113 protein-coding genes and 1 riboswitch (1 of these 114 only partly in view) are annotated in these 115,343 nt (G+C 45.2%); of the genes, 10 read left to right on the forward strand and 103 right to left on the reverse strand.

Translation table 11 applies throughout. The features are described 5' to 3' along the window. From QP775_RS07530 to sucC, 49 genes are all read right to left on the reverse strand, one after another. Nucleotides 1–227: the 5' end (the start) of an undecaprenyl pyrophosphate synthase gene (locus tag QP775_RS07530; RefSeq protein ID WP_239328240.1), read on the reverse strand. 544 nt of this gene lie to the left of the window's left edge; the window shows 227 of its 771 coding nt (coding positions 1–227); the start codon lies at nt 225–227; its stop codon lies off the left edge, out of view. A gap of 175 nt (nt 228–402) precedes the next feature. Beyond that, nucleotides 403–957 carry a ribosome recycling factor gene (frr, locus tag QP775_RS07535; protein ID WP_239328241.1) on the reverse strand — a complete coding sequence of 185 codons (555 nt, stop codon included), beginning with the start codon at nt 955–957 and terminating at the stop codon, nt 403–405. Further along, complete coding sequence (gene pyrH, locus QP775_RS07540) at nt 957–1,685, reverse strand: UMP kinase (RefSeq protein WP_028545186.1); 729 nt, start codon at nt 1,683–1,685, stop codon at nt 957–959. Before pyrH ends, frr begins: the two co-directional genes overlap by 1 nt. A 120-nt stretch (nt 1,686–1,805) precedes the next feature. After that, on the reverse strand, nt 1,806–2,456 hold the full coding sequence (gene tsf / locus QP775_RS07545) for a translation elongation factor Ts (RefSeq protein ID WP_239328242.1): 651 nt from the start codon (nt 2,454–2,456) through the stop codon (nt 1,806–1,808). 138 nt (nt 2,457–2,594) lie between these two features. Further along, entirely contained in the window at nt 2,595–3,293 is a 699-nt protein-coding gene (rpsB, locus tag QP775_RS07550) for a 30S ribosomal protein S2 (protein WP_239328243.1), read from the reverse strand. Between the two features lie 176 nt (nt 3,294–3,469). Continuing rightward, nucleotides 3,470–4,105: a hypothetical protein gene (locus QP775_RS07555; RefSeq protein ID WP_285104910.1), complete on the reverse strand. Its 636-nt coding sequence runs from the start codon at nt 4,103–4,105 to the stop codon at nt 3,470–3,472. Next, a complete protein-coding gene (locus QP775_RS07560; RefSeq protein WP_239328245.1) occupies nt 4,098–4,673 on the reverse strand; it encodes a hypothetical protein in 576 nt (191 codons plus the stop codon). The genes QP775_RS07555 and QP775_RS07560 overlap by 8 nt, the downstream gene beginning before the upstream one ends. A gap of 146 nt (nt 4,674–4,819) precedes the next feature. Continuing rightward, nucleotides 4,820–5,140, reverse strand: coding sequence for a hypothetical protein (locus QP775_RS07565; RefSeq protein WP_239328246.1), 321 nt, complete (start codon nt 5,138–5,140; stop codon nt 4,820–4,822). A gap of 41 nt (nt 5,141–5,181) precedes the next feature. Continuing rightward, nucleotides 5,182–6,582: a flagellar assembly protein A gene (locus QP775_RS07570; protein WP_285104913.1), complete on the reverse strand. Its 1,401-nt coding sequence runs from the start codon at nt 6,580–6,582 to the stop codon at nt 5,182–5,184. Nucleotides 6,583–6,630: 48 nt separating this feature from the next. Then, nucleotides 6,631–7,416, reverse strand: coding sequence for a FliA/WhiG family RNA polymerase sigma factor (locus tag QP775_RS07575; RefSeq protein WP_239328248.1), 786 nt, complete (start codon nt 7,414–7,416; stop codon nt 6,631–6,633). Nucleotides 7,417–7,431: 15 nt separating this feature from the next. Then, on the reverse strand, nt 7,432–7,875 hold the full coding sequence (locus tag QP775_RS07580; protein WP_285104916.1) for a hypothetical protein: 444 nt from the start codon (nt 7,873–7,875) through the stop codon (nt 7,432–7,434). After that, complete coding sequence (locus tag QP775_RS07585) at nt 7,875–8,369, reverse strand: chemotaxis protein CheD (protein ID WP_285104918.1); 495 nt, start codon at nt 8,367–8,369, stop codon at nt 7,875–7,877. Before QP775_RS07585 ends, QP775_RS07580 begins: the two co-directional genes overlap by 1 nt. Next, on the reverse strand, nt 8,366–8,986 hold the full coding sequence (locus QP775_RS07590) for a chemotaxis protein CheC (RefSeq protein WP_239328251.1): 621 nt from the start codon (nt 8,984–8,986) through the stop codon (nt 8,366–8,368). The genes QP775_RS07585 and QP775_RS07590 overlap by 4 nt, the downstream gene beginning before the upstream one ends. A 4-nt stretch (nt 8,987–8,990) precedes the next feature. Beyond that, nucleotides 8,991–9,452: a chemotaxis protein CheW gene (locus tag QP775_RS07595; RefSeq protein ID WP_239328252.1), complete on the reverse strand. Its 462-nt coding sequence runs from the start codon at nt 9,450–9,452 to the stop codon at nt 8,991–8,993. Nucleotides 9,453–9,471: 19 nt separating this feature from the next. Continuing rightward, nucleotides 9,472–11,571: a chemotaxis protein CheA gene (locus QP775_RS07600; protein ID WP_285104921.1), complete on the reverse strand. Its 2,100-nt coding sequence runs from the start codon at nt 11,569–11,571 to the stop codon at nt 9,472–9,474. Nucleotides 11,572–11,614: 43 nt separating this feature from the next. Further along, on the reverse strand, nt 11,615–13,072 hold the full coding sequence (locus QP775_RS07605) for a protein-glutamate methylesterase/protein-glutamine glutaminase (protein WP_285104923.1): 1,458 nt from the start codon (nt 13,070–13,072) through the stop codon (nt 11,615–11,617). A gap of 107 nt (nt 13,073–13,179) precedes the next feature. Further along, nucleotides 13,180–14,073, reverse strand: coding sequence for a MinD/ParA family protein (locus QP775_RS07610; RefSeq protein WP_285104925.1), 894 nt, complete (start codon nt 14,071–14,073; stop codon nt 13,180–13,182). A gap of 4 nt (nt 14,074–14,077) precedes the next feature. Next, nucleotides 14,078–15,394, reverse strand: coding sequence for a flagellar biosynthesis GTPase FlhF (flhF, locus tag QP775_RS07615; protein WP_285104927.1), 1,317 nt, complete (start codon nt 15,392–15,394; stop codon nt 14,078–14,080). Continuing rightward, on the reverse strand, nt 15,391–17,430 hold the full coding sequence (gene flhA / locus QP775_RS07620) for a flagellar biosynthesis protein FlhA (protein WP_239328257.1): 2,040 nt from the start codon (nt 17,428–17,430) through the stop codon (nt 15,391–15,393). Before flhA ends, flhF begins: the two co-directional genes overlap by 4 nt. A gap of 25 nt (nt 17,431–17,455) precedes the next feature. Continuing rightward, a complete protein-coding gene (flhB, locus tag QP775_RS07625) occupies nt 17,456–18,559 on the reverse strand; it encodes a flagellar biosynthesis protein FlhB (RefSeq protein WP_239328258.1) in 1,104 nt (367 codons plus the stop codon). A gap of 4 nt (nt 18,560–18,563) precedes the next feature. Next, nucleotides 18,564–19,355, reverse strand: a complete 792-nt coding sequence (gene fliR / locus QP775_RS07630; RefSeq protein ID WP_028545169.1) for a flagellar biosynthetic protein FliR — start codon at nt 19,353–19,355, stop codon at nt 18,564–18,566. Nucleotides 19,356–19,366: 11 nt separating this feature from the next. Then, nucleotides 19,367–19,636 carry a flagellar biosynthesis protein FliQ gene (fliQ, locus tag QP775_RS07635; protein ID WP_028545168.1) on the reverse strand — a complete coding sequence of 90 codons (270 nt, stop codon included), beginning with the start codon at nt 19,634–19,636 and terminating at the stop codon, nt 19,367–19,369. A 72-nt stretch (nt 19,637–19,708) separates the two neighbouring features. Beyond that, entirely contained in the window at nt 19,709–20,464 is a 756-nt protein-coding gene (fliP, locus tag QP775_RS07640) for a flagellar type III secretion system pore protein FliP (RefSeq protein WP_028545167.1), read from the reverse strand. An 8-nt stretch (nt 20,465–20,472) separates the two neighbouring features. Next, entirely contained in the window at nt 20,473–21,015 is a 543-nt protein-coding gene (locus tag QP775_RS07645; protein ID WP_239328259.1) for a flagellar biosynthetic protein FliO, read from the reverse strand. 3 nt (nt 21,016–21,018) lie between these two features. Further along, nucleotides 21,019–21,381, reverse strand: coding sequence for a response regulator (locus QP775_RS07650; RefSeq protein ID WP_239328260.1), 363 nt, complete (start codon nt 21,379–21,381; stop codon nt 21,019–21,021). A 24-nt stretch (nt 21,382–21,405) separates the two neighbouring features. Next, nucleotides 21,406–22,683, reverse strand: a complete 1,278-nt coding sequence (gene fliY, locus QP775_RS07655) for a flagellar motor switch phosphatase FliY (RefSeq protein WP_239328261.1) — start codon at nt 22,681–22,683, stop codon at nt 21,406–21,408. After that, complete coding sequence (fliM, locus tag QP775_RS07660) at nt 22,673–23,671, reverse strand: flagellar motor switch protein FliM (protein WP_028545163.1); 999 nt, start codon at nt 23,669–23,671, stop codon at nt 22,673–22,675. The genes fliY and fliM overlap by 11 nt, the downstream gene beginning before the upstream one ends. A gap of 47 nt (nt 23,672–23,718) precedes the next feature. Then, the gene (locus QP775_RS07665) at nt 23,719–24,183 is read right to left on the reverse strand and encodes a flagellar basal body-associated FliL family protein (protein WP_239328262.1); all 465 of its coding nucleotides are present in this window, start codon (nt 24,181–24,183) and stop codon (nt 23,719–23,721) included. Next, nucleotides 24,180–24,404, reverse strand: a complete 225-nt coding sequence (locus QP775_RS07670) for a flagellar FlbD family protein (protein WP_028545161.1) — start codon at nt 24,402–24,404, stop codon at nt 24,180–24,182. The genes QP775_RS07665 and QP775_RS07670 overlap by 4 nt, the downstream gene beginning before the upstream one ends. Before the next feature lie 87 nt (nt 24,405–24,491). Then, on the reverse strand, nt 24,492–25,313 hold the full coding sequence (flgG, locus tag QP775_RS07675) for a flagellar basal body rod protein FlgG (protein ID WP_239328263.1): 822 nt from the start codon (nt 25,311–25,313) through the stop codon (nt 24,492–24,494). A gap of 98 nt (nt 25,314–25,411) precedes the next feature. Continuing rightward, entirely contained in the window at nt 25,412–25,819 is a 408-nt protein-coding gene (locus QP775_RS07680) for a TIGR02530 family flagellar biosynthesis protein (RefSeq protein ID WP_285104938.1), read from the reverse strand. Beyond that, a complete protein-coding gene (locus tag QP775_RS07685) occupies nt 25,816–26,340 on the reverse strand; it encodes a flagellar hook capping FlgD N-terminal domain-containing protein (protein ID WP_239328265.1) in 525 nt (174 codons plus the stop codon). The genes QP775_RS07680 and QP775_RS07685 overlap by 4 nt, the downstream gene beginning before the upstream one ends. A gap of 40 nt (nt 26,341–26,380) precedes the next feature. Continuing rightward, complete coding sequence (locus tag QP775_RS07690) at nt 26,381–27,679, reverse strand: flagellar hook-length control protein FliK (RefSeq protein ID WP_285104941.1); 1,299 nt, start codon at nt 27,677–27,679, stop codon at nt 26,381–26,383. A 37-nt stretch (nt 27,680–27,716) separates the two neighbouring features. Continuing rightward, entirely contained in the window at nt 27,717–28,634 is a 918-nt protein-coding gene (locus tag QP775_RS07695; RefSeq protein WP_285104943.1) for a MotE family protein, read from the reverse strand. 47 nt (nt 28,635–28,681) lie between these two features. Continuing rightward, nucleotides 28,682–29,128 carry a flagellar export protein FliJ gene (gene fliJ / locus QP775_RS07700; RefSeq protein WP_239328268.1) on the reverse strand — a complete coding sequence of 149 codons (447 nt, stop codon included), beginning with the start codon at nt 29,126–29,128 and terminating at the stop codon, nt 28,682–28,684. Nucleotides 29,129–29,135: 7 nt separating this feature from the next. Beyond that, nucleotides 29,136–30,470: a flagellar protein export ATPase FliI gene (fliI, locus tag QP775_RS07705; RefSeq protein ID WP_285104946.1), complete on the reverse strand. Its 1,335-nt coding sequence runs from the start codon at nt 30,468–30,470 to the stop codon at nt 29,136–29,138. Continuing rightward, complete coding sequence (locus QP775_RS07710; RefSeq protein ID WP_343224456.1) at nt 30,460–31,299, reverse strand: FliH/SctL family protein; 840 nt, start codon at nt 31,297–31,299, stop codon at nt 30,460–30,462. The genes fliI and QP775_RS07710 overlap by 11 nt, the downstream gene beginning before the upstream one ends. A gap of 1 nt (nt 31,300) precedes the next feature. After that, nucleotides 31,301–32,314 (reverse strand): flagellar motor switch protein FliG, encoded by a 1,014-nt coding sequence (gene fliG, locus QP775_RS07715; RefSeq protein WP_239328270.1) that lies wholly within the window; start codon nt 32,312–32,314, stop codon nt 31,301–31,303. 6 nt (nt 32,315–32,320) lie between these two features. Further along, a complete protein-coding gene (gene fliF, locus QP775_RS07720) occupies nt 32,321–33,904 on the reverse strand; it encodes a flagellar basal-body MS-ring/collar protein FliF (protein ID WP_239328271.1) in 1,584 nt (527 codons plus the stop codon). Between the two features lie 40 nt (nt 33,905–33,944). Next, nucleotides 33,945–34,262, reverse strand: a complete 318-nt coding sequence (gene fliE / locus QP775_RS07725; protein WP_239328272.1) for a flagellar hook-basal body complex protein FliE — start codon at nt 34,260–34,262, stop codon at nt 33,945–33,947. 40 nt (nt 34,263–34,302) lie between these two features. Further along, nucleotides 34,303–34,755, reverse strand: coding sequence for a flagellar basal body rod protein FlgC (gene flgC, locus QP775_RS07730; protein WP_239328273.1), 453 nt, complete (start codon nt 34,753–34,755; stop codon nt 34,303–34,305). Nucleotides 34,756–34,763: 8 nt separating this feature from the next. Beyond that, nucleotides 34,764–35,168 carry a flagellar basal body rod protein FlgB gene (gene flgB / locus QP775_RS07735; RefSeq protein ID WP_239328274.1) on the reverse strand — a complete coding sequence of 135 codons (405 nt, stop codon included), beginning with the start codon at nt 35,166–35,168 and terminating at the stop codon, nt 34,764–34,766. Between the two features lie 355 nt (nt 35,169–35,523). Then, nucleotides 35,524–36,924: an ATP-dependent protease ATPase subunit HslU gene (gene hslU / locus QP775_RS07740; protein WP_285104951.1), complete on the reverse strand. Its 1,401-nt coding sequence runs from the start codon at nt 36,922–36,924 to the stop codon at nt 35,524–35,526. Between the two features lie 28 nt (nt 36,925–36,952). Further along, a complete protein-coding gene (gene hslV / locus QP775_RS07745; RefSeq protein ID WP_239328276.1) occupies nt 36,953–37,495 on the reverse strand; it encodes an ATP-dependent protease subunit HslV in 543 nt (180 codons plus the stop codon). 70 nt (nt 37,496–37,565) lie between these two features. Further along, nucleotides 37,566–38,891, reverse strand: a complete 1,326-nt coding sequence (gene trmFO, locus QP775_RS07750) for an FADH(2)-oxidizing methylenetetrahydrofolate--tRNA-(uracil(54)-C(5))-methyltransferase TrmFO (protein WP_285104953.1) — start codon at nt 38,889–38,891, stop codon at nt 37,566–37,568. 71 nt (nt 38,892–38,962) lie between these two features. Next, nucleotides 38,963–41,056 carry a type I DNA topoisomerase gene (topA, locus tag QP775_RS07755; RefSeq protein ID WP_285104955.1) on the reverse strand — a complete coding sequence of 698 codons (2,094 nt, stop codon included), beginning with the start codon at nt 41,054–41,056 and terminating at the stop codon, nt 38,963–38,965. Between the two features lie 27 nt (nt 41,057–41,083). Next, nucleotides 41,084–42,208 carry a DNA-processing protein DprA gene (gene dprA / locus QP775_RS07760; protein ID WP_285104957.1) on the reverse strand — a complete coding sequence of 375 codons (1,125 nt, stop codon included), beginning with the start codon at nt 42,206–42,208 and terminating at the stop codon, nt 41,084–41,086. A 187-nt stretch (nt 42,209–42,395) separates the two neighbouring features. Then, the gene (gene sucD, locus QP775_RS07765; RefSeq protein ID WP_239328280.1) at nt 42,396–43,334 is read right to left on the reverse strand and encodes a succinate--CoA ligase subunit alpha; all 939 of its coding nucleotides are present in this window, start codon (nt 43,332–43,334) and stop codon (nt 42,396–42,398) included. A 29-nt stretch (nt 43,335–43,363) separates the two neighbouring features. Continuing rightward, complete coding sequence (sucC, locus tag QP775_RS07770) at nt 43,364–44,521, reverse strand: ADP-forming succinate--CoA ligase subunit beta (RefSeq protein ID WP_239328281.1); 1,158 nt, start codon at nt 44,519–44,521, stop codon at nt 43,364–43,366. 478 nt (nt 44,522–44,999) lie between these two features. On the opposite strand from sucC, the gene QP775_RS07775 reads away from it, so the two are divergent. Then, nucleotides 45,000–46,550: a YifB family Mg chelatase-like AAA ATPase gene (locus QP775_RS07775; protein ID WP_285104960.1), complete on the forward strand. Its 1,551-nt coding sequence runs from the start codon at nt 45,000–45,002 to the stop codon at nt 46,548–46,550. A 286-nt stretch (nt 46,551–46,836) separates the two neighbouring features. Here QP775_RS07775 and QP775_RS07780 read toward each other — a convergent pair whose 3' ends face one another. The 20 genes from QP775_RS07780 to QP775_RS07875 all read right to left on the reverse strand — a co-directional run bounded on the left by QP775_RS07780 (nt 46,837) and on the right by QP775_RS07875 (nt 67,268). Next, nucleotides 46,837–47,376, reverse strand: coding sequence for a hypothetical protein (locus tag QP775_RS07780; protein WP_285104962.1), 540 nt, complete (start codon nt 47,374–47,376; stop codon nt 46,837–46,839). Between the two features lie 655 nt (nt 47,377–48,031). Continuing rightward, a complete protein-coding gene (locus QP775_RS07785; protein WP_285104964.1) occupies nt 48,032–48,457 on the reverse strand; it encodes a YraN family protein in 426 nt (141 codons plus the stop codon). Further along, nucleotides 48,447–48,782 carry an EscU/YscU/HrcU family type III secretion system export apparatus switch protein gene (locus QP775_RS07790; RefSeq protein WP_239328286.1) on the reverse strand — a complete coding sequence of 112 codons (336 nt, stop codon included), beginning with the start codon at nt 48,780–48,782 and terminating at the stop codon, nt 48,447–48,449. The genes QP775_RS07785 and QP775_RS07790 overlap by 11 nt, the downstream gene beginning before the upstream one ends. Then, nucleotides 48,779–50,815, reverse strand: a complete 2,037-nt coding sequence (locus QP775_RS07795) for a DNA ligase (RefSeq protein ID WP_285104966.1) — start codon at nt 50,813–50,815, stop codon at nt 48,779–48,781. Before QP775_RS07795 ends, QP775_RS07790 begins: the two co-directional genes overlap by 4 nt. A 134-nt stretch (nt 50,816–50,949) precedes the next feature. Further along, on the reverse strand, nt 50,950–51,342 hold the full coding sequence (locus QP775_RS07800; protein WP_285104968.1) for a hypothetical protein: 393 nt from the start codon (nt 51,340–51,342) through the stop codon (nt 50,950–50,952). Nucleotides 51,343–51,557: 215 nt separating this feature from the next. Then, nucleotides 51,558–52,733 (reverse strand): dicarboxylate/amino acid:cation symporter, encoded by a 1,176-nt coding sequence (locus tag QP775_RS07805; protein WP_285104971.1) that lies wholly within the window; start codon nt 52,731–52,733, stop codon nt 51,558–51,560. A 196-nt stretch (nt 52,734–52,929) separates the two neighbouring features. Continuing rightward, nucleotides 52,930–53,577, reverse strand: a complete 648-nt coding sequence (locus QP775_RS07810; RefSeq protein ID WP_285104973.1) for a ribonuclease HII — start codon at nt 53,575–53,577, stop codon at nt 52,930–52,932. 205 nt (nt 53,578–53,782) lie between these two features. Then, nucleotides 53,783–54,664, reverse strand: coding sequence for a ribosome biogenesis GTPase YlqF (gene ylqF, locus QP775_RS07815; protein ID WP_239328290.1), 882 nt, complete (start codon nt 54,662–54,664; stop codon nt 53,783–53,785). Nucleotides 54,665–54,703: 39 nt separating this feature from the next. Then, nucleotides 54,704–55,324, reverse strand: coding sequence for a signal peptidase I (lepB, locus tag QP775_RS07820; RefSeq protein ID WP_481857252.1), 621 nt, complete (start codon nt 55,322–55,324; stop codon nt 54,704–54,706). 123 nt (nt 55,325–55,447) lie between these two features. Then, on the reverse strand, nt 55,448–55,789 hold the full coding sequence (rplS, locus tag QP775_RS07825; protein ID WP_028545133.1) for a 50S ribosomal protein L19: 342 nt from the start codon (nt 55,787–55,789) through the stop codon (nt 55,448–55,450). Between the two features lie 523 nt (nt 55,790–56,312). Beyond that, nucleotides 56,313–58,682: a fibronectin type III domain-containing protein gene (locus tag QP775_RS07830; RefSeq protein ID WP_285104977.1), complete on the reverse strand. Its 2,370-nt coding sequence runs from the start codon at nt 58,680–58,682 to the stop codon at nt 56,313–56,315. Between the two features lie 388 nt (nt 58,683–59,070). After that, nucleotides 59,071–59,283, reverse strand: coding sequence for a hypothetical protein (locus tag QP775_RS07835; RefSeq protein WP_285104979.1), 213 nt, complete (start codon nt 59,281–59,283; stop codon nt 59,071–59,073). A gap of 464 nt (nt 59,284–59,747) precedes the next feature. Continuing rightward, complete coding sequence (gene trmD, locus QP775_RS07840; protein WP_285104981.1) at nt 59,748–60,662, reverse strand: tRNA (guanosine(37)-N1)-methyltransferase TrmD; 915 nt, start codon at nt 60,660–60,662, stop codon at nt 59,748–59,750. After that, nucleotides 60,662–61,180, reverse strand: coding sequence for a ribosome maturation factor RimM (gene rimM / locus QP775_RS07845; RefSeq protein WP_285104984.1), 519 nt, complete (start codon nt 61,178–61,180; stop codon nt 60,662–60,664). The genes trmD and rimM overlap by 1 nt, the downstream gene beginning before the upstream one ends. 187 nt (nt 61,181–61,367) lie before the next feature. After that, on the reverse strand, nt 61,368–61,598 hold the full coding sequence (locus QP775_RS07850; protein WP_028545129.1) for a KH domain-containing protein: 231 nt from the start codon (nt 61,596–61,598) through the stop codon (nt 61,368–61,370). 23 nt (nt 61,599–61,621) lie between these two features. Next, nucleotides 61,622–61,894, reverse strand: a complete 273-nt coding sequence (gene rpsP / locus QP775_RS07855; RefSeq protein WP_028545128.1) for a 30S ribosomal protein S16 — start codon at nt 61,892–61,894, stop codon at nt 61,622–61,624. A 39-nt stretch (nt 61,895–61,933) separates the two neighbouring features. Further along, entirely contained in the window at nt 61,934–63,307 is a 1,374-nt protein-coding gene (ffh, locus tag QP775_RS07860) for a signal recognition particle protein (protein WP_028545127.1), read from the reverse strand. 18 nt (nt 63,308–63,325) lie between these two features. Next, nucleotides 63,326–63,685, reverse strand: coding sequence for a putative DNA-binding protein (locus QP775_RS07865; protein WP_239328295.1), 360 nt, complete (start codon nt 63,683–63,685; stop codon nt 63,326–63,328). A 178-nt stretch (nt 63,686–63,863) separates the two neighbouring features. Next, nucleotides 63,864–65,537: a glycoside hydrolase family 19 protein gene (locus QP775_RS07870; RefSeq protein WP_285104988.1), complete on the reverse strand. Its 1,674-nt coding sequence runs from the start codon at nt 65,535–65,537 to the stop codon at nt 63,864–63,866. A gap of 99 nt (nt 65,538–65,636) precedes the next feature. Next, the gene (locus QP775_RS07875; protein ID WP_239328296.1) at nt 65,637–67,268 is read right to left on the reverse strand and encodes a glycoside hydrolase family 19 protein; all 1,632 of its coding nucleotides are present in this window, start codon (nt 67,266–67,268) and stop codon (nt 65,637–65,639) included. Between the two features lie 207 nt (nt 67,269–67,475). Between QP775_RS07875 and QP775_RS07880 the strand changes: the two genes are divergently transcribed. Continuing rightward, entirely contained in the window at nt 67,476–67,940 is a 465-nt protein-coding gene (locus tag QP775_RS07880) for a MerR family transcriptional regulator (protein WP_239328297.1), read from the forward strand. A 61-nt stretch (nt 67,941–68,001) separates the two neighbouring features. On the opposite strand, the gene trhA is transcribed toward QP775_RS07880, so the two are convergent. Then, nucleotides 68,002–68,637, reverse strand: a complete 636-nt coding sequence (gene trhA, locus QP775_RS07885; protein ID WP_285104992.1) for a PAQR family membrane homeostasis protein TrhA — start codon at nt 68,635–68,637, stop codon at nt 68,002–68,004. A 185-nt stretch (nt 68,638–68,822) separates the two neighbouring features. Here trhA and QP775_RS07890 point away from each other — a divergent pair, with 185 nt between their 5' ends. After that, on the forward strand, nt 68,823–70,028 hold the full coding sequence (locus QP775_RS07890) for an MFS transporter (RefSeq protein WP_285104994.1): 1,206 nt from the start codon (nt 68,823–68,825) through the stop codon (nt 70,026–70,028). Between the two features lie 239 nt (nt 70,029–70,267). Here QP775_RS07890 and ftsY read toward each other — a convergent pair whose 3' ends face one another. The 12 genes from ftsY to QP775_RS07950 form a co-directional block, all read right to left on the reverse strand. Then, nucleotides 70,268–71,272, reverse strand: coding sequence for a signal recognition particle-docking protein FtsY (gene ftsY, locus QP775_RS07895; protein WP_285104996.1), 1,005 nt, complete (start codon nt 71,270–71,272; stop codon nt 70,268–70,270). Nucleotides 71,273–71,286: 14 nt separating this feature from the next. Further along, a complete protein-coding gene (gene smc, locus QP775_RS07900; RefSeq protein ID WP_285104998.1) occupies nt 71,287–74,859 on the reverse strand; it encodes a chromosome segregation protein SMC in 3,573 nt (1,190 codons plus the stop codon). A 208-nt stretch (nt 74,860–75,067) separates the two neighbouring features. After that, nucleotides 75,068–75,766 (reverse strand): ribonuclease III, encoded by a 699-nt coding sequence (gene rnc / locus QP775_RS07905; protein ID WP_028545119.1) that lies wholly within the window; start codon nt 75,764–75,766, stop codon nt 75,068–75,070. A 12-nt stretch (nt 75,767–75,778) separates the two neighbouring features. Beyond that, nucleotides 75,779–77,020 carry a beta-ketoacyl-ACP synthase II gene (fabF, locus tag QP775_RS07910; protein WP_285105002.1) on the reverse strand — a complete coding sequence of 414 codons (1,242 nt, stop codon included), beginning with the start codon at nt 77,018–77,020 and terminating at the stop codon, nt 75,779–75,781. A 147-nt stretch (nt 77,021–77,167) separates the two neighbouring features. Next, nucleotides 77,168–77,404, reverse strand: coding sequence for an acyl carrier protein (gene acpP / locus QP775_RS07915; protein WP_028545117.1), 237 nt, complete (start codon nt 77,402–77,404; stop codon nt 77,168–77,170). 105 nt (nt 77,405–77,509) lie between these two features. Next, nucleotides 77,510–78,256 carry a 3-oxoacyl-[acyl-carrier-protein] reductase gene (gene fabG / locus QP775_RS07920; RefSeq protein ID WP_239328303.1) on the reverse strand — a complete coding sequence of 249 codons (747 nt, stop codon included), beginning with the start codon at nt 78,254–78,256 and terminating at the stop codon, nt 77,510–77,512. Between the two features lie 141 nt (nt 78,257–78,397). Next, nucleotides 78,398–79,324: an ACP S-malonyltransferase gene (gene fabD / locus QP775_RS07925; protein ID WP_285105762.1), complete on the reverse strand. Its 927-nt coding sequence runs from the start codon at nt 79,322–79,324 to the stop codon at nt 78,398–78,400. Nucleotides 79,325–79,393: 69 nt separating this feature from the next. Further along, entirely contained in the window at nt 79,394–80,374 is a 981-nt protein-coding gene (locus tag QP775_RS07930) for a beta-ketoacyl-ACP synthase III (protein WP_285105007.1), read from the reverse strand. 16 nt (nt 80,375–80,390) lie between these two features. Continuing rightward, entirely contained in the window at nt 80,391–81,389 is a 999-nt protein-coding gene (gene plsX, locus QP775_RS07935) for a phosphate acyltransferase PlsX (protein ID WP_285105009.1), read from the reverse strand. After that, the gene (fapR, locus tag QP775_RS07940) at nt 81,373–81,993 is read right to left on the reverse strand and encodes a transcription factor FapR (protein WP_239328305.1); all 621 of its coding nucleotides are present in this window, start codon (nt 81,991–81,993) and stop codon (nt 81,373–81,375) included. Before fapR ends, plsX begins: the two co-directional genes overlap by 17 nt. Before the next feature lie 360 nt (nt 81,994–82,353). Then, a complete protein-coding gene (gene rpmF / locus QP775_RS07945; RefSeq protein ID WP_028545111.1) occupies nt 82,354–82,527 on the reverse strand; it encodes a 50S ribosomal protein L32 in 174 nt (57 codons plus the stop codon). A 46-nt stretch (nt 82,528–82,573) separates the two neighbouring features. Continuing rightward, nucleotides 82,574–83,083: a YceD family protein gene (locus QP775_RS07950; protein WP_239328306.1), complete on the reverse strand. Its 510-nt coding sequence runs from the start codon at nt 83,081–83,083 to the stop codon at nt 82,574–82,576. Nucleotides 83,084–83,297: 214 nt separating this feature from the next. Between QP775_RS07950 and QP775_RS07955 the strand changes: the two genes are divergently transcribed. Beyond that, complete coding sequence (locus tag QP775_RS07955) at nt 83,298–84,653, forward strand: nucleotidyltransferase (protein ID WP_285105012.1); 1,356 nt, start codon at nt 83,298–83,300, stop codon at nt 84,651–84,653. Between the two features lie 33 nt (nt 84,654–84,686). On the opposite strand, the gene QP775_RS07960 is transcribed toward QP775_RS07955, so the two are convergent. Beyond that, nucleotides 84,687–85,748 carry a YlbL family protein gene (locus QP775_RS07960; RefSeq protein ID WP_285105014.1) on the reverse strand — a complete coding sequence of 354 codons (1,062 nt, stop codon included), beginning with the start codon at nt 85,746–85,748 and terminating at the stop codon, nt 84,687–84,689. A gap of 120 nt (nt 85,749–85,868) precedes the next feature. Between QP775_RS07960 and QP775_RS07965 the strand changes: the two genes are divergently transcribed. Next, nucleotides 85,869–87,212, forward strand: coding sequence for a nucleoside recognition domain-containing protein (locus QP775_RS07965; protein WP_285105016.1), 1,344 nt, complete (start codon nt 85,869–85,871; stop codon nt 87,210–87,212). A 9-nt stretch (nt 87,213–87,221) separates the two neighbouring features. Here the strand turns inward: QP775_RS07965 and coaD are convergent, their stop codons facing one another. The 7 genes from coaD to QP775_RS08000 all read right to left on the reverse strand — a co-directional run bounded on the left by coaD (nt 87,222) and on the right by QP775_RS08000 (nt 95,010). Continuing rightward, entirely contained in the window at nt 87,222–87,734 is a 513-nt protein-coding gene (gene coaD / locus QP775_RS07970) for a pantetheine-phosphate adenylyltransferase (RefSeq protein ID WP_239328310.1), read from the reverse strand. Nucleotides 87,735–87,749: 15 nt separating this feature from the next. After that, a complete protein-coding gene (gene rsmD, locus QP775_RS07975; protein WP_239328311.1) occupies nt 87,750–88,331 on the reverse strand; it encodes a 16S rRNA (guanine(966)-N(2))-methyltransferase RsmD in 582 nt (193 codons plus the stop codon). A 249-nt stretch (nt 88,332–88,580) separates the two neighbouring features. Further along, nucleotides 88,581–89,165, reverse strand: a complete 585-nt coding sequence (locus tag QP775_RS07980; RefSeq protein WP_239328312.1) for an NAD(P)H-dependent oxidoreductase — start codon at nt 89,163–89,165, stop codon at nt 88,581–88,583. Nucleotides 89,166–89,977: 812 nt separating this feature from the next. Continuing rightward, nucleotides 89,978–90,724, reverse strand: a complete 747-nt coding sequence (locus QP775_RS07985) for a hypothetical protein (RefSeq protein WP_239328313.1) — start codon at nt 90,722–90,724, stop codon at nt 89,978–89,980. Between the two features lie 146 nt (nt 90,725–90,870). Continuing rightward, nucleotides 90,871–91,734: an alpha/beta fold hydrolase gene (locus QP775_RS07990; protein WP_285105021.1), complete on the reverse strand. Its 864-nt coding sequence runs from the start codon at nt 91,732–91,734 to the stop codon at nt 90,871–90,873. Nucleotides 91,735–92,071: 337 nt separating this feature from the next. After that, nucleotides 92,072–92,719, reverse strand: coding sequence for an imm11 family protein (locus tag QP775_RS07995; RefSeq protein ID WP_285105023.1), 648 nt, complete (start codon nt 92,717–92,719; stop codon nt 92,072–92,074). 464 nt (nt 92,720–93,183) lie between these two features. After that, nucleotides 93,184–95,010 (reverse strand): APC family permease, encoded by a 1,827-nt coding sequence (locus tag QP775_RS08000; RefSeq protein WP_239328316.1) that lies wholly within the window; start codon nt 95,008–95,010, stop codon nt 93,184–93,186. Nucleotides 95,011–95,142: 132 nt separating this feature from the next. Further along, nucleotides 95,143–95,335, reverse strand: a riboswitch (cyclic di-AMP (ydaO/yuaA leader). 583 nt (nt 95,336–95,918) lie between these two features. Between QP775_RS08000 and QP775_RS08005 the strand changes: the two genes are divergently transcribed. Beyond that, nucleotides 95,919–98,315 carry a S8 family serine peptidase gene (locus tag QP775_RS08005; protein ID WP_285105026.1) on the forward strand — a complete coding sequence of 799 codons (2,397 nt, stop codon included), beginning with the start codon at nt 95,919–95,921 and terminating at the stop codon, nt 98,313–98,315. A 7-nt stretch (nt 98,316–98,322) separates the two neighbouring features. On the opposite strand, the gene QP775_RS08010 is transcribed toward QP775_RS08005, so the two are convergent. Continuing rightward, a complete protein-coding gene (locus QP775_RS08010) occupies nt 98,323–98,550 on the reverse strand; it encodes a hypothetical protein (RefSeq protein WP_239328318.1) in 228 nt (75 codons plus the stop codon). Between the two features lie 208 nt (nt 98,551–98,758). After that, on the reverse strand, nt 98,759–99,106 hold the full coding sequence (locus tag QP775_RS08015; RefSeq protein WP_239328319.1) for a winged helix-turn-helix transcriptional regulator: 348 nt from the start codon (nt 99,104–99,106) through the stop codon (nt 98,759–98,761). Between the two features lie 232 nt (nt 99,107–99,338). Here QP775_RS08015 and QP775_RS08020 point away from each other — a divergent pair, with 232 nt between their 5' ends. After that, nucleotides 99,339–100,067: an SDR family oxidoreductase gene (locus QP775_RS08020; protein WP_285105030.1), complete on the forward strand. Its 729-nt coding sequence runs from the start codon at nt 99,339–99,341 to the stop codon at nt 100,065–100,067. Nucleotides 100,068–100,364: 297 nt separating this feature from the next. On the opposite strand, the gene QP775_RS08025 is transcribed toward QP775_RS08020, so the two are convergent. Next, nucleotides 100,365–101,309 (reverse strand): alpha/beta hydrolase, encoded by a 945-nt coding sequence (locus QP775_RS08025; RefSeq protein ID WP_285105032.1) that lies wholly within the window; start codon nt 101,307–101,309, stop codon nt 100,365–100,367. Between the two features lie 159 nt (nt 101,310–101,468). Between QP775_RS08025 and QP775_RS08030 the strand changes: the two genes are divergently transcribed. Then, entirely contained in the window at nt 101,469–101,894 is a 426-nt protein-coding gene (locus tag QP775_RS08030; protein WP_285105035.1) for a hypothetical protein, read from the forward strand. A gap of 69 nt (nt 101,895–101,963) precedes the next feature. Here the strand turns inward: QP775_RS08030 and QP775_RS08035 are convergent, their stop codons facing one another. From QP775_RS08035 to QP775_RS08075, 9 genes are all read right to left on the reverse strand, one after another. Next, a complete protein-coding gene (locus tag QP775_RS08035; protein ID WP_285105037.1) occupies nt 101,964–102,356 on the reverse strand; it encodes a DUF3221 domain-containing protein in 393 nt (130 codons plus the stop codon). Between the two features lie 274 nt (nt 102,357–102,630). Further along, a complete protein-coding gene (locus tag QP775_RS08040) occupies nt 102,631–103,839 on the reverse strand; it encodes an MFS transporter (RefSeq protein ID WP_285105040.1) in 1,209 nt (402 codons plus the stop codon). A 137-nt stretch (nt 103,840–103,976) separates the two neighbouring features. Continuing rightward, on the reverse strand, nt 103,977–105,320 hold the full coding sequence (locus QP775_RS08045; RefSeq protein ID WP_285105042.1) for a translocation protein TolB: 1,344 nt from the start codon (nt 105,318–105,320) through the stop codon (nt 103,977–103,979). Nucleotides 105,321–105,587: 267 nt separating this feature from the next. Next, complete coding sequence (locus QP775_RS08050; protein WP_239328326.1) at nt 105,588–106,391, reverse strand: GAF domain-containing protein; 804 nt, start codon at nt 106,389–106,391, stop codon at nt 105,588–105,590. 224 nt (nt 106,392–106,615) lie between these two features. Continuing rightward, complete coding sequence (gene deoC, locus QP775_RS08055) at nt 106,616–107,293, reverse strand: deoxyribose-phosphate aldolase (protein ID WP_239328327.1); 678 nt, start codon at nt 107,291–107,293, stop codon at nt 106,616–106,618. 58 nt (nt 107,294–107,351) lie between these two features. Continuing rightward, entirely contained in the window at nt 107,352–108,659 is a 1,308-nt protein-coding gene (locus tag QP775_RS08060; protein WP_239328700.1) for a pyrimidine-nucleoside phosphorylase, read from the reverse strand. Nucleotides 108,660–108,720: 61 nt separating this feature from the next. Beyond that, a complete protein-coding gene (locus QP775_RS08065; RefSeq protein WP_239328328.1) occupies nt 108,721–109,905 on the reverse strand; it encodes a NupC/NupG family nucleoside CNT transporter in 1,185 nt (394 codons plus the stop codon). A gap of 425 nt (nt 109,906–110,330) precedes the next feature. After that, complete coding sequence (locus tag QP775_RS08070) at nt 110,331–111,284, reverse strand: DNA-binding transcriptional repressor DeoR (protein ID WP_239328701.1); 954 nt, start codon at nt 111,282–111,284, stop codon at nt 110,331–110,333. A gap of 141 nt (nt 111,285–111,425) precedes the next feature. After that, complete coding sequence (locus QP775_RS08075) at nt 111,426–112,085, reverse strand: YitT family protein (RefSeq protein WP_239328329.1); 660 nt, start codon at nt 112,083–112,085, stop codon at nt 111,426–111,428. A 794-nt stretch (nt 112,086–112,879) separates the two neighbouring features. Here QP775_RS08075 and hmpA point away from each other — a divergent pair. Continuing rightward, a complete protein-coding gene (hmpA, locus tag QP775_RS08080; protein WP_285105045.1) occupies nt 112,880–114,097 on the forward strand; it encodes an NO-inducible flavohemoprotein in 1,218 nt (405 codons plus the stop codon). A 33-nt stretch (nt 114,098–114,130) separates the two neighbouring features. Here hmpA and QP775_RS08085 read toward each other — a convergent pair whose 3' ends face one another. Further along, the gene (locus QP775_RS08085) at nt 114,131–114,373 is read right to left on the reverse strand and encodes a hypothetical protein (protein WP_285105047.1); all 243 of its coding nucleotides are present in this window, start codon (nt 114,371–114,373) and stop codon (nt 114,131–114,133) included. 16 nt (nt 114,374–114,389) lie between these two features. On the opposite strand from QP775_RS08085, the gene QP775_RS08090 reads away from it, so the two are divergent. Then, nucleotides 114,390–114,938, forward strand: a complete 549-nt coding sequence (locus QP775_RS08090; RefSeq protein WP_239328332.1) for an acyl-CoA thioesterase — start codon at nt 114,390–114,392, stop codon at nt 114,936–114,938. Nucleotides 114,939–115,343 lie beyond the last annotated feature (405 nt).

Below are 115,343 nucleotides of genomic sequence, written 5' to 3' on the forward strand. Positions count from 1 at the left end.
ATGGTAAGCACTTTGACACCTAAGTCATTGGCCGCGATCGTCACGCGCTTAACCGCCTTCATCCCACTATGATGACCAGCGATTCGGGGCAGACCGCGTTTTTTAGCCCAACGCCCGTTGCCATCCATAATGATGGCGACATGCTTCGGGATATTGTCAGACGAAAGCTCCAGTGGCGCATGGTCTGTTCCCTTTTGCTTAAACCACGCTTGGATTCGCTTAATCATTCGGTCTCCTCCAACCACGGTAATGAGTTAACGTAACTTTAAAGCCATCTACCATCCGAATGGCTGTACACAACAGTTAGTTAACGGATAAGAAGATGTTCTTATGAAGTCTTCAAACAAAAAGACAACAAACCCCACCGTTCGGAGGGGCATAAATTGTGAAAGTTGTCTTTCCTTACACTTCCATAATTTCTTTTTCTTTTGTAACCAACACTTTGTCGACTTCCGTAATAAACTTGTCTGTTGATTTCTGAATATCTTCCTGATGGCGGCGAGATTCATCTTCTGAAATATCTGTCTTCTCCATCTTCTTGATATCATCATTCGCATCGCGACGAATATTACGAATCGCAACTTTAGCTTCTTCTCCATATTTCTTCGTTTGCTTAACCAACTCAGCACGACGTTCTTCCGTCAGAGCAGGTATCGTGATCCGAATCATTGAGCCATCGTTTGCAGGTGTCAAACCGAGATCCGATTTCATAATCGCTTTCTCGATGGCACCAATCGATGTTTTGTCCCACGGTTGAATCATCAACGTGCGTGGATCAGGTGTATTAATATTCGCTAGTTGGTTAACAGGAGTCATTGCACCGTAGTATTCCACTTGCACGCGGTCAAGCAATGCTGGAGCAGCACGACCTGCGCGAAGTGTCGCTAATTCACGTCTAAGAGCTGCAATGGCTTTCTCCATACGATCTTCGGCATGCTTCTTCACGGATTGTGGCATTAGTCTACACTCCCTTTTACAATTGTTCCGATCTTCTCACCGAGTACGACTCGTTTAATGTTACCTTGTTCGCTAATGGAGAATACAAGCAAGTTAATGTTGTTATCCATACAAAGTGATGTTGCTGTCGAATCCATAACGCCAAGGTTGCGGTTTAGCACTTCCAAATACGTTAATTGATCGAACTTCTCAGCTGTGTCATCCTTAAATGGATCAGCAGAATACACACCATCAACTTTGTTTTTTGCCATCAAAATAACATCTGCTTCAATCTCAGCAGCACGCAGCGCTGCAGTCGTATCCGTCGAGAAGAACGGGTTACCTGTGCCCGCTGCAAAAATAACGACGCGGCCTTTTTCTAAATGGCGGATTGCGCGACGTCTAATGTATGGCTCAGCGATTTGCTGCATAGCAATCGAAGTCTGGACACGTGTAGGTACGCCGATTTGTTCCAGCGCATCTTGCAAGGCTAGCGAGTTCATCACCGTAGCAAGCATTCCCATGTAGTCAGCCGTTCCACGGTCAATTCCTTTTTCGCTGCCTGCAATGCCGCGCCAAATGTTGCCGCCGCCACATACAATGGCTACTTCCACGCCAAGTTCAACGACTTCCTTCACTTGTTCTGCAATTGAATTGATCATATCAGATTCAATGCCGTAACCAGCTTGACCTGCTAACGACTCTCCGCTAACTTTTAATACGATGCGTTTATAAACCGGTTGTTCCAATGTATACCCTCCACTTTTTCCGAACGACTGCTAAAAAAGAAGGAACACAATGTGTTCCAACTTTTCCAGAGCGTTTGTTGATCGCCTATTGGCTTACGTGTAAAATGCAGTCCAGCAGGATTACATTTTCGCTTGTGCCATAACCTCTTCAACAAAGTTATCTTGTTTTTTCTCCATACCTTCACCAAGTTCATAACGAACGAAGCGACGGATTGAGATATTTTCACCGATTGCTGCGATTTTCTCATTCAGCAGATTGTCGATTGTTTTGTCTGGGTCTTTAATGAAGGATTGCTCCATCAAGCAGAACTCTTCATAGTACTTACCGATGCGGCCTTCAACCATTTTTTCAACGATTTTTTCAGGCTTGCCTTCGTTAAGCGCTTGAGCTTTCAAAATTTCTTTTTCTTTCTCAAGATCTTCAGTAGGCACTTCGTCACGACGAACATACTTCGGTGCAGATGCCGCGATATGCATTGCGATGTCACGAGCAAATTCTTGGAATTGGTCTGTCTTAGCTACGAAGTCTGTCTCGCAGTTGATCTCAACCAATACGCCGATACGTCCACCAGCATGGATGTAAGATTGAACTACACCTTCTGTTGCAATGCGACCTGCTTTGCTTGCTGCTGCTGCCAAGCCTTTTTCACGAAGAATCTCACCAGCTTTAGTGATATCGCCGTTAGCTTCTTCCAAAGCTTTTTTGCAATCCAACATACCTGCGCCTGTTTTCTCGCGAAGCTCTTTTACTGCACTAGCATTAACTGCCATGTCGTTTACCTCCAACCGTTTATTATGCCGCCATCTCCTTGATGGAAACTAAGCTGGCATTACTTTACGACTCAAAAAAAGGGTGGAGATAGGTGTATCACCTGCCTGCCACCCTTTTGTTCATCTCATTCGTATGAATTAAGCTGTTGTTTCTTCGCCTTGGTTACCTTCCATAATGGCTTCAGCCATTTTGGATGTCAACAACTTAACCGCGCGGATTGCATCGTCGTTACCAGGGATAACATAGTCGATTTCGTCCGGATCACAGTTCGTGTCAACGATACCTACAATTGGGATACCCAATTTGCGAGCTTCTGCAACAGCAATACGCTCTTTACGAGGATCGATTACGAACAATGCACTTGGCAAGTCTTTCATGTTCTTGATACCACCCAAGAATTTCTCAAGACGATCTTTCTCCTTGCGGAGCAAGATAACTTCTTTCTTAGGCAATACTTCGAATGTTCCATCTTCTTCCATAGCTTCGAGACGTTTCAGACGGTCTACACGCTTTTGGATCGTTTGGAAGTTCGTTAATGTACCACCCAACCAACGTTGGTTGATGAAGTACATACCACAACGCTCAGCTTCTTCCTTAACGGAATCTTGAGCTTGTTTCTTAGTACCAACAAACAGCATAGTGCCGCCGTCAGCTGCAAGGGATTTTACGAAATTGTAAGCTTCCTCGACTTTTTTCACTGTCTTTTGCAAGTCAATGATGTAAATACCGTTACGTTCTGTGAAGATATATCTGTCCATCTTTGGGTTCCAGCGACGAGTCTGGTGACCGAAATGTACACCAGCTTCAAGAAGCTGTTTCATGGAGATAACTGCCATCTTCACTACACCTCCTACATATGGTTATTTTTCCGCCGCCAATATCATCTTTCGACAAGACTTGCCCCACGGTTACCCACGACAACAAGCACCCTTGACAAAATTAATCAGCGTGTGTTCTTAACACCGTCAATTAATATACCACAATGAACTATCAGATGCAACCATTTTCACAACTAGGCATTTGGATGTGATGTTAATACAGCCAACGCTTTCTCGTATGAAGATAACACCTCAAAATTAAACGTTCCTGCACGAAGTTTTGTTTGCTTCTTTTGCTTCTTAATATAAGCTTCAAATGAGGCTGCATCATCCACGATATCAGCATCAGCAAGCTGCTTGGACACGGAGCTGGCGCTCGAATTAGGAATAATTCGAATGCTTTTAGACTGCTTTTCCTTGGGCTTGGTACTTGTCTTCTGCGAGCTGTCTTTCTTCACATTTGTTGGGACTGATGATACCTGTGTTTTGTCAACTTGCTTTATCTTTATATTATCGGGCTGCTGCTTGCTGATGCTGCTGACAGCGCCAGCATCCTTACTTGCCTTATCTGCTTTACTAGGCTGATCGAGAGCTGACGTTCGGACTGTATCCTTCGCAGGAGGATTTGCTTCCGTCGTAGATGAACGCTCTGGCAGCGCACTACTTCGTTTTTGAACCAGATCAAATCCTTGACGCTCCGCCTCCCGGATTAATTGCTGCTCCGTTAGTTGTGGCACTGACTTTTGACCAATTAGCATGATCTGTAGTAATAATACGCCAATAATAATGCCCGTCCCTAATCCGATTAGAAAATAACGATTTCTAAACACGTTGATCCTCCTGCAGACTGAGTTGTAATATAAGCTGCACTTCACCTAATGGCATATTTAATCGTGCTGCAATTTGCTCCGCCTTTACCCCTTTCATATGTAAAGCAAACAAATCAACATAACGATCTCGTATTGTTGGGGGTGAATCTTCTACAACTTCTACTCCACTAGCTGCTTCTACCGCTGTCATACCTTCAAAGGTGTTCTGCTCCGCAGTGTCCTTATTTTGCACAGTTTGAACGATCTGCGGTCTGTTCACTAACGAAGAAAGAGTCTCGATCTGTGATACCTGTTGACGCTGTTGTTCGCCCGCATGCTGCACAGACGCTTCCAGCATGTCCATTCTGCGCCGCATCGCTTCATCGCGAAGATCAGCTTCCTTTTTGAGCCGCTCAACTGCCTGCAGCAGCTTCTCATTTTCTTCACTGATTTCTTGTACATAATGCTCTAATGTTTCTTCAATGTTCTGCTTCAAGTTGGCATGACTATCCTGTGAAGTTGGGCGGACCAGACCAACAACAGCAACTACGCCGCCAAGCAGCGCCAAATATATCCACGGCTCGTTCATGTTGTGCCCCCTTTACCTTTGCTGTGACTCCTCTAATCTACTGACGCTGATCGTGATATTTATCGATGTACGTTTCCCTATCTCCCGCCTAACCATGCTAACCACACAAACGCCGTGTTCCAGTTTCCCGGAACAACGGCGTCTCTTTAGACCGAAAAGTCTATGTGTTTGCCTTTATAGGGATGTTCTGCCGGCACTGCGGCATTCTTCTTCTCCGGGTCTTCTGGTTGTTTATCTGGCGTGGAAGAATCGTGGTGGGAAGCGTGCTCTTCGTCGTCGCGGATTCGCCCTTCTGAAGACGCATCTACTTTCTCGTTACGTTGTCTTAGCGACTCTGTAAGCTTAGCTGCTTGTTCATTCAGCATCGATTGTTCTATCGTGGGGCGTTGTTGCATCTGCTGATGAATGGATGATACTTCTTGTGTACGAGGAATTGCAACTTGCAGTTCAACGGACTTCATATTCATCTCATCACCTCATTTATGAAAAAGTCTAGCTGAATGACGCCTTATAGTGAACTCATATTAACTTCACCATCTATAAGCCGGAATGTAGCACGTTTACATACGTCCTTGACGAAACGGGTATAACGCCCAATTACTATCTTTGTTCCTCCATAGATCGTCTGATTTACATCAACACGCGCAACAACGGTGTCCTCTAGCATTTTTTCAATATCAAAAATGCGCTCACGCATGTCCGCCTGTTCAGCCAACACACTTTTTTTCGTTGTATTCAGCTTATGTCTCATTTCCATCCTATCTGCCGTCAATTGTCCAGTAGACGCAAATTGATCCAAAATACGGAGAGCCTTTTCGGTCTTCTCCAAATTATCCATACTGTTTTTGTATTGTACGCGCAATTCTTGAAGTTCGTTTCTTGTCTCGGGTACAACACCAACTTCAATGACAGTGACAGTTGACATACCGTTACCAACTGTACGCGCTTCCACCCGTTCTCCAGCTTGGATAGTGCCGCCTACAATAAGTCCCTTAGTCCCGTTGCAAATAACTTGTCTGCCAGCCCGGACCTGAGAGTGCATAATACTTTGTGATACAATAACGTCTGTACCTGCTGAAATTCTGGCCTCCTGTACAAACGAACATTTTACTTGTTGTCTAGCATGTATGTATCCTTTATTCCCGGCAATAATACCACCAATAACTTCGATAGAGCCCAACGCTTCGAGTTGTGCTCCTTCAACCCCACCATATATGCGTATATCTCCGGAAGCTTTAATTTTGAAGCCTGTTAATACATTTCCTCTGATAACTACTGTCCCTACAAAATCAATATTTCCTGTTCGATAATCAACGTCGCCGTTAACCTCATAGACAGGGAAAACATTAAGTCTATCACCTTCTGTACGAACAACGAGACCGTCTATTGCAGCATATAAAGCCACTCCTGCATCATCCGATACGACATTTTTCCCAATCTTAAATCGTGCTTCCTTACCGTCTTTACCAGCAACGAGCTCACCAAGCACGTTCATACCAGGTACCCCATTGCTAGCTGGGAATCGTTCAGCGATACGTTGGCCCCGCTTCACATTGTTTAGTTGATTAATTTCTTTAAGATCAACAGAGCCGTCCTCTTGCTCTTGTGGCCGAACCGCTTCATCCGCAGCCAACAATACTTTAATGTGACCGTCTTTGCCGTTTGTTGCTCTTTTGCCACTAGCTATCATAGTAGGACCCTTAGTGAACAATTGCGGCTGATGGGTAATCTCACGTAACACTTCATGATTAACACCAAATTTTATTTGATTGCTGAGCAAGAACCCTTCTAGATCATCCTTGCGACATTGAAACGTATCATCAAATTTCAAAAAATGCATATAAGCTTCCATTTTGTCATCGGATAACGTAATATCCAAATAATCCTCCAACAAGATAGTTGTACTCATGGCCGCTCCCCCTTTCGTCTAGTCTATCTACTTATTAAGAAACAGCGTTTATGCTTCCAGAAGCATCGATTTATTCTTCTCTAATACGGAGCGTAAACGCATGATTGCTTTCGAATGTAATTGCGAGATTCGCGAAGGGGATAAAGTCATCACTTCAGCAATCTCACTTAACGACAAATCTTCGTAGTAGAACAACGATACGACCGTTCGTTCTTTTTCCGTTAGCTTGTGAATACCTTCAATCAAAGTTTGCTTCAAATAATGCTCATTTACTTTATATTCCGGATTTTTTGCCTTTTCATCAACCATAACGGAAATGCGCATTTCCGATTCTTCTTCGCGAATCGGATCTTCCAATGAACATAACGACATTATTGCTACATCTTGAAGCATACCATGAAACTCTTGTTCAGTGACATCCAAATATGCACTCATCTCTGCGTCAGTGACAGAACGCAAATAATGCTGCTCCAAGTGTTGGTATGCTTCTTCTATCTTCTTTGCCTTTTCTCTTGCTGAACGAGGCACCCAATCACCAGAACGCAGGCCATCAAGTATGGACCCGCGAACTCGCCATGATGCATAGGTTTCGAATTGCAGCCCCCGGCGGTAATCAAACTTTTCAATCGCATCAATCAGCCCCATCACGCCATTGCTGGATAAATCATCCTTGGAAACACTGCGCGGCAATCCCGCAGCCATTCGGTTAGACACAAAGTCGACAATCGGTAAATAGAGTTCTATTAGCTGTTTCTTTGCTTCTAAGTTGTCATGTTCTTTCCATTGCACCCACAGCTCATAATTAGAACATTTGGTAGTCTTCTGCACGCTCATGAACTCTTAACCTCCTTACTTGTCTTTCATGTAACGAACGGCTTGTGCCAATTGTTCGTCCTTCAACGGCGTTTTGCTAACTAGTTTAGGTGGCGCCAACGGCTCAAATCCCGTTTGTTGTTCATTGGCCTCACTCTTCTCTGCTGGATCCGCTACTGAATTGTCTTTCAATAAATTATGCAGCGATTCAGTCTCATCAGGCGTAGTGATATCTACGTTAGATCCCCGATCGGACTCGATCCCTTCGAATACATTTGTGCCCCCGTCAGCATGGCGATTAGGCTGTGTGAGTTCCCCTACTACCCAACGTATCGCAAACGCTAATCCAAACCATATAACAAATGCAATTGCGCCCCTAACGAGACTTGTTGTCATCAGGTTAGAACTTAAAGAAGCCAAAAACGTAATAAAAAAACCTAAAACGCCAAGCCCAAAATTCCAACGTATTGATCCACTCATCAGATATCCCTTATCCCCATTTGCACACTGCGAATATTTAAAAGACCGTCTTCACACCGCAGCTCGATCGTACGGCCGTAATTTCCCCCTGTATCCTCTGCCAAAAGAGGGATATTGTGAATTTGGAGCATCTGTTTGCAGGATTCTACATTACGAGGCCCGATTCGCATCATGTCGTTTCCTGATGAAAATGCAAACATCTGGGCCCCCCCTGCCATCTTGGCAATTAGCCTGGACAATCGAGCTCCCTCTAGTTCCATACGCCGAATCAGCTCAGGAATCGCCGTATCGGCGTACTTTGCAATATTCAGCGTACCTTCTCTTGCGATGTCGGAGGACGGAAGCATGACGTGGGCCATCCCTCCGATCTTGGTCATCGGATCAAACAAAGTCAGCCCGACACAAGAGCCAAGCCCCGTCGTCCGGATTGCTCCAACTTTTGTAATATTAAGGTCGGCCATGCCGACTTTTACTACTGTAGACTCTTCAATCATTCAGATGGCACTCCCAATGCAGCAAATATTTTAGAGAATGAGTCCGGGTCTGGAATGAGAAAGAACGTCCCTTGTATTTCTTCGCACCCTTCCAAGAACTTCGTGTCTATCAACAGGGCACTGTCGCCCATTTCCCCATATTGAATGAGCCCATAATTCAGAACAGCTCCCGCCATATCTATCGCAAGCTGTGGAACAGTTGGTGACATTGCTAGATGGGTAAAGTCAGCTAAAGAAGATAAGTACGACCCGGCCAATATATTTCCAATTTCGGATAATGCGGATATTTCCATATCTGAGAATAAACATTCTTCTTCCGTACTCATTTTTAGCAAATAAGACAATAGTTTCTTGGCAGGCTCGATCTCAAAAATGAAGAACAAGTGCCCAGGTGCCTCGCCTTCCACCCGAAAATAAATGGCGATAACAACCTGCTCTGCACCTCCGACTTCATCCGCTACACACTCAAACGGAAGCAGCCGTACTTTAGGTACTGCCATATCGATTGGACGGTTCAAGAGTCTGGAAAGTGCTGTTGCGGCGTTGCCAGCACCAATGTTCCCGATCTCCTTCAGTACGTCAAGTTTAAACTCGCCTAGAATCTCATGAAGTTGCATGACGTTAAACCTCTAACTGTTCCAATTGAATGATCTCGCTACGATTCAGCACCTCAGCCAAATTTAACATGATGAGCAACCGACTATCTCCAATTTTGGCTACGCCGCGCAAGTACTTCGCTTTAATTCCGCCTACCATCTCAGGTGCTTCCTCGATGTTCTCTTCGTTCATGTCGATGACATCACTAGCAGAATCAACGATAAATCCAACTTCCATCTCATGCGCATTAACAATAATGATACGCGTTTGATCTGTCGTCTCTGTTTCTGGAAGTCCGAAGCGACCATTCAGATCCATCACTGGCACAACAATGCCACGTAGATTAATAACACCTTTAATGAAGGAATACGTTTTGGGAACACGTGTGATCGGCATCATTCGTTCAATCGTCTGTACTTTATCTACTTCAATTCCATATTCTTCATCAGCAAGCTTAAAGACAACAACTTTTAAATCCTCCGCCATGATGGTTCCTCCCCAATGATTACTTTAATAGCGCATTCGGATCGACAATCAGTGCGACCTGACCGTCTCCCAGAATGGTCGCTCCAGATACGCCAGGAACTGATTTTAAATAGTTGCCTAACGGTTTTAGCACAATCTCATTTTGACCGATGAAGTCGTCTACAGCCAACGCTGCAATACGATCTCCTTTACGGATAATAATGATCTCAACCTCTTCCTCGTCAAAATCAGAGTAGCTAGGGCATTCAAATAAAGCGCTAAGCGACAGTAAAGGAATAACACTATCCCGATAATCTATCATTCGGATGCCACCATGCACACGACGAATGTTCTCTCGCTGCACCAGACCAGTCTCTACGATCGAAGTTAACGGAATCGCGTACTTCTCATCTCCGAGACGGAACAGCATAGCAGAGAGGATCGACAGTGTTAATGGAAGCTGCACAACAAATGTAGTACCCTGTCCCAGCTTGGAATTAACTACAACATGTCCACCGAGTGCAGAGATCTTTGATTTGACAACGTCAAGACCAACTCCGCGACCAGAAATATCCGAGACAACTTCAGCCGTACTAAAACCAGAAGCGAATAATAGCTGATAAACTTGTTCATCTGTCATCGTAGCAGCTTTTTCTGGTGTGACCACGTTATTTTTGATCGCTTTATTAAGGACGATATCACGGTTGATCCCTTTGCCGTCATCCTCAATCTCAATAAAGACGTGATTACCGCTTTGATATGCTCGTAGTTGTACAGTACCTGTCTCAGGCTTGCCTGTAGCTCTTCGTTCTGAAATAGATTCTACACCGTGGTCAAGTGAATTCCGCAGCAAGTGAACCAACGGATCACCAATCTCATCAATGACAGTACGGTCAAGTTCTGTATCGGCCCCTGTAATAACAAAGTCGACTTTTTTGTCCAGTGTTTTTGCAAGGTCACGAACCATTCGTGGGAATCGATTAAACACAACATCAATCGGTACCATCCGCAATTTGAGCACGATGCTTTGTAAGTCACCGCTTACGCGTACTAAATGCTCAACGGTTTCTGTCAGTTCTGATTTTTTGACTTCGGATGCAATCTCTTCCAGGCGAACACGGTCAATTAGCATTTCGCTTATCAGGTTCATCAGTACATCCAAACGTTCAATATCTACACGAATTGTTCGATTTTGAGACGGCTTGGCTTGCGCTGTAGCCCCTGCATTTTTGTTGACTTGTCCTTCTGGTGATCTAACAACCTGATTCGTAGGTGTGTCAGCTACTTCTGCAGTTGCAGCCCCTGCCGATGCAGTGGTAGCAGCTGCCTCAGACTTGCCAGCTTTTACTTCTTCGATTCGAGCATTCCAGTCCTTAAGCGCCTCTAATGTCAGCACTTGCAGATCCACCTGCTCCACCTCAGATACGTTGGCGACCTCTTTGCGAACTTGTTCTTCACTTTCTGTTGTCACATAGAAGATAGAGAAACCCTTGTCGAACTTCTCCTGCTCGATATCGTGTGCTGGCGGGGATGTCTTGACGACCTCACCCATTTCGCCAAGCGCCTGAAATACCATATAAGCACGTGCCGCTTTAAGCACACAGTCTTCACGAAGTGTAATATTTATGTAGGCAGCAGTCATTCCTGCTTCAATAGACTGCTCTATGATACTACGTTGGAATTCATCCAAACGTTCGTCGGTGTTCTGTTCTGGAACAACCTCAGCCTCAACAGCCGCGGCTGGCTCCTGCTTCTTGTGATCACCACTGACAATAGACTGAAGTGACTTCACGATAGCGGAAACATCTGCCTTGCCGTCTCCGCCGTTCGCGATATCAGAAACCATACCTTCTAGCGCATCCAAGCTCTTAAATAAGGTATCAAATATAAAACCGTCCATCGCTAACTGATTGTTGCGAACCAAATCGAGCACGTTCTCCATCTCATGTGTAAGAGATGCCAGATCTTCGAAGCCCATCGTTGCTGACATCCCTTTCAACGTATGTGCCGAACGGAAGATAACTTGAACGATACTTACGTCTTCCGGTTGATTCTCCAGTTCCATCATGTGCTCATTCAAAGCTTGCAGATGATCGTTTGCTTCATCTAGAAACATGGACAAATACTGATTCAAATCCATGCTCGAACACCCCCTTAAACAGTATCCTCGTCGGCCTCAGCCGCTAATTGATTGCTCTGACTATTTCTTGAGCCATATCTTGAATCGGTACGATACGTGAGACGCAGCCTAATTCAATAGCGGCTCTTGGCATTCCGAATACAACGCATGAATCTTCGCTTTCGGCAAAGGTAGAGCGGACCCCTTCCTCGTACAATTTCCGCATCGACCGTGCACCATCGCTCCCCATTCCCGTCAGGAGCACGATGTGTCGCTGCAACTGCTTAAACGGAAGCAAAGACTCGAACATCATGTCCACCGATGGCCGATGGCCACTGCGTGGCTCTTGGCGATTCAGAGACACAGCATAACTGCCGTCTGCTTGTAAGACTACAGTCATATGCTGACCTCCAGGAGCAAGATAGGCCACACCCGCCTGAAGAACGTCGCCATGCTGTGCTTCTCGAACTTCAAGCTCACTATAGGAATGAAGCCGTTGAGACAAAGACTTCGTAAAGTTCGGCGGCATGTGCTGAACGATCAGCACTGGTGCTTTAAGTGTCCCTGGAAGCTGAGACAACAGCTCTTTTAATGCTCGTGGTCCTCCTGTTGAAGTTCCTACAGCTACAATATGTTTGAAATGAGAACTTCTCGCAGTCGAACTACTTGAGACTTTCTTAACCCCAGTATCCAATGCCACCGCTTGCTTCAAGTCCTTGCCGGAGGTTTGCTGCTCCGTCTTCTGCACCGATTGTTTCTCAAGGGAGTCCGCTGCACCCATATTACGCGGTGCTTGTTTCTTTTCCTCGCTAGACTGCGTTCGAGTGACAGATTCTTGCTGCCTTGAGGCGGTTGAGCTTGGCACTGACTTACTCGGCACAGGCATGACGGATTTGGGCAGCGTCTGCTGCTGCTTTAAGTTGGTCGTGCTATCATTTGCCGAATATTTTGGTACTTTGTTAACCGTATCTTTAGAAACGCGAGTTTCATGATTGCCCGTCGACTGCTTAGCTTCCAGTGCCTTTGATTTGCTAACCTTATGCTGGCGTGCTTCTGTTTCGCGGGCATACGACTTCGATAACTCTTCGCGCATTCTCTTTAGTAATTGGCGCCGTTCGTGAGAAAGAATTGCAGCATGCAGCTTCTCGTGCAGCATCTCACCAACTTTATGTATATCCTGACTTCCGCTGGTAGGACTCGGCTTGCATACAAAGTCAAATGCACCCAGTTCAAGCGCCGATAAGGTCTCTTGACGTCCTTCTTCCGTCAGACTGGACAGCATGATGACAGGCGTTGGGCACTCAGCCATAATTCCTTGCAACGCCTGCAATCCATTGCGTATTGGCATTTCCACATCCATGGTCACCGCATCAGGAGTAAGAAGCTTGACCTTCTCAACTGCCTCTACCCCATTTCGAGCGGTTCCGACAATGTTAAAGCCAGTATCCAGCGCAATCAAATCTGAAATAATCGTGCGCATGAAAGGCGAGTCGTCCACGACAAGAATCTTCTTTGTTGTCATTATCTACCACACACTCCTTAGTTATGGAATACGTATGGATGAATCGTGGGATGGCTGCTTAGCTATATCTCCATCTTACATGTTACGAGCCATTTCGACTACAACAATCATGTCCAACGTTTTAACCACTTGCTAATAAAGTTCTTCATTCCGCCATCGTTCTTCGGCTGCTGTCCGTTGTTCATATAAGCCCTAGCTAATTGCCTTACCTGTTCTGTCACCCGGATATTGGGATACAGAAGGGAGAAAGGCGTTTGTTTCTTAACGGCTTGCATCACATGCGGATCGTCAAACATGTAACCCAGTACCGGAATCTCAAGCTGCAAAAATCTTCTGGCGACGGATGTAACCCGTTCAGCCGTCTGCTGGCCCTCCGCCCAATCCGATATTCGATTGACGACGAGACGGAAATTGGTATCAGGAAACATGCCATACACAACTTTGATTAAGGCGTAAGCATCTGCAATTGCAGTCGGTTCAGGCGTTGTAATCACAAACGTCTCATCGGCCGCCATAACAAATCGGATCGTTTCTTTGCTTAAACCTGCACCTGTGTCAAAAAGGATAACATCGTAACGTTCAGCCCAATTCTCAAGCTCAGACAGAAAAGATTCCAGCGACTCTTCCGGCATGTTCAACAAATCCTGAAAACCGGAACCGCCCGGGACATAGTGAATTCCTTTCGGTCCGATCTGAACGATATCTTCGAGACGCTTCATGCCGCTAAGCACATGATACAAATTGACGGAAGCAGGAGAACCGATCAACACGTCAATGTTGGCCATGCCAATATCCGCATCAAATATCAATGTCCGATAGCCGGCCTCCTGCAGCATCATTGCAAAGTTCAACGTAAAGTTAGACTTGCCTACTCCACCTTTACCACTGGTTACAGTAATAACCCTCGTGCGATGCTGGCGTGTTGACGGATCGTCAACGGATAAGGCGGATGAATTTGACCTCGCAACTAATCTGCGCAGTGCTTGCGCTTGGTCCATCATGTTGTCAATCCCCTAACAGCAAACGAATGATTTCCTTCGGCTCAAACGGCTTAATATCATCTGGCACATTCTGACCGCAAGTCACATAGCTAAAAGGAATATCCGTCTTGTCAGTCAAATTAACGATAGAACCACAAGTGTCGGTCTCATCCGCTTTCGTAAAGATAATGCGATCTATCGTATGCTTCGCAAATCGGTTAATAATCGCCATCATGTCTTCGGTCTTAGACGTTAGACTTAACACTAAGAACGTTTCGGAGCCTTCGACAGGCTTCAACATTGAATTAATCTCATTGACATGCATGTCATTCCGATAGTTGCGTCCAGCGGTGTCCATCAGGATAAGATCACAATCCTGCAATGATTCCAGTGCACGCTGCAAGTCATTAGGCGAAGTAACCACTTCAATTGGAGCATTCAGTATGGACGCATAGGTACGCAGCTGTTCAACTGCTGCGATCCTGTACGTATCAGAAGTAATAAATCCAACTTTGCGTTGATGATGGAACATCTGATCCGCTGCCAGCTTGGCAATCGTTGTCGTCTTACCTACACCTGTAGCACCTACAAAATATACAACGTTAGTGCTTCGTGAGAGGCCTGGCTTACATTGTCGAGCCAATTTTTCTTCTAGCACGCTTTCCACACGACTGTGTAGCAGCGTTGGTGCTGGTTCAGCGGAGCCTTCCGTACGACAGCTAGACATCGCACGATCAATAATGCTGTAGCTAAGCTCAGAAGTAATTCCCTGCTCCAACAATCGTGTCTCCAATTGTTTCGCATAAGCTGTCCAGTTCTCATGCTCTGATTTACGCAGCATAGACTTAACCATCTCTTTTACTTCACGTATTTCATCCCGCCAAGGCTCCTGCTGTGTAACAGGAGCCTTAACGGAATTAGTTATAGTGGCTGGTGCTATCTGTGTGGGCTCAGCAGGTTTTGCTTCGCCACCGCCACGTAATTCTTGCAGCAAGTCCTTAAACAACGCTTCGTCTAGCTGATCAGCAGCAGGTGAGGCAAGCTCATGCCGTTGTGTGACAGCTGGCGACTTCGGTGGATTAGGCGGCTTACCAGCATAGGCATTGCGAGCCATTGCGGCTGGGACAGCCGGTCTTGCCGCAGGCCTAGGTTGTGGAGCCTGCTTAGCTGGGGAATCATCGACTGCTGCTGTGACCTCAATCATCTTTTTCGCAAACATGCCTAGAATTCCGCCGCTTTTAACCTCTTTTGTGCTGACAATGACGGCGTCCTTTCCTAACTCTTGACGAATTTGGCTCATAGCCTCCGGCATCGTCTCGACCAGGTATTTTTTCACCCTCATACATTCACCACTCCAACGCTCTGAATTTCAACATTTGGCTCTAATTCGTTATATGACAATACCGGTATATCTTGCATGGCACGTTCCATAAGCTGACGAAGATACATCCGTATCGTCGGAGATGCCAACACAATAGGCTGATAACCTGATTGAATAATACGGCCAATCTGATCTTGAAACCGTTGGAACACTTGCTGTGTCGTTCCTGGGTCCATTGCCAGATAAGAGCCATGCTCATTTTGCTGCACACTGTCTGCAATTTTCTTCTCCAGCGTTGGTCCAACCGTTATGACACGAAGTGTTTCGCCTGGCACAGCAAACTGCTGCGTAATCTGACGCGCTAACGCTTGTCTTACATACTCCGTTAATACGTCAGGATCTTTAGTGTAAGATCCGTAATCCGCCAGTGTTTCGAATATGGATACGAGATCACGAATAGATATTTTCTCACGTAACAACTTGGCAAGTACTTTCTGTACATCACCGATGGACAGAATATTCGGAATTAACTCATCGACAATGGCAGGATACTGCTCTCTGACCGTATCAACCAATGCCCTTGTTTCTTGACGACCAATTAGTTCATGCGCATGCTTCTTAACCATTTCCGTCAAATGCGTAGCCACAACAGAAGGCGGGTCAACGACCGTATAACCAGACATCTCTGCTCGTTCCTTCATCGTTTCGTCTACCCATAATGCCGGCAGACCAAATGCAGGCTCTACCGTCTCAATGCCTGTTACAGTCTCATCGTCATAACCTGGACTCATCGCCAAGTAGTGATTAAGCAGCAATTCCCCTCGCGCCACAACATTACCCTTAATCTTAATGACATACTCATTAGGTTTAAGCTGAATGTTATCGCGAATACGAATCACTGGTACCACTAGTCCTAGCTCCAGTGCGCATTGGCGACGAATCATGATGATACGATCGAGCAGATCCCCGCCTTGCTGAACATCAGCAAGTGGTATCAAGCCGTAGCCGAATTCGAACTCGATCGGGTCCACCTGCAGCAAATTAATGACGCTTTCTGGACTCCGAACTTCTTCAATCTGCTGCTCTTCTTCAAGCTGCTCCTCAGATATCGTATTTCGATCCAGCGTCTGCTGCATTCTATAACCTGCATAACCCATCAATCCTGCAAACGGCAAAGTAGCAAGCGGGCCGATTGGAGTAAATAAGCCAAGCATAGCAATTGTGGCGGATACGATGTACAACAACTTAGGATAAGCGAGCACTTGTGAACTCAGATCCTCAGCCAGATTGCCTGTTGATGCGGAACGTGTAACGATTAGACCCGCAGCAGTCGAAATAAGAAGCGCCGGAATCTGGCTCACAAGTCCATCACCAATGGAGAGAATGGAATAAGTCTGAGCTGCCGTGCCAAAGTCCATGCCATGCATGGCCATTCCGATAATAAATCCGCCTAAGAGATTTATAATTAGAATAATAATACTTGCGATGGCATCCCCTTTGACAAATTTGCTGGCACCGTCCATCGCCCCGAAGAAGTCTGCTTCGCGTTCAATCTTTTGTCGTCGTTCTTTCGCTTGCATCTCGTTAATTAGACCTGCGTTCAAATCCGCATCAATCGCCATCTGCTTACCTGGCATTGCATCCAAAGTAAAGCGAGCAGCCACCTCTGCGACGCGCTCAGATCCTTTCGTAATAACGATAAACTGAACGATTACTAGAATTAGAAAGACAACCATACCTACAGCAATATTTCCTTGTGTAATCCACTCACCAAACGTGTGAACAACGTCTCCTGCTTCCCCTTCACTTAAGATAAGCTTAGTGGTCGAAATATTCAGAGACAATCGGAATAACGTTGTGATCAGCAGCAAAGCTGGGAAGATGGAAAATTGCAACGCTTCTCGCGTATTCATCGCAATAAGCAAAATCATAAGTGCTATTGAAATGTTAATGATAAGTAAAATATCCAATAATACTTTGGGTATCGGCAAAACCATCATTAATACGATGCCGATGACGCCCACCAGGACGAATATGTCTCTCGCTTTCGCTTTCACGGAATTGTCCTCCATCCCTGTCCGCTCATTTTGCTTTGCCTTTTAATTTGTATACATATGCCAGTACTTCTGCGACCGCTTGGAACAAATCGGCCGGAATGGAATCGCCGATTTCAGTTCGCTCGTATAACGCTCGCGCGAGTGGCCTATTCTCCATAGTCATGACGCCGTTCTCCTGTGCAATTGCTTTTATCTTCAGAGCGACATAATCTTGTCCTTTCGCAATCACTTTAGGAGCCTCCATCGAATTGCCCTCATAACGCAAGGCAATGGCGAAGTGCGTCGGGTTCGTGATGACAACGTCCGCATTTGGAACTTCCTGCATCATTCTCATAAGAGCCATTCGACGCTGGCGTTCCTTGATCTTTCCTTTAATTAGCGGATCGCCTTCCATCTTCTTATATTCATCTTTAATATCTTGCTTCGACATCCGGATGCTTTTCTCGAATTCATACTTCTGATACATATAGTCGAATACTGCCAAGACCGTTAAGGCTGCTCCTGTCTTAATTCCCAGCATGACTGTAAGTTCTGCTGTATAAGACAATATGCCGCCTAGTGGTACATGACTGAGCTCGATGATTCGATCCCGTTCCCCCCACAAGGAGATGTACGCAATCACGCCGATCACAGTCAACTTAATAATAGACTTAAGGAATTCGACTACTGAACGCATGGAAAAAATGTTTTTAAAACCCTTAATCGGATCGATTTTGCTGAATTGCATTTTTAACGGCTCGCCAGTAAACAGAAAGCCAATCTGCATGTAATTCACTAACAATCCCATCACAACCGCAACGATAAAGATTGGAGCAAGCAAAATAAGGAATTGAACCAATAAATGACCAAAATAGTCTACAATATTGTTCACTGACAACTGCATGTTAAGCCGATGCTGCAACGGATCGCTGAACATGGATATAAGTCGTTCCTTAAAAAAGCCGCCTAACATAAACAGACTCATAAATGATATTAATAAAATGAATGAACCCGAAAGGTCCATACTTTTGGCAACTTGCCCTTTCTTCCGCGAATCATCGCGTTTCTTAGGTGTTGCCTTTTCTGTCTTTTCCTGTGAAAAGAGCTGCAAATCCAACGAGAGCCGATATTTAGGTTTTAGATGTTCCATTAATTTAGGCCCCCGTTCCCGGCAGCACACGCAGTAGTTCGCCCATCGCTTTAAACAAAGTTTCGAATATTTGCTGCATCACATACACAAAACCCGGTACAATTAGTAGCAACATAGCCAAACCGATAATAATCTTGAATGGAATCCCAATGACAAACACGTTAAACTGCGGCGCAGTTCGAGCCAGGAATCCAAGCGCTATATCTGCTAAAAACAATGCCACTATTAATGGTGCAGCTACTTGAAACGCAATCATAAAAGCTTGAGCAAACGACTTCAGTACAAACTGATGAACAGTGCCGTTGCTGATCTGCTGAAAAAAAGTATCGTTGCTAACGGGAAGCCAGTTAAAGCTCTGCATCACACCGTCGATAAAGTAATGGTGGCCATTCATACCGAGAAACAGCAGTACCACAAATATGTACTTAAAATTACCAATGACCGGTGCAGAAGCTCCAGTAAGCGGATCGATAACGTTGGCGATCCCGAAGCCAATTTGCATGTCGATAAAGGAACCCGCAATCTGCACAATTGTAAAGAACAACTGCGCAATAAATCCAATGAGCAACCCTATCAATATCTCACGGACAACAATTATTATGTACGTGCCATCCGTAGGGACACTATGCCCCAGGCCAAACAATAAATAGGCGATGATGCTGATAAAAAAAGCGAGTCCAATCTTAAACATATTCGGCACGCCTCGCGAAGAAAAGACAGGTGCTGCGACAAAGAACGCGCTAATTCGACACAACATAAGCAAAAAAACAGGGAACGCCTGAGTTACGATTTCCATGGTTCCACAGCCTAACCGATATATTGATGCAAATTGTTAAGAATATTAAACGCAAAATCTATCATTGTGGTTAATATCCACGGTCCAAAAATTAAAATAATAATAAACACGGCGACAATCTTTGGAACAAACGCAAGCGTCTGTTCTTGAATCTGGGTTGTCGCTTGAAATATACTAATTAACAAGCCGACTACCAGAGCTACAATCAGCATCGGAGCGCTGATCTTTAATACAGCAAACACTGCTTGGCCGGCCAATCCGATAATAAACTCTGCACTCATCGACTGATCCCTTCCCTGCACTCACTAATGATATTCACGCGTGAATCGCTGCCGGACTGCCAAGCAGCGTCTTCAGGTATTAAAGCTCATCAAGAGCGACTTCACAACGAGATACCAGCCATCTACCATAACGAAGAGCAGTATTTTGAAAGGTAATGAAATCATGACCGGAGGCAGCATCATCATCCCCATTGACATCAAGGTACTTGCTACTACCATATCAACGACCAAAAACGGTATAAAGATCATAAATCCCATCTGGAATGCCGTCTTTAGTTCACTGATCGCATAAGCAGGAACCAATACGGTAATCGGGATATCTTCATATGACTTTGGCTTCTCTGTCTTCGTATATTTCATAAACAATAGTAAATCTTTCTCTCTCGTATGAGAGAACATAAATTTCTTCATTGGCACTGCAGCTTTCTCTAAAGCAGCAGTCTGGGTAATTTCACCCTTCAAATAAGGCTGCAGCGCTACTTCGTTAACTTGACCTAGTGTTGGGGACATCACAAACAATGTCATAAAGAGCGCCAAGCCGATTAACACCTGATTGGGCGGCATCTGCTGGGTACCTAAAGAAGTACGAACAAAGCCCAGAACAATCACAATTCGAGTGAACGAAGTCATGAGGATGAGAATAGCCGGAGCCAGACTCAATACCGTAATTAACAGCACTAATGACATCGACGTTACGCCCGACTGTGCTCCGCCATCTCCGATCTTAATATCGATTCCGGGAATGACAGGAGCTGCTCCCGCCCAATTGGCTGCAAAGCAAGAAAATAGGGTCATTGCAGTCAGAGCAACTAAGCATTTCTTCTTCATGAATCCATCTACCGATCTTCTTTGGTATTGTCATTCAACAATCGTTCCACGCGAGCGCTGCGATCAGGCTGTTTCTCCAGCTTTGCATGCAGCATCTCGTGAAAGGATACAGATGATGAGTCCGTCTCTTCTTGATGAGGCGCAGCATTATCCGTGTGGGAGCGTCTCTTATTGCGTAATTGCTTGATCCATGCCGAGACAGAGACAGGCAGAGCGCCTTGTGCCACCTGTACTCGTTCAAAGGTAGATAAAAGATGTGCAACCTGCTCAGGATCGCTTACCTTGTCGATCAAGGTGATATCCTCACCAACACCGAGCAAGTATACGACATCTCCCACTTCGACCACCTGCAGCGACTTGTTTTGTCCTAGTCCGGTTCCGCCTAACGTACGAATACTCTGGTTCATCTGCCACATTTTATTTTTCCGGCTTAACAACTTGATGAATAGCACAATCAGAATAATAATGACAGCCAGTGATAACAGTACGGTAAACAAGCTACCCATGTAATCGAAACCGGACGTTTGCTGTAGTTGTGTGTCTGGAACCATACCTTATCCTAACGTTTTCTTAATCGCTTCAATAACACGATCAGCCTGGAACGGTTTGACGATAAAGTCTTTTGCTCCTGCTTGAATCGCATCGATAACCATTGCTTGTTGTCCCATTGCTGAACACATAATTACTTTTGCGCTTGGGTCAGACTTGCGAATTTCCTTTAATGCTGTAATGCCGTCCATCTCAGGCATTGTAATGTCCATTGTAATGAGGTCTGGTTTGTGTTCTTTATACTTTTCAATCGCTTGAGCACCATCCGCTGCTTCACCTACGACTTCGTAACCATTTTTAGTTAAAATGTCACGAATCATCATGCGCATGAATGCTGCATCATCTACGATTAAAATACGGTTTGCCATCGCTGAGAATCCTCCCTAAATCTTTTATTGTAGTTTTTGAATGCGATCCCACTGGTTAATGATATCTGTAACGCGCACACCGAAGTTCTCATCAATAACGACGACTTCACCCTTGGCAATCAGCTTGTTGTTGACCAGAATGTCCACAGGTTCGCCTGCCAGCTTGTCCAATTCAATGATAGAACCTTGTGATAGTTCCAAAATATCTTTAATCTGTTTGTGTGTCCTACCTAATTCTACTGTGACTCTTAGCGGGATGTCCAACAATAAATTTATATTTGAATCATCAGCTGGCACATATGTCGAAGTTTGTAAATTTGCGAATTGAACAGGCTGTACATTCACTGGACGTGAAGGTGCTGTTCCCATTGAAGCTGCCGCATAGTGTCCATGCATTGAACCTTGATGTGCATTCATGGAAGCATGCATATTCGCCTGTTGCTGCGGAGCATTCGGATACGATTCATGAGCCACCGGATATCCTCCTCCAACATGTTCCTCGTAATGGTTTGGCATTGCAGTTGGCTGCGTCGGTGTATTCGGGATCTGTCCTGAAGAAACCGGTTGGTCAACGGCAACTGCTGCGGGAGCCTCTGTTTCCATCTCAGTCATGGATTCCGCTGCACCCATCAAGCGGTTCACCATGTCTTTGGCAAACGGGATGGTCAATAACTGCATAATTGTAGAATCAATAAGATCGCCGATCGTCAAGCGGAATGATATTTTGATCAGCACGTCATCTTCTGGCAGCATCTCATTCCCTTCCCCTTTTTCAGCATTTAAAATGCCGATGCCTGGAGGGGAAATATTAACCAATTGATTAAAAATTGTTGACATGGAAGTAGCTGATGAACCCATCATTTGATTCATCGCTTCCTGTACTGCACTAATATGAATTTCATTTAATTCACCAGCAACGTTGCGTCCGTCTCCACCCAACATCAAGTCAGCGATAATCTGGGCATCTGATGTCTTAATCACTAGTGAATTAACCCCTTGGAATCCATCCACATAGTGAACATGAACAGCTACGTGCGGATGCGGGAATTCACTTTCCAGATTTTTCTTATCTAACAATTTGATGATTGGAGTTGTAATGTCAACTTTACGACCAAGCAAAGTAGATAACGCAGTAGCAGCGCTACCAAACGTAATGTTGCCAATTTCACCAAGCGCATCAATCTCTAAAGGTGTTAGAAACTGTTCAACTGAAGGAGTTGGCGTTGCTTCTACGGAATCTTCTCCTGACTTTCTCAACAATGCATCGATCTCTTCCTGAGACAAGTACTCTTTACTCGTCATGCTCTTCCACTCCTTCCTCTACCACTTGCTCGATTTGTACAGCTAACCGGTCTTTAACGTTCCCTGGCGTTCCAATATATTTGGCACGATCCCCGACACGGATCGTCAATCCCTCTTCTACTTTTTTGCGTAGTGGGATGACGTCCCCAATCGAAAGCTGCATAAGCTCATGCACCGTTATTTGCGAATTACCTAATTCAGCAACTATTGGGAGCTCTGCTCGCGATACACGTTCGCGCAGCTTTTCAATTTCTATCGGTTCACTTGTTTTTTTCTCAGATACAAACCAGTGATGCACCGACAGCTTCGGCATGATAGGCTCGATGACGACATGAGGAATACATATATTGATCATGCCTGTCGTATCCCCGATTTTTGTGCTTAAAGATATTAGGGCAATCGTTTCATTGGGAGACACAATCTGCATAAATTGCGGATTGGTTTCCAGACTTTCAAGACGTGGACGAATATCCAATACCGTCTTCCACGCTTCTTGCAAACTATCAAATGCTCTGCTAAAAATACGCTCCATAACTGTCGTTTCAATCTCGGTCAAACCTTGAATCTTGGAAGGTGCGAGCCCTGCGCCTCCAAGTAAACGATCAAGCATGGCTAGAGCTACGTTCGGATTGACTTCAAGCACCATGCGGCCTTTTAGAGGCTCTGCTTCAAAAATGTTCAAAATGGTCATCTTCGGTATAGAACGAATAAACTCATCGTAAGGTAACTGTTCGACTTGAACGACATTAATTTGAACAAATGTGCGCAATTGCGCTGAGAAGTAGGTCGTCAAATATCTCGCGAAATTTTCATGGATGCGTGTTAATGTACGAATATGATCTTTCGAAAAACGAACGGCTCGCTTGAAATCGTAGGAACGGATTTTACGCTGTGTTTCTTCCTTTTTCAGTTCCTCCGCATCCATTTCCCCAGAAGACAGCGCTGCTAACAAAGCATCTATCTCGTTCTGCGACAAAACGTCAACCAATCGTTTCACCCCCTTACAGGTATCAGCTGCATCAATTTCGTAAGATGCTAGATGCGAGTCATAATAAAATCGGTAATATCGACTTGAATCACTTTACCTTCAGGCAATGTCTTGTTAATCAGATCCAGCAGCTTTGCGCATAACTGATCCTGACCTTTAGTGCCTTGTAAATCCTCAGGCTTCATATCTGCCAACGTCTTTAAGATGACAGCCTTGACCTTTAGATCCTTAATTTTCTCAAATTGTTCTTTGGTCTTCTTGTTGTCCAACTGAAATGCAAATCCAGTCAGTACCACATAATCGTTGGTTGCCAGATTCGTTTTTACATCAGTAACCGTAGCTGTCATTTCTACAATTTCATCTGCGCTAAGTCGTTTGATCTGCATTTCCTGCGCGCTGTCAGTGCCCTTCGACGGCGAACTGTTCGTCGAATTCATCAGCATAATAAAGACAAGCGCGATTAACGTGATGGCCAACAGCATGGTTACCAACCATGGCAGCATTCGTTTCATGATTGTCCCTCCGTTGATTGCAACTTGATGGTACCTCCAACCGCACCGACCTTTTGTATGTACTCAGTAATAAGGCGGATGATCTCAGGGGCCTTTTCTAAGACGATTAGTTTTTTACCGTTAAAAAGTGTGATGTAAGTGTCAGGTGTTTCTTCAACTGCCTCTACAAGCAGCGCGTTCACCCATACAGAAGAGCCGTTTAATCTCGTCACTTGAATCATGGTCCCTCTACCCCCTTATACCGCGCCATTTCCTAAGCCGCTCTAGAGCGGCTTAGGATTATCAGGCATGGCGTTGCAATCTTAATGTTATCGTTTCAGATTAACAACTTCTTGCAGCACTTCATCAGACGTCGTAATGATACGTGAATTCGCCTGGAATCCACGTTGTGCAACGATCATCTCGGTAAACTCGTTTGTCAAATCAACGTTGGACATTTCAAGTTGACCGGAAATGATAGCACCCGTTCCAAGTGTAGGATCGTTAGCTGCTACCACTTCGATCTCTCCATCAGGATTCGCATTTGGTGTCGTGCGGTACAAGTTGCCTCCAAGTTTCTCCAAACCTTCTGGGTTAACTACTTTTACTACCCCAACTTGAAGATCCGTTGCTTCTGTTGTACCATCAGACCGTTTTGCGATAATTTGGCCCGTTTGGGAGATGGTAAATGCAGTAACGTCTTCATCCAACTGGATTGGACCGCCGTCTGCACCACAAACCAACAAACCGTCAGATGTGACTAATTGACGCGTTGCATCCAGATGAAAATCACCTGCACGAGTCAAAAACGGTACCTCTTGATCACCGTTCAGCTTGACTGCAAAAAATCCATCTCCGTCAATACGCAAATCGAGTGGTTTGTTTGTTGTCATCGCACTACCGCCTGTGTGGACTGTGTCGATGGAACCTACTTGAACTCCAAGGCCTACCTGCATAGCATTAACGCCGCCACGCTCGCCTTCCTCAGGTGCTGTAACGCCTGACATCGTCTGGCTCATAATATCCTTAAACATGACACGACCAGCTTTAAAGCCCGTCGTATTCACGTTAGCGATATTGTTGCCGATTACGTCCAGCTTTGTTTGGAAACCGCGCATACCCGAAACACCTGAATACATCGAACGAATCATCCAATTATTCCTCCTTTTTATAAATAGATCACATTCTGCTCACTTCAATCGTTCCATGAGCACAGGCCTCCAGAATGGTCCAGCCTGCCTTGCTTCTGTTATTCAATACATACAGCACTATCAATTGCCGTGAATACATGCCCCTGCTTAAAAGGGTCATCAAGCGCTGTAATAACTGTACGTGTCGGAACATTAACGATATAAGCTGCGTTTTGGATAAGCAGCAGTGATTGCTTGGAGCCCTTAGCAGCCGCCTGCTCAATCGCATCAGACATTTTACCGACTAGCTCCGGTGTCATCTTTAAGCCGCGCTCCTGAATACGTTGTGAAGCATGTTGACTGAAGTTAAGTTTATCTGATCGGATTAATTCCTGATTCAGTAATTGCTTAAACGACACGTCCTGGCCGTTATGTAACGGTTGTTTGTTGTCTTTACGATAAGATTGCTGTATCGGTTGAACCGGCGTGTTGGCGCCAATCCCTCCAAGCGGGAACTTTATATTCACTGCTTATCACCCGCCCCGACAGCGGCCCCTGCATTGGCATTAGCGCCATTGCCACCACTTTCAGCATGCGGACCTTTAATCTCCGTAATATCTTTTAACTCAACTTCAGCGTCACCGACCTTAGCATATGGAACATTCGCTCGAACAACGATCGAATCCACCACGCCAGATGACACTACTGTCTCGCCCGAACCATCCCCAGTTGATTGATCTTTTGCGATCCAAGAGATCTCCTTGCCAATCAGGTTTGATGACATTCCAAGCGATTGCTGTAAGAAATTCAGTTGCGAAGAAATGTTCGTCAACTGTTCCACAGACGTAAATTGTGCCATTTGAGCAATAAAGTCTTTGTCTTGCAGTGGCTGAGTAGGATCTTGATTAGACAGCTGCGTGATCAAGATTTTAAGGAAGTCATCCTTACCCAACTGCTTCATCTCACCTGTCGGCTTGAGCCGATCCAGGTTTTCTTTGCTGTAGTTCGGCCACAACAAGCTGTTAACCACACCTGCATTCGCAGTCATAATGTGTACACCTCCTTATGACTCGATTAATTGAGACCAATTACACACTAGCGGTAAAGGAAGACCCTGTAAGGGACTGAACAGCTCGAGCCGTTTCCGAATCTACTCCGTTTATCGGCTCTCCGTTGTTTTCTTTATCGTCCGCGCCCCCCGCTGAACGGCGTGAAGAACGTTGTTCTTGGTTCGCATTAGGTTGTCTGTCTCCTTGGAACATAGAGAAGGACATGGAAGCTTCTGAAGCCGCAGCAGTCTGCTGACTTACCTCAAGCTTCTCAACCTGGATTCCCTGAGACTGAAGCGCACCGCGCAGCATGGACATTTGCTGATCAAGCATATCTTTAGCTGCAGCATGCTCCGTCATAAACTGTGCCACCAACTGACCATTCTGCATCGTTAATCGCACATTCACTTGCCCCAGATTTTCTGGATACAATGTAATTTTGGCTTCGGACACACCGTTACGTGATGTAATCAGCATTTGTTTTACCATAAATCCAGACATTTCTTGAGCAAAATGCTGTGCACGAATAACAGGAACTTGCTTGGTAGCATTTAAGCCTTCAGCTTTCATTGCAAATTGGCCTGCTGTCATGACTTGATTGTTAAGGTCCAATCCATCATCTGTTGCACCAGTAGACTCCTGTCCTCCCATCAAGCTCGCGAAAGATTGACCTTGCCCTGCTTGTGAATTGACGTTTGTCCCCTTAGCTACAGCAGCTGTATGACCAACTTCCGCCTGTGCTTGGGCTGGAACTGCGGCTTGCGATAATCCAGCATCCGTTTGTACGGCAGGTCGATTCAGCACTTGACCTAATTGCTGCAACAACTTGCCTGCCTGCTCATTCAACGCAGCATTTCCTGTAGTGCCTGTGTTCGCTTGTCGTAACAAATGTTGAATTTGCTCCAGCTGATCTCGAACGACAAAGGCAACAGTCTGAGGCTGCTTAGCGAGCAAATCAATTGACGCCTCTTGCTCAGGTGTGACATCTGCTTGCAGCGGTGTGAGCAGCGCCTGTGCTTGACCTATCCATTGCTGAAGTAATTCAAGCAATGCTGGATCAGACTCTAGCTGTGACTCGTTATTCTGCAGCGCAGCCAGTAAAGATTGAATAAGTTCGTCAAGTGAACCAAGCGCTTCATCTGTTAGCGAACCTGCTTCGGCAAAAGCAACCAGTGGCATAAGAGACGCCATTGTTTCCTGACCCGTCGAACCCGTATTCATACATTGTGATAAAGTGGCGAAAAACACACCGGCATCAGTAGCTCCTCCTTTTGTGGAGACGCCACTTGCTCCGGATACCGCATTAGCTGTTGGTACTGAAGAAACTGACATTGACATATATATCACCTCCTTTCAAACACAGCAGTACGCTACTTTATTTGTTCGGGAACAACTTGGACACTAGCTTTGCAGTTGCTTGCTTGTCTGCTTCCGTCATGGCATCAATCAATTTGGAGCGTGTTGCGTCATCTACTGCATTTAATACAGCCAATACTTTCCCAGGATTGATTCTGGATGTTTCTAGCAAGATGCTGGCACCACTCTTTGGTGACATACTTGAAAAAGTCTTGCTGAGTTGTGTCTTGTCCAAACCTGTTGTTGCAGGTGCAGCCGTTTCATTTTTCTTGAGACGAGCCTGCAAGGCAGCAATTTTCAAATTATCAGACGTCTGCACATCTTTTAATTGAATAGATGCTTCCGCAGCAGTTTTGGGATTCATTTTTTCTAGTATTTTGACGCGTTCTTCCTGCTTCATCGCGTGCAGCACCAGAACCATTTCTTCCTTCGTCAAATTCTCTAATATTGGCGCAGCCTTGCTTGGCATCATTTTGGCATACATACCAGCCAGATCTTTCACTTGTTTATCATACTGGTCAGCGTTTACACGCTGCTGTTCTTGTTTTTGCGCCGATTGATTGGCTTGCTGCGTCAGTTTGTTGACTTCGTCCTCTAATGTTTTACGTTTCTCGGCCAACACACGCAGATCATTATCTTTGGAAGCCAGAAGCTTTTTCAAGTCGGCAATTTGCTCTGCTTCTGTAGGAGCTGCTTCTTTACTTTTCTTGTCCTTGCTGTCTTTCTCTGCTTCCTTCTCATCTGGAGCAGGAAGTACTTTATTAATTACTGGAACATCCTGCGCCCAGTTCAAAATATTATTTCGCCAGTCGACGTTAAATAACGTTAGCAGGACTACTAACAGCACAATCGTAAACAAGATTGGCGTTGCAAAAAACAAAAATCGTTCAAAACCTGAATACTGACTTCCGTTATCTTCCAGCACTTCCTTAGCCACTGCCATCCCTCCTGCTTCAGCGGCGGTTAACCTTTTCCGTCACAATTCTATCGAGTTGCCATATGGAAACGTACGGTCGCCATTTCGTCCATTTCATTTTGTTCGATAAGTGCAAGTTGCTGTTTAAAGTGGTCTTCCGCCTTCTCGCGTGCTTTCTTCCACAACTTCTCATCTGTCATGCAATCTTTCAGATTGTCTTGTCTGACTCTAACACGCCCTTCAGCGGCCAGCACTCTTTCATTGGCTGCAAAAATCTGTGAATCCATATGGGCGATATAATGCTGCCAGAGCTGCAATTCATGAGCTGGGGCACTTGAGTCAATCATGCTCTGTAGCGTGTCGGCAGCCTCTTTCCGTTCATTCTTCACTCGCACCAATTGGTCCTCTTCAATCTGCAAATGTCCAATGGCCTGCGAAAGCATCCACTCGGATTGTTTTTTCGTGTTTGTCTTCAGATCCAATACTTTCTGAAAAGAGTATTGAAAAGCGCGCATCCGCTACTCATCTCCCTTGAAATTGCATGGTCAACCGCTCAATCGTTTCTTCATATGACATTGATTCATTGATACGCTGCTTGGTAAAACCATAAATGTCATCAATTGCTTCTATTGCTTCGTCAATAGCATCATTCGAACCCCGTTGATACGCACCAATATTAATGAGATCTTCTGATTCCCTATATACGGCCAACAAACGTTTTAATTGTTCAGCCGCAAGCTGATGTTCTTCAGGTACGATATCTTTCATGACTCGACTTACACTCGCCAATATATCAATCGCTGGAAAATGTCCTTTTTGGGCAATATTACGATTAAGCACAATATGACCATCTAATATCCCGCGCACCGCATCAGCAATAGGTTCGTTCATGTCATCACCATCAACAAGCACCGTATAAAATGCGGTTATCGAGCCGTTCGGGCCTGTACCGCTGCGCTCAAGCAGCTTGGGCAGGCTTGCAAATACGGATGGCGTGTACCCGCGGGTTGCAGGCGGCTCACCAATCGCAAGCCCTACTTCCCGCATAGCCATCGCATAACGTGTGACGGAATCCATCATCAGCATGACATTCATGCCCCGATCACGGAAGTATTCAGCTATCGTAGTTGCTATTACCGCACCCTTAATTCGAACAAGTGCTGGTTGATCCGATGTTGCCACCACAACAACCGAGCGTGCCAACCCTTCAGGACCTAGGTCTCGCTCGATAAACTCGAGTACCTCTCGACCTCGCTCTCCTACAAGAGCTATGACGTTCACATCGGCAGCGGTATTACGCGCAATCATACCAAGCAGCGTACTTTTACCAACGCCGGAGCCAGCAAATATCCCTACACGCTGTCCATTTCCAATCGTAAGCAGCCCATCGATTGCACGTACGCCAACACCAATGGGGTCTTGAACACGTGGTCTCTTCAGCGGATTCGATGGAATGTTCGACGTAGAACACTTGGCCATCCTCGTTGGGAGGAAGGACCCATCCAGAGGCTGCCCCAATCCGTTCAGCACTTTCCCCAGAAGTTCCGATCCTACCTGTACGGTCAATGGTTTGCCAGTTCCAACGACATCACAGCCTGGGCCAATATCGTTAAGCTCACCTAACGGCATTAACAGCACTTTGTTGTCGCGGAAACCTACCACCTCAGCCATTAAGGGGACGTTACCTTTATTCGGATGAATAAAACATACCTCACCGATGCTGGCATCCGGCCCTTCTGATTCTACTGTCAATCCAATAACTTGAGTTACTTTTCCATTCACGCGAACGGGATCCACGTGTTTGAGAAACTCTGTATATTTATCTACATTCCAAACGTGCTCTGCATTAGATTTCATCGTTGACATGCTCCCCGTGATGAACGGCTACTTGAATCAGCGCCTTCTTTAATTCTTCCAGTTGTGTATCAATTCTCGCATCGATGCTTCCCAATGACGAGCGAATGACACAGCCGTGATCCTGAACACTTCCATCCGGAATAATCTGAAGTTCCGCTTGTGAATCAATCGCAATGCTTAATTCTTCGCGCGCTGCATGGATAAACATAAATTGCGCAGGAGATACACAAAGAGTAATTACTCCACTTTCCCGCTTACGCGATAGCTGCTTCTTCACCATTTCCAAAATAAGCTCAGGCTGCACGGTCAGTTGCTGATCAATAATCTTCTCCGCAATAGAACAACTCAAGGATACAACAAAAGGTTCGGCTTCCTGAATCAGTTGATCTTTTGCTGCATACGCCTGCTTCAGCAATTCACCCGCCTCGCTGACTTTTAACTCATAAGCCTCTTTAATAGCTTGTTCAGCTTGTGATACTCCAGCTTCGTATCCTTCGGTCTGAGCTTGCTGTTGAATTTCACTGCGAAGCTCGTCGTCTTGTGTTCTGCGCTCATCCCACCAGGCTTCGATCTCTGCACGTGCATCTTCCAACATCTGTTCAGATTGTTCTGATGCCACTCGGACTTGATCTTCTGCAAATGCTTGCGCGTCTGCAAGAATATCTTGCCGCAAAGCAGCCAACTGCGTGTCTTTGGCTAACAAATTGTCACCCGTTAGTTCTTCCTCGTCCGCCTGCTCTTGTTGCTCTAACAGTCGTTCTTGGTGACGTCGTACTGCCTCCAGCATTCTCATTTGTTCAACAGGAATGTAGTGGGAAGATTTAATCACGTTAGACAATGATATCGTCTCCTCCGCCGCGCGCTATAATGATCTCGCCCGATTCCTCTAAGCGACGAATTGTAGCAACGATGCGCGTCTGCGCTTCCTCCACGTCACGCAACCGCACAGGTCCCATAAATTCCATTTCTTCTTTGAAAGTATCCGCCATCCGTTTCGACATATTGCGGAAAATAACACCTCGTACATCTTCGCTTGCCACTTTGAGTGCAAGCTGCAAGTCCGAGTTATCAATGTCCCGAATAATACGTTGGATCGATCGATTGTCAATATTGACAATATCTTCAAACACGAACATCCGTTTCTTGATCTCTTCGGCCAATTCAGGGTCCTGGATTTCAAGAGAATCCAAAATGGTACGTTCTGTACCGCGATCGACGCCATTTAAGATATTGACAATCGATTCGATACCACCTGCGCTTGTATAATCTTGCGTTACTGTAGCAGACAACTTCTGCTCAAGCACACTTTCCACCTGACTGACTACCTCTGGAGAAGTGCTGTCCATTAAAGCGATTCTGCGTGCAACCTCTGCTTGTTTATCTGGGCTTAACGATGACAAGATCTGAGATGACTGCTCGGTCTGCAAATAGGATAGGACGAGAGCAATAGTTTGCGCGCTCTCGTTCTGAATAAAGTTCAAAATTTGCAAAGCATCAGCCTTGCGAGCAAAGTCAAACGGACGAACTTGCAAAGTTGCCGTCAAACGGTTAATAATGTCCACCGCTTTAGAAGCACCCAGCGCTTTTTCCAATATTTCTTTGGCGTACGTAATACCACCTTGCGAAATATATTCTTGCGCCAAACAAATTTGATGAAATTCGCTTAACACGGTTTCTTTATCAACAGAATCAACTTTTCTTACATTTGCAATTTCAAGCGTTAATTGCTCGATCTCTTCATCTCTTAAATGCTTAAATATTTGCGCCGATACTTCAGGACCTAATGAAATGAGCAAGATCGCCGCTTTTTGTCTGCCTGTTAAACCTTGATTGTTTCTAGCCATCTATGCTCACCTCGATTCGTCAACTAGCCAAGTCCGCAGCAAATTGACGAATTCTTCTGGTTTCTTCTTCGCCAACGATTCCAATTGCTTGCGCACCTGATTCTCGTTTGTTGCATATTCCAAATCAATCGAAGGAAGTTCAACATGCGTTGGAATATAGCTCATTCCATCTTCATCGATAAATTCTTCTTCGCGCTTTTTGCGTTTGCGAGCAACTGCAAATGCAATTCCTCCACCAATTAACAATAGAGCAAGTGCTCCAGCCCCATACCATACCCAAGTCGGGATAGAAGTCGTACTCAAAACTCCGCCATTAGTCCCATTTTGTGAAATGACAGAAACTTTTCCTTCTAATTCCGCGTCAGTTATAGTAGAGCCTGATTCTTTCAGTTGAGCTGCTACGATAGAACGAAGAACTTTCTCCACGGATTTGAGTTTCTCATCCGTAAGATCAGGCGATTCAACTGCAGCATGAATGGTTAAATCTTTAACAGCATACGGGCTGGACTGAATCAGGTTTTTAATCCGGTTCACTTCATAGTTTACGGTCTTCTGAGACTTCTCTGATGAGGTATCTCCGTTTCCGGTCGCACCTGGGTAATTGGTAACATCTTCACTGCCTGTACCCGCTACACCTTGCTGCGCACTTTTACCCGTGAATGTTTCCTGCAGCTCTTGAACACTGATTTCAATACCTTTCATGTTCTCAGCATCAACAGGAGTCACCATATTTTCTTCTTTGTTCACTTTATCAAAGTTGAGATTGGCGGATACCAAGACATTTGCGTTCTCGGGACCGACAACACCAGCTAAGAAGCTGCGTACTTTATCGCCCAAGTCGCGTTCATAGCGGCGTTGGATGACCAGTTGCTCTTCGACTTCACTTGCAATTCCGGATTTCCCTGAACCTGGCGAACCGGAAGCATACATAGGTCCTTCATCGCTTGATAACGTAATGTTGTCAGCTGTAAGGTTAGGCACTGCCGATTTGACGAGATTAAAGTATCCATCTACAACTTCTTGTTTCGGGCTGTAGCCTGGTTTGAACTTTAATAATACAGATGCAGATGCTTGTTGTTCTTCATTTGTTGCAAATACACTTTCTTTAGGCAGATTAACCAGGACTTGTGCGTCGTTAATCCCTTGCATGTTACGAAGGAGTCGTTCTATTTCGCCATTCAAGGCATCCTTGTAACGAACATCAAACACGTTATCCGTCATGCCGCCCATAAGACCGTCGGCACCAAATGAATCAAAGCCAATAGAGCCATTTTTAACGATACCTTGTGCACCGATGTCTACTTTTACTTTAGACGCAGACGCCTCGGGGACAGAAATTGAACTGCCGTCAGCACTTAATTCGTAAGGTATCTTGTTAGTGTTCAGATATTCAATAATTCCAGCTGCGTCATTCGAGTTCAGATCTCGGAATGCTAACGCATATTCCGTTTTAGATAGCTGATAGGTTATTAAGCTAATCGCAACAACCAACAGTACCAAGGTGGATATTAGGATCCACTTCGTTCTTTTACCAAATTGATTCCAGTATTGAGAAGCTCGTTCCCGATACTGGCCTATTTTCTCTTTCAATTCTCGTCACCCCACCAAAACTGTGTAAGACAAGACGTCTTTACATTTGCATGCGCATGACTTCTTGATAAGCTTCGACTACTTTATTTCGTACTTGTGTCGTCAACTGTAAGCTTAGAAGCGCGCGTTCTGAGGCGATCATGAGCTGGTCTACGTTAACTTCACCGATCATAAATTGTTTGTTCATACTTTGGACTTGATGCTCTTGTGCATCAACTTGCTGAAGTGAATCCGCTAGAAATTCCCCAAATGACTTGGTCATTTCCGCTGGTGTTGCTGGAGCTGATGATGAGATGTTACTAACTGTGGCTTGCACTTGAGATGGTTGCATCGGCAACATCATCGTGTTCGTGATCATCCTGTACCCTCATTTCGCATTAGTTCAAGTTCAATGCCCGTTATGCCCTTCCAATTTCCAATGCCTTTGTAATCATGGACTTTGAAGCATTTAACGCTGTGACATTGGCTTCATAAGATCGAGTAGCTGATATCATATCAACCATTTCTCTAGCCATATCTACATTCGGCATGGATACATAACCGTTCGCATCCGCATCCGGATGGGTTGGTTGATACACAAGCTTAAAAGGCGAAGCATCATCTTGAATTCGACTCACTCTTACGCCACTTGTTGATTTTGTTCCTTGCATTGCGGAATCCAATGTTTGTTGAAAGGATGGCTGCGTTTGCGACATCACAACTACTTTTCGACGATAAGGTACGACTTGCCCGTTAACTACCTGAGCACGAGTTGTCTCTCCATTCGCAATATTCGAAGAGATCACATCCATCCGTAACCGTTGTGCCGTTAATCCTGAAGAACTGATCTGAAAGCTGTTACTAATGTTCATTCCTCAACTTACCTCCTGACATCCATACCGGTACGCATCATGTTAATGTGATGATTGACTTGCTGTACGTATGTAAAATAACGTAATTGGTTCTCCGCCTGCAGCGCCATCTCCCGGTCCATATCAACGTTATTTGCATTGTTACCCATAACAGTTGATTCGTCTTGGACGGTTTTGAACTCTGGCACACCTTGTGACGGTCCAATATAAAAATGCTTTTCATTTGTCCGTCGGCCAGTTAACGATCCTCCATTCATTTGATCGCGAAGGATCGATTCGAACTGAACATCAGATCGCTTGTAATATGGTGTATCTACATTGGCGATATTGTTGGCAGTTGCGTTCTGCCTTGCGGCAGCTGCCTGAATGGCACCTTCAAGTTGTCTAAATTGTAAGCCATTCAATAAATCCACATGGTCTCCCCCGCTTTCTCCACAAATGAATCTTTATTTCATGATTCAACGTTAAACTGCTTTTTCCTGCTTTTAATCGACAAAATTCGATTAAAAATTACAAATTACCACTGACAGGCGTGAGCATTCGTAAATCCCTTGCCATAACTTGCATAAAAAACGACTCGACATCTCAAAATTAAACATTTTGTCTGAAATTGCGCACTTTTATCATCTTAAACTTTACAAGAGAAAACAATATGAAAAAAGCCCTATCTTTCGATTGAAAGACAGGGCAAATAGTGGAAAACAATTTAATTAACATATATATACTGCGTGCAAAACAAGTATTATATATGACTATATGTTCATGTTTTTATAAAATATACTGGCTAAGATCACGGTTTTGTGAAATATCGACTAACTTTTCACGGACATACTCTGGCGTGATGACAAACTGCCCCAAATTTAGTTCAGGCGCTTCAAAGGAGAGGTCCTCGAGCAGCTTTTCCATAATGGTGTGTAAGCGTCTAGCCCCTATATTTTCCATATTTTGATTTACACTTTGGGCTATACGGGCAATCTCTTCAATTGCATCATATGAAAACTCCAACTCCAGGTGTTCCGTTTTTAGCAGTTCCACGTACTGTTTAGTTAATGCGTTCTCAGGCTCCGTAAGAATCGATACGAAATCCTCCATGGACAAACTTGTTAATTCGACCCGAATCGGGAAACGCCCCTGGAGCTCAGGGATCAAATCCGACGGCTTCGCAATATGGAATGCACCTGCTGCCATAAACAAGATGTAGTCGGTCTTTACTGCACCATACTTCGTCATGATCGTAGAGCCCTCTACGATGGGCAGGATATCGCGCTGCACACCTTCACGGGATACATCTGGTCCTGACCCACGTGTGGCCGAAGCAATCTTATCGATCTCATCGATGAAAATAATACCCGACTGTTCCGCACGATGAATAGATTCCTGTATTACATCATCCATATCAATTAACTTGCCTGCTTCTTCTTGTGTAAGCACTTTACGCGCTTCCTTAATGGACAGTTTACGCTTCTTCGTCCGCTTTGGCATAAGGCTTCCGAGCATTTCCTGCATATTCATCCCCATCTGCTCATTGCCCTGTCCCGCAAACATGTCAAACATATTTGGAGCCGCTTCTTCCACATCAATCTCGACAATATCCTGCTCCAAGTTACCAGACAGCAAATCAAATTTCACTTTGCGCCGCTTCTCTTGTAAGCCTGCGTCTGGTTCCGGCTCAGATTTTGTCGCCTGTTGATTGTTATTTTGTCCAAATAGCATCTCAAACGGATTACGCTGATTTTTTTGATTATCTGAAGATGGCACCAATAGCTCAACAAGTCGATCATTAGCCATTTCTTCAGCTTTATCCTTTACTTTCTCCGTCCGTTCCAGCTTCACCATACGAATAGAAGTTTCGATAAGGTCGCGAACCATAGATTCCACATCACGGCCTACATATCCTACTTCTGTAAACTTCGTCGCTTCCACCTTGACAAATGGAGCCTTGACCAGCTTCGCTAATCGTCGGGCAATCTCTGTCTTACCCACACCAGTTGGCCCAATCATCAAAATATTTTTAGGTACGATTTCATCTCGAATCGACTCATCCAATAAACTGCGGCGGTATCTGTTGCGTAGTGCAATCGCAACGGATCGCTTCGCTTTTTTCTGACCTACGATGTATTTATCTAATTCAGCAACGATTTGTCGCGGCGTCCATGCTTGCTCGCTCATTGTAATCCCTCCACTCTTTATGTTGCGTTTACAATTCTTCTACAACGATATTGTCATTCGTATATACACAAATCTCACTTGCGATACGAAGTGATGCTTCTACCATTTCCTTTGCGGTCATGTCAGCCGCGTGTCGCTTCAATGCACGAGCTGCCGATAAGGCAAAAGAACCACCTGAGCCAATCGCTAAGACGTGGTCATCTGGTTCAATAATTTCACCATTACCCGATATAAGCAGCATGTGCTGGGCATCCATCACAATCATTAATGCTTCAAGCTTGCGCAGCACTCGATCTTGACGCCAATCTTTAGCCAATTCCACTGCAGCACGCTGCAAATTACCATGATGCTCCTCGAGCTTGCCTTCAAATTTCTCAAACAACGTTATTGCATCCGCTACAGATCCAGCAAAGCCAGCCAAAACTTGACCGCGGTACAACCGTCTAACTTTGCGGGCATGCTGCTTCATTACCATATTTTGCCCAAAAGTAACCTGCCCATCTCCGGCAATTGCGCCGTGGCCATTATGTCTGACCGCACAGATCGTTGTTGCATGAAATTGCATTTCCATCTGTATCCACACCCTTCTTTCAAAATGGAAAAGAAACAGCTAGTATTCTGGCTGCTTCTTTATACGTGCTTTACTGTTGTTTCGTTCCAAGCTGTTCTTTAAAGCTGCGCAGCACATCCAATGCACGTTGTGCCAACGCATCATTCTTATCCTTCTTGTTGCGGATACGGGTCTCAAGCGCAGGAAACAGCCCAAAATTAGCATTCATTGGTTGGAAATGCTTAGCGTCTGCTGTAGTAATATAATGCGCCATACTACCAAGTGCCGTCTCATGCGGGAACGTAATACACTGTTCTTCAGCAGCGCAGCGTCCTGCGTTAATTCCCGCGATTAATCCTGAAGCTGCCGACTCTACATACCCTTCTACACCTGTCATTTGACCAGCAAAAAACAAGTTTGGACGCTCTTTAAACTGATAGGTCGGTTCAAGCAGTCTTGGCGAATTAATAAATGTATTACGATGCATAACACCGTAACGTACAAATTCCGCCCGCTCCAATCCTGGAATCATCTGGAATACACGTTTTTGTTCGCCCCATTTTAAATGTGTCTGGAAACCAACAATGTTATATAAAGTACCCGCTGCATTATCCTGGCGCAGCTGAATTACCGCAAATGGCGTCTTGCCTGTACGCGGATCAGGAAGCCCTACTGGCTTCATTGGTCCAAATAATGCAGTCTGCCTACCTCGTTTCATCATGACTTCAATTGGCATGCAACCTTCAAAATATATCTCTTTTTCGAACTCTTTCAGCTCGGCCGTCTCTGCTGTAGTTAACGCCTCATAGAAGGCATTAAATTCTTCTTCCGTCATCGGGCAGTTTAAATAAGCTGCTTCGCCCTTGTCATACCGGGAAGCCAGATATACTTTCTCCATGTCGATAGAGTCTTTATCAACAATCGGCGCAGCTGCATCATAGAAGTAGAAATACTCTTCCCCCATTAATTGTTTGATCTGCCCAGACAACGAAGGAGATGTCAGCGGACCTGTCGCAATGACAGTTAGGCCATCAACAGGGATCGACTCCATTTCCTCATGACGAACTTCCACTAACGGGTGGTTTTTCAGCTGCTGAGTTACTTCTTCCGAGAATCCTTCACGGTCCACCGCAAGCGCACCGCCTGCGGGAACAGCATGTTTGTCCGCAGCGTACATAATTAACGAATTCATCATTCGCATCTCTTCTTTAAGCACTCCAACTGCGTTTGTGAGACCATTCGCCCGTAAACTGTTACTACAGACCAACTCAGCAAATTGGTCCGTGTGGTGGGCAGGTGTCTTGACTACAGGCCGCATCTCATATAAGGTCACGGGTACTCCTTGCTGTGCAATCTGCCAAGCAGCCTCACTTCCTGCTAGCCCCGCTCCAATCACAGTCACTTTTGACTTGCTCATCTATATGCTCCCCCTCATTGCTGCTTAAGCGAAATGGCCGCAGAACGCTCCAGCGGCCATCCCTCTAAATTCTATTCATCGTCATCTGATTCTTGTACTTGCTCTGTATGCTCACACTGTGTACACTGCAGCTTCGTGCCTTGTTTGGATCGCTTCTCAATCATTAAGCTGCTGCATGATGGACAAGGCTTCGTAGATGGTTTATCCCACATCACATAATCACAAGTGGGGTACTGGTCGCATCCATAGAAGATACGTCCTTTCTTGCTTCTTCTTTCAACTAGCTTGCCGTCCTTGCACTTAGGGCAACCTACCCCTGTATCCTTGATGATAGGTCTAGTGTTACGACAGTCTGGGAAGCCCGAACATGCAAGAAACTTACCAAAGCGCCCCATTTTATATACAAAATGCCGTCCGCATTTCTCGCAAATCTCATCGGAAACTTCATCCTCGATTTCTATTTCCTTCATTTCTTCTTCTGCCACTTCTAATCGTTTTTCAAAAGACTCATAGAAATTGGCAAGGACTTTATCCCAATCCTGTTGACCTTCCTCAACGTGATCAAGATCTTCTTCCATGTGTGCAGTAAATTCCGCATCCAGTATTTCTGGGAAAAACTGCTCCATCTGCTGTATTACAAGCTCCCCAAGCTCTGTCGGCATGAATTTCTTCTCTTCAATAGCTACGTAGCCGCGCTTCTGGATCGTCTCTAACGTTGGCGCATAAGTACTTGGCCGTCCTATTCCCAACTCTTCCAGCGTCTTCACCAAACGAGCTTCTGTATATCGCGGAGGCGGCTGTGTAAAATGCTGCTTTGGCTCTAGTGCCTGCTTCTTTAGCTTATCTCCTACAGACAACGGCGGCAGCAGCTTATCTGTCTCTACTGTACCGTCATCGTTACCTTCCACGTATACCTTCATGAAACCAGGGAATCGCACTTTGGAACCGTTAGCACGGAAGCCAGCATCTCCTGACGTGATTTCAATCGTCATCGTATCCATGATGGCAGATGTCATCTGACTTGCGACGAATCGCTCCCACACAAGCTTGTAGAGACGGAATTGATCCCGACTCAAAAATGGCTTCATCGACTCTGGATCACGCAGCACAGAAGTCGGACGTATCGCTTCATGCGCATCTTGTGCATTCGCAGATTTCTTCACGTATTGTCTCGGCGTTTCTGGCCAATAGTCCGGTCCGTACTTGTCGACAATGTATCCATTGGCTTCTTCCTGTGCTGTAGGGGAAACACGTGTCGAATCCGTACGCATGTATGTAATCAGACCGACCGTTCCTTCTTTGCCTAAATCCACACCTTCATACAACTGCTGTGCGACGGACATCGTCTTGGATGCACGGAAATTCAGCTTACGGGCTGCTTCCTGCTGCATTGAGCTCGTTGTAAATGGCGGAGATGGATTCCGCAAACGTTCTTTCTCTTTCACCTCTGCAACGGAAAAATCGCCGTCTTGGATCGCTTGCAGCACTAGCTGTACATCTTGCTCCGATCCAAGTTCCCGCTTTGCACCATTCAAGCTGTGAAACTTAGCTTCAACGACTGCTTTTCCCGTCTCTAGCATTGCGGTAATCGTCCAATATTCTTCAGGTATAAAGGCATCAATCTCATTCTCACGATCAATGATTAGCTTAACGGACACCGATTGAACACGACCTGCCGATAAGCCCTTCTTAACCTTTTTCCACAAAAGCGGGCTAATCTTATAACCGACCAAACGGTCAAGGATACGTCTCGCTTGCTGGGCATGAACGAGGTCCATATTAATTTGACGCGGTGTTTTAAACGCATCCTTCACCGCTTGCTTCGTTATTTCATTAAACACAACTCGACATGCTTGAGTCTCATCTATATCAAGCACATGCGCCAAGTGCCATGCAATAGCTTCACCTTCGCGATCCGGGTCAGCCGCGAGATATATTTTTTTCACTTTTTTACTTGCATCTTTAAGCTCTTTAAGTACGGATCCCTTGCCGCGAATCGTAATATACTTGGGATTAAAATTATTCTCTACCTCTACCCCGATCTGACTCTTGGGCAAGTCACGTACATGGCCCATAGATGCTTTAACAATATATTTGCTGCCTAGATACTTGCCAATGGTCTTGGCTTTCGCAGGCGATTCTACAATTACTAGTGAATCCGCCATAGGCGCACCCTCCTCTCCAACAACCTTTCACGTCCATATCGAACCATATACAGCGCCTGGGCGCTCATGAATTCGCTTTTTCAACTGTAAGGATAACAAAATGTGATGCAGTTCTGCAAATGACAGTTCACTATCACGCAGCAATTCGTCCATTGTAGATGGTTTATCTTCAATTCTGTCCAGTATTGCCTGTTCTGACGCAGTCAATGCCGCTTCATTGAAACAATTCATGACCGTTCCATTATTGTCTGTCTCGGGGAGTGTTGTCAACCGACACCGAAGATCAGCTATAATATCGTTTGCCGAATCAATCGCTTTAGCACTTGAATCTTTCAATAATTGCAAGGTTCCTGCAGACTTTGGTGACGTTATTGGTCCTGGAATTACGTATACTTCACGTGATGATTCCATTGCCGAATAGGCAGTTATTAAGGCGCCGCTCCTTTGCGCAGCTTCAACAACAATTGTCCCCAGTGTCAGACCTGCAATAATACGATTACGTCTAGGAAAAAGGCCTGGGTGAGGTGCTGTTCCCATCGGATATTCGGAAATAACTATACCCGATAATGATATACGTCTCGCCAGATCCGAATGTTCGGGAGGATAGGTAACCTCGCAGGGAGTTCCCAAGACTGCAATCGTCTCACCTTTTGTGAGAGCGCCTTCATGACTCGCAGCGTCGATCCCTCTTGCCAAACCGCTAACTACAATTAACTTGCGCTCTGTCAGCTCCACCGCTAGCTTATGGGCTACTTTCTTGCCATATACAGTCGGCTGTCGAGTACCCACCATGGCAATTGAAGGTCTGCTTAAAAGTGACATATCTCCGCGGCCAAACAATACCCACGGAGGTTCATGTATATGCTTGAGCAGTTCGGGATATGGCTCATCTATAAGCGTAATCCATTGCGTCCCTGATTTATACGTCAATTCTAATTGTCTATCTAGACTATCCACAGTAAACCCGGCGGACAATCGCTGCGCTACTGCTGGCTTTACACCCAGCTCGTGCCAATCCTTTTCATTACGGTCGAGCCATGCCTCCAAGCCATTCAGACCAACTGTATGAGAGCATAACTGAATCGTATGCCAACCCACACCCGAAATACAATGTAACCCAAATAACAGCTGCTGCTTAGACCATATTCCCATCGTTCTAACCCTCCACTCTTATAATGAAGGAAAGCGTTAGACCACTTTCCTTATTGTGCTTGAGTCCGTTAAATATTGCAAGTATGAATGCGCTGTGTTCACAGATGTTCTTATGTTCCTACAGGCTGATAATAAAAAAACAACCTCCCAACGCAATGGCGTCGGAAGGTTGCTTACCTTCATCTTATTAAGCGTGTTGATGCGTAATGCACTTGTCAAGCAATCCTTGTTCTTCCAGTACTTTAACAAGCGTAGATCCCATCTCAGAAGGTGTAGGCGCTACTTGAACACCACATGCTTCAAGCACGGCGATCTTTTCTGCCGCTGTACCCTTACCACCAGAAATAATTGCACCAGCATGACCCATGCGCTTACCTGGAGGTGCTGTTGCGCCACCGATAAAGCCCACAACAGGTTTCTTCATGTTGGCTTTAATCCATTCTGCAGCTTCTTCCTCTGCTGTTCCACCAATCTCTCCGATCATAATGACAGCATAAGTGTTAGGATCTTCATTAAAACGGCTTAATACATCAATAAATTCAAATCCTTTAACGGGATCTCCACCAATACCTACAGCAGTCGACTGGCCAATTCCTCGAGTCGTTAATTGATGAACAGCCTCGTAAGTCAATGTTCCACTACGTGACACAACACCTACATGACCAGGCGTGTGGATATATCCAGGCATAATTCCGATTTTGCACTCTCCAGGCGTGATGACGCCAGGACAGTTTGGTCCAATCAGCACGGTACGTTTGCCTTCCATAAAGCGTGACACTTTGACCATATCTAGAACCGGAATACCTTCTGTAATGCAGATGACGATATCCAAGTCTGCGTCAACCGCTTCCATGATGGCGTCTGCAGCAAAAGCTGGAGCAACGTAGATTACACTAGCTGTAGCGCCAGTCGCTTGCTTAGCTTCAACAACTGTATTATAAATCGGCAGTTGAACAAGTGTTCCGTTATCCAGCGTGATGTCTGCAGTAAGGCCGCCTTTACCAGGGGTTACGCCACCTACCATCTGTGTCCCATACTCCAAGGCACCCTTTGCATGGAACAAAGCAGTCTTGCCCGTAATGCCTTGTGTAATTACTTTTGTATCTTTATTGATTAAGATGCTCATCGACAATCCATCCTTTCGTCTGCAGATTATTAAACCAGTGCGACAATCTTTTGTGCGCCGTCAGCCATGGAATCCGCAGATACGATGTTCAAGCCGGATTCTTCCAAAATACGTTTGCCAAGTTCTACATTGGTACCTTCCAAGCGTACAACAAGCGGGCGATCCAGACCAATCTGCTTAGCAGCTTCGACCACACCATTCGCAATTACGTCACACTGCATAATACCGCCAAAAATATTGACGAAGATACCTTTTACATTCTTGTCAGACAAAATAATCTTAAACGCTTCCGTAACTTTCTCGGTCGTCGCACCGCCCCCTACATCAAGGAAGTTAGCAGGCTCGCCGCCATAATATTTGATAATGTCCATTGTAGCCATGGCCAGACCCGCACCGTTCACCATACATCCGATGTTGCCATCCAGGGCAATATAGCTAAGGTCATATTTGGATGCTTCGATTTCTTTCTCATCTTCTTCATCCAGATCACGCAGTTCCAAGATATCTTTGTGGCGGAACAACGCATTTGAGTCAAAATTCAACTTCGCATCGAGTGCCATAACTTGTCCATCGCCTGTCACTACAAGCGGATTAATTTCTGCAATTGAACAGTCTTTATCTACGAAAGCTTGATATAAAGACAGCATAAACTGCGCTGCTTTATTCACCAGCTCAGCTGGGATATTAATAGCGTACGCCAAACGACGCGCTTGGAATGTTTGCAGACCAATCGCAGGATCTACGATTTCTTTAATGATCTTCTCTGGAGAATGTGCAGCCACTTCTTCGATCTCCATACCGCCTTCTTCAGATGCCATCATAACGACACGGCCAGTTGCGCGGTCAACAACTATACCTACGTAGTACTCTTTCTTAATGTCGCAGCCTTGCTCGATGAGCAGACGTTTCACTTCTTTTCCTTCTGGGCCCGTCTGATGCGTTACAAGCACCTTGCCGATCAGTTCCTGTGCATATTCGCGCACTTCATCCAAGCTCTTCGCAATCTTGACGCCACCTGCTTTACCGCGTCCACCTGCGTGAATTTGAGCCTTTACGACAACTACCGGTGTACCCAATTCCTGAGCTGCTGCTACTGCTTCATCTGCTGTGAAAGCAACCTTGCCATTTGGTACGGCAACGCCGTATTGTTTCAATACTTGCTTGCCTTGATATTCATGGATATTCATTGTAATCCCCCTATCCGATCGTTTGCCTGTAAAAGTAAATACTGACGCGAGCTGGGTAAATGTCGATGCTGTGCTTGGCTATAATCTTATTAAAAAACCCACCACAGTGCATAATGCATCTCCCACCGCTCTGACAAGAACGCGAAAAAAAGTAAACGCTTCCGTCTGCTTCGACACGGTCGGCATCGACGGTAATATAAACCAATCCGAACACATTGTATCATGATTCAATTGCCGTGACTGCCCCTAAATTGTCAAGAATGTACATTTATTTGATATCGATTCAATCGCATTTTGATATAGATGGTAAATTGTTAACTGGTTATACAGTCTCTATTAAATAATCTCGTATTGACCACTGCATGAAAACGCTCATATAATGAATTTAAAGATAAGCGTAAAGGTAGAGGAAGCACCTTTCTTTGCGCATTTCGCAGTATGGCAGACATACCCGAAATGTGAAGGGAGAGGTGTTTTTATGTATGGAAAAGTATGCAGCGCATCCGTCTACGGCGTGGACGGCAAGCTGATTGAGATTGAAATAGATATTGCACACGGACTGCCCCAAGTCAACGTCGTTGGTCTTCCAGACGCAGCGGTGCGGGAATCTATTGATCGTGTCCGAAGTGCGATTCGAAACTGTGGATGGCGATTCCCGCTAGAGCGGATAACGATTAATTTAGCTCCGGCTGACTTGCGCAAAGAAGGTACAACATTTGACTTGGCGGTTGCAATCGCACTGTTATTTACGAGCGAACAGATGAATGAAGCACCATTTGAGTCGATGTTAATCATTGGTGAGCTTGCACTTGATGGCACAACACGTGTCATCCCAGGGGTGCTTTCTTTGGTTGACGAAGCAAAGCGCCACGGCATAACCAGTGTACTACTGCCCGAGGGGAATGCAGCAGAAGCCGCACTAGTTGAAGGTATTCACGTATACGGTCTTCGCAGCTTATCCCAGCTTCGTGAATGTACTTCAACAGCAGGCATTATTCAGCTCGCTCCGCTGCAATGGCTGGATGATAAAGATGATTCCTCTTATAACAAGATGCGCCCTCTTTACGACGATGATATAGAAGACTATGCAGACGTACGAGGACAAGCAACTGCTAAACGAGCCTTAACCATCACTGCGGCAGGAATGCATAACGTTCTGCTCAGCGGTCCCCCAGGTACAGGAAAAACAATGCTGATCCGTCGGCTGCCCTCAATTCTCCCTGCCTTGACGGACACGGAAGCACTTGAAGTATCGAAGTTATACAGCGTGTCTGGCAAGTGGGATCGAACTTCAAATGGACTGATCCGCAGCAGGCCATTTCGTGCGCCCCACCATTCCATTTCAGCAGCTGGATTAATCGGCGGAGGCTCCATTCCGAAGCCAGGAGAAGTCAGTCTTGCACATCGCGGCGTGCTCTTTCTTGACGAGCTTCCTGAATTTCCTAGACAAGCACTGGAAGTTCTACGCCAACCGCTGGAAGATAGGCACGTCACTATCAGCCGGGCTCGCGCCGTCTTTCGTTTTCCAGCCCATGTGATGCTTGCGAGCTCGATGAATTCATGTCCCTGCGGAATGGCCGGATCAACCTACAGCACCTGCACGTGTTCTCCTGCTCGTCTGAGCCGATACCGTTCTAGACTTTCTGGTCCATTGCTTGATCGAATTGACATTCAGCTCGAGGTGCCACGCGCACCACTTGCCGAGTGGACGGGAACCGTCATCTCCTCTGCTGACATGAAGCTAAAAGTGATCACAGCTCAGGAAAGGCAGGCATCGCGGTACAAGCAGCTCCCATTGCAGTTTAATAGCGAGCTACGTGGAAGCCTGCTGCAACGATTTTGCCCTCTCTCCTCTTCTGCTGCCCAGATGCTGCGGGATGTATATGAGCAATTAGGCCTAAGCATAAGGGCCCATGATCGTATCTTAAAAGTTGCACGCACGATCGCAGACGTTGATGATTGTGAACAAATAGACGTAGCTCATATCGCAGAGGCCGTCCTTTATCGTAATATGGACAAATTAAAATAAGTCGCTAGAGCATTATTAAACACTTCATGTTACTGCTATAAGCATATGTTTACAGATTTATTACAACAAGCCTTCGACGTTGCAAACATTGTCATTCATACAGCTGGCTGAGATGAGGCAGATGGGGCATCTACATTCATGCTTTTACGGATTACAGTTATAATGTTATTTGAGGCAAGTATTGTTGAAGGAGCACCAGCAGGTGATAATGCTATTGCTGCATTATTTTGATGTGAAAATATTAAAATTTGCTAGGTTATCACAAGAAGAAAGTACAGGTTTCTATTTAACTTACTTTGATCATATCATATAATTTCTTCGAAATATCGAGTGTGGATTCAAGCTCTTTTACCGTTGCAAGGATGAAGTTTTTATTTTGCATTGTCACATCATAGCTTGGTTTATCTATTATAACTTGAATGCAATAGTTTCCTTTTATATCTATTCCTTCAGACCTGCCCATCTGCATCAAGTGTTCACCGATCCGTGGAATTACTTGATCTGAATTAATGTCTAAAATATGCATGTCTGTATACCAGATGCCCGAGAACCTGTTCCAAGCATACTCAAAAGAATTGTTATCACGAAACATGGGGCCAAAAAAATCAGTTCGTTCTAGCACATGTTTGTTATCCCAACGAACAAAATCTCTGTTTGTTTCATCCACAGATTGAGGAACAAAATCATCCACAAGGCCGTTCCATTTCATAGTAAATAATGAAGGGAAGTTATTATGTAATAACTCCCTTTTTTCGTTATCCTTTTGATTCAGAAACACCATGAAATTAAAAATAATTGAAGCGTTGTTAGACAAACAGAGACCCATTCTAACCCTCTCCTTATATCAGTTAGATCCGGTAAATTATCGGAACCATTGACGGTTTTATGGGATTATATACTGGCTTCACAGTTAGGAACAAGCCAAAAAGTCATCGCTCCTGTGTCAACTGCTACTTTGGTCAAATACGCTCTATAAGTATCATAATTGAGTCAGCCCAAATAAATTACCCGAAAGGGGCCTCAAAACTACAACTACTCAGACGCTCACTACATTTTTTTAAATCAGTAATGAAAACGATGAGTAGTGTTGTTTACTTATTAATATAGTGCATCGGGATTATAAAAGACTACAAATTAGGTGTGCCCCTAATACAAAGCTATTTAGTGTAATTATAGTGAGTAATCGTTAGAGGTACATCTATTAGGAGAGTTAACAATTTGCTGCAGACACCGCACGACTGCTCTGGACATAAAAGTGAAATCGAAGTCCACTGGAGAATGTGTGGTAATAGATAAGAATTGTATTCCTGTGAAGCCTATTTCAATTTAGAGAGGGTTTGCGGATTGACCTGCAAAATTATTTCTGTTTCAATTGGTAAAACATAGACAAAGTCTTTGTACGTTGGGAATCATTCAGATCAGATTACAGATTTATCAAATGCTCACAAACTTAATCCATTTCCTTACTGTGCATCCCCCGTTCAGAAAGCAGACTCGATGTGCTCCAACACCGGTTCCTGCCCAAACTCATAATACGTGATCACAACCGCGTCACAGCGCATCTTGTTACCTTCCAGCCGATTGCAAGCTGCGTATACTTCAGCAATCGACCGGACCTTCAACTGCTTTCGTACATCAAGTGCCTCTCTTGCCGTGCCAAAAGACGCGGCAGCCATGCTGCGGCTACGCACCTCAATAAATACAATACAATCCCCATCTCTAGCAATGAGATCTATTTCGCCTGATCGACAGCGCCAGTTACGCGCTTCAATCATCCATCCCAATGATTCAATGTACGTAGCTGCAAGCTGCTCTGCTCTAGCTCCGCGTGCTCTGCGGTCATCTTTATTACGCGCAGCTCTTGCTTTACTATTGCCATTGTCGGCAGAGGAAGAATCACGTTTCATGATTCATCCTCCCTTTTGCAGCGCGTTGATCAGAACGGTATATAAACGTGAGCACCTCTGCTACAAGTTGATACAACTCTGCAGGAATTTGTTGATCAATGTCCAACTTCGACAGCACCTCTACAAGAGAAGCATCCTCTTGAATGGGTACTCCGCTTTCCTTAGCTTTGGACAATATTTGCTCAGCGATAAGGCCTTGCCCTTTTGCGACGACGACTGGAGCCTCGCTTTGTCCTGGCTGATAAGTCAGGGCGACTGCCTTTGCTCGTTTATTGGCCGGCTGTTTGGCCGTGTTGTGCTTCTTATTAACAGACTCCGAGCTCATATACGAAGATCCACTCCTTTATAATTCTTAGGAGCGTAATCTTCAAATGTTCGCTCTGGCGTCTGCAGCTCAGACTCACGATCAGGAAGCGGCAAAGTTCTAAACGCTGATAACTGATAGCCAATCTTAGATATGGCCGCATCGATTTCAGGTCGTAACGGCTGCAGCATTTCCTGTACTTGTTCATCGTTATGATGAACATTAAGGGCAACTAACTTATCAACTACATTAACGTCTACCAATGTACGCCCCATTGATTTGAGATTCAAATCAAACCAAAGACGGCAGTTCGAAGCGTCAAGCTCCCCTTTTCCGCCTTGACGAGATTGGATATGAACTGCAGCAGTCTGCGTCCCATCTGGCGTAACAAGCGGGACAAACAGCGTAACATGCGAAAACGGCAGGGAGCGATCACTTGTAAGCAGCAGCTGCTGCCCTGTAATGTGCTGCACGATCTGCTGGGCTGCCTCCCTCATGTGAGGCGGCAGTCCTTCGCTCTGTAGGAGCTGAAGCAGTGTGCTCTTCAGCGACTCGGATGCAGCAGCCGCCGTGCCTGCTGCATGTTGTTGCGGCATAGCAGCGGGCAATGCCGCATCTATGCCCGTACGCGTCAGTGCCGCCTGTGTGGCACGCGACGCGTCCTGCGCTGCGTCCGGCATCGCGGACGCCAGGACCGCTTGTGCATTCGGCGCTGAAGTTTGCGCCGAGGCCGGAGCTTGCGCCGAGGCCGGAGCTTGCGCAGATGCATTTGACGATGCAGAAAGAGAGAGTTGCGGCAGTATGGCCCGCTGCACTTCACGCTCATGTGACACCCCTAACAACGACAACATGCGGCCTATTACATTGCCTGCCCCTTCAGGTGCAGCATGTCCAGCTCCAGCCACTTGATTCGTGCCAGCTTGTTGTCCTGTTATTGCTCCCGTTGTTGACGAAACAACACTGCCTGATTGTGCAGATGCTGGTGTAGACACACCGTTGTTCGATTGTGCTGCTGTTGAATGAATACCTGCTGATCCTTGAGGCTGACCTGATCCTATGCCGTTAGCGGATGTCCCCACAGTAGAGGCTCCTGCAGCGTTACCAGACGTAGCGCCAATATTCGCAGCACTCCCTACTGTTCCCTGGGTGTTTCCAACTCCCGTAGCCGTGCCATTAATCCCTGAGCCCGTCCCGCTCCCAGCAGTTGTTCCCGTAGAGCCAGTTTGTGACGCTTGAGCCGAAGTACCCGCTTGGCTCGCCCCCGTACTATTGCCTGTATTCCCCCCTCCACTTCCCTGTTGGAGTGCGCCTTCGGCTGATGCACGAAGCATTGACACAGGTGTACCTGACTGACTGCCCGAATGAGGATACTGCCCCTCTGCTTGTGGCATCGCAGCTACTAAAGCCCGCATAAGCGCTTGCGCTTCCTTGAGCGGCGCAGCCCAAGCAGCTTGTCCTGCACCGATGGGCGCTGGCATATCACCCGCACGCGAAAAGGCTGCAAGCAGATCATGCAATGGCTTGCCAAACATCGCCTGCTGCAAGCCGCGCAAACTATCTGCAGTCAGCGGAAGCTGACGTTTCATCGCAACTGCTGCAGCCTGCATCCATTGTTCTGTTGAAACTCCTGACGGCTTCATCACCATCGCTTGCGCCAACTTATCTACAAGTTCCTTTGTAAGTGGCATACCACTCTTCTGCAACTCGCTCAGCAGTTGTCTTGCCCATGGCTCATTTGGCAGTCCAGACTGCTTCAAAGCCTCAGCAATGGATGGCAATGGCTTGGAGTTAGGCCCTTCAGACGGCTTAAGAATAACCATGCCATCCTCTTGCTGACCCTGAACTTGCAGCCATGTCGCCTGTCCGGGCTGCATAGGTGTATCTAATACAGCACGCACAGATACACCATTGATCTGCACAACTGCCTCACGGCCATTTTCAGACGTACTCATGATAACGCCTCTGACCTGTTGGCCTGTTTTTAATTCTAACGCGCGTGTCTCTCCGGGCTTTGCATCCCCCATCATACCGCGCACCATATTTGTTATATTCAATGCGATCCCCCGCCTATTACAACTTCCTTTGATATACTTTTTATCGGCAATTTATCCAATATATTTAATCGACATTTTAATAACAGCTATCGCAAAAAGAGTAAAACAGTTCTCCGCGTGTTTACTTTACCTCTTCAAATCTGAAATCTGAAGAAGGACAACATGGCTGTAAAACCACTAGCTATACTAAAATAGGTTACATGATATGAATTTTTCATCAACTCAAACAACCACACGTTAACATAGGGTATATTCCATGATAAATACGGTAAAATTACAATAAACAAACATGGAAGACTGACACCTAGCAGCAACATTTTCTGAATGGGTTTTCTTCTTCTTAATCCTCCTATTAAAGCCAAGTACGCACCTGACCAAAATGCAACCAGCACTTTTGCAATAACATTATAGGTATTCACGTATTCCTTACTAGACCACATGCTTCCATAGTCCAACACCTTATTATTTAGCCATACTAACGCAATTGCGCCAATCAGCCATATCAGCTTAGACATCATTTTTGGCATAAAGTTCTCCCCCTCAAGCGACATCCGAACTTATTTGATATATTCAATCTTTGATTTTAACATATCACATTTACCTACCACTTGCGGCAGTTAAATTCATTTTCATATCTAACAAACCGCATGCACCATTTTCTGGTCTTCCAGACGTTTTGATCATGGCATCATAACAAAAACGCCGCAAAATTAGCGGCGTCATGACTTCAATTCAACTGATTCTATCCCTGCACAGGAACACTCTTCTCCTGAAGCCTCAGACGATCTTTCTGCTTGCTCTTATTTTTAAAATAATGAATGATTTGGGCAATCGCTCCATCTCCTGTCACATTTGCTGCAGTTCCAAAGCTATCCTGCGCCACGTACAACGCAATCGCTAAACTGATCATCGCAGCATCAAATCCTAACATGGACTGGAACAATCCAAGCGCAGCAATCATGGTAACACCTAGCATCAGGATAAATGGAAACATCTGCTCCAGCGTTAGCATATGTCCGTTCAACATCAGAATAGCCGCTGCCACAGATGTGATCGTAATCGTAGAGCCCGTGATATGAATCGTAGCACACAGGGGTACAACGAAGTCGGCTACTTCCTCGTCAGTCCCAAGCTTCTTAGTCTGCTGTAGTGTAACAGGAATAGTGACAGCAGAGGACTGTGTACCAAGTGCAGTTAAGTATGCAGGCAGCATTGTCCGCAGCATCTTAAATGGATTACGCTTATTTAAAGCTCCTGCTATCGAGTATTGCAGCAGCAAGCTGATGATATGCAAACATAAGATTACAGCAAACACTTTAATAAACACCTGCAGTATCGTTGCAACAGTTCCTGCCTGTGTCATATTCATAAAGATTCCAGCAATATGAAACGGAAGCAATGGAACAATCATAGTTGATATCACTTTGCTTATAATACCTTTTAGCTCAACGGAGGCGCTCATTAGCGTTTTTGCCTGCACAACCGTTATCCCGATCCCTAACATAAACGCCAAGATAAGGGCAGTCATTATATCAAACAGCGGTGGCATCTCTAGTAAAAAGTAACCTTTCAAAAGCTTTTCCGCTGGATTACCCGAATTGACAAGTGAAGCTCCTGACAACAACGAATCAAACGTCAGCTCTGCTGTACCGTAAGCCAACATGCCTGCCCCAATCGTCGAGGCATATACGATAATAGCAGTTAGTCCAACCATTCTGCCAGCACCCCGCCCAAGTTCGCCAATACCAGGCACAATAAACCCAACGATAATTAGCGGAATGCAGAAGCTCAAAAAACTTTCAAAAATCCCATTAAATGTAGCAAATATTCGAATGAACCAATCCGGAGCAATCATCCCAAGACCGATTCCTAATAGGATCGCAATTATGATACGGCTTAACAGGCCCACTTTTTTCATTGATGTTCCCCTCTCTAGCTGTCTTGCGGACAAACCTTGCATTTTGTCCTCTTTGAATGGACATTTGTACACTTCAAAAGCACGAATATCATAACATATCATTTCGCTTGGATATACCGGCAATATTATGCAGCTCAGTCTATCGAAAAAAGACACTCCCTTGGGAATGTCTTCATCAGGCATACTTTTAATTTCACTAGAATAAGGTCAGCTGTTCATCCCATATTTTTGTTAAAAAGGATTTACGATGCATAGGAGTTGGTCCCAGCTCCAATAGCTTCTCACGGTGGAGTTTCGTGCCATATCCTTTATGTACACCAATCCCATATGCGGGGTATAGTTGATCCCACTCACCTGCGCACAAACGATCTCGTGTTACCTTGGCAACAATAGATGCTGCAGCTATTGACTGACTGGTTGCATCCCCTTTAATGATGGATTCCTGAGGTAAATTACATTCTATCCGTTCCGCATCTATTAATAAAACATCAGGACGTATCTGCAGTTGAGTAACTGCCTCTTTCATCGCTAAACGTGTAGCTTGCTTAATATTAACTTCGTCAATCTTCGCTGCATCCATTCTTGCTACAGCCCAAGCCGCAGCTTGTCCAATAATCTGATCATATAAAAACTCTCTCTTCTTCTCTGTTAACTTCTTAGAGTCATTAATCCCCTCAATTATAACTCCCTTAGGTAAAATCACAGCGGCGGCTATTACGTCTCCGAACAGACAGCCGCGTCCTACTTCATCGATTCCCGCTATCCATTCATACCCCTGATCCCAATATCGTTTCTCCCATAATAGCAGATCCACATCTGCACTCTCTTGTTTTACACGTGCCATTCCGATCCCCCTCTCCGGTTCATCCGTATATTGTATATCCAGATGCCTAGTAACGGCAATACAACTAGAAACATTTACATCTATTATCTTATTTTTATTCGTTTAATAGAGCTACTTTATCCAATCAAGAGAGCAACGCTTAAAAGCCGTCAGCACCCCTAGGTGCTGACGGCTTACTTATTATAACTATTGCATGTCTCGTATTCTAAGAACGCTTGCGCGCCTCAGGTACTTCGAACGTTAGCCTTCCCATCTTACCTGCACGCAGCTCACGTAAAATGATCCCTGATGCCTTCTCCAAATCAACACGTCCGCCGCTAACAAGACAGCCGCGCTTTCGTCCGATCTGCTCCATCACGGCAACAATCTCATTCGGGTCATCGTTCTCAATATTAGGCAGCGACTCTAATTCGAATCGTTCCTGCAATCGCTCGCTGTAATGGGTGGATAAATATTTTATTGCATAGAAAGCTACATCTTCAACATTTAATATTTGATCCTTTATTGCACCAGTCGCAGCTAGACGGTAACCAACCATCTGATCCTCGAACTTGGGCCATAAAATACCTGGTGTATCGAGCAATTCCATCTCATTGCCAACCCGAATCCATTGCTGCCCTTTCGTGACGCCGGGGCGATCGCCTGTAGCTGCTACTTGGCGACCCGCAAGTTTATTGATCAAGGTTGACTTGCCAACATTCGGGATTCCTACGATTAAAGCCCTTACAGGACGTGGTCTCATCCCTTTTGCCGCTTGACGAGCAAATTTCTCTTCCAGCAGCTTGCGAGCCTCTACCTGGATGCTCTGTATATTCGTTCCGGATGAAGCATCAACCGTAATTGCTGTATGGCCTTCTTTACGAAATACGTCTATCCATCTAGCTGTCACGTCAGGATCAGCCAGATCTGACTTGTTAAGCAATATGAGCCTTGGCTTATCACCGAGTATCTCATGAATCATCGGGTTGCGGCTAGACAACGGCAATCGAGCATCCAGCAGCTCTATTGTCACATCGATCAGCTTAAGCTTCTCTTGTATTTGTCTCCGCGCCCTTGTCATATGTCCTGGGAACCATTGAATCGACATCGCTATCCACCCCCTATCTGTTCTCTTGATGTTTATGTGTTAGTGATGTTTGATCATTTGAATATCCTTCAAAGGCCAGAAGATGACATCCGCTCTACCTATAATATCCTTTAATGGTATAAAACCAAGCACTCGGCTATCCGTACTGTTATTACGATGGTCCCCCATCACAAAAATGTACCCCTCTGGTACTTTGTTGTCTTTTAGCATCTCATTCGGGAAATCCTTGTTGTTATAAAGCCCGCCGTCCTGGTGCGCTTTATCCAATGCTTCTTGTATGTAAGGCTCCTCTACTTTTTTGCCGTTTATGAACAAATCGTCACCTTTGTACTCAATTGTATCACCAGCTACGCCGATTACACGCTTAATGAGATCACGTCCCTCTGCCGGTACCTCAAATACAACTACTTCTCCCGGCTTCGGATCTCGGAAATCATACAGCACTTTGTTAACGATAAGCCGCTCTCCCGTCCAAAAATTAGGTTCCATCGATGGACCATCCACTATAAACGGGGCGAATAATAACCATCTGACTACAACAACCAGCACTACAGCTACTGCAATCGCTTTAATCCATTCAACAAGTTCATTTTTTTTACGCGCTTGTACACTGGATTGATCCACTGTATTCGTTTCGTTTAATTGCTTTTCTTGCTCCACAAGCTTGCCCCGCTTTCTTCTTAGGATGCGTATAGATTGTCTATATCATGCTATAAGCGTAAACCATTTCGCAATAGATAGCAAAAGGGGCTTGCGCTATGTGCAAGCCCCCGGTTGTTCCAATTAACGAATTTCTTTAATTCTCGCTGCTTTACCGCGAAGATTACGAAGATAATAAAGCTTCGCACGACGCACTTTACCACGGCGAGCCACTTCGATTTTATCGATTTTTGGCGAGTGAATTGGGAATGTACGCTCAACACCTACACCGTAGGAAATTTTGCGAACAGTGAATGTTTCACTGATTCCACCACCACGACGCTTAATTACAACACCTTCGAACAGCTGAACGCGCTCACGAGTTCCCTCGATAACTTTAACAAATACTTTCAAAGTATCACCAGGGCGGAAGCTTGGTACATCTTTACGAAGTTGTTCTTGTGTAATTGCTTGTACGATATTCATCTATGACTCCCTCCTTCCACACAGACGTTCTTACACCTCAGAGCAGCATCAATGGCTTACTCGTCACAGTATGTAGAGGACCGCCGTATTCAACACAACAGATGTATTGTAGCATATCCTGCAGCGGAATACAACAAATATGTAGAGAGGCACACTTCAAGCTCATTTATCAGTACATTACGATTGTCCTATGACGTAGCAGCAACCAATAAACACACCAACTAACAAAGCCCCTACCCATAAGTATTCCTTTTCAGATTGTGTTTCTTCTTGCATCTCTCGGGCTCCTCCACTATAAGAAAATAGTCTTTTGTACCTATTTTAGTGAAGGAGACTGAACAATTCATGAAAAGCAATAACGAACTTTGCCAACACAACCATCATATGGAGTTCTGTTTCTAAATGAAGCATTGGATTCCAACTTGTTAAGACATATCAATGATATTTTGTTGTTAAGTATTTATCCAACTGTCATCTAAGAGATAATACCTACACAGTCATATCATAAACGTTCAAACTATTGTTACATTAGCTCTTCAGGCTCAGGTTGGTTGTTGCCATTTGAACCGTTGCCATTCGGCTTTTGCTCTGGTACTGATGGTTGATCAGCCGAATCATAGCCGTTCACTTCAAATGTAATGATTTTATCGTAGAACACATAATCTTTACGATTTTTGAATGGACCTTTATTATTGTTGTGCTTATCAATTGCAAACATAACAGATCCTTTTCCAGCTGCCCTGCCTTCGTACCAAGTAATAAAAGCATTTACTTCTTTCATCGACAAATCAAATTCTTTTTCAATGCCGTTGTTCAGAATGAGGCGCAGCAATGCACGATTACCGGATTGGCCATCATCTGTTATCGGTGGAATAACAACGTCTCCACCTTTTGGCGTAGCAGATGCTTCGTTGGAATTTCCACTTTCACTAATCGCATCTACTGCAGATACTACATAGTAGTAAGTCGTACCATTTGTGACTGTATTGTCTGTGTAGCTGTAAGTACTGCCTGTTACGGTAGCAACCGTCACATACGGGCCACCTGCTTTTGTACTGCGTTTTACATTATATCCTGTTCCATTGTTGACCTTACTCCAGTTCAAAACAACTGATTTATCTCCAGCTGTAGCAGTCAGGTTTAGCGGCGCTGGCACAGGTTGATGTTCATTTTTACCGAACACGTTCCATTCACTCGCCCAATTCTCACCTTTTAGCACAACAGTCCATACGTTTCCGATAGGTGATGGAAGTAGCTGAACACCTTCTTTTACCGCAGTAGTTTGTTCATACACCAATTCATTTTTATTATTATAAAGTTCCAATTTAAATGAAGCACGTGATCCAACAATAAAAGATGAAATTTCTTTTCCAGAATCAAATGTATACCATACTACCGCTGTTCTGCTACTTATTGATAAAGAAGTATCTGTATCATTATCTGTTAACTCTCGCACTTTTGTAGGTGTAGTTGGATACAAAAATTTGTCACCTGCATCTAACGTAAGGCCATCAAGTAAGCCGCCAGTGTAATTGGTAGCTTGTGGTTTGATAATTCTTTCAGGTGAGTATGCGCTCGCCCCCGCTTCATTTACTGATGCTACTACATAATAATAAGTCGTTCCATTCGTGACAGCTTTATCGGTGTATGAAGTACCCGTTATGCTTGCTGCGAGTGAAGAATAGGGCCCTCCCTTTGAAGTAGAACGTTTAATATTGTATGATTTAGCACCTGTATCGACCCACTCTAGCTTGACAACCTTATCTCCACCATAGATCCAATTAATTTTTGTTTGCGCTGGTGCCATAGATGGTGTTCCAAAAACGTTCCATTCATGAATATATGATGAATATTGTGAAGCAGGCTTAAAAACAATCGTTTTCACTTTATTAAGAGTTTTTGGCAAAGTCTGAATTCCATCTGTTAATAATGGCTTATATGCTAACATCGACTCGTTTTTTTCATCATAAAATTCCATAATAGTATCACCATTCGTTTTAGCAACCACAGAGGTTATTTCCACAGGATCGACAAAGGTATGCCATGCAAATTTATTGCCCTCAATCGCAACTCTACTGTTTGGATTGTTATCAGTCATTTCTTTAACTGATTCCAAGACACTACCCACTTTTGCTCCTAGGTTAATTTTAATACCATCCAGGTAACCTCCAGTGTATTGTGTTGCTTCTGGTTTTATTCCCTTCTCTGGTGAATTCGCACTTTCTCCCGCTTCATTCGCTGCTGAAACAACATAATAATAAGTTGTCCCATTATCTACAGTCTTGTCTGTATATGTAGTAGTAGTAACATTAGATGCTATGATTGTGTAAGGCCCACCTGACGATGTAGCTCGTTTGACATTGTATGACTTTGCACCTGTGGACTTCCAGTCAAGATTCACCACTTTATCACCTGCCTGAATCCAGGTGATTGTTGTCGCAGACGGTGGAGTTGAAGGAGTTTCAAATACGTTCCACTCATGCACATATGCAGAGGTAGTTGGTTTTAAAACTATGATTGATACGGTGATTGCCTTAGGTAATGTTTGTACCCCATCAATAGGCAACGGATTTACTTCAACTAGATTATTTTTATCATCGTAAAATTGAATTTTCGTTTCACCATTAGTTTTTAGAACGAACGAATTGATCACCTTCGGAGTAGCAAATTTATACCATGCTAATTTATTTGTATCTACAATAGCTCTGTTTGCTGGATTATCATCAGTCATCTCGGAAACTGTAGTACCTTCGTCTACCGCCGAGCCAACATATATAGGCACCCTATCCAACAAACCATTCGTATATTGACTTGTTGCAGCAAATACAGGACTAACCGTTAACAATAATACTACTGAAAACAATAAAACAAATGATAATTTAAGCCTCTTCATCCCAAACTCCCCCAATAATTTTATATATGCTGTAACTCTGTCTATCCACGTCTTAATTTTTAAAAAATATACATTTTTAAAATTATTTAGTTTTTAAACAATTTAATGGATATGACATGAGCAATAAATAAATTATCATATGATCATTTTATTGTCTAAACATTTAATTGCATTAAAGGAAAATATAAGCCTCATGAAAAAATAAAAAAGCCCCCGTTGCATAAAGTGGTGTGGCACGGTTGAGCATAACCAATTTATTAACAGGGGCCTTGCATCTCTATAAACGCTGCTCTTTCAGTTGTATAGTCTCTTTTACATCAAACATTTGAACACCAGAAACAGCATCTATAACTTTAACAATACGATTGATTAAAGGAGCTATAAATAGCTATTCATACAATGCATCTCTTAGCTTACTGGACATTTTATTTTTTTGTTGAGCTGCGATTTGTTTACGTAAGCTTTCATTTTGTTTTTCTAGCATTCGCAGGTTATCAATCATTTCTTTCATTACGATTCTAACTTCATCATCCGATTGATCTAAGTCGTTCAAGATTGTTTCTGCTCTTAATGTTAGTATGTTTACATCCAAATGGTTCATATCTCGCTCCTATGTTTTCTACTTTTTGAAATGGATACAGCAGAAATAATGAAATAATTTCCATACAACAGAACTTGCTAGCTTTAATTATACATTAATGATATACTATTATAGTTGCATGTGAGATCCATCCTCACATTAAGTTCCTCAAGCAAGAATAGCTAACTCCTCATATGAAAGTCTAATTCCCAACTAACCCTAAAGAATTGACGATTCAATTGGTAATACTGATTCACACTGGCGCGGTCAAGGAGCCGCAAGGACGGAAGAGAGGTAGGGCTTTTGTCGTTTTAGCTAAACCAAATATGATCACCGCAGTATTCTCAAGTAGGAACTAAAGCGGCCGTTTCATAGAGTACCCACTGACCTCTGAAGCGGCCTTTTTTATATTTGTTGTTCTTCAAATTCATCGTACAAGCAAGTATAAGAAGTCATCCTCTTCCACACAGGATGACCTCCTTCTGTTAATCTTTGCGTGCCTCTACAGCTTGCAACTTCAGTTCCTGCAGCCACTTTCGTTCCTTCGCGCTCAACTCGACCTTATTCAACAAATCCGGTCTGCGCTCCCATGTACGTCTAAGCGACTGTTCACGACGCCACTTGTCCACATTCGCATGATGACCAGATATAAGCACATCCGGCACTTGCCAGCCTCTATATTCGACTGGACGTGTGTAATGCGGATATTCAAGTAGCCCAGTACTGAATGAATCGGTTACTGCCGACGATTCGTTGCCAAGTACACCCGGCAGCAAACGTACTACCGCATCGGCGATGACCATCGCGGGAAGCTCTCCTCCTGTCAATACGTAATCACCTATCGACAATTCATCCGTGACAAGATGCTCACGAATACGCTCATCATATCCTTCATAATGGCCACAAATAAATATAAGATGCTCTTCCTGAGCCAGTTCTTCTGCCTTAGCTTGGGTGAATGTTTCACCTTGTGGGCACATCAGAATGATCCTGGGCGAAGCAGCCTTCGAAGAGGAATGTACCTGATCCTCATGGCAGGAATCGTCGCTCCCTGTTCCTCTCAATTTCATCCCAGCATCTCTTAACATATCCTGCTCAAGTATCCCACTTGCGGCAGAGACTTGTACATCCGTTAACAGCGTACTCTCCTGTGCAGGCTGCATCGATGTTAATTCCATCAAATGTTCAACCGCAGCAAAGATCGGCTCTGGCTTCAATACCATTCCGCCTCCTCCACCATACGGATAATCATCTACGGTCGAATGCTTGTTTGTCGAGAATTGACGGAAGTTCGTTGCTTGGAGCTGTACGAGCCCTTTTTCCCGCGCTCTACCCATAATGCTGGTGCTGAACACACCTTCACACATTTCCGGGAACAGCGTCAGCACGTCAATTCGCATTAGATCAATCCCTCCATCACATGGACCGTGATAAGCTTGTCCTCTACATTGACGTTCAGCACAACCTCATCAATAACGGGAAGTAATAATTCCTTACCCTTAGGCTGCTTAACTACCCAGACATGGTTGGCACCTGGGGCTAATATTTCGCTAATTGTACCCAATTCCTCGCCTTCGTCTGATACAACCCTGCAGCCAATAATATCACTGTAGTAATATTCATCTTCTTCCAGCTCAGCACGATGCTCATCTGATACTTTTAACAGCCAGCCTTTATATTTCTCCACTTCATTAATATTCGAATATTCCTTCAGCTTCATAATAAATAAGTTCTTATGTGAGCGGGAGCTCTCAACTGTGACATCTACTGTCTGACGAGACTCTTCGTTAAATAATACAAGATTACTTTTAGGCGCAAATCGTTCTTCTGGAAAATCGGTATGGGAGACAACCTTTATCTCACCTCGGATGCCATGTGTATTAACAACCTTGCCCACCGTAAATAATTGTTCAGCCATCTTTATCCTCCTGCAACGGGGTTATCTTCGTAATATGCTTTAATATTGCCTAGATGAAGCCTATCAGTACGTGTATGTAAAGTCAACTTCTGACTCTAACTCCTGCTTAACACGACGCAGTACAGCAATTCAACTGCTCTATTCATACGAAAAAGAGTTAGGATTTCTCCTAACCCTCATCGACCTATTAAGAAATAATGTCCACAGCAACCCGTTTAGGAACCTTAACGGCTGCCGATGTGACGACCGTGCGAAGCGCCTTGGCAATGCGGCCCTGCTTCCCAATCACTTTTCCGACATCGTCGGGGTGAACGTAAAGCTCATAGATGACAACATGCTCTTTCTCGACAACTTCAACACGGACCTCATCCGGATGATCGACCAAAGCCCGTGCAATTACTGACACTAACTCTATCATTCGCGACCCTCCGAACGATTTATTTATTTCTGCAATTTAGATTCATGAAACTTCTTCATCACGCCAGCTTGACTAAGCAAGTTGCGAACCGTGTCAGAAGCCTGAGCACCTGTTTGCAGCCATTTCAACGCTTTTTCTTCGTCGATGTTAACTACTGCAGGTTGTGCTACCGGATTGTAGTAACCGATTTCCTCGATAAAACGACCGTCACGCGGGGAACGGGAATCAGAAACAACTACACGGTAGAAAGGCGCTTTATGAGCACCGATGCGTTTCAAACGAATACGTACTGCCACGAAATTCACCTCCTTAACGGAATTATCTAACTATAGGCATTAACGGAACGGGAATTTCATCCCTTTACCGGCTTTGCTTTTGAGATTCTTCATCATTTTCGGACCTTTGGGTCCCATCATATCTGAAAACTGCTTCATCACACGACGCATCTCATCAAACTGCTTGATGAGTCGATTCACATCGGCCAGCGTAGTTCCGCTACCCGTAGCAATACGCTTGCGGCGGCTATGGTTAATCAGATCAGGGTCTTGACGTTCTGCGTGTGTCATTGAACGTACAATCGCCTCGATGCGTCCCATCTGACGCTCATCAACCTTCAAGTTCTGTGTCTGCTTTACCTTATTCATACCAGGAATCATATCCAGAATCTGATCGATCGGCCCAAGCTGCTTAACTTGCTGCATCTGCTCCAGGAAATCATCGAAGGTAAATGATGCGTTACGCATCTTCATCTCCATTTCCTTAGCTTTATCTGCATCAATACCTGCCTGCGCCTTCTCAATAAGCGACAGCATGTCCCCCATGCCGAGAATACGTGAAGCCATGCGTTCCGGATGGAACGGCTCCAGTGCGTCAATCTTCTCTCCGAGCGCCGCAAACTTGATCGGACAACCCGTTACTGCTTTAACGGAAAGTGCTGCACCACCACGTGTATCTCCATCCAGCTTCGTTAAGACAACACCTGTCAACGAAAGCTGTTGGTTAAAGCTTTCTGCAACGTTAACGGCATCTTGACCTGTCATGGCATCAACCACGAGCAGTACTTCAGACGGATTAACTGTGGCATGAATTTGCTTTAGTTCATCCATTAATGCCTCATCAATATGCAGTCGACCTGCTGTATCAATAATGACATAATCTAGATGATTCTCACGTGCATGGTCAAGCGCCTGCTTCGCGATATCAACCGGATTTGCTTGATCTCCCAAAGCAAACACCGGCACGTTAATCTGGCTACCCAACACTTGGAGCTGCTTAATTGCAGCCGGACGATATACATCCGCAGCCACGAGAAGTGGCTTGTGGTTCTGTTTCTGAAGAAGCTTAGCCAACTTGCCGGACGTCGTTGTCTTACCTGCCCCTTGCAAACCAGCCATCATAATGACGGTAGGAGGCTTGGTTGCTTTCTCCAGCTTGGCAGCTGTACCACCCATCAGTTCCGTTAATTCCTTATTAACGATGTCGATAATAACCATCCCAGGCGTGAAGCTCTTCATCACTTCTTGGCCTATGGCTTTTTCTTTAACTTTAGCAATAAAATCTTTAACGACTTTGAAGTTAACATCCGCCTCAAGAAGTGCAAGTCGCACCTCGCGCATTGCTTCGTTTACATCTTCCTCGTTAACTTTGCCTTTGCCGCGCAACTTGCTAAATACGTTCTGCAATCGGCTTGATAATCCTTCAAATGCCATAACCTTCACCCCGTTCCCTTATTCCAACGCCTGCAGTTCACGGACAATCATCTGCAGTTCCGCGCGCTGCGGGTCGGGTATGTACATTATATCCGAAAGGGCGTTCTGCAGTTGGGCATGCAGCTTCGTGCGAGCTTCAAACTTCACAAGCAATTGAAGCTTGCTCTCGTAAGTCTCCAACGTCTGCTCCGCCCGCTTAATATGCTCATACACGGCCTGCCTGCTAATACCAAACTCTGCAGCAATTTCGCCTAAGGAAAAATCATCTTGAAAATAACATTTCAGAAAAGTCTGTTGCTTCTCAGTCAGCAACTGATCGTAAAAGTCGAATAACATATTAATGCGATTCGTCTTGGCTAACAACTGTTCATCGTTCATACGGGCCACTCCTTTCGTCAAGGAAAAACACTTTACAGCCCATCGACGTTCCTTATCATATCGAATTACAGAGCAGATGTCAAGGGGTTTACCTTAACATAAAACCAACATCCAAAAAAATAGTTCCCGAAGCTGTTTGCCTCGGGAACTGGATCTTTTATAACCACTTATATAATCCTTAGAAAGGCTGCATACCTAACGTATTCAGCTTCTCTCCTTGCACATTAACACCTGATCGTCCTGTAATGTCAAGATAATGGCCAATTCGGCGGCCGACTCGGACATCGCTTTCGTCTTTGTTGCCTTCGAACGCGCCGTTGATAACCATGATTGTCGCTCCGAACCCCGGAACGAGTCCCTTGGCTATCTGAGCAGCGGTCGGCACATAGTTGCCAACCATAATGTCATGACTCGATGGCTTCGGATCCTGTGGTGTCATCCAGAACAGCATCGCTGTCATAAAGCCGAGCTTGCCATCTTGTGTTATCTTTTCAGGATTTTGAAGCAAGACATTTTTGTCGCCGAATATAATCGATCCGATAAGTCCATAATTATAATTCCAGCTTAATTGAAGCGGGCCACGACCATGATAAGATTTGCCTGCAACTGCTGGATAGTCACTATTGGCTTGTACATATCCAACGCCGCCCTGTCCATTAATATAAGAGACTTCTTCATTAAAGAACAGGCCCCAGCGTAATGTGCCGCCTGGCGCAGTTGCCCAACCACCGCCTGTTTCGTGGGCGATATTTGCCAAGAACGCAGCAAGCTCACGTTTCTTGTTGGTTTCTGTACCTTCCTTAAGGAAAGTGCCAAAGTCGACAATACGCGATGTTGTCGGTTTATTAAGATTCCATTCAGCATTAAACTCTGGCTCTTGGTATAACAGCGTTTCTGTCTTGGCCGTTTTATCCAAGCGCCAGATTTGCTTGGTCCAAGTGCTGCCGCCACGGTACACTTCTTTGTATTTAATATTTGCAGCATCACGTACAGCAGCAATCAAGTTATCATATGAATAATAGTCAACTTGACCTGGCTTATAGTATGGCTTGCCGACCGCAACCGTGTGCCATTCAGCAGATCCGATACGAAGCGGGAATAAAGCTTCATAATCCGCTTGAGGAAGCGCCGCTGTCACGGATGCTGCTGCTTGAGAAGGTGCATAATGCGGGTCTATCCCCCCCCAAGTCGCTTGTATTTGCACATCTGTAATAACACGGCTTTGACCGACTTGCAGGAACGGTCCACCAGTACCGTTATCAACTGCAGTTTTGACCGATAAGGCAGAACTTAACGTTGAAGCGTTTCCAGCAGCGTCCAATGCGATGACCGTATAACTGTAAGTCGTATCTGCTTGTAAGCCATTATCAGTGAATGAAGTCGTCGCGGAGAAGCCAACTTTAACATTGTTGCGGTAAATATCATACTGTGTCACACCTACATTATCAGTAGCTGCGTTCCAAGCAAGCGTTATCGAAGTGGAAGTCTGAGCTGTCGAGGAAAGTCCTGGTGGGGTGCTTGGAGGCGTTGTATCAGTTCCTCCGCCTGTATCAGAACCAATATGCTGCCAAGGTGAATCTGAACTGCTTAGTGCAGTATTAGGATTGTCGCCTTGTGTCCACCACTTGGCTTTAAACAGCTTGCCTTCATGCGATACGATATCTCCGCCAACGTAGACTTTAGCAGCCTGCCACGCAGGTGCGGTCGATTGGGTTGTTGCGTCCTGTACGCTTGGTGCTGGCTCTCCAGCCGCCATCGCGATCGGAGTGTTGGACAATAATAACGTCACCCCAAGCACTGCACTTAAACTACGAAGAATAAAGGCACGCGAAAAAGGATATTTTGAGTACATAATAAGCCTCCTAAGTTAGTGTGATTCAGGGCCAAAGTTCCCTGTCGTATGAATACTGGTATGAATAAGTCAAATTGTACGAAGATACCCCCTCTTAAATTAGAACGGCTGCATGCCAAGTGTGTTCAGCTTCTCGCCTTCAATGTTAGCCCCACTGCGTGTTGTTAGATCAAGGTAGTGGCCTACACGGCGCTTGATACGAACATCAGACTCATCCAAATTGCCTTCTTGTCCACCATTAATGACCATAATAGTAGCGCCAAACCCAGGAACAAGCCCTTTCGCCAACTGCTCTGCCGTAGGCACATAATTTCCTACCATAATGTCATGGTTGGATGGCTTTGGATCTTGCGGAATCATCCAGAACAAGAGTGCAGTCATGAACCCAATCTTACCGTCTTGAGCTACAACGTCAGGATTCTGGAGCAGCACATTCTGATCCCCATAAATGATGGCGCCAATCAAGCCATAATTGTAGTTCCAGCTTAATTGAATGGGACCGCGACCATGATATGACTTGCCTGGAACAGGAGGGTAGTCGGGATGATCTTGATCTACATAGCCAATACCACCCGTGCCATTGACGTAGTTTAACTCTTCGTTAAAGAACAGTGCCCAACGTAGTTCGCCGCCTGGTGCAGTCGCCCAGCCACCGCCAGTCTCATGGGCAATATTAGCTAGAAATGCTGCCAGCTCACGCTTGCGGTTGTTCTCCGCCCCTTCCTTCACAAACGTACCAAAATCCACAATCCGATTGATCAGCGGCTTGTTCACATTTTTAGGAGCTTTAAAGTCAGCAGACTGGTAGACTAGCGTCTCTTTCTTTGATGCCTTATCAAGGCGGTAAATCTGCTTGGCGAATACGTCGCCTTCACGATATACATCTTTGTACTTGACGTTAGCTACCTCTCGTACAGCAGCTATCAAATTGTCATACGAGTAATAATCTGTAAGACCTTCTTTATAGTAGTACTTTCCTTTTGCAATAGCGTGCCACTCTGGTGTCCCCGCGCGTAACGGGAATAAGTCTTCATATTGTGCTTTAGGAAGTGCTGCATTGATCGCTGCCTCTGCTTTGTCGGGACTATATTGCGAATCAATCCCGTTCCACAAAGAAATGATCTGAGAATCTGTCAATAACCGACTTTCACCTACTGATAGTTCTGGCGCTCCTGTAATCGTTTTCACAGATATGGATGAGCTATTCGTCTGGTTGCCTGCCGCATCAAGGGCTTTAACAACATATTGGTAAGAAGTGTCGGGCTGTAATTCATAATCGGTGAAAAGTTTGGAGACCGTAAATCCCACTTTGATGTCATTACGGTAGATGTCGTATCCGATAACACCTACGTTGTCAGTAGAAGCAATCCAAGATAACGTAATCGATGAGGCGGTTTGTGAAGTCGAAACAAGGTTGGTAGGAGCTGTTGGCGGCGTTGTATCTTCGCTGCTAAGCAGTTCCCAGGAAGAATCGGCATTCAGATCTGGTCTGCTGTTAAAGGACCACCACTTTGCCTTATAGAGCTTTCCACTATAAGACACAATGTCACCGGCAACAAATGCCTTGTTCGCCTGCCATGCTTGCACGGCTGCTTGTGAGACTACTTCACTTGTTGTCCCTTGAGCGTTGGCCGTTAGCGTAAGGGTTCCGGATGCTAGCATCGTCACCCCGAGCAAAGCGCTTAAACTTCGCACCATAAAGCTGCGCGAGTACGGAAATTTTAAATTCATCAATTCGCCTCCCGTTGGATTATATTGTCACTTCCAAATCTATTATAATATCAAAATGATAGCGTTGTCACTATGAGATTCATAAGCAAATCATATTATTAAAAATCACAGACATAAATAAGGATGGACAATAAACAATTGATGAAATAATACTTGACTCTCTCGTTACGTCATCCTTTATGCTAGTATCACGAAAGGAGATGACCCATGGCCTACACCGTTCAAGAGGTATCTGAACTATCTGGCGTAAGTATCCGCACACTTCGTTACTATGATCAGATTGGATTGTTGAACCCCGCTTACTATGGGGATAACGGCTATCGCTATTATGAGCAAGCTCAACTCGTTCAGCTTCAACACATCCTTTTTTTCCGTGAACTAGATATGCCGCTGTCAACGATTCAAGAACTGATCATTCAAGATTCATTCGATCAGTTAGAAGCATTAAACCATCACCGGGAACTGCTGCTAAAGAAAGCAGAACGTCTACAGACACTTATTCAGACCGTCGACCGTACCATTGCGCACTTGAACGGGGATTGTGTGCTTGAACAGCACCAGTTATTTAACGGCTTTGACACCAGAAAACAGAGCCACTATGTGAAAGAACTGCGGCAGTATTATGGAACTAACAACGAATGGTCAAGTGACAGCGAACAACACACAGGCTAATAACCCCACTACAATACCCCTTTCATGGATGAGATGATACCAGGGGTATTTGGGCATTGCTTCATGTGAATACATACCTCCACATACATATATAGTGACAAGCTGCGCCAATAATGATCATAACGTGCCAGATCGCATGATGATAGACCAATCCCCGCCATAGAAAGAATATGATACCGATTGTATAAGCTATTCCGCCGCTCAAGAGCCATCCAACACCTTCAATCGACAAGGCATCAGCTAAATTATCCCAGATCAGTACAACAGACCAGCCCATTACTAGATATATAAGTGTAGATAATAATATAAATCTACCGGTATAATATCTTTTCCACACCACACCCGCAATGGTAAGAATCCATATACCTATTAGAAGTGCAGCACTTGCAAAAGTACCTATTTTTAACAGTAAAAATGGAGTATACGTACCTGCGATACATATGTAGATGGCCATATGATCGTACATAATGTATCGTTCTTTTTTCGCCCCCTCTGGCAAGCGGTGCATAAGTGATGAAGTTGTAAACATTAACATTAATGATAATGTATAAGCAACTACACCTAATAGCTGACTCGCCGTCCCGCTCCATCCCACTTTAATAAAGAGTGCAGTGCTTGCAATGATACTTAGGATAAGCCCCCATCCATGTGTCCAGGTATTTGCCCATTCTTCCCGCTGTGCTCGATTACTTGTCATTGCATCATCCCCCTCCGCACCTGCCTATTCCCTTTTGGATTAACAATATATGCAGTTGCATTGCAATTGGATAATTGCAGCGCAGCTCCGTATAGACAAATGATGGAAGACGATGATACACTTATGAAACATTTTTATTTACTAAGTGATAAGGGATCGTGACAAGGATGAATCGATTGTTTTACATGCTTTGGACAAGCCGTTCACTGTCCAGTTTAGCAAGCTCGCTCTGGTTAATGACATGGATAGCCCTTATATACGGAGCAACAGAGTCCGCTTTGATGGCTGGTGCCGTTACTTTTGTACGCTCCATAGCTGTGTTATTAAGTGGTTTATCGTTACCTTTTTGGTATCAAAAGTACCCCTTGCACATAGTCGCCCACCGTTTTCAACTGTTACAGTTCATGCTTGGTATCTTGTTTGCCTTTGCTCTGCTGCCCTTTCAGAACAACTTCTCGAATAACCTTCTTATTGTGACGGCTCTTGTCTGTGCAGCATGTATCGGATATTCGGAAGGTGCTGCATCTGCCGCTTCATCTGCTATATTTCCACGAGTTGTACGGCAAGATCAGTGGGTGAAATCCAACAGCCTAGTCTCAACCGGCACGCAAATGATATCCTTATTTGGCTGGACCGTTGGAGGGATCATTATACATACACTTGGAGAAATTCCCGTGCTCCAGCTAAGTGCTCTTCTATTAGGACTAAGCAGCTTAATTTTGTTCTGTGTACGTCTGCAGGAAAGTCACGGATCGACAACTTCTAAGACTTCTTTAAGGTCTGGTTGGAGCATTCTCTTTACGCTGCCTCATGTCAGGATGATCACCATTATGGATATCATCGAAGGCATAGCCAGCGGTATATGGATTGGTGCGGTTACACTTGTGTTTGTCCAACAAGTTCTTGGCCAGACAGAGGCTTGGTGGGGGTATATTAATGCAGCCTATTATGCAGGGACTCTACTTGGGGGATTATTAATTGTCAAGTTAGCAAATAAGGTAGAGCATCACCTGGTACGATCTATCATCATCGGTTCTTTCAGCTTCAGTTTGCTGGTATTGTTCTATGCTTGGAACAGCACTCCCTACGTTGCCCTGTTGTTGGTTCTTATTATGGGTCCATGCTATCAGCTGCGTGATGTGGCTCAGCGTACCTATATTCAGCGCATCATTCCGTTGGAGGAACAGCCGATACTTTTTGCGGCCCAACAATCTTTATCCACTATCCTGTTTGGTTTATCGATCGTGTTCTGCGGTTTGATTGCCGACACTTTTGGAGCGAGAGCTGTATATTTGACAGGTGGTCTAATGTTCTTTGTCTCCTCCATAATTGGTATTTGGTTACGTCGTCATACAAAATCTGCTTATGTGGACCCTTCACTGTTTACATAGAGTAATAAAGTGTCTATGCATTCCGTACAGTAGACGAGATGGAGTATAGCACATCATCATTGACTTTATCAGAATTCATCCTATGAAGGGTCGTCTCTTTAGTCATGCAAAAGAACTAAACTAAAGGATGCCCCTTGCGTATCCCAATGTTTTAAATAAACCGAGTCCCCTATCTACTGAACACTACAAATAAAAAGGGACCGTCCAACCGTAGGTTAGACAGTCCTGTTCTATGCAGCCTATTGTTCTTCAGACTGTTCTTTCTGTTCCTGCTCTTGAATCAAGCCTGCAAATAAGGCATGCACAAATTGTTCCGAATCAAACTGCTGCAAATCATCCATCTTCTCGCCTAGACCGACAAACTTCACTGGCAAGTTAAGCTCCTGGCGAATCGCAATAACAATACCACCTTTGGCCGTACCATCAAGTTTAGTTAATACTAAACCTGTAACTCCACTCTTCTCTCCGAACAGCTTAGCTTGTGATAGCGCATTTTGCCCAGTCGTTGCGTCCAGTACCATCAGTACCTCATGCGGCGCGTCAGGAACTTCACGTTGAATAACACGGAATATTTTGTTCAGCTCTTCCATCAGATTGGACTTATTTTGCAAACGACCTGCTGTATCACAGAGCAGTACGTCAACATTTCGCTGTTTAGCAGCCTGTACCGCATCATACATGACCGCTGCAGGGTCTGAACCAGATTGATGCTTCACAACATCCACACCAACTCGTTGTCCCCACACTTCCAGCTGCTCGATCGCTCCCGCACGGAATGTATCCCCGGCTGCCAAGAGTACACTTTTGCCTTGCTGTTTAAAGCGGTGTGCAAGCTTGCCGATTGTAGTTGTCTTCCCTACTCCGTTAACACCCACAAATAGAATAATGGTTAATCCGTCAGGGTTCATTCGCAAATCGTTGGCTTCATCACCACGCAGCAGTTCAATTAGCTTCTCAGATAGAATCGGTTGCAGATCCTTCGCTTCCTCAATCTTGCGTTTCTTCACTTCAGCACGCAAATCATCAATCAAATTCATAACAGTCGTAACACCGACATCCGCACCAATTAGAATTTCTTCTAATTCTTCATAAAATTCTTCATCAATTTTTTTACGTCGTGTGATCAGATCTGTAACCTTTTCAACAAATCCTTTGCGGGTTTTTTCCAGACCATCTTTAAAGATCGATGTCACTGCTTCTGTTTTTGCCGCTATACTGTCTTTTAGCTTCTTAAAAAAGCTCATTGTCTTCCTCCGCTCTATGCAATGATTGCTTCTTCATCTTCCAGTCTCACAGATACGAGCTTCGATACGCCGCCTTCTTCCATCGTGACACCGTACAAAACGTCGGCTTCTTCCATCGTACCTTTGCGGTGAGTCACCACAATAAACTGGGTTTGCTCCGAAAACTCACGTAAATATTGCGCAAATCGTGTAACGTTAGCTTCATCCAACGCCGCTTCTACTTCGTCCAATACACAGAACGGAACAGGCTTCACATGCAAAATGGCAAACAACAGCGCCATAGCTGTCAGTGCACGTTCTCCGCCAGATAGCAGTTGTAGATTTTGCAGCTTTTTGCCCGGTGGTTGGGCTACAATATCAATGCCTGTATCCAATATGCGGTCTGGCTCAATCAGAACCAAATCAGCTCGTCCTCCACCAAACAACTTCGAGAATACGACGACAAATTGCTTGCGAATCGCGTCAAAAGTATGTTTGAATCGTTTGGACATTTCGTCATCCATTTCTTTAATGACTTGATAAAGAGTTGTTTTGGCTTCGATTAGATCGTTTTTCTGCTCACTCAAAAACTGATAGCGTTCATTAACACGCTCATATTCTTCAATCGCGCCAAGATTGACTTCGCCAAGCTGAGAGATTTGCCGCTTTAAATCCTTAACTTCCAACTGTGCAGCTTGTATGTCCTCAGGCATCGGATAACGATGCTTCGCCAGTTCATAGCTCATCTCATATTCTTCGCTTAACTTGCGCAGTAAGTTGTCCAACTCAACATCCAGGCGATTCGCCTGAATCTCCGTGTGCCGCATCGCTTCTTCTACCTGCTTTAATTCCGTACGCTGCTCACGAGTTTCACTTTCCGCAAGATCCAGCTTTTGTACGGATACCGCCCGATCTGCGCGCTTGAATTCGATGCTAGTAGTAGCTTCCTGCTTTTTCACACCGAAATGATTCAAGTCTTCCGTCTGTTTCATTGTCTCACGTTCAACAGTCTCCAAATCAATCTGAACCTGAATTAACGACTGTGTTTGATGAGAATATTCCCGCTCGTAAGTCTTAGATTCCTGTTCAGCTCGCTGCGATTGCTCACTTAACGAGAATAGCTCTTGATCCAATTTACCTTGGCGGACCTTCAAATCAGTCAATTGGGATTGTAATTCTTCTTTTTCAGATTCACTAGCTCGTCTTGCCGACTCTGCTGTTTGAATCATCACATGCATGCGGTCTTCGTCTACCTTCAGCTCAGCCAAACGCTGTTCTGCTGTGTGACGTCCCGCCTCCAACGTTTTCATCTCGTCACTTGCAAGGGCAAGCTCCTGTTGCTCCGCTTCTACTTGTATATGCAGCTGTCGATCTTCTTTTTCTATTTGCTGAAGCTCACTTGCCAGATGCTGTTCGCTAATTCGTTTGGCTTCTCCTTGCTCACGTAAGTCATCCAACCGCTTCACACCAGTAGTTGTGCGCTGCTTTAGCTCTGCTATTGAATCTGTCAGCTTCTTGAGCTGAGCTTCTGTTTCCGCAATCTCCTTGCCAAGCTGTTCCAGTTGGCGTTGGCGGCCAAGCAAATTTGCAGATTTCTTATTCAAACTTCCCCCGGTCATTGAGCCACCAGCATTGACGACGTCACCTTCCAAGGTGACAACACGATAACGGTAATTAAGCTTTGCTGCAATCCGGTTCGCATCTTCAAGTGTTTTGGAAATGACAACATTGCCAAGCAAGCTGCCTACCACTTGCGCATATGCGCTTTGTGTCTCTACCAGATCGGCGGCAATTCCAACAAAGCCCTCCATGCCGTCAACAACCCGACGATCCGAATCATGCATGGAGCGCGCACGAATAACGTCTAATGGAAGAAATGTTGCTCGTCCAAGCTGACGCTGCTTCAAAAAAGAAATGGCTTGTCGGGACACGGATTCATTTTCCATCACAACATGCTGCAGCGCCGCTCCCAAAGCAGTCTCCATCGCCGTTTCCAATTGCTCCGGAACTCTGATAAGCTCTGCTACTGCCCCATGAACACCTGCTAAGCCATTCGGACGTCGGGCAGCTTTCAGCACTTCGCGCACGCCGAGCATAAAGCCGTCTAGATCATCCTGAAGCTCCTGCATCGTATCGCGACGTGATAGAATCGAATCATACTTCTGCTGCCACTTACGAGCCGCAAGCTGCCCTTCTTCGAGCAGAAGTTCGTCCTGTTTCAGTTGCTCGCTCTCCTGCATGTAACGATTACGTATATATACCAGATCATTCGCCATCGATTCCATGCGACGTCTGGTATCATCCATTTTCTTATGCAGTTCTTTCTGTTCGGCTTCACGCTTGTTGCGACCCGCAGACATCTTATCAAGCCGCTTCTGAAGCGCTTCTTTCTGCTGGTCATAATACCGAATGTCATTGCGCTGCTGGGCCATCTGGTTCATAATCTCCAGCAATTGCCCTTTAAGCGACTCCTCAGCATCAGAGCTAGCCCCACCAGCAACACCGACTAACCGCTCCTGCTCCGCTTGTATGAGGTGGTTGACTTCTTGAATTTCAATCTCTACAGCACGCAGCTTGTCTCGAACAGTCTGCAGCTCAATCTGTTTAGCCTGCATCCGTTCAGAGGTCAACGCGATGGACTGCTTCAGCTGCTGCTCATTCGCAACCAGGTTACGCTTACGCTCGCGCAGTACTTCTCCCTGTCCTTCGCATTTCTCGTATTCTTCGCTGTAATGAAGCAGCGTGGCCTGATGCTTCTCCAATTCTTCTTCCAGCTTGCGAAGTTCAATCCGGTGGACCTCTAGTTTGGCATCATGCTCGCTCACAACCGTAGAAAGCGACAGTTCTCTTTCTTTCAAGCGAGCCAGCTTGTCATTTGCTTCCTGCCAATTGTGGTGAAGCTGCTCGATCTGGTGTACGTATACAGCAATTTCTTTTGTTTTTAGCCATTCTCGAAGCTGCTTAAAATGGCGCGCCTTCTCCGATTGCTCTCGAAGTGGCCCGATTTGATCTTCCAATTCTGTCACAAGGTCATGGATCCGCAGCAGATTCTGTTCCGTCTCATCGAGCTTTCTTGTAGCATCCTTTTTCCTGGACTTGTACTTCACAATTCCTGACGCTTCTTCAAATATGCCGCGCCGATCTTCCGATCGGGTGCTCAATATTTCCTCTATACGCCCTTGCCCAATTATTGAATAGGCTTCTTTCCCGATACCTGTATCCATAAATAGCTCGGTAATATCACGCAGCCGACACGACTGCTTGTTAATAAAATACTCACTGTCTCCACTGCGATGAACGCGACGTGTGACGGTCACTTCGTTATAATCAAGCGGCAGCGCCTCATCGCTGTTGTCCAGCGTCAAAGACACTTCCCCGTAGTTGACTGCCTTGCGTGCGTCGCTGCCTGCAAAAATAATATCTTCCATCTTGCCTCCACGCAGCGACTTTGCGCTCTGCTCGCCAAGTACCCAGCGGATGGAGTCCGATATGTTACTTTTACCACTGCCGTTCGGACCTACGACACCTGTAATCCCTTGCACAAACTCCAATTCGGTTCGATCTGCGAACGACTTGAAGCCTGCCAGTTCCAACCGCTTTAAGAACATCTTTCTTTACTCACCTCAACGTCTCTCTTGTACTCGAATCGCTTATCCGACTGCGATTATGCGCCCATATCCTCGCCAAAATTCTCCCATTCGGAAAAGAAAGAGCAAAAACCAGCCACTAACGGTATGGCTTCTGCCCCGTCTCGCACGCTGTTCTTTGCTCTTTCTGCGAAACGAGCCGGCGGCAATCGCGCCGGCCCTCAGTACGTTATGATTTCGGTATGACTACATGTTCAAGAGCTTGTGCTGCTGCTTGCTGCTCCGCTTCCTTCTTGGAGCGGCCTGCTCCGCGACCCAAACATTGTTCTCCCATATACACCTCGGATACGAACTCGCGCTCATGCGCCGGTCCACGCTCCTCGACAATGCGATATTCCAGCACGCCTAAATTGTGATGCTGCGTTAGCTCCTGGAGCTGCGTCTTATAATCATTCGTCTGCAGCTTACCATCGAGCGAAATGTGTGGAAAGACGAAGCGCCGCAAGAAATCACGGACAGGATCAAGTCCTTGATCCAAATACAGCGCGCCAATAAACGACTCAAACACATCAGCCAACAGAGCTGGCCGTGTCCGGCCCCCTGTCAGCTCTTCGCCTTTGCCTAGCAAAACGTACTGTCCAAATTCGAGATGGTTCGCAAATTTGACGAGTGAAGGTTCGCATACGATAGATGCACGCATCTTCGTTAGCTCACCTTCAGGCCGTGTTGGGCATTGGTCAAACAAGAACTCGGAGACCGTTAACTCCAACACGGCATCACCAAGGAATTCCAAACGCTCATTATCTTGGTGGTGTCCGAAGCGGTGTTCGTTCACGTAGGATGCATGAGTGAATGCCATTTTCAACAGCTGCCGATTCCGAAATGAAATGTTCAGTTTCTGTTGTAATTGCTTCATATCTGCACTCAACTGCCTGACCCCTTATGCTTCGTATTTCTTTAATACTAGCGTTGCATTGTGCCCGCCAAAGCCGAACGAGTTTGACATCGCTACGTTGACATCAGCTTGACGCGCAACATTTGGTACATAATCCAGATCACACAATGGGTCCGGATTCTCAAGGTTAATCGTAGGAGGTATACAGCCCTTCTCCAAAACAAGACCACATATTACCGCCTCCACGCCGCCGGCTGCGCCGAGCAGATGTCCTGTCATAGACTTCGTGGAACTGATCGCAACGTTGTAAGCATAATCGCCAAACGTGTTCTTAATTGCAGTCGTCTCCGACTTATCACCAACCGGAGTCGATGTACCGTGAGCATTGATATAGTCAATGTCCTCCGGATTTAAGCCTGCGTCCTTGAGCGCGCGTCTCATGCAATGTGCTGGTCCTGTCGGATCTGGTTCTGTCATGTGATGCGCATCGGCGCTCATACCGTAGCCAATGATCTCAGCATAAATATGGGCCCCGCGTGCTACCGCATGTTCGAGCGACTCAATGACAAGTACGCCGGAACCTTCGCCCATGATAAAGCCGTCTCGTTCTGTGTCGAACGGGCGGCTGGCACGTTCTGGCTCCTCGTTGCGCGTCGACATCGCACGCATTGAGCAGAAGCCTGCCATACCAAGCGGGCGAATCGTTGCTTCGGCACCACCGCATACCATAACGTCAGCATCGCCGCGTTGAATGATCTTAAAGGCATCGCCAATGGAATGCGTGCCTGTCGCACAAGCGGATACTGCCGCCGTGTTAGGCCCTTTAGCTCCAACTGTCATGGACACTTGTCCCGAAGCCATGTTGGCAATCATCATTGGAATAAAGAACGGACTCACACGCTTAGGGCCTTTCTCCATCAAGGCCGTATGCTGATCTTCCCATGTCCCTAAACCACCGATGCCCGAACCGACGATTACGCCGACGCGTTCTGGGTCTGTCTGCTCTCTTACGTTCAGCTTTGCGTCTTCCAGCGCCATAACACTGGCTGCAACAGCGAACTGAACGAAGCGGTCCATACGACGCGCTTCCTTCTTATCCATGTATGCTTCCGGATTAAAGTCCTTGACGGACGCTGCAATCTTGGTCGGATAATCCGACACGTCAAATGCCTCAATTAAGGATATTCCCGACTTGCCTTCTACCAGATTACTCCAAAACGTGGCAAGGTCCGAACCGAGGGCAGTTACAACACCCATACCGGTCACTACAACCCTGTTTTGCTTCAATCGAAATCACCTCAGCCTATTTCAGTTCCCGAATATATTTCAACGCATGGTATCATTCGCACCTCTTACCATGACTACTTATTCCATTCCATTAATGAGGAGAAGTCCCGTTACGTTACGTACGAACGGGACTCATTTTCAACAATCTTACGTATGAGATTGTATGTAGTTGACTACTTCACCAACTGATGTAATCTTCTCTGCATCTTCATCAGAGATTTCCATATCAAACTCATCTTCTAATTCCATTACCAATTCCACCACATCGAGGGAATCAGCGCCAAGATCATCCTTAAAAGATGCTTCGAGAGTAACTTCAGCCTCGTCAACGCCAAGACGCTCAATGACGATACGCTTAACACGCTCAAATACTTCAGCAGACATCCGGTTCACCTCCTCTTTGGTATTATACGAGAAAACCTTTTAAATTGCCATACAGCACAACTAACAAAAAATGCTCAAAGTCTATGAAACATAGACTGGTAAGCCTTACATATACATACCGCCATCAACATGAAGTGTCTGGCCAGTCATGTACTGTGCATCTTCGGATGCAAGGAACAACACGGCTTTGGCGATGTCCTCAGGTTGTCCGAGTCGAGCAAGTGGAATACCCGCCAACAGTTGTGCCTTCATGTCTTCTGACAGCACATCGGTCATTTCCGTTTCAATGAAGCCAGGGGCTACACAATTCACGGTAATACCGCGCGAAGCCAGTTCACGTGCCGAAGCCTTCGTTAGGCCGATGACTCCTGCTTTGGCTGCTACGTAGTTGGCTTGTCCTGCATTTCCGAGCACTCCGACTACGGAAGAGATGTTAATAATGCGGCCCGAGCGCTGCTTCATCATTGGTCTTGTAACAGCCTTTAGGCAATTAAATACGCCTTTTAGATTTGTTTCAATGACTTGATCAAATTCTTCCTCTTTCATCCGCATAATTAAATTATCTCTTGTAATGCCGGCATTATTCACAAGAATGTCAACACGTCCAAATTGCTCCAACGTCGTCTTCACCAGTTGCTCTGCCTCTTCAGCCTTCCCAACATTCGCTTGCACCGCAATGGCGCGGCGTCCCATCGCTTCAATCGACGCGACAGTTTCGGATGCAGCGGCAGTGCTGCCAGCATAGTTCACCACAACATCGGCTCCAGCAGCCGCCAGCGATATGGCGATTGCGCGTCCGATTCCACGGGATGCGCCGGTGACAAGTGCCACTTTACCTTCCACATTGGACATCCTTTACCCTCCTTGACCCATTTACGGGCATACGCCGCAGCGGGGTATGCCCGCATGTTTTAGTTATAATGCAGCTATTAAATAACGTCGCAAAAGCTTCATAACCAGAAGCTCAAACAGAGTCCTCGTAGGTTATTTCATCTACCCTTCATAAGCTTGAATAGCTTCCAAGCTATTAATCGACACGACTTTAACAGAACGATTGATTTTCTTGATCAGCCCTGCCAACACCGTACCTGATCCAATCTCGATAAAAGTGTCTACACCTTGCTCAATCATATACTGCACGCTATCCTCCCAAAGCACTGGGGAACATACCTGCTCTACAAGCAATTCGCGGATACGTTCAGCTGATTGCTCAGGGCGTGCGGATACGTTGGCGACTACCTGTATGTCCGTGTCGCGAAGGTCAAGTTCACTCAGGGCCGCTTCCAAACGCTCAGCTGCGGGCTTCATCAAAGTTGAATGAAACGGGCCGCTAACTTCAAGCGGAATAACACGCTTTGCACCGATTTCCTTGCCGCGTTCCACGATGGCTTGTACACCCGCAGTAGAACCAGAGACCACAATCTGCCCCGGGCAATTGACATTTGCCATCTCAACAGGACCTGTATAAGCGGTAATGTCATCGCACAACGCACCCAGATTCACACGATCTGCGCCAAGCACAGCTGCCATCGCGCCTTCCCCATTTGGAACCGCCTCTTCCATGAACTGTCCACGCTTGCGAACAACCGCTACTGCTTCCTCGAATTTCATGACACCTGCGGCAACAAGCGCGCTGTATTCGCCCAGGCTATGACCTGCAACGAAATCCGGTCGAACGCCCTTTTCTTCGAATGCTTTATACAACGCATAACTTGTCGTAAGCAGTGCAGGCTGCGTATGAGCCGTTTGCTTAAGCAGATCTTCCGGACCATTAAAGATCAGATCGGATAGCGAGTATTCAAGAACCCGGTTAGCAATGTCAAATACTTGCCGCGACGCAGCAACGTTCTCATAAACGTCATGTCCCATGCCCACAGCTTGTGCGCCTTGACCGGGAAACACAAATGCTACTTTACCCAACATGTCCACTCCTTCTAACTTGACGATATCTCGATGATGCGCTTAACATCCTGACTCCGTTGATTCCAGCTACCATGTAATAACAGAAGAGCCCCACGTCAGTCCGCCACCAAAGCCGACCAACACAACGGTATCACCTTCTGATAAGCGCCCTTCCTCAGCAGCCTCTGCCAAAGCGATCGGGATCGAAGCCGCCGAAGTGTTAGCATAGCGAGGCAAATTAATCACACACTTTTCCACTGGCACATTCAGTCGTTCGATAGCCGATTGAATGATACGCATATTGGCTTGATGTGGAATGAACAAGTCGATATCCTCTTTGGTTTTACCGGCCTTAGCCAGTGCTTCCTCAGCAGCACTGCCCATGATGCGCACAGCAAACTTAAACACTTCACGTCCATTCATATAAATATAATGACGCTTGTCTTCAAGTGACTCTACGGAAGCAGGAAGACGTGATCCGCCACCCTCGATTTTTAATAGTTCCTGCCCCGTGCCATCTGCGCCAAGCTCAAAGGATTGGAATCCTCGCCCTTCTGCTACAGGACCGAGTACCGCTGCACCTGCACCGTCACCAAACAGTACACATGTATTACGATCCGTGTAATCTGTAATGCGGGACAAGCATTCTGCACCAATAACTAATGTATAATTATAGATACCCGTTTTGACAAAATTAGAGGCAGTAGCTAATCCGTATATAAATCCTGCGCAAGCAGCCGATAGATCAAATGCAGCAGCTTTCTTAGCACCTAGCTTCTCTTGGACAAGACACGCCGTTGACGGAAAAGCCATATCAGGCGTAACTGTACATACAACAATCAAGTCCAACTGTTCAGCCGTTATCCCTGATGATTCAAGAGCCCGCACCGCAGCCTTGTAAGCTAAATCCGATGTTGCCTCATGCTCTGCAGCAATACGTCTCTCCTTCATTCCTGTTCGACTGACAATCCACTCATCGTTTGTATCTACTAATTGTGCCAGGTCTTCATTTGTTAAGATACGCTCAGGCACATACTTCCCTGTTCCAATGATCCCAACTGATCGCATGTTCACTGTCTATCACTCACTTCCCGCTAGTATTCCCGTTAATCTCAGCAGAGATCGTCCGAATCAGATCATGCTGCAAGGCTGTACGTGCTTGTCGGATTGCATTCAGCATAGCCCTGCTGTCTGATGAGCCATGGGCCTTGATCACAAGTCCGTTCAATCCTAATAGCGGCGCACCACCATGTTCTTTGTAATCCATCGTCTTCTTTAGTCGTTTCAAGGCAGGCATCAGCACAGCCGCTGCGAGCTTGGTCATCCAATTGCGCGTAAACTCGCGCTTTAATACGCCAAACAAGGAGCCAGCCGTTCCTTCAAACGACTTCAACATAATATTACCAACAAATCCGTCACATACCAGCACATCACAGTTGCTTTCCAGTACATCTCTTGCTTCTACATTTCCAACAAAGTGTACGGGTGCCTTTTCCAGCAGCGGATAAACTTCTTTGGTCAAATCATTACCTTTTCTTGCTTCCGTGCCGACGTTAAGCAGTCCAATCCGAGGTCGTTCAATACCGTGCACCTTCTCACGGTATATACTGCCCATCAGCGCATATTGCAACAGATGCTCTGGTTTGGCATCCATGTTGGCCCCGAGGTCAAGCGCCAGCACTCCTCTACCATCCATCGTTGGAATCATCGGCGCTAAGGCGGGACGCTCCACACCATCCATACGGCCTACAACCAGCAGCCCCGTCGTCATCAGTGCGCCCGTATTGCCGGCCGATATCATACAATCGGCTTCGCCCTCTCTTACCATTCGACCTGCCATAACCATAGAAGCGCCTTTCTTGCGACGCACCGCCTTAACCGGCTCATCATCTGGCTCAATCCGTTCTTCTGTATGCACGACAGTTATGTTGGCTGGCACTTGCTTCATAAACGGCTTAATCTGCGCCTCATCACCGACAAGAACAATCTCAATATCTTTCCAGTTGCGCGCAGCTTCACACGCGCCCTCCACATTACTTTGCGGGGCGTTGTCTCCACCCATTGCATCAATGACGATCTTCATGACTGTATCCTCCTTCGACGCTGGCTATCTCTGTTGTCGAGCGAAAAATGATAAAGTGCCCCTGGAAAACAAGCTCTTCCCCCACATAACTAAACACTTCCACTTTGGCCTTGCTGCGCTCGCCCGAAATGGAGCGTACATATGCCTTAGCAATACATTTCTCTCCCAACTTCACTGAGCGCACAAATCGTATATCAGCTGACGCAGTCAGAGCAATTTCATCATTAATAACCGCCACAGCCAAGGAATTTGCCTGTGCAAACAGATGATGTCCCCTTGCAATTTGCGTACGGGAAAACACATGTTCTTCGCTTATTTCAAAGATGGAAATACCGCTCTTATCAAGCTGCAAGTCAATAATGTCTCCAATTACCTCATGTAAAGGCAAGGATCGTACTTGATCGTAAGTGCGTTCTGCCATCAACTTGAGACGTTCCCTCAATTCAGGGATACCAAGCTCCATGCGATCAAGTCGAATCGTCTGTATACTGACTCGAAGCATGCGGGTCAATTCCTGATCCGTAATAAATGGATTATCCTCAATTATATGAACAAGCTGCTGCTGCCGTTGTCGTTTCGGTAACCGTTCGATGTCCCGCACCACCTTTACCTCGCTCCAAGGCTCTATATTGGTTAAGTTATACTTTGTAATCGTATGCTATGTAACGTAAGCCAATAAAGCTGCTACTTCTCACAGCGTTAACGGCACATCTTAGAACCTGGTACTAAACCAGTATATATAAAAATCAGCCCGATGAAAAGCGCCAGTTTTTGTTCTGCGCCAAAAATCAGCTATTTCCCCTAAAAATCGAGTATTACTCCTTCTAGTAACCAGCACGTATCCCATATAGATAAACGCGTGTCCTAAAAACAAAAAAAGTAGTACCTCATCCAAAATGAGATACTACTTTCCCCGTACTGGAGTGTGTGCAGCCTTACAGCAGCGCGCTCCATAAGTATGAGATTATTGTTTGATAATCTCTCTTGCTTTGTATGTTCCGCAAACTTTACATACGTGATGCGCCAACTTCAACTCACCACATTGTTCGCACTTGACCATACCTGGAACCTCTAATTTAAAATGAGTACGACGCTTGTCGCGGCGTGTTTTGGACGTTCTTCTTTGAGGTACTGCCATGTTCCCACCTCCTTACCAAAATTACGTACTACAACTTTGTTGGTTGTTATTTCTTAAAGAAATCTTTCAACCCTGCAAGTCTCGGATCAATTCGTTCATTCGAGCAACCGCAAGGATTGTCATTGCGGTTCGAACCGCAAGTAGGGCACAAACCCTGACAGTCCTCTCTGCATAGAGGCGCATACGGCAAATGAACGAACACCGCTTCCTCCACATATGGTGTCAGATCAACGCGATCATCCGTCAATGTAATGACGTCATCCTCGTCATCTGTTGGAAGATCAGTAGAGTCCGTCAGCTTAAATTGCTCGTGAAACGGAATGACAACCGTCTCGGTATGCGGTGTCAAGCAACGTGAGCATACAATGCCCAAATTTGCCTTCAACTGGCCGCTAACACCAATTCTGTCGTCGCTTTCCGATACAGCTGTTAAGTCGACGTCAACCGGTTCAATATGGCGAATATCGCTACGTCCCTTGATGACTTCATCAGCACGGAATGTGTCGTGGATATGCACTTTATGACCTTTAATGGTATCCCGAAAAGAAAAGTTCATGTTATCACTCCAAACAAACAAAATTAATTATAGCGATTATTCTCATGCTTTGTCAACCAAATTCGTTTGACAGTTTGTAAGGACCATAGCAGCCGCCTATTTGTGCGGAAGCGATTGCTTCATGATATGATAGTTTCATCAAAAAAACAATAGCCTCCTTATGTCTAATGATGTGGAATAAGAAGGAATCTGTTCATCTAAAGGGGGTGTTAGTATGCGTACAGTCGGCATCATTGTCGAATATAATCCGATGCACAACGGACATGTATATCATCTCCAACAATCCAAGATCGTAGCCGGAGCAGACGCATCAATAGCTGTAATGAGCGGTCATTTTCTGCAGCGAGGCGAGCCCGCGCTGCTCGATAAGTGGGCTCGCGCAGATATGGCGCTTGCGCAAGGCGTGGATCTTGTGTTGGAATTGCCTGTTGCTTATGCCGTGCAGCCTGCAGAATGGTTTGCTCACGGCGCAGTTGCCACACTGCACGCGACAGGGGTCGTCGATGCGCTCTGCTTTGGCAGCGAGATCGGAAATATTGCTGCGATAAGTGAAGCAGCACGTCAATTGACTTGTGAAACAACCCAGTTCACACAGCGGCTGCAAGCCGCCCTAAAAAAAGGGTTCAGTTACCCATCCGCTTATGCTTATGCCGCTCAAGACAGCCAACAAGCAGCCCATATAACTCCTGAGGAACAGACACATAAGTCCAATTTTGCATCCCATCTACAAGCGGTTCATAAAGATGATTTCACCTTGGCTGCTTCCGCTGAAGGTTGGCTAAATAAGCCTAACAATTCGTTAGGCTTGCATTATGTGATGGCGCTGCAGCGATTAGGCAGTAGTATCGAGGCATATACGATTACAAGACAAGAAGCGGGGTATCACGATGTGGAGGTTAATGACAGCCCCATCGCGAGCGCTACTGCTATTCGGCGTCTCTTATTTGGTAGTACAGACGCTCCTTTGATCAGCGCCACTAAGCAGAACACACCTATCTCAGGATACGTTCCCACCTCCACTGTACGTATCCTGCAAGATGAGAGATCACGCGAAAGACTGCCCATGAATTGGGAGCAATTCGCACATTTGTTATTCTATAAGCTGTCCGTCGATTCCCGTGAACAATTGACGAACATATTGGAAGTAACGGAGGGACTCGAATATCGTTTACTGCAAACACTGTCCACTCTGGAGGCTCCATCTGTCGAATTGCTGCTGCAAGCGCTCAAGACAAAACGTTACACCAGAACGAAACTGCAGCGCATGCTGACGCACATTCTGCTTGGTCATACGAAGGAAGCATTCGGCCCGCCAGCATTGGCATCAGGGCCTGCATACATTCGAGTGCTCGGCTTCAATGCACGGGGACAAGCACTCTTGAAGCGCATGAAGAAGACCGCTGCCCTCCCTGTCATCCATCAGATGACTAGAGAGAACAGCGGTCTTGGCGGCCCCTGCGGACTCGCCGCCGATGCACAGGCCACTGCGGTATACGCAGCCGCAAGCCCGCAATGGAATGGGCGCGCGGCGCGGCGTGACTTTTATGAGCCGCCACGGCGCACACCTTAACAAGACACTGGCGGACAAGCCGTGTGAATCGGCTTATTTGCCCGCAGTGCCAAGCTCGTCCAGCGCACGCAATGCATCATCCAGCGTGCGCACGGACACCAGCTTCATCTTGGTGTCCATCGTGTCCACCTTCGCTTTAGCTTCTGCATAGTTGCCCTCAGGCGCAAGGAACATCACAGCACCCTCACGGTCCGCAGCAACCACTTTATGCTGAATGCCTCCGATAATACCCACCTGACCATCAGGCGTGATCTCACCTGTACCTGCTATTTTATGGCCATGTGTCAAATCTCCTGGCGTCAAACGGTTAATCAGCTCTAACGTAAACATCAGCCCCGCAGAAGGTCCACCGATATCACTGTCTTTAAATACTATTTTTTTACCACTGTCAGCGGGTACAATTTCCTTTTTCTCCCCGTACTGAATACCAAATCCGATTATCTTCTTATCAGGACTCTGTGAAGATACAAACGCGGCAAGCGTTGCTTTCACATCGATCAATTTACCTTCGCGTTCCACCTTTACCGTTAAGGTTTCTCCTGCTTTACGATTGTGAAGCGCCTTCTGTATATCCTCATACCCGTTTGTCTTTATTCCTTCAATCGTATCTATTCGATCGTTGGTCACAAACTCATTGTGTGCAATCTTCGGATCGTTGTATATCACAAAAATTCCATGCTTAACAATCTGATAAGGAACTCCTACTTTGTTATAAGCAGCAAGTACTGCATTGCTTTGCGACCCGCTCATCATAAAGGTAAGTGCTGTTGAATATTCTGCTTCCGAGCGTCCCTGAAGCGCATCCTCTTTCTTTGCGATCTGAGTGTTCTTGTCCAGTGAACTCCAAGCCAGCAATGCCATATTGGCATATGTACGCCTAACAGTAGTCAACATAAAGGTACCCCGTTCCACATTGTCCCCCGCTGCTACCTCTACCATCGGTTTAACTGCTTCTGCACTGCCTGGCTCATATATTACATAGGGAGTCGGCATAAACACCAAAAAATAAATAAGTAATAATCCGGCAACAAACCATTTCCAAGCAGACCAAGAATTTTTTACAGGATTCTTATATGGCAAGTTCTCATCCGTCATAAAGTTGTACCTCCTCTAGCAGTCACAGGTCTAAAGACCTTTTTCGATACGTAAACATAAGGTATATGTGCATATCCGTTGATCGGACAAGATCCCCACTCTACAAAGAGGTGACCATTGATGCAATTATCCCGTTTTCTTCGTTCTAACCGATCGCAGCATCCTTTATATACAGCTATTGCGGGTTCTATCGCACTTATTCTGGTTGTCTGCATTGTGTCTTACCCAGATGCCGCTTTCAAAGCATCTTTGCAGGGGCTTAAAGTCTGGTGGAACATTATTTTCCCTGCTCTCTTACCATTCCTTGTCCTATCGGAAATGCTCGTGGCCTATGGGTGGGTGCATGGCTTAGGCGTGCTCCTCAATCCCATTATGCGCTGGCTGCTGCAGCTTCCTGGAGTAGGCGGATGGGCTTGGGCAGTTGGTTGGACGGCCGGCTATCCTGCTGGTGCAGAGGCGGTCGTCAAGCTGCGTCGTCAACAACTCGTTAACCGGCAAGAAGGTGAAAGATTGCTTGGTTTGTCTCACGCCAGCAACCCTGTGTTTATCATTGCCGTTGTAGGTGTCGGATTCATGCAGCATGCAGACACAGGGCTAATTATCGCTATTGTGCACTGGGCTGCTGCACTCTTATCCATGCTGCTACTCAGGGTGTTGGATAATCTAAAATATAACATTATTTCGAATAGAGCCAGCACTGGTTCTTCCAGCAGTTTTCAAGAACCCGTTAAGCCATCAGCGTCAGACAGGACCTCTTCTAATAACCAAGAGAAGACGCCCCCTTCTTCATTCAGCACAAGCCTTATCATGGCTATGGAGAATGCTCACCGTCATGATAGTCGTCCATTAGGCAAGCTCCTTGGAGATGCCGTCACGACCGCCGTGCAGACATTGATGATGATCGGCGGTTACATGATGATCTTTTCCGTCATTGTGCAGGTTCTGCGAATCGCAATCCCCCAACAATTTGGCAGCTTTATGCTAAACGGGCTGCTTGAAATTAATCTGGGTACGTTTGCGATCGGCACCGCTGCATTCGATTCACCTGTATTTCAAGCTGCATTAATGGGTGCCGTAATCGCCTGGAGCGGTGCCAGCGCCCATTTGCAAGTTCACAGCTTAATAAAAGGAACCGATTTGCGTTATTCACGCTTTCTTCGGTTCCGTTTGCTTCATGCGGCTGTAGCATTTGGCCTCACTTATGTAATTTGGGCTCCAATGCAAATCTGGCTGCGGGGTTCAGAGCAAGCCGCACCTGTGTTTGAGACGAGCCCAACCATTCACGGAAGCAGCCAAATGGTAACAGAAGCTGGCTCGTTCGACATTTTGCATTTTATACAGATTGTCGCTCAGATAGAAGGATGGCAGCAGCCACTCGTGTTACTAACAGCATGTACTCTTTTTATCTGCTTGCTTGTCTGTGTGAGTACCATCTGTTATTTATTATCCCGCCTTACCCGATGACTGCAGTCCCTATTCCTTCAATTCGGAATACTTGCTACGCATAGCTGACTCTACTTCAGGTGTAACTAAGTCCACTACAGAGCCACGAAAACGTGCAATTTCTTTAACCATGCTGGAGCTTAAGTAGGAGTACTTCGGATTCGTCATCATAAAGATAGTCTCAATACGCGGATTCAGCTTTTGATTCGTGCTGGCCATCTGCAGTTCGTATTCAAAATCTGTAACGGTACGAATACCACGTACGATCACATGTGCTTGTTTCTGATCCATATAGTTCACGAGCAGGTCTCGGAAACTGTCAATCTCTACGTTAGGCAAATGAGCAGTTGTTTCCTTCATTAATTCCTTACGTTCCTCAACCGTGAATAAAGGCTTTTTGCTCAAATTATTTAATACGGCTACAATAACACGATCAAATTGCTTGGCCGCACGTTCTATAATATCAAGATGTCCTAATGTCACCGGGTCAAAGCTGCCTGGATAGACGGCAATGCGCGGTTGGTGCGTTAATGGTACTGTCATTACTTTTCGACTCCTTTACATATCTGAATCAACATGCTCTGTCCGTGGACGCTGCTGGTACATCGTTAATGTCGTTTCGCCATAATTTGCTTTCTTCCATATTACAAAAAGACCTATCTGCTCCGGATACTCATGACCTGTGTCATGCTCCATAACAATGGTTGCATGATTCGCAATTAAGTCACTCTCCATCATATCTGTTAGCAACGTATCAGCATCCGTTAACCGATAAGGAGGATCCATAAACACAAGGTCAAATGTTGTACCTCGCTTAGCCAATGCTTTAAGCGCACGTCTAGCATCATTGCGATATATTTCAGAGCGGATGCCTACACCAGCAGCTTGCACATTATGACGGATTACTTCTATAGCCTTAGGGTCCATATCAATGAAAATAGCTTTGTCCATACCTCGACTCAGCGCCTCAATCCCTAGACCTCCTGTACCTGCAAACAAATCCAGCACTAGCCCGCCGTCGAAATACGGCCCGATCATGCTAAACATCGCTTCTTTTACTTTGTCTGTCGTTGGACGTGTCCCTTTGCCAGGCACCGCTTTAAGCTGACGCCCCTTGGCTGTTCCCGATATCACTCGCACGATAGCTCACCACATTTCATTCTTCGTTGTTCAATTGACACGTCAATTTCGTTGTTTCGTCGTATATCGTAACACATTTTATATCGATTGTTGAGTCAATCCTGTCATAAGACCGCCACATAAACGGGAAAATGCTCATATGAATGAGCATACGTTTAATGACAATAACCATTTTGAACTTGGAAGCTAATTCGATAAAATAAAGCCCCTTCCTAAGTATATAGAAAGGAGCTCTACCGCTAAATTGAATTAAGATCCTACTTTGCCAAGCGTTGTTTTCACATCGTCTAACATTTTTTTACGTTCTGCATCATCAACGGTCGTTACGGAAGTAAAATAACGATGTTCCAGCACTTCGATCCCTACAAAATCAAAAATTCCCTTGTCTACTGTGTTCGCCAGAGAATCAAACATACCGGTTTCCTGATAATGTGCTTCTGTATTTCCCATCGTTGTGAACAAAATTGCTTTTTTTCCGACAAGCAGTTTATTAAGTCCATTTCCATCCATTGAATAGGCGAATCCATAAGAGAATACACGATCAATGTACCCTTTTAGCAGGGCAGGCAGCGAGGCCCACCATAGTGGATAAATGACAACTAGAACATCCGCCCAACTAATTAAATCCTGCTCCGCCTTGATATCGTCAGGTAATTGGCCGGACTTCGATCCCGCAAAGTCTTCCACAGACAATACGGGATTAAAGTTCAGCGTATACAAGTCGCGCAGCTGCACTTCATGCCCTGCATCCTGTAGTGCCGCTACTGCTGTCTCTTGTATCGCGTAGTTAAAGCTTTCTGTGTTCGGATGTGTGTTAATAACTACATATTTCATGACAAAATATCCTCCTCCAAAATGTTGATGACGACCAGCATCTTCACAGTTAAAGACATCCTCCATAACATGCGTCTTCACATGAACTGCAATACCCTGTTGCTCGTTTGTATGACCTTCCATTTCATGCTTGTGTAATTTTTTTATAAGGAGCAGGTATATTTCAACCCGTATGGGCAATCCTTTAATTATCGACATCATCGAATGTCGTAGACAACCGCGGAGAAGACTTACGTTTCCCCATAAGCTCTTCGTCCGGTTTCTCCTCTCCCATGAGAGCGCCCTAGCAATAGGGCGCTCAATTAATGTTTGATAAAGCCTTATGTATCACGGATTTTATAACCTTCCTTCACTTTCATAACACCACAATCTTAGATATTGGGTACAATTGGGGACGATTTCTTATTTATGAATACTTTAGACCTCTCCTATCTCTGACCCTGATCAATCCCACATTTAACTGCATACTCAGATACAGCCCTTGATTTCATTAGTAAAGCATTTTCGATTTGTAATATAACAGACGTTTCAAGTACATCGCACGTACTTAATAACTGCATGATCTTGCTTGTAGATTTACTTGTTCATTCCTGCATTCTTTGAATCTGCTACAGTAAATTGAACAGACACATTGAAATAAATGTTACATAAAAAAAGAGTCGTAGGATTCTACTCGACTCTTTGTAAAAATACAGTATATGCGCTCATATATCTATGCGAAGGCACCCTTCTGCACACATGCGGACTGCGTTTCCTAGCGGCAGTACAAAATGATGGCTGATGCTTTCGAAGCACTAGCGTTTGCTCTGGAATTATCCTGTATATTTAATCTTAACAACAGTGCCTACTGTCCCTATTACTGTCCAGCCCGCTGGTATAGGGAAACCCGGAAGGACATCCACCGTCGTACCCACGCTAGCCCCGTTCAGATTCTGAATCCAAACCGTACTATCTGTTTTGTTAACGACCGCCCAACCAGATGGGAGCGGTGAGATCGGTAAGATCGTAGTGATCTCGCCGAAGCTTGCTCCTATCAAGTACTTAATGGTCATCGTTGAACCTATTGTATTGACAATCGCCCATCCATTCGGTAATGGAGTACCAATCAGAACTGTGACCTGAGCACCTTTAGGTGCGCCATTGAGGTTTTTGATCCACACTGTACTGTCCGTTCTGTTTATCATCGCCCAGCCAGCTGGCAGCGGCGAGATAGGAACGACAGTATATGTTACACCATAACTAGCTCCATTTGTATTTTGAAGGTTAAGATAAGTGCTTGTTTGATTGATGACCACCCAACCGCTTGGAACTGCAGAACCAAGCATAGCAATGGCCGTCACGCCTGTCGCACCACCAATTAAGCACTGAGCAGTGAATGTGTCGCCGTTTTTCAGCGAAATGATCCAGCCAGCTGGCAGCGTCGTGCCGATGGGTACAATGGTGGTCACTCCATAACTAGTACAGTTAAACGTGGCACTGCTTGAGGCAGCTTCTGCAGAAGGTGTGAACACACCTACGTTTGTACCTAACGAAAAGCTCAACAGAAGCGCAAGTATCATCACCCTTGATATGCCTTTTTTAACCATTGATCCATCATTCCCTTCTATTATTTGTCAAGACGCTTGAACACCATTAGTTTATTGCAATAATTTCCATTCGTCAATCAAACAATTAAAAGTGATAATGGATAGGCTATACGAAATAATTACAAGTAGAGGTTAATTCTAGTCAAGAACTCATTAAGAGATTTTCCTATAGCATTAGGATTATCAAGCCATGGATAATGCCCAGCATTAGGAATCAATATAAATTCGCTATTTTGCAAATTGAACGCAAGCTCTCTCACGTATTTATACGGACGAGGATCTGTCTCTCCATGGACAAAGAGAGAGGGAAAACTATTTAATATAACCGTTGTTTTAAATTTCTCATTTTCAAAATACTCATTACATTCTGCACCAACTTTTTGATTCACTTCATTGTTTACAAATGGTCCGTCACTACGAGGCAGCTTATCATAGTTAACCTGATCATTTAAATCAGTTCTTAAACTGATCTCACGTATTCGATCTTTTGTATGATCTCTTTCTTCGTCTCTTAATGTTTCTATAATTGATCGTAAATAGATGTATTCTTCTCTATCTCCGAGACTCATTCTATCAAGTCTATTTACACGATAGTCAGCATGCCAAGCTGGATTTATCCCTGTTCCCGATATATAGATTAGCGCTGTAACATTAGAACTATATTTTGTGGAATATGCCAACGCCAGTGACGCCCCCCAAGAATGTCCACATACAATCCAGTTCTTCACACCTAAATGTATCCTTAGTTGTTCTAAATCTTCTATAAAAGTCTCTACGTCATACGGACCGGTTTTCTCAGACCTCCAGCTTCCTCGTTGTTCATATCGAATAATTTGGAAACAACTCTTATCCAACAATTCAGCCACAGGTTCTAAATAGTCATACGAGCCTGGCCCCCCATGAATAAGCACAATTGGTATACCCTGACCTTGAACAATATGCCAAAGCGACACACCGTTTATTTTCGAAATAATCCCTTGCATTGGTTCCTCCGTATTTCACACTTTAATTGTATAGTTCTATGATAAAATCCAGGGTCCCTTGAGGTATGTCATTTTTCTGATTTAGAAAAAAACTATTTATATGTGAATAGATAGGTAAAAAGGAATCCTGCATATTTACATCAATCCGTGTTAAATAAATTCACCAAAATCATTTGTGTCGTCTTCGTGCCACAACAACTCTTCTAATTTAGGTGTGATGTAGTGCAAGTCTCTTCAAGCGAATCTGCATTCATTAGTAAGAGTACCGATCCGAATGTCTCCATAGTCAAGCTTCAACTTATATTCGCCACTTCTATACGTTTTGTTTGATTGAATGTCAATTAGAGCCTGTGAAAAAGGAATTTTTTTCACTAGTTACATCATTCCATAATTGTTGTAATACCTGATTATAACGTTCGATTTGGTTCTGGGGTACATCAGAAATAAATTCAGTTCTCCAACTAAGATTGAGCTGTGGTCCTCTTAATTTAAAATGATCTAGCAACTCTACAAAACGCTCAGTAACAAACGATCTTGAGGTAACGGCTTCTGGAACTTTGAAAATGTACACACTTTGATTTATTCTCTCCTCTGAAAAATAAACAAAGTCGACATATCTCATATTATTACCAAACGGTGATATTGGGACAATTGTCTTCTCATAATCTAGAACATCAAGTACACTGACAACGTTCATGACAAACAGTTCTGCTCCAGGATGATTAATAGGCAGAAACTCTACCTCACCTTCCAAATAAGGTCTTAGGCATTCATATGTCTTTCTATTTATAACAGGCAGACCGCCAAAATAATTATAAAAATCTGTATATTCTCCCTCTTCATACGTGTATACATCAAATGGAATCCAATTTTCTCCGATTAATTTACCGACATACATATCTGGATGATTATAGGGTGAATGATTAGTCTCTGTGGTTCTTATACTACTATTGTTAATACGATAAGCCGTCTCCCATAATTTCACGTTTATTCATTCCCTTCTAAACAAAAAATGCAGCATACTGCTAATATCAATCATCACTCATTAACATTTTCCGTATTGCCTGCAATTATTGAGCAATATCTTCTGTTTTTGAGCATCTTTGATTCTTACCCACAAAAAGTCATACTAGTTACCGTTTCTTATGTATGCACCATTAATGTATTAATAATATAGGGGTCTTTCCACTCCCATAGTCTGCAGTTTTTCATTTTATATGGGGTGGTGATTCAAAAAATAAAAAACAAAAAATGTGTCCTGCTGAAAAAATAGGCCATCGGATAAACTCTATCCTATTCAAACGAATTAAAATAACCAGTCGCCGATTGATTTTCGACGACTGGCTGCTTACATTTTGCGAGGTGCTTTGATCCCTGTCTCATTGACGGGATGCAGCCCCTATTTCCTTGACTCTTAACGTTAACCGGATCTTAAATGTTAACTAGATCTTAAAACTTCAAATGGTACGGTACCGTTGTAACAATCACATTTCTTCGATACAGCAAATGGGCACGAATCAGCAAACTGGATTGGTTATGCAATATATTCTGCCAACCTTTCTTAGGTATAAATTGTGGGATAATAACAGTAACCTGATAATTGGATTCATTCGCTTTACGCTGAACGGTATCAATAAATTTAGTTAATGGCTGAATGATGCTTCTATATGGAGAGATTAATGTCACTAATCTCACATCAGGCTGCCATTTTTTCCATTTCTCCTCAAACGCCAATTCATCTTCTCTTTCAAATGGCACATATACAGCGATAATTTGATGAGCCGACAATGATTTAGCATAATTTAAGGAGTTCTCTACTACATGGGTGATACCCGCGACAGGCAGAATGATCACATTTCCCTCAATTGGCACGGATGGTTCACAGGTTGTGATTCTCAATTGATCAGCCACTGCTTCATAATGCTTGTTAATACGATGGAAAATAAAGATGATGATTGGTAAAAATACAAACACTGTCCAAACCTGCATAAATTTCGTTAAAAAGAACATCATCGTAACAATAAAGCTTATCAATGCTCCTGTTGTATTAATGATAAATTTCGACATCCAGCCAGCAGGTTTTTCACGAATCCATTTCAGCATCATTCCTGTCTGAGACAGTGTAAATGGAATAAATACCCCTACTGCATAAAGGGGGATAAGATGTTCGGTCTGCCCTTCAAAAGCAATAATGAGCAGAATGGAAAACAGCCCTAAAATAACAATGCCATTGGAATAACCTAATCGATCTCCTCTAACCGTAAACATTCGCGGGATAAACTTATCCTTCGCCAGATTAACAGCCAGCAATGGAAAAGCAGAGTAGCCGGTATTCGCAGCCAGAATTAATATTAATGCAGTAGTACCTTGTATAAAGTAATACATAAAGTTGCGGCCAAACGTTTGTTCAGCAATTTGAGAAACAACCGTTGCCTCTGCTAGAGGACTAATTCCATAATAATAAGCTAAAATAACGATTCCTGAAAACAAGATTGCAAGCAGGGAGCCCATTGCGATTAACGTTTTGGCAGCATTATTTGGTGCTGGGCTTTTAAAGTTAGGAATCGCATTTGAAATAGCTTCCACCCCGGTTAATGCGGAGCTGCCCGAGGCAAATGCTCGCAGAAGCAGAAATAAACTAACTCCAGCAACGGGTGTTCCGATGGGTGTGTGCAGTTCAGGTGATACATGACCAAACAAAATATTGTAAACCCCTACACCAATGAGAATAAATAAAGCAAGAACAAACAAATAAACCGGATAAGCTAAAATGGAAGCAGATTCTGTTACTCCTCTTAAATTTAATATCGTTATAAAAATAACGAATCCAATTGCGATAATTACATTATGATCATGCATGCTTGGAAACGCCGATGTGATCGCATCCGTCCCAGCTGATACACTTACAGCAACCGTTAAAATATAGTCAACTAATAAAGATCCTCCCGCAATCAGCCCTGAGTACTTCCCTAGATTTTCCTTTGAGACAACATAAGCGCCTCCACCATGAGGATACGCAAAAATAATTTGGCGATACGACAAGATAAGGGCTGTCAATAACACTAACACCCCAATAGCGATCGGGATCGAATACCAATAAGCCGCAGCACTAACCGTAATTAAGACTAACAATATTTGTTCAGGGCCGTATGCCACTGAGGATAAAGCATCTGAAGAGAGAATAGCGAGCGCTTTTGTTTTATTTAATTTCTGCTCGCCCAATTCAGTCGATTTTAATGGTCGCCCAATTAAAAATCTTTTTAGCGAAGACCACATGAGTTTCACTCCACTTTTTTTATTTGTATAGTACCCTGCAATTCAAAAATAAACTCCGGATCTAAATCGTTTAGTCATTTTTAGGCAAACAAAAAACACAGCATCTAACCCTGTGTTTTCTACCCTAAGTTCGTACCTTCCAATCAACGCTTACGAGGTTAGCTGACGGATTCGGGCCGTGAGAGTAGCCCTACCTGATTCGTTAACGGACTTCATAATTGTCCAACGCATCAGGATTCACCCACATATGATGGACATGCATGTATGCATACATCACATAATGGTTCCCCCGCTTTCCATTTTGGAAATTAAGCGAATTAAAATTTTTCTTATTTGTTCTATTGGACCGCAATGTATAATACTCCAGTTAATCAATTTTGTAAACTAATTTTGTAACAAGCTATTTATACGTCAGGTAACGTTATTTTATGTTTAACTTGACCTTAGGTTTATTTTAGTCCTAAGAACATTGAAATGGGTGTGTGCATGGATCTCCTTTTTCTCTCATGAAGGTACTTCATGTGCAAGAAGCCTCTCAATATAGTTCAAAATACCATCATTAAACGAAAGAATTGACCTATAATTTGAACACATCATATATGAAAAAGGATTCAAGATGATAAAACAGAGCACATGCATGTGAGTATAGGCTTCCAGTCTTTATTGCCCCTGTCTTATACGAAGTATTAAAAAAATATTAAAAAATAAAAGAAAGCTATTGAAATCTAATATGATCTTTAATAAGATGTCAATATACATTTTTGTCCAAATTATTAACCTATTAAGAACTATTAATGAACTTTAATGGTGCGAAAATGTAATCCTGATACAAGGGAGTGATGATGTTATTTGGTTTATCCGCAATTACGGAAAGCATACCCATTTTATAGAGGAGGAATTAATGAAAAATGAAAAACAAAAGAATACTTTCCCTTGTTCTATCGCTTGCTATGGCGCTCAGCCTAATGCCCTCAGCAGTCGGGGCATACGAAAAGTCTGAGATGAGCGGACCGTCTGAGAGACTACTCCATCTGAGGACAGGAAGTGTCAATCTACAGGAGGGAACATGGAACGACGATCTCCTGGAGGAGAGTGGCAGCACGGAGCATAAATTGTACGTCGTTCAATTCAGGGATGTCATAACCGAGTCATCCAAGCAGCTGCTGCTTCAGACTGGGGCGGAAATTGGCGACTATCTTCCTGATTATGCTTATCTCGTACGTATGAATCCACAACAAGCCGGCATCCTCGCCGCAAACGAACTCATTTACAACGTCACTCCATTTCAAGCCCAATGGAAGGACGGCACCACCCTATCTTCAACACACAGCCAATCTAACAATTACGTCATCTCCATATTCAAAGGAAGCGAATCACAAGTAGCCGGTTCGTTGCAGCAGCAAGCAATTACAATTACCGATGTACAGCAAGGCTTCATCGAAGCCGTACTGCGTGATGAACAAATTCCTCTAGTACTCCAGCATTCAGATGTAACCTTCGTTGAGCAAAAGCCACAATACGGAATATCCAATGACTTTATTACTAATCAAATAAACGCCTCTACACCAACCGGTGTGTGGAGCAAAGGTTGGACAGGCAGTGGCCAAGTGGTTAGTGTGGCTGACAGCGGCCTGGATTCAGGAAGCTTAAGCACGCTGCACAAGGATTTTGAAGGACAGCTTCATGCCACGCCAGCCCCGAATCCATCAACTGGTACCTGGTCTGACGCGAACGGCCATGGTACCCACGTAGCTGGTACCGTGCTTGGCAGCGGAGCCATGTCTAACGGTAAGTACAAAGGTGTTGCCTACGGCGCCAAACTACTTTTCCAGGCGATAGGCTGCGGTGGAGATTCCATTTGCCCTGGCGATGTGCGCGACTTGTTCGGTACAGCGAAGCAGCAAGGAGCAGCCATCCATACCAACTCCTGGGGAGCCCGCTTGAATTACTCCTATAACGCCAATTCTTCGCGTGTTGACGAATTTACGTTCAACAACAAGGACTTCACGGTTCTGTTCGCAGCTGGAAATGACGGCAGCTCGAACAATACCATCTCAACTCCTGGCAATGCCAAAAACACGATCACGGTTGGTAACCTACAAAAATCGAACCCGAATCAAATCGCCTCAACTTCCAGCAGAGGGTATGCCATTGATGGCCGGATTAAGCCGGATCTTGTTGTAACCGGTTCCAATATCATATCGGCACGATCATCTGCTTCAACCAGAACGCCTAACCCGAACAATTACTACACCAGCTTATCAGGCACTTCCATGGCCACTCCAGCCGTTGCTGGTTCAGCTGCAATTGTTCGCCAATTTTATATCCAAAATAAACAGGTAACACCATCGTCGGCACTCATCAAGGCTACACTTATTAACGGAGCAGAAGATGTAGGTTATGGCTGGATGAGTAGAGAGACAGGCTGGGGCCGTGTGAATTTGGTTAACTCACTTACCCCAACCGATGGAAGACAAAGCGGCTTTATTGACAACCAAGCTGGATTAAATACAAATGGTTCCATATCGTACCGCGTGAAATCTACAGCAGGCAAGCCATTAAAAATCTCTCTCGTTTGGAGCGATTACCAAGGAGCAGTCCAAGCAGGTAAGCAATTGGTAAACGATCTTGATCTTGAGGTAAAAGCTCCAAATAATGAAATATTAAAAGGCAACTGTTTTGTACAGAACACAGCAAGCTCTACATGCGCCAGTTCTGACCACGTCAACAACGTTGAAAACGTCTATCTGAACACACCGTCAACTGGCGACTACATTGTGACCATTAAAGGCTACAACGTACCACAAGGCGCGCAACCGTTCGCATTAGTGGTGTCAGGTAATAATGCCGAAATCGTTCCCGGTGATACAGAGCCTGTGGTACTGAAAGCACCTGAGCAGTTAACGGTGACCGGTGTCACTTATGATACGGCCAGCCTGACATGGATCGATCCTAACGGTACTGCGCTCGGCCTCCAATACGAAGTATTTAATCAAGGGAACCTTATCGCCACTACTGCGGTGAAAAATTATACGGTAACCGGGCTTACTTCGGGGCAAACCTACACATTTACAGTCAGGGCTAAAAATGCCGAGGGCAAAGTGTCGCCGCATAGCTCACCTATAACAACGAAGCTGCCCGACAAAGATACGGGAACCACTCCATGGCGGGCAGGCACTGCTTACAAAGCTGGCGATCTTGTCTCATATGGTGGATTCGTATATAAATGTATACAGCCACATACCTCATTGACGGGCTGGGAGCCGTCTATCGTACCAGCATTATGGTCCCGTGTGCAGTCATAATTTATAATCATAAGGATAAAAATAGAGGAGCAGCAGGGTAAAGCAGCCCCTTACAAAGCTCTTCGTGAGCAATCAAATAGGATCTTGCTAAGCGGCTCAAGTTCTGTGGACTTTGGGCCGCTTTGTTAAGTTTAATCGTATCCCCTACTGCCATGATCAGCGGATCAGCATCTGGCGAAAACATCACTACTGCTTTTGCCGCTCTATCCCTAATGAGTTCCGTATATTTCTCCATCTGAATGTGTGCACACTTCTAACTGCTGCCAATAACTTTAAAGGGACAACTAGGACTGGAAGTCCAGTTGATACCTCTTGTATCGGATAACGATCATCCATCCAATCTTGGTCTATATGTAGGACTTCGGCCATAATGGCTGCATCTATATTTCCCTTGTGAAAATACATTTACAATAGATAACTTATATTCTCCATCTCCTGTTCCCCTATTCCTCGTCATCCGCGCTTATATAATCTGTGTGCGCTCTTCCCCAAACACACATGCTATCCAGCACAGATCTAAAAGATTGACCATGTTCTGATACGCTATATTCCACTCGCGGCGGTATTTCTTGGTAGACCACACGTTCGATCAGTTGGTCATGTTCCAGCTCACGCAGCTGCTTGGTTAATGTTCCTTGTGAAACTTCCGGTATCATCCGTTTAAGCTCGCCAAAACGTTTGGTACCATCCGTCAGCAAAATAAATAAAATCAATGGCTTCCATTTGCCACCGACGATGTCAAGTGTTGTGAGTACGCCTGTTAATCGCGGCTCCTGATTATTCCTGTTCATCAGATTCACCTCTTTGTCCATCATACAAAATGATTTTTCATCTTGCACCACTATTGTGAATCCTTCTGTCAGCTCGCAATCCCATGATATGCACTATGGTACGAATGTTCGTACTAAGTACGAACCAAGTGCGTACTTTGCAACGCTCCCGTTGTACCCAATAATAAGAAGAGCACAGCTCTAACAAGTCTATAACTGGCAGTGCTTAATTATGGAGAGGGAGAGAGTACAGATGCCCGTCATTTCGCTAAACAATCAACGTGTGGTCATAATTGGAGGCAGCTCAGGTATAGGTCTGGCTACTGCCCAGCAAGCCATCGAACAAGGAGCACATGTCATTATTGCAGGTCGCTCGCAGACTAAGCTTGATATCGCCCTTCAGTATCTAAACAATGATTCTGTAGAAACCTTCCCTTTAGATAATCAAAATGAAGCGGAGCTGCAGCTTTTTTTTGAGCATGTTGGCAAATTTGATCACTTATTTACACCTGGCGCCTCTTATGTAAGAGGTCCGCTCTCCTCTAGTACAGAGGTAGCACACAGCTGCTTTGACGCCAAGTTCTGGCCACAATACAATGCAGCAAAATATGCGGCTCCACATCTTAATCCGCATGGTTCGATCGTGCTCATGTCTGGCGCTTTTGGTCAACGACCGCTGGCTGACGGTGCTTCATATGCCGCCTGTAACGGAGCCATCGAAAGCTTGGGCAAAGCGTTAGCAGTTGAACTAGCTCCTGTTCGGGTAAATGTCATTTCCCCTGGCACCATCTATACAGCATTTAATTGGGAAGGCGCGGCGCAGGAAGTAAGAGATCAAGCTTACGATGCCTACACCAGCATGAATCTGTTGGGGAGAGTGGGGCAGGCTGCTGAAGCCGCACATACCGTTATTTATTTGATGACAAATGGCTACACAACAGGCAGTACCCTGTTCCCAGACGGGGGTTACATTTTACGCTAATTAACATATAAGACGATATCGTTTTGATTCCAAGGCCGTAGGACTAGTTCCGAGGGCCTTTTTTCATGACGTGCAGTATCGGGTCAAATCACACTTCATCACCTGGTAAGAACAGCAACAAGTAGGAGCTCAAAAGCTATAGATCATACATTAAGACGCGGGCAGTATGTGGGTTTCCGTTTTTTAATTAGAGGTAAAATGACCAAATAGGCCCCATCGAAAGAGCTGCAACATGTATCTTCATGGTGCACCTAAGTCGATTGGAAGCCTATAAACAGATCCATATAAACATGTTGTTTATACGGGAATATATCGATTTACAAAATTTTTCACTTTCTCCACGTATCCATCGTAATCCACTAGGATCGAGGCACCATGAGCTGCCTTAGGAACGATCCATAACTCCTTGTCGCTCTTGCATCGCGCATGCAGTGGATATACCATCTGAGTCGGAACAAACGTATCTTCTTCCCCATGTATAAACAGAATTGGCGTCTTGGCACGCTCTACCTGCTTCAGTGCAGTTGCCTCCTTAAAAGAATAGCCTGCGCGAAGTCTGCACACCAGACTGGTTGTGGATAATAGCGGAAAGCTGGGTAACCTAAACATCTGTTTGAGCTGGTAAGTCAATTGGTCATACACAGAAGTGTACGCACAATCAGCCACGATCACTTTGACTTGTTCCGGAAGTTCCTCCCCGCTAGTCATCAATACGGTCGCCCCTCCCATAGATACCCCATGCAAAACAAGTTCTACCTCATTGCCGAACCGTGTGATTAGATACTCAATCCATTTTAAATAATCTTTGCGATCATGCCAACCAAATCCGATGTAATGGCCTTCACTAAGACCATGTCCCCGATTGTCCGGCATAAGCACGTTATATCCTAACGAGTCATAATAAATACTTGCGTAAGATACCATGTCGCGTCCTTGACCGGAATAACCATGCACTAATATGGCTAACTTATTCGTCGGCTGCTTCGCTGCCATATAGTAGCCATGCAGCTTCAACCCGTCATACGATTGAATCTCTACATCTTCATAACTTTGACGGCTCAACCATTGCTGGTTCTCTTCTGCGTGACGTTTCCATTCCTTGGCTATTTCCGTATCCGGGTCGCCTGACAGAAACGACTTGCTCGATCGTTTGACCGCCAATTTGTAAAAATATAAGCTCGCCGCCACAATTCCCATTCCTATCACAAGTGCAATTATTGTTACTCCCACTACAATATTCATTTCTGCCTGTTCACCTCGGAATTCAGTTTAATATATGTCATATTATACACATTGTTACCGAACAAATCATCTTTGCCCTCGATTCTGCACTTGTGAACCTATCCATGGGCTAACGCATACGATACATTATCCCTATTTACAATATCGGAGGTTATTCATATGTCATCTAATGCTAGCGAATCTGCAGTGGTGTATCAAGCCACACCAAATACGGTTACCAATCTGAAAGGCGTCCGCGAGCGGGCGCAACAAGCCGTTAGCCCTTATATTAACTCCCATGTCAAAATCACAACCATTGACGGTCAAATTTATGAAGGAGTCATTGTCAAAGTCGAGGGCAGCATCCTTCATTTAAGCATTGCAGGCCAGCCGCAGCCTCAACCGCAACAGCCTATGCCTTATTCATATGATATGACTTACATGCATCAGACCCCTATGCAGTCCATGCCCGGCCAGTCTTGCGGCTGCCACTCCTACAGTCACAGCCCTAGCCCTTACGATTTTTACCGTGCCTTCAATCCTTACTACAACAACGTCATCTTACCTTTAGTGTTATTTGAGCTTCTTGTCATTGCACTGATGTAACAAGGGAGCATACATTCATATCTACACGTCTGACGCCAGAGAAGCAGCTTTCTTGCACGCAGCTGCTTCTTATTTTGATCCGTTTATAATCTCCAATCTGATCGCCTTGGCCGTACCTGGATAAGCTATCTCATCGCGTTCGGAAATCCATAAATGAACCTTGTCGCCTGGACTGAATGATTGTGGAATGGAGCGGATATCTACCCAAAGCGCATTCGGCTTGACCAACTGTATAAGCTGCTGCACCGATTTGTCCTCCAAGTCCTGTGCTCTGATGTTACCCCAAACAAACAGCACCTGCTCCTCTTTTACCTGATGTGTCACAATATATCCGTTGAATTGGCATGGCTTGTCGTCAACGGACACCGCCCTTGATTCGGGCCACAGACAGCCTGCTGTGCTTATTGTTATTAAACTTATAAATAAGCTTATTCGCAGCATGCACTTTAATCCAAAACTCATCGTACCAGCCCCCTTAGCTTCCATGTTCAACCTATCTTTCTTTCGACACTTCGAACATTAGGAATGGGAATAAGTTCAATGTCTCGTTCAGTTTGCCCGCAATTCACACAACAGATTCGTGACTGATCATTTATGTGCGCTTATGGTTGTTTAATTCTGATTTAAGCTCTTATAATCGAGACTCTACACTGCATTCCTAAAATAAAAAAAGACCTGCCAACTCCGATGGAGCAACAGGTCACAGGTCTTCGTATATGCAATTGATTGACGCCAATTATGAAACGGAGCTAGAAGCCTCCAGCTTATATGCGGATAACCGATTAGCCTGAAATAGACCATACAGCACTATAGTAATGGATAAAGCGCCAAAGATCAGCACCATGTATTTTAATCCGATCGTATCCAGGAAAAATCCGGATGACAGCAGTACAACTTGGAATAATAATCGTTCTAACATACCGCGCAGCGAAAAGAATCTACCATGATACTCCTTTGGAATTCCCGTTTGAAAATAAGTTGCGACGAGCGGGAAGAAACAACCCAGAGCAAATCCTAACAGACCAAACGACACGATCGAGATGATTGGAATGTCCGCAAAAAATAACAGGAATTGTGAAATGGCAATAACGACCGATAATCCAAACAGCTTTTTTAATGTGCTGCCTTTACCCATTATTCGTTTGACAAACAACGCGGCGATAAAGAAGCAAATCCCCTCTGCTGCGTACAATAAACCTTTAATCTGCACGCTGTTCTGCAGTTCACTGATATTAATAACCATCAAATTAAACGATCCAAGAAACAAGATCGGCAGCAATGAAATACCCAGCATCATCATCGCGACAGGCATTGTTTTTAATACTGGTATCATCTCTTTAAACGCACCTTTGCTGTTACTCTTGCCCTGCTTGTCAGTCGATATCTCCTCATCTACTTTCAGGAAGCAGGTAGAAACAAGCAGCAACGCATACGCGATAAAGGAGCATAAATACAACGTGTACAAGCTCATGACAAGCAGCAGTGCACCCGCAAGAGCCGTTCCCAAAATTCTTGCAATTGTTGATGCATTCATAAATACACCATTCAGTGTCATCAGATCCTTCTCTGCCACGATCTGCGGGATGAGCGCCTGCAAAGCCGGGAACATAAATGCCATCGACAATTGCAACGCTACCCCGAACACCACCATCCATGTCACAGAGTCAAAGGCCAACGCCAGAAACATAAAGCATACACTGATCAGCCGGCCTACACCTGATATAATCAATACTTTCTTCTTTCGATTTGAATCAACAACTCTCCCAGCTAAAGGACCTACAATAATTCCCGCTAGCAAACCTGTAAATAAAATAAGTGACTTCATAAAGTCAGATGGAACATGCTGCTGCATAAATTCGAGATTCGCAATAATGGAGGTCCACATGCCTAGCCCCGCAATAAATTCACCTGCCAACACGATCCATACGTTTCGATTTCTCCACATCTACGATTCTCCGTCTCTTATAAGAAATATATACTCCAAATGTACATATTATCATATCAGTTGGTAGAAACAATTACCAACTCATTCTTATTACAGACAGAAAATATGAGACAGCGTTAACCATCCGTAGGAAGTTCTTATTGGAAGTCTCCCCTGCTTCTCCCCCCATACCACGCAATGACTTCTTCCCAATTGAAATGATCATAATATTCATTTGGCATGTCCAATTGCTTTATGATCAGATACGGTTTATCGCCTGATGGTCCCGATGACCATGCATCTGCTTGCTTTCGGGTTGTCCGGATCCAAGTCAAACGATCACTACGGGACTTCACGTGCTGAGGAAAGAAATCTCCACTTCCCGATGGAGGGTTTGTTATTCGGATTTGTTGGTTATCATCTAACCCAATTCTGTACAATGCGGGTAGTGGTCTTTCTCCCGGTGTGTTTGACCATGCCCGCTCTTTTGCTCGTGCAACTACGATATGATAGTCATCAAGCCATGTAAAGTCTCGGTCCGCATACCCGCTTGGTGTATAGGATTTGGATTGGATCACTGGAAGTTCGTCCACTGTTAGCTGTTTATTTTCAACAGAGAATCGCCCTTCACCTGTAATAGAAGCTAGCTTATTCGTTTGTGGTGCCCAATTAAACCAAGACGGATAACCTAACATTTTGTCTAGCGTGTAAAATCTCGATCCGTCACGAGACAACACACATAATAGATTGCCGTCCGCCGACAACGATGCGGTAGGCTTGGCGATAAAGGCGATCCACTTCCCATCTGAAGACCACTTAAATATACTTGTCCCTACCGCAAAAAAGTCGTCCGATTGACTTGGCAGCATATAAAGCTGTTTTACCTGCTTGGGGTCCATGTTGGCCGTGAGTGGAACCACATACAATTTGACATTGGTCCAGCCTGTAGGTTGCAATTGAGCTAGCGATGACACAAGAAAGCCACTTCCGTCAGGTGTCCATGAATAATTTCCGACACCTGATACGACTGGCTGCTGGACCTGGAGCTGTCCTGCCGCTAGCCGTGCAATATCCACAACACTTAGCAGTCCATTTTCCCTAACAGCCAGTATATGCTCCTTGGGAGACCAACTGTATTGATCTGCGCTCTCCACTACAAGTGCACTTCGCTTGCGCTCCACGTCATATACCCACAAGTTCTGCTCTGCCACCCAATAAGCAATAAACTTGCCATCTGCGGACCATTTGGGCAAGCTCGCCCTCGTCTGATCAGTAGCTCGGTATTCCACACCACCCTTGCTAATCCACAGCGATCCAGCGCGTATGTAGGCAGCTTGCGGGTAGTCGATCTGTTGATTCACTTCTTGTCCTGGATGGTTGACCGACCTCGCACTTACAGTTGTTGTGCCGCTGCACAGCCCGATTAACAGTAGGACTCCCAGTACTAAACATCGGGATGTTTGTCGGGACTTAAGCACATTTTGTGTACCAAATCGATTCATGCCTACATCAGCCTCCATATCTCATCACAATACAGAGGTAGTGTTCGTTATTCTTAAAGGCTTATGCACGGTGACTGCATCATGAGCAGGACTCCAACATCATCAAAACGTATGGTCTGTCCTTGCAACTGCTCCATCTGCTAAGTGTAAGGCATGCACACTGTAAAATAGAAGTTATTCTTTATCGTTTTAATGCGGTTCGGGGTTTCATATTGATCCTTCACAGTCTGCAGGAGGTCCGCAGAAGGTTAGCGCGCCTATGCGGGCCTACGCGGTTACGTTTCCCCCCTGTTCTTCCAGCCTGGAAGCTGCCCAGAGCTGGAAGGCGGCAGCATGGTCTGCAAGCACGCCTATCATAAGGCTGGCATACATGTCAGCAATGACTCTGCCTGCTTCATGGAAGGGCTCCAGCCCATCAATAGTTAATACACCATGCACACCTAACGAAAGACAGAGCAGTGATTGATACGGACTTTTGGAATCTAGATTACGTTCCCAGTCCTCATCCTTTTTAACGTCGGAACAATGAACTGCCGTCTGCTTTCGAAAGGAGCGGCCTGCTACGGAGCGATCGACATGCAGCTGCCGCTCACCAACATACTTTTTGGGGAAGCCCGCAGACGCAAAACGAAGCGTTAAGGTCTGATCTGCGTACAACCATATTCCACAACGATGGTGGCCTCCCGGCTTCATTTTCATGTCGATTGCAAGCATGTCCAGCATCCGCTGTAGCAAAAAAGCCGACTCTGTCAGCGCCATGTAAGGGTCTAATAGCATTCGCAGGTCACTACATGTATCTGTGAATGTCTTCAAGTTGCGCAGCGCGGAAAGAGATTGCTGAGCAGCGTGCTCACTATCCATTTGAGATGTGCGAAGCGTATCCAACTTTTCCTGATACGTCTGCATGCGCTCATCTCTTGTCATCACGTCTGATACCATATCACTCAATTTTTTATTAATATACAGCGTTTTAAAAAAATAAAATATGATGCCTGCAGATATAACAACGGTAAACAAATGATAGCCCCAAGGCGGCAGCTTCTCCAACATTGCCTTTATGATCGCTTCCATCATAACGCCTCCATCCGCATCATAATGCCTGTATAATACAAGCATATGCGCAGGTATGGGCGAACATGCATTCTTAATGGGTAGGGTTGTTTTTATTTCCATTATTAATTCTGTTTATAACTATGTACCCGCGCAAAAAAGAGCTGCCTTTGGCCACGTACACCAAAGACAGCTCCTGACGTTCTATTTATATCAAAGTCTTTTAAACATCTTATCCGTCCGACTTAGTAAGCCGAATTAGACTGCTCACCCTTCACCAGCGCAATACCGGAACTCGTTCCAATCCGACTCGCGCCAGCTTGTACCATTGCTGCGAAATCTTCTGCGCTGCGGACACCGCCCGAAGCTTTGACGCCTACGTCAGGCCCTACAGTCTTACGCATTAACGCGATATCGGCCGCTGTTGCGCCACCTGTCGAGAAACCAGTTGATGTCTTTACAAAGTCAGCGCCTGCGCGTACAGACAACTCACAAGCACGAACTTTCTCATCATCCGTCAACAAGCATGTTTCGATAATAACTTTAACAAGCGCTTTACCTTTTGCTGCTTCCACAACTACACGAATGTCACGCTCTACAAGCTCGTCCAGCTTGTCTTTTAACGCGCCTACATTAATAACGGTGTCTACCTCTGTGGCTCCGTTAGCAATCGCATCTTGTGTCTCAAATGCCTTCGCCTCAGGTGTAGAAGCCCCTAGCGGGAAACCAATTACTGTACACACCTTGACGTCAGGCGTATCTTTTAATACTTCATATGCCGTCTTTACATTAGCAGGGTTCACACATACTGATGCAAAATGATGCTGCTTTGCTTCCTCCGCTAGGCGGATAATCGCATCGCGCGTTGCGTCAGGCTTTAATAAAGTATGATCGATTAAACGTGCAATTTGTTCAGTGTTCATGTAGGGTTCCTCCACTCAATTGGGTTATATTTTACTTGCCACTTCCTTATGCTGCAGCTTACTTGGAATGAATTTCTGCGTGAACCAGCGTTGGACGCTCCACTTTATTGCTTGTGATGGTATAAGCCTCATAGATACGCTCAATCACATCTTCTACTGCCTCGCGGTTGCTGTGGATCGTTACAATCGTATCCCCCTGCTTCACTTCATCACCAATCTTCTTCTCCAGCATAAGTCCGACAGCAAGGTCGATCTCAGACTCTTTTGTCGCACGGCCAGCACCTAGAATCATAGCGGCCGTCCCAATGCTATCTGCAACGATCTCGGATACATAACCGTCCTGCTTCGCTTTAACAGCGATCTGATAGTTTGCTGCTGGAAGCTTGGAAGGCTCATCCACGATGGATGCATCGCCGCCTTGTGCCTCTATAAACGCCTTAAACGTTGCCAGCGCTTTGCCGCTCTCAATCGCATCCTCCAACTGACGGCGCGCTTCTTCAACACTCTTGGCATGTTCAGCCAAATACACCATATGGCTGCCAAGCGTTAAGCACAGTTCGTGCAGATCGTCAGGACCTTCGCCACGCAGCGTGTCGATTGCTTCCTTCACTTCAAGCGCATTACCAATCGCATATCCGAGCGGCTGATTCATATCGGAAATGACCGCCATCGTGTTGCGGCCAACATTACTGCCGATTTCAACCATCGCTTCGGCAAGCGCTTTGGCCCCCTCCAAGTCTTTCATAAACGCACCTGCGCCAACCTTAACATCAAGCACAATCGCATCAGATCCGGAGGCGATCTTCTTGCTCATAATCGAGCTTGCCATCAACGGTATCGAGTTTACCGTTCCTGTTACGTCGCGCAATCCGTAGATTTTCTTATCTGCAGGAGTCAAGTTGCCTGTGGGTCCTGTAACCGCAACTTTAACTTCATTCACCTGCTTGATAAATTGTTCATTGTCAATTTCCGCATGGAAGCCAGGAATTGCTTCGAACTTGTCAACCGTGCCTCCGGTATGGCCAAGACCACGTCCAGACAGCTTTGCTACTGGTACTCCTACTGCTGCGACTAGGGGAGCCAGCACAATTGTTGTTGTATCGCCCACACCACCTGTGCTGTGCTTGTCTACTTTTATTCCTTTAATAGCGGACAGGTCAATCGTATCGCCTGAATCCACCATTGCCATTGTCATGTCTGCTGTTTCCTGAGGTGTCATGCCCTTAAAAAATACGGACATTAAGAAGGAAGACATCTGATAATCCGGAATCGTACCTTTTGTGTAACCTTCAATAATAAAGTCGATTTCTTGCTTCGTCAGTTGTCCGCCATCCCGCTTTTTCGTAATCAAGTCAACCATTCTCATCATAAGCCATCCTCTCCAACGATGCGTTTATAGTGATCCGGCTTAGCCGGTAAAACCGCAATTACAAGAATAATCCAATTAATGTTGACGATAAAATGGAAGCCAGCGTAGATCCAAACAGCAGCTTTAAGCCAAACTGCGCCACTTCGTCACCACGTTTGTCATTTAGTGCTTTGACAGCACCGGTAATGATTCCAATGGAACTGAAGTTAGCAAAGCTTACCAAGAACACAGATACGATACCAACCGCGCGGTCGGACATACCACTCGCAATCTCTTTAAAGTTAAGCATCGCCACAAATTCATTGGTTACGAGCTTTGTAGCCATAATGCCACCCGCAGATACGGCTTCGGACCAAGGAACTCCCATTAAGAAAGCGACAGGAGCGAATATATAGCCAAGTACATTTTGGAACGATATTTGGAAGATAGCTTCAAATACCCAGTTGATCATATTCATTAATGCGATAAAACCAATCAACATCGCGCCAACGATAATGGCAACTTTAAAGCCATCCATTATACTCTCACTAATCATTTGGAAGAACGATTCCTTCTTGCCTTCCTCTTGTACAACGGCAACATCTTCCTCTGGCGTCACTTTATAAGGATTGATCAGACTCGCTATAATAAGTGCCGAGAAGATATTTAAGATGATCGCAACTACGACATATTTAGGTTCCAGCATCGTCATGTACGCTCCAACGATCGCCACGCTTACTGCGCTCATTGCTGACGTACACAAAGTGTAGAGCCGCTGTTTGGACACTTGTCCCAATTGTTTTTTTGTCGTTAGGAACACTTCCGATTGTCCAAGCACGGCTGCGGAAACCGCAACGTAGTTCTCCAGCTTGCCCATGCCGTTCAGCTTGCTTAAAGCTAATCCGACATACTTGATAATAAAGGGCAGGACTTTAATGAAGTTTAATATTCCGATCAGTACCGAAATAAAGACAATTGGCAGCAATACGTTTAAGAAGAATGTAGAAGCTCCTTCATTCTGCAGACCACCAAATACAAACTCCACGCCGCCTATACCAAACTGCATCAGCTTATCAAAGAGCCCTGATACAAATTTAATCAACACAATCCCGATTTCCGTATTTAATACGATAAATCCGAGCACCAATTGCGTAACAATCATCGCAAATATCGGTTTGTAACGAATACCTTTGCGGTTGTTGCTGACCGCATACGCCAGTCCAAAGACAAGCAGCAGTCCTAACAGGGCATACACAAATTTCATTCTATAGCCTCCAGCTCTTTAATGTGTTGCTTTATAATAGCGCTTACTTTCTAACGTATAACACGCTAATCAGTACCCTGATTCGCACGTCCGCAATCATGTACGCCTTACGAATGTAATATACTAAGCATTTGAACTTTTGTAAATACTATTTTGAACAAATGTTATATTCATTCGACTTCATGTTCTTAAATTATTCAATATTGCTTTATTTCCAGCATTTCCACAACGTATTCATTCCCAATTCAACTATTTTGTATCATCTTCTCTTTAATCTTTACCTCCTCACATACCATATTGAACATTTGTAAAATCATAACATCTCAAATTGTTAATTTCTATTTATGTACACACAAGCACAAAAAGAGATACTGCCTTATGACAGTATCTCTAGTATGATCTATTTTTATGAAAGAGCTGTACAGCTAATTCAGATTATCCCGATTCAACAGAAGTCTTGCCGTAAATTGATCTGTAATCAGCACATTGGCATACTTCGCCTGCAAGGCTCCACGAATACCGTCAACCTTTTGTGCTCCGCCCGCAATTAATACCGACTTTTCCTTCTGCCTTAACTCCTCCAATTCAATTCCAATCGTCCTTGCGTTTAGCTGCTCGTTGCAAATTCGTCCCTCTCTGTCAATAAACCGCGATCCAATATCACCAACAGCATGTTGGGACAACAATTGAATATCTTCTTCCGTAAAATAACCAAGGTGGAACAATAACGAATCGTTTGCATCCGGAACACCTACTGTAAATAACGCAATATTCGCCTGTCTGCCCAAATCCAGCAGCCTCCGGATATGGCGATCCGCTTCGATTGCTTGCTTCACTACTACATGGTCCACAATGGCTGGCAGCGGTAGATGATAAGGCATCGCGTTATAGGCTTGTCCGAACAAATGTAAAATCTCAGATGCATATGTTTTCTGTTCGGAATGGCTAACGCCCCCCTTGAGCTGTACGATCTGTACATCCTTTAATGCTTTGTGCTCCAGATGTGCAGCAACTTGATACAAGGTCGTTCCCCATGTCGTGCCAATGATATCTCCATCCTTCACGATGCTGTTCACGTATTCCGCTGCAAGCATACCAATGTACTGCTTAATGATCGGCTCATCAAATGCCGGAATCGAAGCGACCAACGCTTGCTCCAACCCAAACGCCTGCTCCAGTTCCTCCTGAAGCTGCTTCCTGTCTTCCCTTGGGTCCATTATACGAATTTCTACGAATCCTTCTTCTTTGGCCTGCTGCAGCAGGCGCGATACCGTTGGACGCGACACGCCGAGTCGACTTGCAATATCTTGTTGGCTGTAGTCGTGCAAATAATACAGCTTCGCTGCTTCGATGCTTTTTCTAATTTTCTCGTATTCCATAGCTCCCCCGTTAATCACGTCCGACATACATCCTGAGTTACCCCCATTGTGGCACAATCAGCTGTACAGCGCAAGGCAAAAAGAACCGTTCGATCCTCCCCTTCACAGGCAGCAATCGAACGGTTCCTTATTAAATGTCTATTATCCATGCTGATGCCGAACTGCCGGCACTGCAGGTACTTTGGAAGCTACCTTTACCGGACGACGTGCCGTACCTGCTTGAACGGTCCACGTGATCACTTTGCCCGCTACGCTTACCGCCAAAATCGTATACAACGTATCCATAAGCGGCAGGAAAAACATGGACACAAGCAATACCGCGACATCAATCAATATAAATACAGTACCTACGCTCAGCTTCGTAATACGACTTATAAACAGTGCTGCAATATCATCGCCGCCTGTCGCGCCGCCGAAGCGAAGCACAATTCCTGCGCCTAATCCAGTCAGTATCCCGGACACAATAGCCGCAAGCAGTAAATTCGAACCAAAATCAAACACAAACGGCGAAAACCGTTCACACAGCTCATAAGTAAGCGAGAATACGCCTGTAGCAATCGCTGTGTTCATAATAAAGGTTCGGCCTTTGAAGAACCAAGCCGCAATAAATACCGGAATGTCGAGCAGCAATACGGTGAGAGCAGGCGACCAGTCAAATGTATATTTGCCGATAAGCGCCAAGCCTACGAACCCGCCTTCTGCTAAATGGTTCTGAAAATTAATGTGATAATAACTAAAAGCAAGTAAAATTGATCCTAACAACATCCAACCTATGTTACGTAATTGTTCGTTTTTCCTCATCTTTGTTCCCTCTCGTCTGTCGCATAGTTTGCCTATGACTGACTGCGGGAATACAAATAGAGGACTTCATCCTTCGATTCATCTTCGTCACGCTTCCTTCGCAGTCAGTCTCATTCGTCAAGTGACTTCACGATCTGCGAGAGAAGCTAGATGTAGGAAAGATCATAACGTTTCCAGATTGTCCTTTGGGGCATCATCCTTCGGGGACGCATTGGTATCCTGATCCTTTCTGTAATTGTTTTTGGGTTAACCTTAGCTAAAGATATTATACCACAATCTATATGCCCTCCAAACCGCATCCATTCTTCAAATATCGCTGCCGTCTGGATTTAACCGCATTTAACGGGAACGAGCCTGAACCAGTCCCATCTATGGTCTGCTTCCTGCTGTATTTGCTCTGCCATGCTCGTGAATTTGACGCATTTACACTTTTCCAACATTTCCTACTTAAATTGACCCCCCCGTATCCATACTATGGTAAATAACCATAATAGATAGTACAGATGTTCAAGAAGCGATCACATTTGATGTGCGTTAGATCACGCTGTGATGTTTATCACATCCGTAAAATGACAACTGTAAGCTGCTTGCTGTTATAAACATTTCGCTTTGCTGTCCGCCCTACATGATAGGTTATGCGTCTACCGAAGTGGTTGTCCGGGCAGCAGGAACAATTCAGACATTTTAATGTGACTCAAGCTCATTCAGCCATGTTGACCATTTGGTGCTAAAGAGCACTTCACAATCCAGCAGTATCATTTTAACTTTGACCTATAATTAAGGAGGATGTCCTCATGTTAAGTCCACGTACAATTGAATTAGTTAAAGCTACCGTTCCGGTATTGGCGGAACATGGTCCTGCAATTACAACACGATTTTACGAATTGATGTTTACCAATCATCCTGAGCTTCTGAATGTGTTTAACCATGCGAATCAACGTCAGGGCCGTCAGCCGATGGCGCTCGCGAACGCCGTATACGCAGCTGCAGCCAATATCGATCAGTTGGAGACGATTATCCCTGTCGTTAAGCAGATCGCCCAAAAGCATCGCGCGCTGAGCATTAAGCCTGAGCATTATCCAATTGTTGGCAAGCATTTGCTGCTCGCTATCAAAGATGTACTTGGCGAAGCTGCTACGGACGATATTATAAACGCTTGGGCGGAGGCGTACGGTGTAATCGCAGACGTCTTTATTCAAGTCGAGAAGGACATGTACAAGGAAGCAGAGACACAAAGCGGCGGTTGGAAAGACGTGCGTCGCTTTGTGGTCGCACGCAAAGTAGAAGAGAGCGATGTTATCACGTCCTTTTATTTGAAGCCGGAGGACGGCCAAGCGATCGCTTCTTTTGAGCCTGGTCAATACTTGACTGTTCGTGTGCAGCCCGAGGGCCATAAAAATACGCATTATCGCCACTACAGTCTGTCGAATGCACCGGGTTCGGACACTTATCGCATCAGTGTAAAGCGGGAGGACGGCAATGCCAACGCCCCTGCCGGCGTGGTGTCCAGCTACCTTCACCTTGCTGTGCATGAAGGTGATATCATTGAAGCGACTGCGCCCGCTGGTGACTTTACGCTGAAGCGCGACACTTCCGCGCCGGTTCTACTGCTCAGCGGCGGCGTAGGCTTAACGCCGATGACAAGTATGCTGCATACACTCGCGTCTGAGGAGCCGGAACGCGAAGTGTATTACATCCATGCGGCGCAGAACCGCGCAATGCACGCGTTGAGCAGCGAGATCGCTGCGCTCGCTGAGGAACATGAGCGTGTCCATTCGTTTGTTTGCTACGAGCAGGCCGGCGACAGTGACACATGCGACCATGTTGGCTATATAGATGCGGCTTGGCTGGTTTCCGTTGTACCTGCTGCAATCTTGGCAGAAGCTGATGTATACTTTTGCGGACCTGTCCCTTTTATGAAGGCAATCTATCAGGCGCTGGACACACTGCAAGTGGACCGCTCCCGCGTACATTATGAATTTTTTGGTCCTGCCGGCTCCTTGGAGCAGTAAGAAAGCTGTCCTAAGCCACGGCCAGACTTCCTGCTAAGCGTGGTCTGTATAATGAAGGCAATCTATCAGGCGCTTATGCATACGAAGTATGCTTGATTGTTCAAGCTGTGCACAGCCGTCAATTCCACCAACAGGTGTGGATTGACGGCTTCTTGTCGTTAATGGTTCCATGCAAGCTAGACCCTGTAAGGAATAAATGGTGTAATTAGCATCAATGCTATTTGATATCGACATCTGGCTATAATCCGCTATAATTAGACCATTGTCATTTTTCATGAAAGGGCGTCTCATCATGTCTCAACAACCAGAATCAATTAACTTCCAGCTTGAACCGAAAAAGTGCAAAGAATCCAGAGTATTTCGGACTGGCCGTGTATTTCCAAATGATGTGAACAATCATAAGACATTGTTCGGCGGCAAATTAATGAGTTTGATCGATGAAGTAGCCTCTATCAGCGCTATGCGGCACAGCCGCTGCAACGTTGTGACAGCTTCCACGGATTCCGTTGATTTCCTGCGGCCGATCCATCAAACGGACTCCGTATGCCTGGAGTCGTTTGTCACCCATACGGGAAGAACAAGTATCGAAGTATTCGTTAAGATTGTCGCTGAAAATTTATATACAGGCGAACGTGTCATCGCAGCCACTTCGTTCCTGACCTTTGTCTCCCGAGATGAGGATGGAAAGCCTTGTCCGGTAGCCCCTGTCGTTCCCGAGACAGAAGAAGAATGCCTGCTGCACGAATCGGCAGCGGAACGCTCTGAGCTGCGCAAGATTCGCCGTCAATCGAGCAAGCGACTCGCCGAGCGTCTGACGACAGGAAAGTATTGGGAGCAATAATGATTAGCCGTCTGTTGTATAGCAGGAGCCGATCACATTTTTGAGACAGGAATCAAAACGCTTTGCAAAATTTAGTCAGCCGTCGAGATCAATCGGCGGCTGGTTACTTACTCAGAGAACCTAACTCCTTTGCACTCAAATCTACTTGTTAATCATAGCGGCATTTTAGAAAACAGTTCCCGCCACAAGTCAATGTGCTGTGTTAAACCACTGTGCGTTTCAACATCGCTTAATTCGATGTATCCAATATAACATGGACTTTTTTCCTGTTGTCCTCACAATTTTTCAGGCCTTCTTGAAAATCGCCAAAATCTCTCATAAATTCTACTTGAAGATGGAATTACTTTCATTCTAAAGAACCATAGATATCTATCTGATTGAATGCTATTCTATTTAAGGAAATAT

The organism is Paenibacillus sp. UMB4589-SE434 (assembly GCF_030226685.1).
Lineage (GTDB): Bacteria > Bacillota > Bacilli > Paenibacillales > Paenibacillaceae > Paenibacillus_B.

What these genes read in the sequence shown, in the direction of transcription:
- acpP (WP_028545117.1), bottom strand. Translation starts at nt 77,404, where the DNA reads ATGTCTGCTGAAGTATTTGAGCGTGTTAAGCGTATCGTCATTGAGCGT.
- QP775_RS07890 (WP_285104994.1), top strand. Translation starts at nt 68,823, where the DNA reads ATGCTTTGGACAAGCCGTTCACTGTCCAGTTTAGCAAGCTCGCTCTGG.
- QP775_RS08010 (WP_239328318.1), bottom strand. Translation starts at nt 98,550, where the DNA reads ATGGAGAAATATACGGAACTCATTAGGGATAGAGCGGCAAAAGCAGTA.
- QP775_RS08060 (WP_239328700.1), bottom strand. Translation starts at nt 108,659, where the DNA reads ATGAGAATGGTTGACTTGATTACGAAAAAGCGGGATGGCGGACAACTG.
- QP775_RS07950 (WP_239328306.1), bottom strand. Translation starts at nt 83,083, where the DNA reads ATGAACTTTTCTTTTCGGGATACCATTAAAGGTCATAAAGTGCATATC.
- QP775_RS07605 (WP_285104923.1), bottom strand. Translation starts at nt 13,072, where the DNA reads ATGACAACAAAGAAGATTCTTGTCGTGGACGACTCGCCTTTCATGCGC.
- fliR (WP_028545169.1), bottom strand. Translation starts at nt 19,355, where the DNA reads ATGGAAATCGTAACTCAGGCGTTCCCTGTTTTTTTGCTTATGTTGTGT.
- topA (WP_285104955.1), bottom strand. Translation starts at nt 41,056, where the DNA reads ATGGCGGATTCACTAGTAATTGTAGAATCGCCTGCGAAAGCCAAGACC.
- sucC (WP_239328281.1), bottom strand. Translation starts at nt 44,521, where the DNA reads ATGAATATCCATGAATATCAAGGCAAGCAAGTATTGAAACAATACGGC.
- QP775_RS07865 (WP_239328295.1), bottom strand. Translation starts at nt 63,685, where the DNA reads ATGAACGATGAACAGTTGTTAGCCAAGACGAATCGCATTAATATGTTA.
- QP775_RS07575 (WP_239328248.1), bottom strand. Translation starts at nt 7,416, where the DNA reads ATGAGCGTGCAGAAGACTACCAAATGTTCTAATTATGAGCTGTGGGTG.
- QP775_RS07670 (WP_028545161.1), bottom strand. Translation starts at nt 24,404, where the DNA reads ATGATTCAAGTGACGAGATTAAACGGCTCTTCTGTATGGGTGAACGCG.
- QP775_RS08000 (WP_239328316.1), bottom strand. Translation starts at nt 95,010, where the DNA reads ATGTGGTCTTCGCTAAAAAGATTTTTAATTGGGCGACCATTAAAATCG.
- QP775_RS07785 (WP_285104964.1), bottom strand. Translation starts at nt 48,457, where the DNA reads ATGAAACGTGATTCTTCCTCTGCCGACAATGGCAATAGTAAAGCAAGA.
- fabG (WP_239328303.1), bottom strand. Translation starts at nt 78,256, where the DNA reads ATGTCCAATGTGGAAGGTAAAGTGGCACTTGTCACCGGCGCATCCCGT.
- smc (WP_285104998.1), bottom strand. Translation starts at nt 74,859, where the DNA reads ATGTTCTTAAAGCGGTTGGAACTGGCAGGCTTCAAGTCGTTCGCAGAT.
- QP775_RS07650 (WP_239328260.1), bottom strand. Translation starts at nt 21,381, where the DNA reads ATGGCAAACCGTATTTTAATCGTAGATGATGCAGCATTCATGCGCATG.
- QP775_RS08070 (WP_239328701.1), bottom strand. Translation starts at nt 111,284, where the DNA reads ATGGAATACGAGAAAATTAGAAAAAGCATCGAAGCAGCGAAGCTGTAT.
- QP775_RS07965 (WP_285105016.1), top strand. Translation starts at nt 85,869, where the DNA reads ATGCAATTATCCCGTTTTCTTCGTTCTAACCGATCGCAGCATCCTTTA.
- QP775_RS07955 (WP_285105012.1), top strand. Translation starts at nt 83,298, where the DNA reads ATGCGTACAGTCGGCATCATTGTCGAATATAATCCGATGCACAACGGA.
- ylqF (WP_239328290.1), bottom strand. Translation starts at nt 54,664, where the DNA reads ATGTCGATTCAATGGTTCCCAGGACATATGACAAGGGCGCGGAGACAA.
- QP775_RS07775 (WP_285104960.1), top strand. Translation starts at nt 45,000, where the DNA reads ATGTATGGAAAAGTATGCAGCGCATCCGTCTACGGCGTGGACGGCAAG.
- QP775_RS07560 (WP_239328245.1), bottom strand. Translation starts at nt 4,673, where the DNA reads ATGAACGAGCCGTGGATATATTTGGCGCTGCTTGGCGGCGTAGTTGCT.
- fliP (WP_028545167.1), bottom strand. Translation starts at nt 20,464, where the DNA reads ATGAAGAAGAAATGCTTAGTTGCTCTGACTGCAATGACCCTATTTTCT.
- QP775_RS07685 (WP_239328265.1), bottom strand. Translation starts at nt 26,340, where the DNA reads ATGACTGCGAATGCAGGTGTGGTTAACAGCTTGTTGTGGCCGAACTAC.
- QP775_RS07595 (WP_239328252.1), bottom strand. Translation starts at nt 9,452, where the DNA reads ATGGCGGAGGATTTAAAAGTTGTTGTCTTTAAGCTTGCTGATGAAGAA.
- trmD (WP_285104981.1), bottom strand. Translation starts at nt 60,662, where the DNA reads ATGCGAATTGACGTGCTGACGCTGTTCCCGGAAATGTGTGAAGGTGTG.
- plsX (WP_285105009.1), bottom strand. Translation starts at nt 81,389, where the DNA reads ATGAAGATCGTCATTGATGCAATGGGTGGAGACAACGCCCCGCAAAGT.
- QP775_RS08045 (WP_285105042.1), bottom strand. Translation starts at nt 105,320, where the DNA reads ATGAATCGATTTGGTACACAAAATGTGCTTAAGTCCCGACAAACATCC.
- QP775_RS07960 (WP_285105014.1), bottom strand. Translation starts at nt 85,748, where the DNA reads ATGACGGATGAGAACTTGCCATATAAGAATCCTGTAAAAAATTCTTGG.
- QP775_RS07980 (WP_239328312.1), bottom strand. Translation starts at nt 89,165, where the DNA reads ATGAAATATGTAGTTATTAACACACATCCGAACACAGAAAGCTTTAAC.
- rpsB (WP_239328243.1), bottom strand. Translation starts at nt 3,293, where the DNA reads ATGGCAGTTATCTCCATGAAACAGCTTCTTGAAGCTGGTGTACATTTC.
- QP775_RS07990 (WP_285105021.1), bottom strand. Translation starts at nt 91,734, where the DNA reads ATGCAAGGGATTATTTCGAAAATAAACGGTGTGTCGCTTTGGCATATT.
- QP775_RS07805 (WP_285104971.1), bottom strand. Translation starts at nt 52,733, where the DNA reads ATGAAAAAAGTGGGCCTGTTAAGCCGTATCATAATTGCGATCCTATTA.
- QP775_RS08005 (WP_285105026.1), top strand. Translation starts at nt 95,919, where the DNA reads ATGAAAAACAAAAGAATACTTTCCCTTGTTCTATCGCTTGCTATGGCG.
- flgG (WP_239328263.1), bottom strand. Translation starts at nt 25,313, where the DNA reads ATGATTCGTTCGATGTATTCAGGTGTTTCGGGTATGCGCGGTTTCCAA.
- ffh (WP_028545127.1), bottom strand. Translation starts at nt 63,307, where the DNA reads ATGGCATTTGAAGGATTATCAAGCCGATTGCAGAACGTATTTAGCAAG.
- QP775_RS08035 (WP_285105037.1), bottom strand. Translation starts at nt 102,356, where the DNA reads ATGAGTTTTGGATTAAAGTGCATGCTGCGAATAAGCTTATTTATAAGT.
- frr (WP_239328241.1), bottom strand. Translation starts at nt 957, where the DNA reads ATGCCACAATCCGTGAAGAAGCATGCCGAAGATCGTATGGAGAAAGCC.
- flhF (WP_285104927.1), bottom strand. Translation starts at nt 15,394, where the DNA reads ATGAGGGTGAAAAAATACCTGGTCGAGACGATGCCGGAGGCTATGAGC.
- tsf (WP_239328242.1), bottom strand. Translation starts at nt 2,456, where the DNA reads ATGGCAGTTAATGCTAGTGCAGTAAAAGAGCTTCGCGAGAAAACAGGC.
- QP775_RS07835 (WP_285104979.1), bottom strand. Translation starts at nt 59,283, where the DNA reads ATGAACCATTTGGATGTAAACATACTAACATTAAGAGCAGAAACAATC.
- QP775_RS08050 (WP_239328326.1), bottom strand. Translation starts at nt 106,391, where the DNA reads ATGGAAGCGATCATAAAGGCAATGTTGGAGAAGCTGCCGCCTTGGGGC.
- QP775_RS07585 (WP_285104918.1), bottom strand. Translation starts at nt 8,369, where the DNA reads ATGATTGAAGAGTCTACAGTAGTAAAAGTCGGCATGGCCGACCTTAAT.
- rimM (WP_285104984.1), bottom strand. Translation starts at nt 61,180, where the DNA reads ATGGCTGAACAATTATTTACGGTGGGCAAGGTTGTTAATACACATGGC.
- QP775_RS07875 (WP_239328296.1), bottom strand. Translation starts at nt 67,268, where the DNA reads ATGAATTTAAAATTTCCGTACTCGCGCAGCTTTATGGTGCGAAGTTTA.
- QP775_RS07985 (WP_239328313.1), bottom strand. Translation starts at nt 90,724, where the DNA reads ATGATACTTGCGCTTCTGTTGAGCTTTTCGTTAGGTACAAACGTAGGT.
- QP775_RS08020 (WP_285105030.1), top strand. Translation starts at nt 99,339, where the DNA reads ATGCCCGTCATTTCGCTAAACAATCAACGTGTGGTCATAATTGGAGGC.
- QP775_RS08040 (WP_285105040.1), bottom strand. Translation starts at nt 103,839, where the DNA reads ATGTGGAGAAATCGAAACGTATGGATCGTGTTGGCAGGTGAATTTATT.
- QP775_RS07810 (WP_285104973.1), bottom strand. Translation starts at nt 53,577, where the DNA reads ATGGCACGTGTAAAACAAGAGAGTGCAGATGTGGATCTGCTATTATGG.
- dprA (WP_285104957.1), bottom strand. Translation starts at nt 42,208, where the DNA reads ATGGGAATATGGTCTAAGCAGCAGCTGTTATTTGGGTTACATTGTATT.
- QP775_RS07565 (WP_239328246.1), bottom strand. Translation starts at nt 5,140, where the DNA reads ATGAATATGAAGTCCGTTGAACTGCAAGTTGCAATTCCTCGTACACAA.
- trhA (WP_285104992.1), bottom strand. Translation starts at nt 68,637, where the DNA reads ATGACAAGTAATCGAGCACAGCGGGAAGAATGGGCAAATACCTGGACA.
- hmpA (WP_285105045.1), top strand. Translation starts at nt 112,880, where the DNA reads ATGTTAAGTCCACGTACAATTGAATTAGTTAAAGCTACCGTTCCGGTA.
- QP775_RS07790 (WP_239328286.1), bottom strand. Translation starts at nt 48,782, where the DNA reads ATGAGCTCGGAGTCTGTTAATAAGAAGCACAACACGGCCAAACAGCCG.
- QP775_RS08015 (WP_239328319.1), bottom strand. Translation starts at nt 99,106, where the DNA reads ATGAACAGGAATAATCAGGAGCCGCGATTAACAGGCGTACTCACAACA.
- QP775_RS07610 (WP_285104925.1), bottom strand. Translation starts at nt 14,073, where the DNA reads ATGATGGACCAAGCGCAAGCACTGCGCAGATTAGTTGCGAGGTCAAAT.
- QP775_RS08090 (WP_239328332.1), top strand. Translation starts at nt 114,390, where the DNA reads ATGTCTCAACAACCAGAATCAATTAACTTCCAGCTTGAACCGAAAAAG.
- QP775_RS07600 (WP_285104921.1), bottom strand. Translation starts at nt 11,571, where the DNA reads ATGGATTTGAATCAGTATTTGTCCATGTTTCTAGATGAAGCAAACGAT.
- QP775_RS08075 (WP_239328329.1), bottom strand. Translation starts at nt 112,085, where the DNA reads ATGAGGAAAAACGAACAATTACGTAACATAGGTTGGATGTTGTTAGGA.
- QP775_RS07880 (WP_239328297.1), top strand. Translation starts at nt 67,476, where the DNA reads ATGGCCTACACCGTTCAAGAGGTATCTGAACTATCTGGCGTAAGTATC.
- QP775_RS07830 (WP_285104977.1), bottom strand. Translation starts at nt 58,682, where the DNA reads ATGAAGAGGCTTAAATTATCATTTGTTTTATTGTTTTCAGTAGTATTA.
- fliG (WP_239328270.1), bottom strand. Translation starts at nt 32,314, where the DNA reads ATGGCTAGAAACAATCAAGGTTTAACAGGCAGACAAAAAGCGGCGATC.
- QP775_RS07590 (WP_239328251.1), bottom strand. Translation starts at nt 8,986, where the DNA reads ATGCAACTTCATGAGATTCTAGGCGAGTTTAAACTTGACGTACTGAAG.
- deoC (WP_239328327.1), bottom strand. Translation starts at nt 107,293, where the DNA reads ATGAACACTGAACAAATTGCACGTTTAATCGATCATACTTTATTAAAG.
- QP775_RS07645 (WP_239328259.1), bottom strand. Translation starts at nt 21,015, where the DNA reads ATGGTTCCAGACACACAACTACAGCAAACGTCCGGTTTCGATTACATG.
- QP775_RS07870 (WP_285104988.1), bottom strand. Translation starts at nt 65,537, where the DNA reads ATGTACTCAAAATATCCTTTTTCGCGTGCCTTTATTCTTCGTAGTTTA.
- QP775_RS07850 (WP_028545129.1), bottom strand. Translation starts at nt 61,598, where the DNA reads ATGATAGAGTTAGTGTCAGTAATTGCACGGGCTTTGGTCGATCATCCG.
- coaD (WP_239328310.1), bottom strand. Translation starts at nt 87,734, where the DNA reads ATGACAGTACCATTAACGCACCAACCGCGCATTGCCGTCTATCCAGGC.
- fliJ (WP_239328268.1), bottom strand. Translation starts at nt 29,128, where the DNA reads ATGCGCGCTTTTCAATACTCTTTTCAGAAAGTATTGGATCTGAAGACA.
- QP775_RS07800 (WP_285104968.1), bottom strand. Translation starts at nt 51,342, where the DNA reads ATGCCAAAAATGATGTCTAAGCTGATATGGCTGATTGGCGCAATTGCG.
- rplS (WP_028545133.1), bottom strand. Translation starts at nt 55,789, where the DNA reads ATGAATATCGTACAAGCAATTACACAAGAACAACTTCGTAAAGATGTA.
- flgC (WP_239328273.1), bottom strand. Translation starts at nt 34,755, where the DNA reads ATGAACATTAGTAACAGCTTTCAGATCAGTTCTTCAGGATTAACGGCA.
- fliE (WP_239328272.1), bottom strand. Translation starts at nt 34,262, where the DNA reads ATGATCACGAACACGATGATGTTGCCGATGCAACCATCTCAAGTGCAA.
- rpmF (WP_028545111.1), bottom strand. Translation starts at nt 82,527, where the DNA reads ATGGCAGTACCTCAAAGAAGAACGTCCAAAACACGCCGCGACAAGCGT.
- QP775_RS07690 (WP_285104941.1), bottom strand. Translation starts at nt 27,679, where the DNA reads ATGTCAATGTCAGTTTCTTCAGTACCAACAGCTAATGCGGTATCCGGA.
- hslV (WP_239328276.1), bottom strand. Translation starts at nt 37,495, where the DNA reads ATGGAAATGCAATTTCATGCAACAACGATCTGTGCGGTCAGACATAAT.
- fliI (WP_285104946.1), bottom strand. Translation starts at nt 30,470, where the DNA reads ATGAAATCTAATGCAGAGCACGTTTGGAATGTAGATAAATATACAGAG.
- QP775_RS07780 (WP_285104962.1), bottom strand. Translation starts at nt 47,376, where the DNA reads ATGGGTCTCTGTTTGTCTAACAACGCTTCAATTATTTTTAATTTCATG.
- QP775_RS07570 (WP_285104913.1), bottom strand. Translation starts at nt 6,582, where the DNA reads ATGAGTACAACTATCTTGTTGGAGGATTATTTGGATATTACGTTATCC.
- ftsY (WP_285104996.1), bottom strand. Translation starts at nt 71,272, where the DNA reads ATGAGCTTTTTTAAGAAGCTAAAAGACAGTATAGCGGCAAAAACAGAA.
- fliY (WP_239328261.1), bottom strand. Translation starts at nt 22,683, where the DNA reads ATGACGAGTAAAGAGTACTTGTCTCAGGAAGAGATCGATGCATTGTTG.
- trmFO (WP_285104953.1), bottom strand. Translation starts at nt 38,891, where the DNA reads ATGAGCAAGTCAAAAGTGACTGTGATTGGAGCGGGGCTAGCAGGAAGT.
- QP775_RS08085 (WP_285105047.1), bottom strand. Translation starts at nt 114,373, where the DNA reads ATGAAAAATGACAATGGTCTAATTATAGCGGATTATAGCCAGATGTCG.
- sucD (WP_239328280.1), bottom strand. Translation starts at nt 43,334, where the DNA reads ATGAGCATCTTAATCAATAAAGATACAAAAGTAATTACACAAGGCATT.
- QP775_RS07665 (WP_239328262.1), bottom strand. Translation starts at nt 24,183, where the DNA reads ATGAAACGAATGCTGCCATGGTTGGTAACCATGCTGTTGGCCATCACG.
- QP775_RS07580 (WP_285104916.1), bottom strand. Translation starts at nt 7,875, where the DNA reads ATGAGTGGATCAATACGTTGGAATTTTGGGCTTGGCGTTTTAGGTTTT.
- QP775_RS08025 (WP_285105032.1), bottom strand. Translation starts at nt 101,309, where the DNA reads ATGAATATTGTAGTGGGAGTAACAATAATTGCACTTGTGATAGGAATG.
- QP775_RS08030 (WP_285105035.1), top strand. Translation starts at nt 101,469, where the DNA reads ATGTCATCTAATGCTAGCGAATCTGCAGTGGTGTATCAAGCCACACCA.
- flhB (WP_239328258.1), bottom strand. Translation starts at nt 18,559, where the DNA reads ATGGAACATCTAAAACCTAAATATCGGCTCTCGTTGGATTTGCAGCTC.
- QP775_RS07930 (WP_285105007.1), bottom strand. Translation starts at nt 80,374, where the DNA reads ATGCGATCAGTTGGGATCATTGGAACAGGGAAGTATGTGCCTGAGCGT.
- QP775_RS08065 (WP_239328328.1), bottom strand. Translation starts at nt 109,905, where the DNA reads ATGAAATTTGTGTATGCCCTGTTAGGACTGCTGCTTGTCTTTGGACTG.
- fliQ (WP_028545168.1), bottom strand. Translation starts at nt 19,636, where the DNA reads ATGAGTGCAGAGTTTATTATCGGATTGGCCGGCCAAGCAGTGTTTGCT.
- hslU (WP_285104951.1), bottom strand. Translation starts at nt 36,924, where the DNA reads ATGAGCGAGCAAGCATGGACGCCGCGACAAATCGTTGCTGAATTAGAT.